Source organism: Roseivivax sediminis (assembly GCF_900112685.1).
Taxonomy (GTDB): Bacteria; Pseudomonadota; Alphaproteobacteria; order Rhodobacterales; family Rhodobacteraceae; genus Roseivivax; species Roseivivax sediminis.
This window is the reverse complement of the sequence record NZ_FOMS01000005.1, coordinates 222,867-318,859: the sequence shown is the minus strand read 5'-3', so window position 1 is coordinate 318,859 and position 95,993 is coordinate 222,867. Positions and strand designations below refer to the sequence as shown.

Below are 95,993 nucleotides of genomic sequence, written 5' to 3'. Positions count from 1 at the left end.
TGCGCTTCTCCCAACGATGGCGGCGGACGCTGTGCTCTGCACCGATGGCCACGCCACCTACGAGGCGATCGCAAAGACCACCCGCATCACGCACTTCGCGCTGAACGGCGGGAAGCGGTCTCGCCGTATGCCGAAGACCCATCACATCAACACCGTGAACGCCCTGATCAGCCGCTACCGGGACTTCATCCGCCCATTCTGCGGCCCGGCTTCGCGCAACCTCAGGGCCTATGGCCGGTGGCACGCTGCCCGTGAGAATGGCGACCGCGATTACCTTTCCATCTTCAAGGCATTCCTCGATACGCCGCGGCCTGCCAACACGCTATGCTGACATCGCCTGCCGGAGGGCCCTGTGAACCGCGACGGCATCACCCGACGCGCCGAGTGCATCCGGTAGCCAAGGCAGGTGTGATTGCCCAGGTCGGCTGGGTTTTCAGGCGTTCCCGCGCGGGCAAGGTAATCTGGCGCGCCGACCACCACCGGACGGGTCTCATGCGTGCGACGTCGGGCGATGATGTCCTAGTCCAGCCCATCGCCGAGGCGGATGCCGCCGTCGAACCGACCCGGCACCAAGTGACGTGACCCCTTGTTTCTCCTCCATGGGCTGCCGGAATCCAGACCAAAGTGAAGGGACTGGATATGAAGCGAAGCAGGTTCAGCGAAGAGCAGATCATCGATATCTTGCGAGAGAAAGATGCCGGGGCGACCGTCGCGGATCTTTGCCGCAGGCACGGGATGTCGTCGGCGACGTTTTACGCCTGGAAGGCGAAGTATGGTGGCATGGACGTGTCTGACGCGCGCCGCCTGAAGGCTCTGGAAGACGAGAACGCAAGACTGAAGTGGCTTTATGCGGATGCGATGCTCGACAATGCAAGGCTGAAGGATCAGCTGTCAAAAAAGTGGTGACGCCCGCCGCCAAGCGGAACGCGGTCGCACATCTGAGGACGAGCCTCGACGTGAGCGAACGGCGGGCGTGCGCCATGATCGCCGTGGATCGGAGCTCGATCCGCTATCGCGCCAGAAGTCCCGATGACGCGGAGCTGCGGGAGCTGGCCGATCAAAGGCGACGGTTTGGATCCCGTCCCCTGCACGTCCTTCTGCGCCAGGAAGGCCATACCGTGAACCGCAAGAAGACCCAGCGGCTCTATCGCGAGGAAGGGCTCACGGTTCGCCGCCGTGCTGCCGATCGCAACGCACCGGTTCTGCTGGTCGTCCGGGGCGATGGTGATAAGGCTCGGGCTCCGACCGGTCCGGACGCGCTTGGCGGATGGGTCGGCCGCCGATCGTCACGACCCTTTGCCTGCGTGCTGGGCGGGGGGATTGTATCATCTTGAAAGGATAGGCGAATGCGATCTCTGGTCCTGGAACGCCAACACGAATTGTCGCTGCGCGATGTCCCGCAGGTCGACCGCGAGGAAGAAACGCTCGGCCCGCGCGATGTCCGCATCAAGCTGCACACCGTGGGGATCTGCGGCTCGGATGTGCATTACTACACGCACGGGCGCATCGGGCCGTTCGTGGTGCGCGACCCGATGATCCTAGGTCACGAGGCCAGCGGCACCGTGATCGAGACGGGGGCAGAGGTTACCCGGCTTGCCGTCGGCGATCGCGTCTGCATGGAGCCGGGGATTCCCGATCCCAATTCAAGGGCCTCGCGGCTGGGTCTCTACAACGTCGATCCAGCGGTTCGGTTCTGGGCGACACCGCCGGTGCATGGCATCCTGCGCCCGACCTGCGTGCACCCCGAGGCGTTCACCTTCAAACTGCCCGACAACGTCTCCTTCGCCGAGGCGGCGATGGCGGAGCCGCTGGCGGTGGGGGTCCATGCCGCCACCAAGGCGCGGGTCAAGCCTGGGGACGTGGGCGTGGTCCTCGGCGCGGGGCCGATTGGGCTGGTCACTGCGCTGGCGGCTCTGGCGGCCGGCTGCGCGCGGCTCTACGTGACCGATCTGTCGGACACCAAGCTGGAGATCGCCGCGGGCCTAAGCCCGGCCGTCGTGCCCGTCCGGGCCGGCGGCGGGGAGCCGGCCGCCACGGTCCTGTCCGACACCGACGGCTGGGGTGCCGACGTGGTCTGGGAGGCGACCGGATCGCCCAAGGCCGCCGCAGGCGTGTTCGAGCCGCTCGCCCCGGGCGGTTGCGTCACCCTGATCGGTGGTCAGTCGGACGCGATCCCCTACGACGCGGGGGCGGCGATGGTGCGCGAGGCGCGGGTCGAGAACATCTTCCGCTATGCCCACGTCTTCCCGCGCTGCCTGGCGATGCTGGGATCGGGCACGATCGACGTGCGACCGCTGATCACCCGGACCTACGCCTTCGAGGACGGCGTTGCCGCCTTCGAGCGCGCCGCGGAGGCGCCACCCGAAGAGGTCAAGATGCAGATCGAACTGCCGCAATGAGGCAGCCCGCGCGCCGCAAGCCCGACCGCGCGATACAGCCATGGCGGGCCAGGGTTGAGTGCACTGTCAGGACAAGTCGGTGTCCGGCGGTGCCGCCATCGCACTGAAGAGGCCGGGCGGCCTGCAAGACAAGTTCCGCTGGCGGGCCACACCCCGATGCCCGCCAGCGAGGGATCCCGCGACTGCGTGCTTTGTCGCGGGACCGCCGAAGCGTGCAGGTCAGGAGTCGATCTGGTCGATCATCCTTTCCAGCCGCTCCATCGCACGCACGCCGTCCTCGATGTCCGGGACGGCGCGGGTGTCGCCGCGCAGGACGGCCGCCACGTCGGACAGGAGCGCGGCATAGCCCTTGTGATCCTCGTTCGCCGCGGCGGTGAAGTTCGGCCGCCACGAGAGCGTGTCGCAGGCCGGGTCCAGCCGCGCGCCGGGATCGTCCGCCTTGAACGGTGGATCGCGGTAAAGCGCGACGTCGATGATGTTGTCCACGTGCAGCCGGGCGTGGTCGCCCATGATGCGGATCTCCTCCATCGGCGTGCCGCGCGACTGGACGGTGCCCATGACCACGTTGCCGATCACGCCGCCCGCGGTGGTGAAGTTGACGTGCAGCAGCAGCTTGCCCGGCGCGGGGGATGCGCTGCGGACCTGCATGTCGCCGAAATCCTCGCCGGCAAACCACGGGATCAGGTCCATGTAGTGGACGCAGTGGTGTAGGTAGAAGCCGGTATAGTCGGGCTCGCCCTCGAAATAGGTGGGCGCGGTCATGTAGGCGCCGGTGATCCCCAGCACGTCGCCGAAATCTCCGTCGCGGAGCGTGTTCATGGCGATGCGGTTGCCGGTGGAATAACGCTTCATGAAGCCGACCATGACCGGCTTGCCGGCGCGGCGGGCGGCTTCTGCGACCTCGCGGGCACCTGCCGCGTCGGCGGCGGGGGGCTTTTCCATGAAGACCGGCAGTCCGGCCTCGAGCGCGGCGATGGCTGCGGCGCGGTGCAGGTCGGGGCCGACGGCCATGCCCACGGCGTCGATGCCGCCCGCCGCGATCATCTCGCGGAAATCGTCGTAAGAGGCGGTCACGCCGTATTCCTCGGCCGTGCGCGACAGCGCCGCGCCGTCGCGGTCGCACAGGGCCGCGACGCGGATGTCGTTACGCCCGAGCTGGGGCAGCAGCATCTGGCGCGCGTGCCGGCCGCAGCCGATCCATCCCATCCGGATCATTGGTCCACCTCCGCCAGTGCCAGCGCGTTGCGCACCACCCCGAGGCCCGCGCGCAGCTTGGCGCTCTCGTCCTCGTGGGGCGCGCGCCAATGCGCGATGGGCAGGGCCACGCGATCGTCGTCGCGGCGGAACGGCTCGAGCGAGATCGGCCCGGCGTAGTTCGCGTGCGCGAGTGCCCGCATGACGGCGGGCCAGTCGATATGGCCGGTGCCGGGATGGCCGCGATGGTTCTCGTTGGCCTGGAAATGCGCGATGCGCGGGCCGGCCATGCGGATCGCGTCGGGGATGGAGCGCTCCTCCATGTTCATGTGAAAGGTGTCGAGCATCAGCTTGAACGCCGGGTTGTCGACCGCATCCACGACCTCGCAGGCCTGCCGCGTGGTCGACAGGATGTCGGTCTCGAACCGGTTAAGCGCCTCGACCGCCAGGGTGATGCCCGCCGCCTCGGCGTGCGGGGCGACCGCCTGGAAGCCCTCCACCGTGCGCGCGGCCCGCGCCGCGATGTCGGCGTCGCTGCGCGGCACGGGCGGGCGCCCGGCGAACACCATGGGCTCGCCGTAGAGCGGCCCGCCGACGACGGTCGCGCCCATCTCGGCGGCGACGTCAACGGCCTGGCGCAGGTAGTCAATCCCGCCCTGCCGGGCGTCCGCGTCGTCGGAGGCGATGGAGCGCTGCGGGTTCACCCGCGCCGCGAGCACGGTGAAGATGCCCGCGTCCTCGGCCGCGTGGCGCACGTCGGCCGGGCTCAGGTCGTCATCGGGTTCGGGCACGAGCAGTTCGACGAAGTCGAAGCCCAGCTCGCGCGCCTTGCCGAAATAGGGCAGGTCGGCGCGCGTGAAGGGGCGCGCGAACTGCATGGAAATGATGCCGATCGGATTCTGCACGACAGGTCCTCTTGGTTTGGTCAGCCCTTCACCGCGCCCTGTGTCAGGCCGGAGATCAGGCGTTTCTGGACGAGAAGGAACAGCACGGTCGCGGGCAGGGCGCCGACGATGCCGCCGGCGGTCAGCAGACCCCACTGCACCTCGTATTCACCGATGAGCGTCTGCACGGCGACGGTGATCGGGCGCACCTCGCGGCCGCCCAGCGTCAGGGCGTAGAGGTACTCGTTCCACGACGTGATGAAGATGTAGATCCCGGTGGCGATGATCCCCGGCAGGCAGAGCGGCAGCACCACGCGGCGCAGCGCCTGCAGACGGGTGCAGCCGTCCGTCATCGCCGCCTCGTCGAGCGAGCGCGGGATGCCGTTGATGTAGCTGACCATCATCCAGATCGAGAATGGGATCGCGATGGTGGAGTTGGCGATGATCAACGCGATGTGGGTGTCGAGCAGCCCCAGCACCCGCATCAGCACGAAGAGCGGCAGGATCAGCAGCACCAGCGGAAACATGTTGATGAGCAGGAATTGCAGCATCAGAACCCGCTTGAACTTAAATTCAAAGCGCGAGAACGAGTAGGCCGCGGTCACGCTCAGCGACAGACCCACGATCACGGTTCCGCCCGCGACGATGAAGCTGTCGAGGAGGTTGTCGGCAAAGCCCACCGTGCGGAACAGCCGGGTGTAGTTTTCGAGCGTTGCGTTCAGCAGCGACGGCCCCTCGGTGAAGAGCGTGGATTCATCGCTGATCGAGGTCAGGAACATCCACAGGTAGGGGCCGAGCGTGAAGGCGAGGATCGCCACCATCGGCAGATCAACCGTCAGTATGCGCCGCATCGTCGAAGGTTTGTGAAGCGCCATCAGGACACCGCCTTTCCGGTCCGCCGCAGGTAGAAGACGACCACCACCATCAGGAGCATCGTGAACAGCACCGCGATGGCCGAGCCGTAGCCGAAATCGAGGTTCGTCCGCGCCTTGATGAAGGCATAGAGCGGCAGGGTGTGGGTGGCGTAGCCTGGCCCGCCGCCGGTCATCACGAAGATCACGTCGAAGCTGTTGGCGACCCAGATCAGGCGCAGCAGCACGGCGGTCATCATCACGCCGGCGATGCCCGGCAGGGTGATGTGCCAGAACTGCCGCCACGCGCTCGCGCCGTCGATGGCAGCAGCCTCGTAATAGCTTTGCGGGATCGCCTGGAGGCCGGCGAGGATCATCACCGCGAAGAACGGGAAGCCCTGCCAGGTCAGCGTCAGGATGATCGAGGCCAGCGCATAGTCGGGATCGGCCAGCCACGGGATCGACTGCTGGATCAGGCCCATGCGCAGCAGGAATTCGTTCGCGACGCCGTAATTGCTGTCGTAGATCCACACCCACATCAGCGCGATCACCACCGACGGCAGGGCCCACGGGATGATGATGAGCGCGCGCGCCAGCGGACGCCACGGGAACTGCTGATTGAGCAGGAGCGCCGTCACCAGCCCCAGCAGGAGCTGCGCGGGGATCGTCGTGCCCATCCAGATGATCGTGTTGCGCAGCGAGATCCAGAAGACCTCGTCCGAGAGAGCGGTGCGGAAATTCTCGAGCCCGACCCAGTCGAAGTCGTTGGGTCGGAAGAGCACGTAGTCGTGCAGACTCATCCAGGCGGTCTGCACCATCGGGAAGAACACGATGGCCAGCGTCACCAGCACGGCGGGCGAGAGCATCGCGTAAGGCAGAACGCGGCGGCCCAGCGTGGCGCGGCGGCTCTGGCGATCGTGTCGGGATGTATCGGTCGCGGTCGCGTCCGTCATGGCACGAAGCTTTCGGCTGTCGGAAGGGAAGGGTCGCGGTCCGGGCGCCCCGCGCGGGGCGCCCGGGAGAGACGCATCACTCGGCGAAGAGCTCGGCGATGGTCTCGTTCATCTCGGCCGCCTCGATGTCGCCGGTCAGGACGCGCTGCATCTGCGTCGGCCAGACCGTGTTGACGAAATCCGCCGTGGCGTTGCTGCTGGGCAGCATCTCGGCGAAGGGCAGGCTGTCCACGGTGGCCTGCACGAACCTCTGCGGATGCAGTGACCAGCTGTCGCTGTCGGCCTTGACCACCGGCAACTGGCCGGTCGCCTCGTTGAACGTGGCGTTGTTGCCCTCCGACGACAGGTAGCTGATCCACTTCCACGTGGCTTCCGGGTCCTCGGCATTGGCCATCACCGCGGTGCTCTCGTCGCCAAAGGCGGTCCAGCGCCCGCCGCCGCATTCGGGGACGGGCGCGGCGGCCACGTCTTCGCCAAGCGCCTCGACCATGCCGTTGGCGGAGCCGATGTGGTGGATGGTCATCGCGGTCTTGCCGGCCTTGAAGGCGCCGATGATCTCCTGGAAGCCGTCGTTCGGGGCCGAGGGCGGGAACACGCCGTCCTCCTGGAAGAGGTCGGCCACGAATTGCGTGCCTGCGACGCCGGCCTCGGAGGCCAGCCCGTCGGTCAGGCTCACGCCCTCGGCGCCCAGCGTGAAGCTGGCCCAGTGGTCGTGCCCGCCCTTGGCGCCGCGGAAGCCGAAACCGTAGGTGTCGGTCTGCCCGTCGCCGTCGGTGTCGCGGGTCAGCTCGTTCGCGACCTCGCGGAATTCCTCGCAGGTGGTCGGCACCTCGAGGCCCAGCTCCTCGAACATGGAGGGTCGGTAGTAGAGGTAGAGCACGACGTACTGCACCGGCAGGTAGTACTGCGACCCGTCAGGCCCCGCGGTCAGGGTCAGCAGGTTGTCCTGCAGCCCGTCCGCGCCGTCCCACTCGGACAGCCAGTCGTCGATCGGCTGCAGCGCGCCCATCTCCACGAGCCGCGGCTGCGCGAACATCTTGACCATCGCCGCGTCGGGGGCGTTGCCGCCGATCACCGCCGTGTAAAGCTGGTCGTAGTAGCTGTTCCACGGAATGTTCTCGGCCTCGACGGTGATGTCGGGGTTCTCTTCTTCGAACGCCGCGATGAGGTCGTTCATCGGGTTGTCGGCGTTGTCGAAGTGGTACCAGAAGCGCACCGTGCTGTCCGCCGAGGCAGCGCCGGCGATGAGCGCCAGCGCCGAGGCCAGTGCCGTAATCTTGTTCAGTTTCATGGTCTTCCTCCCTGTTGGGCCGTCCCTCCTTGGGCGGCGGTCGACGTGATGTCGCGGAACGCGGCACCGGCGCGCTCGAAGGCGCTCCGCGCCTCCGGCAGGGCGGTGCCCATCTGCATGAAGCCGTGAACGACCCCCTCGATCCGGTCGAAGCGGTCGTCCCGCCCCAGGTCGCGCAGCCGCGCGACGAGCTGCTCGGTGTCCGACAGCAGCGGGTCGAGCCCGGCGGCATTGAGATAGAGCGGTGGCAGCGCGGCGAGAGCCGCGTCAGCGGCGACCACCGGCGCGACGCACGGGTCGTCGCGCATCGGGGTGGGCGCGTACCAGTCCCAGTAGCGCATCATCTTGGCGCGGGTCAGGCCCGGCCCGTTTTCGCGCGCGCGGTAGCTCTCGGTCTCGAAGTCGGCGCCGTAGACGCCGTAGAACAACAGCAGCGTGGCTGGCGGGGCCTCGCCCATCGCAGCCAGGCGCAGGGCGGCGGCAAGCGCGAGGTTGGCGCCGGCGCTGTCGCCGGCAAGGCTCCAGCGGCGGGCCGGATCGCAGCCCCACCACGCGCGCAGGATGTCCTCGAGCCCCGCGGGGTAGGGGTGTTCCGGCGCCAGCCTGTAATCAACCGTCAGCACCGGGCAGCCGCAGGCATTGGCGAGGCGACGGGATGCGCCTTCGTGCGTGGCGACCGAACAGAATGCCCAGCCGCCGCCATGGACGTGCAGGATCGCGTCGGTGCCGGTGTCGTTTTCGGGGACGATCCAGCGACCGGGCAGACCGGCATGCATCACCGTGCGCGCCTCGCGCACCGGCGGCAGGTCCGCGTTCCAGCGCAGGTTCGTCAGATCCGCCAACGCGCGGCCGTGCTGCGACGGCAGAGTCGTGGGATCGGCGAGCCCCGCATCCTCGGCCGCGAGCTGGTCGAGCACCGCCTGCATGTTGGGCGAGGGACCGGTCATGCGTCGCCCTCCGCCGCACCGCCGGTGAGGTCGGGGCCGAAATCCACGATGGTCGCGATGTGGTGCGCCAGAAGGTCGTGCAGCCGAGCGCGGTCACGCGCCTCCAGCGCTTCGACGATCGGGCGATGCCGCTCGGCCGTCTCCTCCAGCGCGCGATTGGGCTGCGAGTTCAGGATCTTGAAGCGATGCGCGTGGATCAGGCAGCGGGTCAGGATCGGCGTGACCAGCGGCAGGTCCGCGGCTTCGAAGAGGCGGGTGTGAAAGGCCCGGTCGCGCACCGACAGGCCGTATTCGTCGCCGTCGCGCGCGGCATTGCGCATGGCATCGAGAAGCGCCCGCATGTCGGCCAAAAGGTGCGCGTCGGTCCGCTCCACGACCCGGTCGAGATGCGTGCACTCGACCTCGCGCCGCAGGGTCAGCAGGGCACGGGCATCGTCGGCCGGGCAGGGGGCGACGCGGGTGCCGCGATTGGGCTGACGCTTCACGAGGCCTTCCTCGCTCAGCTGCATCAGCGCCTCGCGCACGGTGCCCTGGCTGCAGCCGAAGCGCTGGGCGAGGTCCAGCTCGGTCAGGGTGCTGTCGGGCGCGAGGATGCCGAGGACGATCTCCTTCTGCAGCTCGACGAAGAGCGTGTGGCTGCGGCGGCTCGACTGGCGCGGCACGAGATCCGAGACCGGGTCCTGATTGAAACTCTCCACCGCCATGCCTCCGTCCGGTCCTCCCCAACCGTGCCCTTGCCGGGCTTGCGTCGTATTATCGATATTGATAACGTCTCAATTATCGATAACGCAACCCCCAATTTCCGAGGGCTGTGCGGGAGGAGGACTAGATGGCCGATATCCGTCTGAACGGACTGGTGAAGGACTACGGCGCGGTACGCGCCATCCATGGCGTCGACCTGACCATGAACGACGGCGAGTTCGTCGCCTTCGTCGGTCCGTCGGGCTGCGGCAAGTCGACGATGCTGCGCATGATCGCGGGGCTCGAGGAAATCTCGGGCGGCGAGCTGCGCATCGGCGGGCGTCTCGTGAACGACGTGGAGCCCAAGGGCCGCGACGTGGCGATGGTGTTCCAGGATTACGCGCTCTATCCGCACATGACGGTGCGCGAGAATATCGGCTTCGGCCTGAAGATGCGGGGACAGAAGGCCGCCGACATCGCGCCGCGCGTGGAGGAAGCCGCCGGCATCCTGCAGATCCGCGACTACCTCGACCGCAAGCCCGGCCAGCTTTCCGGCGGTCAGCGCCAGCGCGTCGCCATGGGCCGCGCCATCGTGCGCGAGCCGTCGGTGTTCCTGTTCGACGAGCCGCTCTCGAACCTAGACGCCAAGCTGCGGGTGGAGATGCGCACCCAGATCAAGCGCCTGCACGCCATGCTTGAGACCACGATGGTCTACGTCACCCACGACCAGACCGAGGCGATGACGCTGGCCGACCGCGTGGTCGTCCTGCGCGCGGGCCGGATCGTGCAGGAGGGCCCGCCGATGGAACTCTACGCCAAGCCCAACTGCCGCTTCGTCGGCGAATTCATCGGCTCGCCGCAGATGAACGTCTTCTCGGGCGAGGTCGATCGCTCCTCCGGTACGCCGAAGCTGCGCATGGACGAGGTCGCGCTCGACCTCGGAGAGGTGCCGGCGCGGGACGGCGCGAAGATCGATGTCGGCATTCGGCCCGAGCACCTGAACTGGGCCACGCCCGAGGCGGCCAACCTGACGCCGACCGTGGAGGTCTACGAGCCGCTCGGGTCGGACACCATGGCGATCTGCCGGCTGGGCGGGCGCGAGCTGACCGCGCGGCTGTCGCCGGACGTCGACCTGCACCGCGACCAGCGCATCGGCCTCGGCTACGACCCGGCACGCCTGCACTATTTCGACGGTGAAACCGGCGCCCGGCTCGACGCCGCCTGATCTCCGGTCCTGGGGGCCGGCACGGGGCTCGCCCCGGCCGGCCTGTCAGACAGGCGCGCCGAGAAAGACGATCGTCAGGCCGGCCCCGCAGAGCGCGATCGTGTAGACGGGGCGGCGGGTGCCGATGAGGCCCAGAGATATCAGCGTCAGGCCGGCCGCCACGCGCAATCCGGCGAAAAGCGCGGCGCCCGGCGTCTCGGACAGCGCGATCAGGGCCGGGTTGGCGATCATGCCCAGCGGGATGATATAGAGGCCGATGCCGAGGGCCATCGCGGTCAACGCCACCTTCAGCCAGCGCTCCCCGATCATGCCGGCGGCGATGAACACCGCGCCGCAGACCGGCGGGGTGATCGTCGACAAAAGCGCGAACCAGAAGACGAAGAGATGCGCCTGCAGCGGCGCGAGGCCCAGCTCGATCAGCGCAGGGCCCGCGACCGACACGCAGATCACGTAGGCCGCCGTCGTGGGCACCTCCATGCCCAGGACGAGGCAGGCCAGCGCGGTCAGCAGCAGCGACGGCCAGAGCAGCCCGCCCGATCCCGCGAGGATGAGCGACGTGATCTTTACGCCGAGGCCGGTGATCGCCAGCACCCCGATCACGATGGACGCGCAGAGGATGATCGAGGCGATCATCGACACCTGGCGGGCGGCGTTGAGCACTGCGTTCGCGGATCGCTCCGCGATCTGGCGCGGGCGGAAGGTCATCTCGGCGTTGAGAAGCAGCAGGAGCGCCGCGGCGAGGATCGCCATCGCGGCGGCGTATTCCGGCGTGAACCCAGCGCCGAACATGCCCCAGAGCAGCACCGCGAAGGGGACCGCGAAGAACATCGAGGTCACCACGACGGCCCGGGCCGACGGGCGGTCCGCCGCGTCGATGCCCCGCAGTTCGAACCGCCTGGCGTAGGCGTCGATCCCCACCCAGACCGCGACGAAGTAAAGCAGCGCGGGCAGCGCCGCCGCTGCCATCACGCCGGTGTAGGGCACGCCCGTCAGCTCCACCATGACGAAGGCGCCGGCCCCCATCAGCGGCGGCATGATCTGTCCGCCCGACGACGCCACCGCCTCGACCGCCGCGGCGAGGCGCCTCGGGTAGCCGAGCTTGGTCATGGCGGGCAGGGTGATCGCGCCGGTCGAGGCGACATTGGCCGAGGCCGAGCCCGAGATCGATCCGAAAAGCGCCGAGGACAGGACCGACACCTTGGCCGCCCCCCCGGTCAGCCGGCCCGCCGCCGCCGAAGCGAGGTTCATGAAACCCTGGCCCGCCTCGCCGGCGTTCAGCACTGCGCCGAAGATCACGAAGATCGCGACGACGTTGACCGACACGCCGGTCAACTGGCCCCAGATGCCGCCCTCGGCGATGGTCAGCGTGCCGAGGAAGCTCTCGATCGGCGTGCCGGCATGGCCGAACTCGCCCGGGATATGCTGCCCGAACAGCCCGTAGAGCAGCGCCAGCGCGGCGACGAGCGGAAGCGGCCATCCGATCGCGCGGCGGGCGGTCTCGAGCACGACGAGCAGGAGCGTGATCGCCACGCCAAGCTGGAAGTTGCTTTCGATGAAGCCGTACTGGTCGCCGAGCGCGCTGCTGTTCAGCGCCACCCAGAGCGCCGCGGCGATCCCCACCGCCGCGATCACGAGGCCGGTCAGCCACCGGGCCCGGCTGCGCGCATCGAAGACCAGCGCGAAGGGCAGGATGAACGCCATGTGGAGCGGTCGGCTCACCAGGTTCGGAACGAGGCCCGAGAAAACGAGCGCGAGATGGTAGGCCACCAGCGCCGCGGCGAGCGCGATCCAGAAGCCCGCGAGGAGCCGGTTCTCGGGGAGGTCGGTCATTCGATGATGTCGATGCTGAAGGGCAGGGGAAGGCGGCGCGGGGGTACTTCCCCGCGCCGCGGTTCATGTCACTGGCCGGAGCCGCCGGCGGTGATGCCGGCCTCGTCGTAGTAGCGTGCGGCGCCGGGATGCAGTTCGGTCGTGATGTTGGCCATGAGTTCGGGCGTCACGCCCGCCCACCACGGCGAGGTGTCCGACATCTTCGCTTTCTGCTCCCAGTAGGTCTTGGTCAGCTGGTAGGCGGTTTCGTCGTCCATCTTCGTGGTGGTGAACGCCGCCACCGGCAGCGAGGTGGTGACGATGTCCTCATCCTGGCCCGAATAGGTTCCGGCGGGGATGACGAGCCGGGTGCGGCCGGTTTCCTCGATCTGGTCCTCGCTCATCGAGATCACGTTGACCGGCGTCGATGCCGCGGCCTCCACGACGTTCGGCGCCGGGTAGGAGCCGGCGGTCACGAACCCGTCGATCTGACCGTTCTTCAGCGCCGAGACGGCGTTCGAGAGCTCCACATCCGCGATCTCGACATTCTCCGACAGCCCGAACATCTCGAGGTATTTCTCACCCTCGGTCGCGCCGAAGGAACCCTTGCCGAGCAGGATGGTCGTGCCCTCGAGGTCCGCCAGCTTCGTCGCGCCGGTCTCTTCGGACATCACGAAGTGCATCGTCAGCGACGGGATCGGGAAGAGCGCGCGGATCTCGTCAAAGGCCGGAACGCTCCTGTCCTCGAACATCGCGCGGCCCTCCTGCGCCAGCCCGACGAGGGCGGGCGGCGTGGTGAAGACGTAGTCGCCGCCGCGGGCGCGCACTTCCATCACGTTCTGGACCGAGCCCTGGCTCTCCTCGATCGTGACCGAGATATCGCCGCCGGTGCCGGCTTTCATCGCTTCGGCCAGTTCCACGCCCATCTGGTAGTACGACGAGCCCGACTTGGCGGACTTGTAAGTCACCCGCGTCTCGGCCGAGGCGGCCCCGGCCATTGTTGCGAACGCGAGCGCGGCGCCGAAGACCAAACCCAATGATTTCATGCTGTTTCCTCCCAAGTACACGCAATCCTCGCGCCGTGGAGGGCTCGTGGCCCCGGCGGCGCTCTGGTGCCTTATTGCGTTTCGTTTGCCGGATTGTCGAGCCGGTGCTGATCAGCCGGGTGTCCGGGTCGCCGCGGATCACACCCGGCTGTCTTGTCCGATCCCGATGACGGCCTCCGTGCCCCGGGCTGTCGCTCGAGCATCTTGGCTGATCCCGTTGCGGTACTTATGGTTTAGGATGGAACCCTGCCGGATCACACGCGAAACTCCATGAAGAACATCTTTCACCGAATACTCGGAACCGGCGCGCCGAAGGGCGGGTCCACGGATGGTGGAAGCCGGCCCGCCGAGGGGCATGTGTCGCGTGATATTCCAATCGTCTGGCTCCTCGGGCGGACCGGTGCGGGAAAGAGCTCTCTCATCAGGGTGCTGACGGGGCTCGACGACATCGAGCTGGGCAACGGCTACACGTCCTGCACACGGACGTCCCGGAAGTTCGACTATCCCGGCGATCAGCCGCTTGTCCGCTTTCTCGATACGCGCGGGCTCGGCGAGGCCGGGTACGATCCGTCGGAAGACCTTGCAGCCTGCGAAGGGCACAGCCACGCGATCATCGTGGTCGCGCGGCTCGACGATCCGGTGCAGGGCGAGGTCGCGGAGGCGCTTCGGGCGGTGATGCGGCGGCGCCCGAAGATGGAGGTTCTGCTGGTACATACCGGCGGCGATCTCGTGTCCGACGCCGGCGCGCTGCAAAGGGCCCGCTCCGCGACCGCGCGGCGGTTCCGTGAGGCCGCGGGCCGCGAGATCCCGGACGTCGTCATCAGCTTGCCCCGGACCGGCGCGCCGCGCGAAGACGAGATCGCGGCGCTGCAGGACGCGCTTGTCGAAACGCTCCCGAATGCCGGGCTGGCGCTGCGCGAAGAGGCGGCGACCGACGCGGAATCCCGCGCCTTTCGGGAGGTGCGCCGGACGGTTCTGTTCTATTCCGGCCTCGCCGCCGGGTCCGATGCCATCGTCCTTGTGGGCCTGTTCTCCTCGACCGGTATCCAGTTCACGATGCTCAAGAAGCTGGGCGATCACTACGGCGTGCCGGTGACCATCGCGCTGGCGCGGAATTTCGTCTCGCTGCTCGGGCTCGGCATCGGCGGGCGCTTCGCGGGCGCCGTCGCCCTTCGCCAGGGCAGCAAGTTCATCCCCGCCTACGGGCAGACGGTGGGCGCCGTCGCGGCGAGCACGTTCACCTTCGCGGCGACCTATGCGCTCGGCCGTACCGCCGCGCGCTACCTCCATACGTTGTCGGTCGGAGAGACGCCGTCCCGCGACGACATGCAGGAGACGTTCCGCGCGGCACTGAAGGGAGCGGGCCGGCATGATCGTTGACCGGCTCCGCGGCGCGCTGCTGCGATGGCGCATCGTCCTTCGCGCCGCCGCGATCGGTCTGCCCTTCCTGGCGGGCTTCCTCCTCGGTCTCGTGTGGTTGCGCGAACACGGCGCGCTCCTGCAATTCTCGATCGGCTGCGCGCTGTTCGCTCTCGCGATCTATGTCGCGCTCAACAGCCCGGCCTGGTTCGCGAAACGCGACGAAGCGCCCGATCCCGAGGACATCGAAGGGGGGCATGTCGAAGCGAACCCCGATTGGTCCGCACCCGAGCGCGCGGCCTTCGCGGCGGGCCGGGCCCTGATCGACGCGCGGCTCTCAAGCAGGCCAATGCCCGCCGAGGAGATGCAGGCGTTCGCGCTCGAGGTCATTCGGACCGTCGCGCGCGCCTCGGGCGACCGGGGCAAGGGGGAATTCGACTTCACGATCCCCGAAGCCCTGTTGCTGGTCGAGCGTGTCTCCTCGCGGCTGCGGGCCAATCTGAAATCCCACATCTCGATTTCGGACCGGATCTCTGTCGGCACCCTTCTGTGGCTCTGGCGCAATCAGGACCGTGCGCGGCGCATCTACGGTCTCGGCTACGGCGCCTACCGCGTGTTCCGCGCGACCGCCGGGCTGCCTCTCGCCATCATCCGGGAGCTCAACGACGTGGTGACGAGCGGAAATTCCGAAATGCTGACCGGCGAGCTGCACGTGATCGGCCAGCGCATCCTCTACGAGGAGATCGCGAAGGCGGCGACGGAGCTTTATTCCGGGCGCCTGCGGATGTCGGATGCGGAGCTTCTGGACAGCATCCTCGCGGATGCCAACCTCGACCGCGCGCGGCTTGCCGAACCGGACGCGCCGCTGCGCATCGCCATCGCCGGGCAGATCAGCGCGGGCAAGTCGAGCCTGGCCAATGCGCTTCTCGGACGGGAGGCGGCAGAAACCGACATGCCGCCGACCACGGACCGCGAGACCGCGCATGACGGAGAGATCCTCGGCATGCCGTGCCACGTGGTCGACCTGCCGGGCCTCGACGGCAGCACCGGGGTGAAGGAGGTGACCCTGCGCGAGGCGGAACGGTGCGACATCCTGCTGTGGGCGCTGCCCGTCAACCGACCGGGCCGCGAGGTCGACCGGGCCGCCATCGACGCGATCTTCGCGCGGTTTTCCGAAAGACCCGACCGCAGGGTTCCCCCGGTCCTCGGCGTCGCGACCTTCTGCGACAGGCTCGCCGGGCCGGACTGGCCCTATCCCGAGCACGCAATCCCCCAAGAGGTTCAGACCCGGATCGGGGAGGCTGTGCGCGCGATCGCGCAGGAGGTCGGCATCGAGGCGCCCGTTCCGGTCTCGGTCGGAGCCGACGACTGGAACGTCCCGGCGGTCCGCCAGCAGCTCGAGGCGCGGTTCTTCGAGGCGGTGAGCGTACAGCGCAACCGCGCGCGTCTGGCGCGCGGAGAAAAGTCGTTCGGGCGCGAGGCGGTCGATACCGTTCACGGCGTCACGAGAAGCCTGCGCGCCGTCGGCAAGCAAGCCGCCGCCCGCTACCGCGGCTCGACCAGGCGGTGAGTGCGCCAGGATCGGGGTTTCGTTGCGCCGTCGACGTTTCACGGCGGGATCGATGCGGCGCGGGGTGGCTATTCCTTCGGAAAGCTGGCCGACATTTGCCGGCCATGTTTTGGCGAACGAGAGGATGGCTCTGCGCTGCCGACGGGTTGAGGAACATGCATCTGCAAGTGAATCTGCCGCGACTCTCGCTTCCGCAAACGGTGCATGCAGCGTCTAATACCCTCCAAATTCATATACCTGTCAGTCAGTTATGTGGCGGAGCGACACAAAATGCGGCCCGCGGCCTTTCGTTTCCGAGCCGCTGCGGTAGGATTTGATACATATCCGCAAGGTCAAGGAGACGTCAGAATGCAGTACCGAACCCGCCTCATGGTCTGTGCCGCAGCACTCGGAGTTGCAGGCCCCCTGTCCGCGCAAGAGACCTACACAGCCGGTGTCGAAGCGTCGTTTCCGCCGTGGGCCTATGTCGAGCAAGGCGAGTACAAGGGGATCGCGATCGACGCGATGAAGGCCATCGCCGAAGACCAGGGCATCGAGGTCGAGTTCACCGATCTGCCATGGCCCTCGCTGATCCCGGCGCTGGCGCAGGGGCGGATCGACCTGCTCGTGACAGGGCTCAACGTGACCGAGGACCGGGCGGAAGCGCTCGATTTCACGATTCCCTGGTGGGAGAACGACGACGAGATCCTCGTTCCGACCGATTCCGAAATGAACCTGGTCACGGCGCTTTGTTGCGGTGCCACCGTCGGGGCGCAGAACGGCGCGACGCAGTACAACTGGCTCGAAAGCGAGCTGGTGGAGAACGGCGATGTCGGTCTCTCGATCCGCGGTTACGAAGATTACGTCGTCGCCGTGGAGGACATGGAAGCCGGTCGCCTCGACTCGGTCGTGACCTCGACGGACACGGCCGAGCAGTTCATCGCGAACGGGCGCGACATCAAGATCATCGGAACGATCCAGCGCAACCAGCCGCAGGCTCTCGCGGTGCAGAAGGGCGATCCCAACGATCTTCTCGCCAAGCTCAACGCCGGCATCGTGAACATCTACGACTCCGGCGCCTGGGAAGAGATCGTGCACGAATACAAGCCCGAGGCCTCGATCCGCGAGATCCCGACCACGATGCCCGACTATGTCGAGAGCTACCAGGACCCGATCCCCGGCTACGACGGCTGAACCGGGCCACGAACGCGGGCCGGTGGCAGCGTCGCCGGCCCCTTCATGACGGGGGCATTCCTTGATCTTCGACATCATCATCGACCACCTGCCGTATCTCTTCGGAGGCCTGTGGGTGGCGATACAACTTCTCGTCGCGCTGCTCGCGGTCGGTTTCGTGCTGGGGATCGCGCTGGCCCTGGCGGAAGTCTACGGACCAAGGCCGCTGCGCTGGTTCGGCATGGCATTCGAGCGGGTCTTCCGCGGTATCCCGGAAATCGTCCTGCTGCTGCTCTTCTTCTACGGTCTCGGGGATTTCTACCCGATCGAGCCGTTCCCGGCCGCCGTCCTCGCGCTGGGCCTGAGATCGACGGCCTACCAGTCGCAGATCTTCCGGGGTGTCATCCAGGCCGTTCCGAGGGGGCAGATGCAGGCCGCCCGCGCCATCGGCATGTCGCGCGCGCAGGCGGTGCAGAACATCGTCCTTCCGCAGGCGCTGCGGCAGGCGATCGGCCCCTGGACCAACGAGTTCTCCAGCGAGCTCAAGGCAACGTCGCTCGCCTACGTGATCGGCGTGGTCGAGCTGACCCGGCAGGGTCGCTACATCATCTCGAGCACGCAAGGAAACATCCTCGTCGTCTTCGCGGTGATCGCGCTGATGTATTTCGTCGTGAACTGGCTCGGAAACCGGGCCCTCTACGGCCTCGAACGCCGTTACGCGATACCTGGATATGGGGAGACCCGGTGATGGCAAAGCTTCTCGAAGTCGAGGACATCCGCAAGAGCTTCGGATCGACGGAGGTGCTCAAGGGCGTGTCGCTGTCGCTCGACCGCGGCGAGACGAAGGTCATCATGGGCTCGTCCGGCACCGGCAAGTCGACGCTCCTGCGCTGCGTCAATCGCCTCGATCCCGCGGATTCGGGCCATGTCCGGCTCGATGGCGAAGAGGTCACGGACGCCAACGTCAACCGGATGCGGCAGCGCATCGCCTTCGTGTTCCAGGACTTCAACCTGTTCCTGCATCTCAGTGCCCGGGACAACATCACCATCGGACTGCGCAAGCTGCGCAAGATGTCGAAGGCCGATGCCCGCCAGCGGGCGGACCGGGAACTCGACCGGGTCGGGCTGTCCGACAGGGCCGACAATTACCCTTCGCAGCTGTCCGGCGGCCAACAGCAGCGCGTTTCGATCGCGCGTGCCCTGGCGATGGATCCCGACGTCCTGCTGTTCGACGAGCCGACCTCCGCGCTCGATCCCGAGCTGACCGGGGAGGTCGTGTCGGTCATGCAGAGCCTGGCGCGCGATGGCATGACGATGCTTGTCGTCAGCCACGAGGTCGGCTTCGCGCGCCGCGCGGCCGACGCGGTGATCTTCATGGATGGCGGCCACGTGCTCGAGGAGGCGCCGCCGAAAGAGTTCTTCTCGGCCCCGAAGCATGACCGCGCCAGGCAGTTCCTGACCGCGATCGGAGAAGGGGAGGCCGCGTGACCGATTTCCTCTCCTTCGCGGTCGAATACCTGCCGGAGATCCTCGCGGCCCTGCCGGTCACGCTCGGTCTGTGGGTGCTTGCGATGATCCTCGGGTTCACGCTTGGCCTCCTGCTGGCTACCGGCCGGCTTTATGGCAACCGCGTCGTCTATGGCCTGTCGACCGCGTATGTCGAGATATTCCGCGGCACGCCGATGCTCGTGCAGATGTTCTTCATCTATCTTGGCCTGCCGGAGATCGGCATCGTCCTCGATCCGTTTCTCGCCGCGTTCGTGGCGATCGGGATGAATTCCGCCGCCTACCAGGCGGAGTATTTCCGCGGCGCCGTGCGCTCGGTGCCGCCCGGACAGATGATGGCGGCGCGCGCCATCGGCATGACACGCATGGAGGGGTTCCGCTCGATCGTCCTTCCGCAGGCCATGCGCCGGGTGATCCCGCAATGGACGAACGAGGCCATCCTCGAGCTTAAATACACCTCGATCGCCTATGCCATCGGGGTGAGCGAGATCACCGCACGGGCCGAGAAGATCGGCAACACGACCTTCCAGTTCTTCGACGTCTTTCTGCTTCTCGCGGTCATCTACGTCATTCTGACCGGAATCGTCGCACAGGTCCTGCAGATCGTGGAATCCCGGACCGCGATTCCCGGGGTGAACCGCTAGGTTCGCGGCAGCCGGCCTCGAGCGGCCGTGTCCGGCCATGCGGACGGAGGTGGACGGGGCGACGGGGTGCTCGTCACCCCGCTGCCGTGGCCCGGCAGGTATGGCGCATCGCCCGTGCCCTCCGGTGCCGGTTCCGGCCCGTGCCGGAGGCTTCGGCGTCACGCAGGGTCGTCGGGTCTGCCGCCCCGGCCCAGGTCTTCTATGATGGGGCAGTCGGGGCGGCTGTCGCCGTGGCAGGCCGCGACGAGTTCGGCGAGCGTGGCGCGCATCGACTTCAGCTGCGCGATCTTCTCGTCGATCCGGGCGAGGTGATCCTCGGCGATCCTCTTGACCACCGCGCTTTCGCGGTTCTCGTCCTCGTAGAGATCAAGCAGGGTCCGGCACTCCTCAATGGTGAACCCCAGGGTGCGCGCCCGGCCGATGAAGGCCAGCTTGTGCAGGTCGTTTTCGCGGAAAGCGCGGTAGCCGTTGGCGCTGCGCCCCGGGCGGATGAGGCCGATGTCCTCATAATAGCGGATGGTCTTGGGCGGCAGGCCTGAGCGCTCCGCGACGTCTCCGATATTCATGCGTATCTCCGTCATTCGGCCGGGGCCGGGTGGGGGGCCGGTTCCCGCGCCGTCCGCCGGGGTGTGTCGCCCTCATCCATCGCGGGGGCGATGCGGCGCAGGCGCAGCGCGTTGGTCAGCACAAAGACCGACGAGAGAGCCATCGCACCGGCCGCCAGCACCGGCGAAAGCAGCATGCCGAAGGCGGGGTAGAGCGCTCCGGCCGCCACCGGGATCAGTGCAGTGTTGTAGGCGAAGGCCCAGAACAGGTTCTCGCGGATATTGCGCATGGTTCGCCTGGAGACCTCGAACGCGTTCACCACGCCGCGCAAGTCGCCGGACATAAGCACGATGTCGGCGGCCTCGATGGCCACGTCGGTGCCGGTGCCGATGGCAATGCCCACGTCGGCATGAGCCAGCGCGGGCGCGTCGTTGATGCCGTCGCCGACGAAGGCGATGCGGCCGCTGCCCGAGCGCAGCTCCTCGAGCGCCGCGACCTTTCCGTCGGGCAGCACGCCTGCGATCACGTTGTCGATCCCGGTCTCGGAGGCGATGGCCTCGGCGGTCTCCTGTCGGTCCCCGGTGATCATCGCGATACGCAGGCCCTGAGCGTGCAGCGCCTCGATCGCGGCCCGGCTGGCGGGTTTCACCGGATCGGCCACGCCGATCACCGCTGCAAGCCTGCCGTCGACGGCGGCGTACAGCGCCGTCCGGCCGCGCCGGGCCAGTTCAGCGCCGCGCTCGGACATGGTGCCGATGTCGAGGCCCGCGCGGGTCATCATCCGCTCGGCGCCCACGAGCACCTCCGCGCCTTCGACACGCGCCGAAACGCCGTGGCCGGTCACCGTCTCGAAATCGCGCGCGGTCATGCGCGGTGCGTCTTCGGCCCGCGCGGCGCGCAGGATGGCCTCGGCGATGGGGTGCTCCGAGCGCTCCTCGACCGCCGCGACGCGTGAGAGCACGCTCTGGCGGTCGAAGCCGTCGGCCAATACGAGGTCGGTCAGTTCGGGCCGCCCCTCTGTGACCGTGCCGGTCTTGTCGAGCGCCACCACCGACACGCCGGAGAGCTCCTGCAACGCGTCGCCCTTGCGGAAAAGCACGCCCATCTCGGCCGCGCGTCCGGTGCCGACCATGATTGAGGTTGGTGTGGCGAGGCCCATGGCGCAGGGGCAGGCGATGATGAGGACCGAGACGCCCGCCACCAGCGCCAGCGTCAGCGTGGGGGAGGGGCCGAAGATCAGCCACACAAGCACGGTCAGCACCGCGACACTCATCACCGCGGGCACGAACCACAGGGTGATGCGGTCGACGAGGCCCTGGATCGGCAATTTGGCGCCCTGCGCTTCCTCGACCATGCGGATGATCTGGGCGAGTGTGGTGTCGGCACCAACCCGAGTGGCCCGGAACGTCAGGCTGCCGGCGCCGTTCACGGTGCCGCCGGTCACGCCAGCGCCCTCGGCCTTCTCGACCGGGACGGGTTCGCCGGTTATCATGCTCTCGTCGACATGGCTGCTGCCCTCCATGACCTCGCCGTCGACGGCGATGCGCTCGCCCGGGCGCACGAGCAGCACGTCGCCAGAGCGCAGATCGTCCACCGCGACTTCGACGGTCTCGCCGCCGCGCCGGACGCGCGCCGTGCGGACCTGAAGACCCATCAACTTGCGGATCGCGGCGCCAGTACGCCCCTTGGCGCGCGCTTCGAGCCAGCGGCCCAGAAGGATCAGCACGACGATCACCGCCGCCGCCTCGAAATAGACGGCACGGACGTCCTCGGGCAGAAGCGCAGGCAGGAAGGTCGCGACGACGGAGTAGAGATAGGCCGCGCCGGTGCCCACCGCGACGAGGCTGTTCATGTCGGGGGCGCCCTTGATCAGCGCGGGCAGCCCCTTGCGGTAGAACAGGCGCCCCGGCCCGGCGAGCACGAGCGTGGTCAGGACGAATTGAAGGAACCAGCTTGTCTCGCGCCCCATGGTGGCGTCGATCCAGTGATGGAAGGCGGGCACGACATGTCCTCCCATCTCCAGCAGAAAGACGGGCAGGGCGAGCGCCGCGGCGACCGCGGTGTTCCGCGCCAGCGTACCGCTCTCCTCCTCCTTGCGTGCATCGCGATCTTCCGAAGCGGCGCGCTCTGCGATCTCGGCCGGGTAGCCGGCCCCGCTCGCGGCCTTCGCCAGGGCCTCCGGCGTGACCGCGCCTTCGGCGTAGGTCACCGTGGCCGTCTCCGCTGCGAGGTTGACGTTCACGGAGATGACCCCCGGTACGGCCGCCAGCGCCCGGTCGACGCGCCCCACGCAGGAGGCGCAGGACATCTCTGCCACGTTCATCGTGACCGTGCTGGTGCGCGCCGGATAGCCCAGTGCCTCGAGCGTGCGGACGGCTTCGACCACCTGCGCGGGACCGTCAGCATCGAAGTGCGCGGTTTCGGTGGCGAGGTTGACGTTGACGTCTTCGACGCCGTCAATGGCCGCAAGGCCGCGTTCCACACGCCCGACGCAGGAGGCGCAGGACATGCCGTCGACGGCGAGTGCGATGGATCGGGAATCTGGCATGGCGCACCTCTCGGAATGAGTCCGTGATCTGCGGGGACAGGTAATGCTTCCAGTCACTGGAGGGTCAAGAGGTATTGGCGTCGTTCCGCGGCCTTGACCTTCCAGCGGGCGGAGGCCCTACATCCTGCCGGCAAGGACGAAAAAGGACCAGCGCGATGAAATTCAGCGTTCCCGACATGAGCTGCGGCCACTGCACGGCGGCGATCGAGAAGGAACTCAAGGCCAAGGCTCCGGGCGCCACCGTCAGCTGCGATCTGGGCTCCAGGATCGTGGAAGTGATGGGCGCCGAGCCGGACCAGGTGCAGGCGGCGATCCGTGACGCGGGCTACGACGCTCGGCCGGCCGCCTGAAGGTCCGCGTCCCGATCACCGGCGAGGCCTCGCGCGGCGGCGCGCATCCGGGCTGTTGCCAAATCAGGCCGCGTTCCCGGCGCTCGCGCGGCCTGCGCGACGTGTCAGAGCGTCGGGTAGAGCACGACGCGCGTATCCTCCGGTACGCGATCGTAGAGATCGAGGATCTGCGCATTCGTGAGGCGGGCGCATCCGTTCGAGACGCGCCGTCCGATCGTCGACGGATCATCGGTGCCGTGGATGCGCAGGAACGTGTCGCCGCGCCCCTCTTGAAAGAGATAGAGCGCGCGTGCGCCCAGCGGATTCCCGGGGCCGCCATCCATGCCGTCGCTGTATTGCGCGTATTGCTCGGGGTCGCGTTCGATCATGTCCTCGGTCGGAGTCCAGCTCGGCCACTTCTTCTTGGCGCCGACGTAGAACTCTCCGTCCTCGTATAGCCCGGGACGTCCGATCCCGACCGGATAGCGCCAGGCCCACCCGTCCGGCTGCGTCCAGTAGAGCGCGAAAACCCCCGGATCGACATGTATCTCGAACGGCGCCAGGCCGAAGCCGATCTCCACGAGTTGCGGTTGCATGTCGGGCGGCAGGCCGTCCGGCTGTATCTGGCTGTCGAAGTCCGGGGCCTGGTGCCCGAATGCGGGCAAGCCGATCAAGCCAGGGACCGAGCCTGCTGCCCCGAGCAGGAGTTTTCTGCGTGTCAGACGTGTCAATTCTCAAGCCTTCAAGTTGCGTCCGCACCGGCATTCGTGCGCGGGTCGTCGGTGGTAAGCGCGGCGGCGAGCGCCGTCGCGTTCGAGGGCGCCGCGCGATTTCCATGCAAGCCATACGCTTCGGCGGGACATAAGTATCCCTCCGGTCCGCGTTCGGGCCGGACGTAGACGGTCCGATTCTGCGGGATCGTGTTGGCGGCGCCGGGGTCTGGCCTCACGTCTGCCGGGCCGGGCCGGCTTTCGCAAGCGCCCGCGGCTTGCGCCTGCCTCTTGCATCGGCCGGGTTCGTCCAGACCGGGCAGCCCTGCATCCTCGGCCCGATATCCTTCGCCTCTCGGAGACGGATGGGCACTGTCCGCCACGCGGTGCCCGTCTCGCCCTGCCGGGTATGCTAGGGAAAGTAGCCCGGAGCCGCAAACCGGCGGCTCCCGGCGTCTTCAAGCCGGACCGCTACTGCGCCGGTGCTTCGACCAGAACCTTGATCTGGGACTTCTCGTTCACCAGCGTTTTGAACCCTTCGGCGACAATGTCGTGGATTGGAATTCGCTTGGTCACAAGCTTGTCGGCGGAGAAATAGCCGCGCATCATCAGCGCCATGACGGCGGGATAGACGTTGCGATAAGCGATGCTGCCCTTGATCTGGCGCTCGCGCAGCACAACGGTATTGGGGTGGAACGCCGCTTCGGATTCCCAGATCGACACCACCAGAACCTGACCCTCGTGCCGGGTCGCGTCGATCGTCTGGGGCAGGACCGACGGAACGCCGGTGACCTCGAAAGATACGTCCACTCCGCCGCCCGTCGCCGCGACGATCGCCTTGGCCGGGTCGATCTCGCCCGGGTCGATGGCGTGCGTCGCGCCAAGCTCCATTGCCTTGGCGCGGCGGGTCTCGGACGGTTCGACCACTTGGATCTCCGAGGCGCCCGCGACATGCAGCGCCTCGACAACCAGCAGTCCGATCGGCCCCGCGCCGAACACCGCCGCGCGGTCCCCGGCCTTGATCTGGCTGAGCCGCACGGCGTGCAGGGCGACCGCCGCGGGCTCCACCAGCGCGCCCTGTTCCATCGACAGACCGTCCGGCATCTTGTGTGCCATTTGCGCGGGCACGACCGAATAGGCTGCGAACCCGCCCCAGCCTCCCGACAGGCCGACGAAACCGAGGCTGTCGCAGAGGTTGTACTTACCGTCCCGGCAGGGCGCACAGTCACCGCAGGAAAATATCGGTTCTATCGCGACGCGGTCGCCGACCGAGAGACCCTCGACGCCCTCGCCCAGTTCGGTCACCTCGCCGCAGTACTCGTGCCCCATCACAATGGGCGCCGCGTCGTGGCTGAGCGGGTGCCGGTCGCCCACGGGGACGAAGATCGGCCCGGCGAGATATTCGTGAAGGTCGCTGCCGCAGATTCCGGTCCAGGCGACCTTGATCTTGACCTGTCCCGGTCCGGGCGACGGCTCTTCCACATCCTCGACGCGGATGTCCTTGGCCTTATGCCAGCGTGCTACCTTCATGGCTGCAGTTCCTTCCTTCAACAGGGTCCGGCCCCGTGCCCGAGGGAGAAGGCGGGCACGGGGGGCGCGGGCGCGGTGCCGCAGCACCGGTGGCCGCGTATCTCGAAACGGCGCTCAGCCGAGGTGATGCACGTCCTGAAGACCGTAGACCGGCGTCGGAAGCCCCTCCATCCGCGCCTTCAGTTGCAGGGCGAGGAACTGCGAATAGTGCCGTGACTGGTGCAGATTGCCGCCGTGGAACCACAGGTGCTCCTGTTGGGTGGGCTTCCACATGTTGCGCTGCTCGCCTTCCCAGGGACCGGGATCTTTGGTGGTGTCCGAACCGAGGCCCCAGACCTTGCCCACGCGGTCGGCCATCTCCTGACCCATGAGGTCGGCCACCCAGCCGTTCATGGAGTTGTAGCCGGTGGCGTAGACGATCAGGTCCGCCTCGAGTTTCTCGCCACTGTCCAGGATCACGCCGTCCTCGACCACCTCGGTCACCTGGCCCGACTTGAGCTTCACCTCGCCGTCGATGATGAGCTGACTCGCGCCGACATCGATGTAGTAGCCCGAACCGCGCCGCAGGTACTTCATGAAGAGCCCCGATCCGTCGTCGCCCCAGTCGAGCTGAAAGCCGGCCTTCTCGAGACCGTCGTAGAAGTCCTTGTCGCGCTCGCGCATCCGGTCGTAGAGCGGAATCTGGAACTCGTGCATGATCCTGTAGGGCAGGGAGGCGAAGATGAGATCCGCCTTCTCGGTGGTCATGCCCGATTGCACCGCCTCTTCGGAATAAAGCGCGCCGAGTCCGATCTCCATCAGACTGTCCGAGCGCACGATATGGGTCGAGGATCGCTGGACCATCGTGACGTCGGCGTCATGCTCCCAGAGCGCGGCGCAGATGTCGTGAGCGGAATTGTTCGAGCCGACGACCACGCACTTCTTTCCGGCATACTTGTCCGGGCCGGGATGTTCGGACGAATGGTGCTGCTCGCCCTTGAACGTGTCCATGCCGGGAAAGTCGGGCATCCGCTTCTTGCCGGACATGCCGGTCGCCATCACGACCTGTTTGGGCCTGAGGACGACCTCCTCTCCGTCGCGGTCCACGACGACTGTCCATTCCTTGACCGCCTCGTCGTATTCGGCGGATTTCGCCGTGGTGCGGGTCCAGTAGTTCAGCTCCATCACCTTGGTGTACATCTCGAGCCAGTCGCCGATCTTGTCCTTCGGCGCGAAGACGGGCCAGTTGTCGGGAAACTTGATGTACGGCAGGTGATCGTACCAGACCGGGTCATGCAGACAGAGCGACTTGTACCGCTTCCGCCAGCTGTCCCCGGGCCGATCGTTCCTTTCGACGATCAGCGAGGGCACGCCAAGCTGCCGCAGCCGCGCGCCGAGCGCGATGCCGCCTTGGCCGCCGCCGATCACGAGCACGTAAGGCTGTCTGGTGTAACCGAGCTCCTCCGCCTCGCGCGCGCGCTCTTCGGCCCAGCTCTCGCGGTTCTTGCCGGCGCCGTGCTTCGCCCCGAGGGGACGGTCGAAGCCCTTGGCTTCCTCGAAGCCCTTAAGCTCCACCATTGTTGTGAGTAGCGTCCAGATCTTCCCGTCCTTGAGGCGCATCAGGCCGTAGCCGCGCGCGAGCTCGGTCTCGAACTGGATCCACGCTGTGGTGACGCCGTCCTCCTCGGCCGGCATTTCCCCGTCAGCCAACTGCCAGTTGCGCGGCTTGGTTGTGGCGAGCTGGTGGCGAAGCATATCCTCCACCTGGTCCTTGCCCTCCACGGTCTTGAGGTTCCAGGTGAAGGTCACGAGATCGCGCCAGTAACACTCCTCCAGGAACATCTCCTTCGCCGTCGCGATGTCACCCTCCTCCAGCGCCTTGCCGAAGGCGTCCAGGACTGCCTGCGTCTGGTCGGCCACGGTTGAATCGAGCATCGGTCTCCTCCTCTTCGAAACTCCACGGGCGAAGGCTGGAGGATGACGGCGCTCGGACACTACCGGTTTTGCGGCCTGGCGACGAGGATTCCGCCACTTCGGCCGTTGCATGTTGCGGGCGCAACGGCGTGCAACGCGACCCGCGCAACGATCCGCTCAGTTCGTCGGAGCGAGGCCTGCCTTGCGCATCCGGCGCAGCACGGTCGAGCGGTTCACGCCAAGACGACGTGCCGCCCGGGCCATGTTCCAGCCACAGGCTTCGAGGAGTGCCTCGAGGTCGGTCCCGGGCGCCTCGGGGTCGCAGCGCGTCGCGCTCGGCCGCGGAAGCTCGGGCAGGTCGATCACCGCGCCCTCCGCGAGCGCCGCGGCCACGTCGAGCACATGCGCGAGTTCGCGAATGTTGCCGGGCCAGTCGCGCCCTTCGAGGTCGGCCCGGGCGGCCGCGCTCAGGCGCAGTTCCCCGCCGGAGCGGCATCTCAGCAGGCGGTCGAGAAGCCAACCGAAATCGCGCCGGTGCCGGAGCGGCGGCAGTGTCAGGCTCGCTCCGGCAAGCCGGTAGTAGAGGTCGGGCCGGAGCGCGCCGATGTCGCGCAGAGTGGCAAGATCGGTGCGGGTCGAGGCGACCGTACGCAGATCGTCGCGCTGCTCGAACAGGTCCAGAAGTGCAGCCTGTGACTGCGGGCCGAGATCCTCGACTCCGCGCAGGAACAGAGTGCCCGGCTTGGCATCCACGAGTTCGGAAAAAGCTGCCGGCTCCGCCCCGGCACATCGCGTTGTGTGAAAGGCCCGGCCCTTCGGCCCGCACATATGGATCGCGCGGGCGAGCCGCTCCTTTCCGGTTCCGGTTTCGCCCGACAGCAGGAGCGGGATGGAGGTTGGCGCGAGACGCGCGGCGTGGTCGAGCAGTTGCTGTAGCGCCGGATCGGGGCCCGCGAAGCTCGACAATCCTCCCGGCAGCGTCTGAGCGGGGCGCAGCCGGGTCTGGCGCGGCGCCTGTGGCGCGATCGCATGGCCGAACATGCCGCGGCCGTCCTTCAGGCGCAGCACGCGCTCTTCCGTCGGACGCCCGCGCATCAGGTCGGGCAGGTCGTCGACCGAGAGCTCCATGAACTCGTCGATCCGTCGCCCGAGCGGTCCGTCCGGCATGTCCTGCGCAAGGCAGTCTCTTGCACCGCGGGTCATGCCGACGATCCGACCCGATCCGTCGAGCGCGACGGCTGCGTCGGGGTCGACCTCGAGGAATTCCGGCGAGATCGAGAAACGCAGCACCCATTCGCGCCGGGTCATCGCCATCAGGTTCGCCATCTCGACCCGCCTGGCCGAGGCCGTCACGAGGTTCATGGCGAGGTTCTGGCTCGATTTCGGGCTGGGCGAGCGGAGCAGCGAGATGTCGAGCACTGCGGCGAGCTGACCGCACGTGTCGTAGATCGGCGCCGCGGTGCAGGACAGCGGCGTATGGGCCAGCCCGAAATGGTCGTCCTGATGGATGGTCACGGCCTCGCCGGTCACGATGCAGGACCCGACACCGCACGTCCCCATGAGGTCTTCGGTCCAGTCCGAGCCCAGATAGAGCCCGGCGCGGCGGAGCTCGTCCTCGAAGCGCGGATCGCCGAAGAAATCGACGCAGACACCCTTCGCGTCGGCGAGCAGCAGGACGTAGTTCTGCCCGGCGACCTGCCGAAAAAGCGCCTGAAGGCCGGAGCGGGCGGTGGCGATCAGCCGCTCGGACTGCTCGCGGTGCTGGCGCAGCTCGGCATCGGTGACGATATGCGCCGGGTCCGGGCGCGTCGGGTCCATCCCGTAGGTTTCGACGCACCGCCGCCAACTGTCCGAGACCAGCCCGTCGCGTCCGGTCTCGTATCCGCGCAGTACGCGGTCGATCTCGTTCACGTGCTCGTTGTCGTGCATGCCTTCCTCCCTCGGCCCACGTCGCGACGAGAGTAGCAGGCCCGGGGCGGACGGGCAGTTCAACTTTGGGGGCATGATGCGCAGGACGTCGGCTGCCCGAGCAGCGGCCGCGGGCCATCGCGAGGCCGTGGTAGCGCAAGGTTGGATTTCCTGAGTGTGACGGACCCTCATGAAGCTAAGATCGCCGCCTCAGCAACGCTGCGGACGCAGCGGCGCCGGAGCAGGTCGTCCGAGTATGTCGAGGAAGCGCTCGAACATCGCAGTGTCACAAGGCGTCACCGAACTCCGTGCCGGTGCGGACGCCGGCCTCCTTGCGGTCAAGACCCAAGGTCACAGACCCATATTGCGATCCCTGAAGCTGGCCCGAACGATGGACGGCATCGTGTGGTCATGGCTGACCGAGAGCCGTGTCCCTGGCGTCCGGGATGATCCGGTCCTCGGCTCCGAGCTCAAGCAGACGGTTTCGGCGCTGAGGGGCCCGTGGCCGAACAAGCGCGCCCGCATGTCCCGATCTCGAAGCGCGCGTGGTTCTCCAGCAGCAAGGCCTGCGTTTCGGGCACCATCGTATTTGTCGCCGTATTCGGGACGAAGACCGGGGCGCTCGTTTCGCTGAGGCCGCTTGCCAGTATCTTGGCGCCGGTTGGCCGGTGGGGCGAAGCGAATAGCAGCGGAACGTTATTTCGATGCGGTTCGGTTTCTCATGTCCCCGGCTGGATCGTCACAGACACGCCGATCCTGTAAGCACCGTGGCGTGGAGGTGGTTAACCTCGTCATCGAGCCCCGGGTATGGATCTCGGATCCTTGGATTTCAGTCGCTCGCTGGGGATTTTGGCTCCGGCGGTAGGGATCGAACCTACGACCAATTGATTAACAGTCAACTGCTCTACCGCTGAGCTACGCCGGAACACGGGAGCGCATATAGCAAGGGTGCCGGGCGGGGTCCAGAGGGCCGCGGCGAGAAAGTCGAAGAAAATTAGACAGCCCTCAGAGTCGTGCGAAGCGAGCAGTCGGCGTCGGGTCGCCCTCGGGCACGATCAGGTTTCTCTGTGTCAGATCAATGAGATGAGCCAGGACATTGCGCTCGGCCGCGGGGAGCAGTGCGGTCGGCGTCTCGGTATAGATCGCCGCGGCGAGCGTCTGGGGCGTGGCTGGTCCCTCGGCGAGGGCCGACAGGATCGATGCCTCCCGGGCGCGGCGGTGGGCGAGGAGCCCGGCCAGCCGCGCCGCCGGTGACGTTACCGGAGCGCCGTGGCCGGGATGGAAGGTCGACCAAGGCCGGGCCGACAGCCGTTCGAGCGAGGCCATGAAGTCGGTCAGATCGCCGTCGGGCGGCGAGACCAGGGAACTGGCCCAGCCCATCACCAGGTCGCCGGTGAAGAGCGTATCGCTCCAGGCCAGGCACAGGTGATTGCCGAAATGGCCCGGCGTGTGCAGCGCCTCGAGCCGCCAGCCGGCGCCGGCGACGACCTCTCCATCGTTGAGCGTGCGGTCGGGAACGAAGTCCGCGTCGACCCCTTCGCCGCCACCTATCTCCGCCGTCGCGGCAAGGCGTTCCATCGCCGGGCTGCGGCCGGCCCGCGCATCCCCGAAGGCCAGGACCGGTGCGCCCGTGCGGCGGGCGAGCGGGCGCGCCAGCGGCGAATGGTCGAGATGCGCGTGGGTGACGAGGATCGCCGTGATCCGCTGGCCGGGTGCCAGTGCCCCGACGATCGCCGCGAGATGCGCCTCGTGCGCGGGGCCGGGGTCGATCACCGCGATCTCGGTGTCGCCCAGCAGATACGTGTTCGTGCCGCGCTGCGTCATCGGCCCGGGATTGGGTGCCACCAGGCGGGACAGGCCGGGGGCCAGGCGCTCGGGCGTCCCGTAAGCCGCTGTGGGGTCGGTGTGGGTCATCGGAGCCTTTCCTGGGGACCACGGGGCAGTTTCCTCCCGCCGCGCTTCGGCCTATGCCTAGCGCATGACCTTCGGTTGGCTCAAACGCTATGTGCCGCGCGGGATCTATGCGCGCGCCTTCCTGATACTCGTCGCCCCCGTGGTGGTGCTGCAGCTTGTCGTGTCTGTGGTGTTCATCCAGCGCCATTTCGAAGGCGTGACGGAGCAGCTTTCGGGCCAGCTCGCGCGGCAGGTCAACGCCGCGCTGGCGACGGAGCGGAGGTGGCTGCCGGACATGCTCGACCTGTCGCAGGTGAGCGTGACCGCAGAGGAGGTGCCGGCGCGGGACCTGCGCCGCTGGTGGGATTTCTCGGGCCGCGTCGTGATCCGCGAGTTGCGCGAGACGATTCCGGGCCTGCGGCGCGTGATCCTGCCGACCGACCAGGAGGCGATCCTCTATGTGCAGCGGGGGGGCGACACCTTCAGGTTCAGCTTCGACCGCGACCGGGTGTCGGCCTCGAATCCGCACCAATTGCTGGTCAACATGGTGGTCTTCGGCGCGCTGATGACCGCGATCGCCTATCTCTACCTGCGCAACCAGCTGCGTCCGATCACCCGTCTGGCGCAAGCGGCCGAGGCGTTCGGCCGTGGGCGCAACGTGCCCTATTCGCCCTCCGGTGCAACCGAGGTGCGCTCGGCCGGCGCCGCCTTTCTGGACATGCGCAACCGGATCGAACGCCAGATCGAACAGCGCACGCTGATGCTGTCGGGGATCAGCCACGACCTGCGCACGCCGCTGACCCGGCTGAGACTCGGCCTGTCGATGCTGGACGAGGAGGATGCCGGGCCGCTCCTGCGCGACGTCGACGACATGCAGCGGCTGGTCGACGCATTCCTGGAGTTCGCGCGCGACAATGCCGCGAGCGGACAGGCTGAGCCGACCGATCCCGTGACGCTCGTGCGCGCGGTGGTCGCGGATTCGGAACGTGAGGGCCACGTGGTCACGCTCGCTTTCGTGGAAGGGGACGGGACGGTGCCGCTTCGGCCGGTGGCGATCCGCCGGGCGATGGAGAACCTCATCGGCAACGCGGTGCGCTACGGCAGCCGGGCGGAGGTGTCGGTGCGTCTGTCGGACAAGTCGTTGCGCATCCGGATCGAGGATGACGGCCCCGGCATCGCCCCGGACCGGCGCGAGGACGCGCTGCGCCCGTTCGTGCGGCTCGATCCGGCGCGCAACCAGGATCGGGGGACGGGGGTTGGCCTCGGGCTGGCGATCGCCGCCGACATCGCCCGCGCCCATGGCGGCGTGCTGCGCCTCGGCGAGAGCGAGCGTCTGGGCGGGTTGCGGGCGGATATCGTCATCGCGCGGTAGGGCCTCGCGGTTGTGCGGAAGCCCGGCGGGCGGGGGGCTTGGCGGACGGAATCGAGTATTTGAGGCCCGAAGAAGCAGGAGCATGGCGCGAGGTGGGACGGCGTCCGGCTTCCTCGGCAGCCGAGCGCCCCTTGCGGGGGCGCGATCTCCGGGGGCCGACGGTGGCGGCGCGGGCGCGCGCTCAGACCGGTGGAGCGGCGGTGTCCTTGAGGAACTGTGCGAGGGCGGTCCGGTCGATCGGTTTCAGCAACCGTGGCAGGCCGAGGGCGGCGCAATCTCGGCGCAGCGCGTCGGAACGGTCGGCGGTGATGATCGCCGTGGGCACAGCGCCCCAGCGCTCGCGGATCGCCTGGTAGAGGGCGGTGCCGGGCCGCCCGGGGCCGAGCTGTTGGTCGATAAGGGCCGCGTCCGGCACGAGGTCGAGGTCGTCCAGCAGATCCAGCGCGCCGTCGGCGTCCTCGGCCTCGATCACGCTCACGCCCCAGCCTTCGACGAGCTGGACGAGGGCGCGGCGCAGGTCCGGGTCGTTCTCCACGAGGAGCACGATGAGGCCGGCATCGGCCAGCCCCGCGGGCCGCATCGGCCGCAGGCGGGGCGCGCCCGGACGGGCGCCGTGGCCCGCCACCGGAACGCTCACCATGAAGCACGAGCCGCGCCCGAGCTCGGAGCGCAGTCCCACCGGATGGCCCAGCCGGGCGCAGGCGCGCTCCACGATCGCCAGGCCAAGGCCGAGGCCGTCGTTGCGGCTGGCGCGCGCGTCGAGGCGGCGGAACTCCTCGAAGATGGCGCTCTGGTCGGCCTCGGCGATGCCTGGGCCGGTGTCGTGCACCTCGATCCGGGCGGCGCTGCCGCGGCGGCGCACGCCGACCAGCACGCGGCCGTGTGCGGTGTAGCGCACCGCGTTGGAGATGAGGTTCTGGATCACCCGTCGCAGGTAGGTCGGATCGCTCTCCACCCACAGCCCGGAGGGCACGACGGTCAGGCCGAGGCCCTTCTCTGCCGCCAGCACCTCCATCTGGTCGCGAAGGGGGGCGAGCAGTTCCTCAAGCGCGATGGGGCGGATGTCGAAGCTGAGCCGGTCGGATTCCAGCTTGGAGATGTCGAGAAGCGCCTCGATCAGCGCCTCGGCCGAGGTCAGCGCGCTTTCCGCCTTGCCCAACGTCGCCCGGTCGGTGCGATCCGAGAGCCGGTCCGACAACGAGGAGATCAGGAGCTTCGCCGCCGACAGGGGTTGCAGCAGATCGTGCGAGGCGGCGGCGACGAACCGGTTCTTGGAGGCGTTTGCGCGTTCGGCCGCGGCCAGCGCGTCCTCGAGGTCGAGCGTGCGCTCCATCACCCGGCTCTCCAGCGCCTCGTTCATGTCCGCCAGCCGCTGGGCCGCCTCGCGTTCCTGTGTCACGTCGGTCACCGACAGCACGAAGCCGCCGTCGGGCATGCCCTGGCCGAAGACGTCGAGCACCTGGCTCGTGGCCCGCCGCACCTCGAAGCGGATCGGTCCCGTTGCGCCGCGCCGGTCGGCCCAGCCCGAGAATTCGGCGCGGCCGATGCGACCGGTAAAGGCGAAATCCGGCGGCAGCCTGTCGAGCAGCGCGTCGAAACCCGCGCCGATGCGTAGAAATCGCGCCGAGATCGCAAGGAGCGTGCCGATCCGTTCGTTCCAGCCGACCAGCCGGCCTGCGCCGTCGAAGATCGCCACCCCCTGGTTGAGGTGATCGAGCGTGGCGCGGATCATCCGCGCCTGACTGTCCTTCAGCCGCGCGCGTTCCTGCCGCTCTATCTGCACGATGTCGGTCACGTCGGTCTGCACCACCACGGTGCCGCCGTTGCCCGTGCGGTGTTCGGAGACCTGCAGCCAGCGATTGCCGGTCAGTTCGACATTGAACATCACGTGCCGGTCGCGGTGGCGCCGCAGCCGTTCCACCGCCCAGTCTTCCGGTGTCACGCCCGGCGGCAGGGCCAGCGCGCGCGCGCGACTGACCTGGCGGACATAGTCGGCAAAGGCGAGACCGGGCGCGAGATCGCGCACCGAGTCGCGGAAATCCCGGCAGAAGCGCGCATTGCACATCACCAGCCGTTCTTCGGGATCGAAGAGCGCGAAGCCCTCGTTCAGCGTGCCGATGGCATCGGCGAGGTTGCGGCGCGCCGCTTCGGCCTCGTCGGTGGCCGCAGCGAGTCGCGCGTTGGAATCGTGCAGCAGGTCCAGCGTGCGCTCGAGTTCGCGGGTGCGTTCGCGCACCCGCTGCTCCAAGAGCGCGGCGCGCTCGAACTGGGCGTAGGCGGCGCCGGATTCCGCGGTCTGGTGTTCGACCCGGCGCATCAGCGCCTCGGCGATCTTCACCAGTTTCTCGTTCTGCCGGGCGAGGTCGTCGGAGGGATCGATCAGCGTCATGGCTCAGCCCTCGGGCGCGTAGATCGCGACGCCGGTCAGCGTCTGGTTGACGTGCAGGCTGCCGAATTGCTCGCCATAGGTGGAAAAGCCGGTGACGCGGTGGCGCGCGAGGATGCGGCTGATCGCGCGGGTCTGCTGGCTCTGTCCGGCCTCGATCCGGCGCAGGATGCAGTCGCAGCCGAGGATCCGTGCCGGCGGGCCGTCGCGGCCGAGGTCTGCCAGGCTGCGCTCGAGGTGCTCCGACATGTCACCGGGATGGGCGAGGGTGAGCACCATGCCCTCGTTGATCGCCGAGAAGAACACCAGCTCTCCGGCCTCGTTGACGCGCTGGATTGCGCGGACATGGTGGGTGTCCCCCAGCCGCACCGCCACCGGGTAGGCGGCGAAGACGAAGGGGTCGAGCTGGTGGGGATCCTTGCCCAGGAGCCGGGCATATTCGCGGGCAGCGGGTTCGGCGTTGATTTCCTGCACGACGCGGCGCTCGGGATCGGCGGCGGTCACCACCATGCGCGTCTCGGTCGGGACCAGGTGGTCGAGGCTGAATACCCGCACGGGGCAGCGCGAACGCACCAGTGTGACCAGCGCGGCGTCGCGCATCACCCGGCCGTTCAGGGCAAGCAGCGTCTCGCCGAAGCGCGTGCCGTCGCCGGCCGAGCCGCCGAAGAGCGGCATCGGGCCGAGCCCGCGCGAGAGCATCGCGGTCAGGTGCTCCTCGCGCATCGACAGACCGTCGACCAGCAGGAAGGCGAACTCGGCCGCCATGCCGGCGGCGCCGGGCCGCTCCGACAGTGCGCTGCGCCGCTGGATCAGCTCGTCGGTGACCCTCTCGTCCAGCGCCGAGAGCGGCGTGACGGGGTAGGCTGTTACCGCGAACAGGCCTGCGGGAAAGCCCACCGCGACGATCTGGTCCTCTTCGTAGCCGTCCGCACCGATCTCTCCGGCCGTGGTGCTGGCGATCACCTCGGCGTCACCGAAGAGCCCGGCGCAGTCCGCCGCGAGACCGGCGAAATCGGCCGAGGGCGCGGCGAAGAGGCAGACGAGCGCGAAGGGGCCGGGTCCGAGAGCGGCGGCCACGGCCCGTGCCGGGCGCTCGGCGGTGGCCGGGACCTGGGTGACGCAGAGGACATCGGCCCCGGGCGGGGCGGCGTCAGGTGCGGGGATTGCGGCCCGCGCGGTGCCCGGCGCGGGGTGGAACGCGGGACCGCTCTGAGCTCCATCCACGATTGTGCCTGTCCTCCCCTTGGCGGGATGAAACATAGGGACGTCAATCGCCGCTTGGCAAGACCCGCGCGAAACTTGCGTTCTGGGCGATCAAAACGGCCTGCGTGCGACTCTGGACGCCGAGCTTGCGCATGATCGCGGTGACATGCGCCTTGACCGTGGTTTCCGCGATCGACAACTCGTAGGCGATCTGCTTGTTGAGTTTGCCGGAGCAGATCAGCGCGAGGATGCGCGCCTGCTGGTTGGTCAGCGAGCCGAGCCGTGCGAGCGCGTCGGACTCCCCCTCGCCGTCGCCTTCGGGGTCGATGTAGCTTTCGGGGACGAAAACCTGGCCGGCGGTGACCGCTTCCACCGCGCGGCGGAACACGCCGCGCTGGGAATGCTTGGGCACGAAGCCGTTGGCCCCGGCCTTGAGCGCCTGACATATCATCCGGTTGTCGGCCATCGAGGACGCCACGAGGATCGCCGAACGCGGCGCCGCCTTGCGCAGCCGCACCAGCCCGTCGAGCCCGTTCACGTCCGGCAGGTTGAGGTCGAGCACGATGATGTCGGCGGGTTCAGCATCGGTGAGTGTCAGCGCCTGCTCGAGCGTGCCCGCCGTCTCGATCCGTTCGAACTCGGCGATAGAGGTCAATGTCAGGCTGAGCGCGTCGCAGAACAGCGGATGGTCGTCCACCACCAGAGCGGAAGACGGCACGAACGGGGCGGGAGATGCGGCGCTGCGGGTCATGGCGGAGGTCCGGTCCGGTCGAAGGCGTTCCCGGTCAGCCTACAGGCCCGGCGCGGCCCGGTCTCCTGTCGAAAGGTCTTAGCGCGATCGAGGCGCCAACCCCTCGCGCTCTCCGGAGTGCTTGATGCCCGAAGAAGCGGCGGAGCAGGGCGCACGGTCGGCCGGGGTGGGGCGGCAGCGGATGCCGCCGCCGCGCATGGGCCGGGTGGCTCAGTGCTCCTCGGCGAGTTGCTTCTTGGCCTCGAGGAGGCATTCCGCCATCTGGGCGCGGATCTCGTCGGGGCTGGACTTGTCGCCGAGATCGCCGGCGACCTTGCGCACGACGTCCTCGTGGCCGGCCTCCTCGAAATCGGCCTTCACCACCTCGCGAGCGTAGCTGTCGGCGGCCTCGCCGGACAGGCCCAGCTTCTCTGCGGCCCAGAGGCCGAGCAGCTTGTTGCGCCGTGCCTCGGCGCGGAACTTCATCTCCTCGTCATGGGCGAACTTGGCTTCGAATGCGTTTTCGCGGTCGTCGAACGTGGTCATGATACGGTCCCGGACAGATTGGCTCTCACCCGCAGCTATGCCGCTGCGCGCCGCACTGTGCAAGCCGGCGGGCGCGCTTGCGACACTGCGGCCCATGCACTAAAGGATGCGCGGGCGGGAGGCACCTGTTGCACCCATTCAACGAAAGGGCCGTCATGGCGCGTCGCAAGAAGATCTACGAAGGCAAGGCGAAGATTCTCTACGAGGGTCCGGAGCCCGGAACGCTCGTGCAGTACTTCAAGGACGACGCGACCGCCTTCAACGCCGAGAAGAAGGACGTGGTCGACGGCAAGGGCGTGCTCAACAACCGCCTCTCCGAGTTCTTCATGACCGGGCTGAACAACGTCGGCGTGCCGACGCATTTCATCCGCCGGCTGAACATGCGCGAGCAGCTCGTGCGCTCGTGCGAGATTATCCCGCTCGAGGTCGTGGTGCGCAACGTGGCGGCGGGATCGCTGTCCAAGCGGCTCGGCATCGAGGAGGGCACGGCGCTGCCCCGGCCGATCGTGGAATACTACTACAAGGACGACAAGCTCGGCGATCCGCTTGTCACCGAGGAGCACATCGCCGCCTTCAACTGGGCCAGCCAGCAGGACATGGACGACATCCTGAGCCTGGCGCTTCGGGTGAACGACTTCATGTCGGGCGTGATGATGGCGGTCGGGATCCGGCTCGTCGACTTCAAGATCGAGGTCGGCCGGCTCTTCGAGGGCGATTTCCAGCGGTTGATCGTGGCCGACGAGATCTCTCCGGACAGCTGCCGGCTGTGGGATGTGGAGACCGGGCAGAAGCTCGACAAGGACGTGTTCCGCCGCGACTTGGGGGACCTCGCCGACGCCTATACCGAGGTCGCGCGGCGGCTCGGTGTGATGCCGAAGAATTCCCAGCCGATCACCAAGCCGACGCTCATCAATTGAAAGCGAAAGACGGACGGCAACGTCCGGTATCTGGCGACATGGACCGGGAAGCGGCAGGGGCGTTGAACGCGGCGCGGGATGGCCGGCCTGCGTGGGGGCCGGCCCCCACACCCCCGGAGTACTTGGAACGAGAAGAAGACAGGGGCAGAGGCCCGCGGAGCCGGGCGCACCGAGGAGAGAGGCGATGAAGGCACGGGTGCATGTGATGCTGAAGGACGGCGTTCTCGATCCGCAGGGCGAGGCGGTGCGCCACGCGCTGGGGGCGATGGGCTTCGACGGCGTCGAGGGCGTGCGGCAGGGCAAGGTGATCGAGCTCGAGCTCGCCGACGGCACGCCCGAGGCGCGCATCGAGGAGATGTGCCAGCGCCTTCTGGCCAACACGGTGATCGAGAGCTACCGGATCGAGACCCTGTGATGCGTGCCGCCGTCATCGTCTTTCCCGGATCGAACTGCGACCGCGATCTCGCCGTGGCGCTGAAGGCCGCCGGCATCGAGACCGAGATGGTCTGGCACAAGGACACCGCGCTGCCTTCGGGCACCGACCTCGTGGCGGTGCCGGGCGGGTTTTCCTACGGCGACTACCTGCGCTGCGGCGCGATCGCGGCGACCTCGCCGGTGATCGGCGCGGTGAAGGCCCATGCCGAGCGCGGCGGATATGTTCTCGGCATCTGCAACGGCTTCCAGATCCTGACCGAGACCGGGATGCTGCCCGGTGCGCTGCTGCGCAATGCCGGGCTGAAATATATCTGCCGTACCGTGCCCCTGCGGGTGGCCACGACGGAGAGCCTCTATACCGCGGGCTACGCGGTGGGCGACACGATCCGCGTGCCGATTGCCCATCACGACGGCAATTACATCGCCGACGAGGCCACGTTGGAGCGGTTGGCCGGCGAGGATCGCGTCGCCTTTACCTACGAGGGCAATCCCAACGGGTCGGTGCAGGACATCGCGGGGATCCTGTCGGAGAATCGCCGTGTCCTCGGAATGATGCCGCATCCCGAGCGCGCCGCCGATCCCGCCCAGGGCGGCACCGACGGTGCGGCGCTCTTTGCACATCTGGCGCGTGCATTGGATCTCGCCTGACTTGCCGCCGTTTTCCGCCGTGCCTAGGGTGGGTCCATGTCCGACGCGCCTGAGACGAGCGAGGAGACATCCGGACCCGGACCGCTGAGCTGGCGTGTCCGGACGGCGCTGCTTGTCCTCTTCGTGGCGGCGGTCGCGACGGTGTGGGTGACCAACAAGCTCTTGACCCAGCGGTTCACCGAGACCACCCGCAACCGGGCGGAGCTGCGGCTCGCACTCTATTCGGGGAACCTGCTGTCCGAGATCCGGCGCAACGCCATCGTGCCGCAGCTCCTGGCGCTCGACCAGTCGTTGATCGGGGCGCTGCAGACCGGCGAATACGTGCAAAGCTCCCAGCGGCTGATCTTCTATGCCGAACAGATCGGCGGTGCCTCGCTCATGCTGCTCGACAATGACGGGCGCACGGTTGCCGCGACCGACCGCAACCGTCTGGGTGAAGGGCACCGCCAGGCGCCCTATTTCGTCGATGCGATGCGCTCCAATGCCACGGTTTTCACCACGCGGCAGCGCGAGACCGGCGATTTCAGCTTCTTCTATTCGCGGCGGGTCGAGGCGGGGGGCACCGCGCTCGGCGTGATCCTGGTGGAGCTCGACCTGTCGAAGTTCGAACGGGCCTGGGCGGGGATCTCGGACGCGGTGCTGGTGACCAATTCCGAGGGGCAGATCATCCTCGCCACGGAGCCGCGCTGGCGCGGCCTGCAGGTGAGCGAGGCGCTGGAGCGTCAGCCGCCGGGATCGGCGATCGAGCGCGCGATCCAGGCCACCGCCGACTGGACGGCCGTCACCGCCGACGCCTACCTGCGCGGCGAAGCTGTGATGCGCATCGACGGGCGCATCCCGTTCCGCGGCTGGTCGATCAGCTCCTTCACCACCTATGCCTCGGTGCGCGAAAGAGTGAACGCGGTGCTGGCGCTGGAGATCATGGTCTTCGCGCTTCTGGCCGCGCTCGCCTTCTACGCGCTGTCGCGCAGGACGGCGCTGCGCATGGCCTTGTTCCAGCGCGAGAGCGCGGAACTGCGCCGACTCAACGCGCGGCTGCAGCGGGAGATCGCGGAGCGCGAGAGGGTGCAGGAGAACCTCGCCGTGGCCGAGCAGACGCTGGAGCAGAGCTCCAAGCTCGCCGCGCTGGGGGAGATGTCGGCGGCGGTCAGCCACGAGCTCAACCAACCGCTGGCGGCGATGAAGACGTATCTTGCGGGGGCGCGGCTCCTCTTGCGGCGCAACCGGCCCGAAGAGGCGCAGACCGCTTTCCATCGCATCGACGATCTGATCGAGCGAATGGGCGCGATCACCCGGCAGCTGAAATCCTATGCGCGAAAAGGCGCCGACGAGCTGAGCCCCGTAGACATGGGCGAGGCGCTCGCCTCGGCGCTGTCGATGATGGAGCCACAATTGAAGGTGCGGAAGGTCCGGATCAGCCGGATCACACCCGATCACCCGGTGCGCGTGATGGGCGACCGGATGCGGATCGAGCAGGTGCTGGTGAACCTTCTGCGCAACGCGCTCGACGCCACCAAGAGCGTGCGCAACCCCGAGATCGAGGTGCTTCTGGCCGAGGGCGAGACGGCGACGCTGTCGGTGCGCGACAACGGCCACGGGATCGAGGATCTCGACGCCCTGTTCGAGCCCTTCTACACCACCAAGCAGCCCGGCGACGGCACCGGACTCGGCCTTGCAATTTCGTCCGGGATCGTCGCAGACCTGGGCGGTCGCCTCACCGCGCGGAACGCGGAGGGGGGTGGCGCAGTTTTCGAGATGCAGCTGCCGATCCTGAAAGAAGAAGACAAACAAGCCGCGGAGTGATGCGCGATGGCGAAGGCCATGAAGATTGCGATCGTCGACGACGAAAAGGACATGCGCCAGTCGATCAGCCAGTGGCTGGCCCTGTCGGGATACGACACCGAGAGCTTTTCCAGCGCGGAAGAGGCGCTGACGGGCCTGTCCCCGGATTATCCCGGCATCGTCATCTCGGACATCAAGATGCCGGGTATGGACGGCATCCAGTTCCTCAAGAAGCTGATGGGCGTGGACAGCGCGCTGCCGGTGATCATGATCACCGGTCACGGCGACGTGCCGATGGCGGTGGAGGCGATGCGCATCGGCGCTTTCGATTTCCTCGAAAAGCCGTTCAACCCCGACCGGATGTCCGAACTGGCCAAGAAGGCCACCGCCGCCCGGCGCCTGACGCTCGACAATCGCCAGCTCCGCAAGGAGTTGTCGGACGGCACGCAGATCATGCAGAAGCTGATCGGCTCCTCCCCGGCGATGGAGCGGCTGCGCGAGGACATCCTCGACCTCGGCCAGGCCGACGGGCACGTTCTCATCGACGGCGAGACCGGGACCGGCAAGACGCTCGTGGCGCACGCGCTGCATGCGGTCGGCAGCCGGGCGGGCAAGAAGTTCGTGCTGCTGCCCTGCGCCGCGATGGACGAGACGACCCTGCTCAAGCGGCTCTTCGGGCCGGTGGAAGAAGGCGACCCGCAATTGCCGGCGATCGAGGAGGCACGCGGCGGCACGCTGGTGCTCGAGGATATCGAGGCGCTGTCGGACCACGCGCAGGCGCGCCTGCAATCGGTGATCAATGACCAGGGCAACCCGCCCGAGACCCGCATCGTCGCCATCTGCAACCTGCAGGACGAGGGCAAGACCTGCGAAACGGCGCTTCGGTCGGACCTGTTCTACCGGCTGGCAGCCCTGCGGATCACCGTTCCGCCGCTGCGCCAGCGCGGCGAGGATATCCTGACGCTCTTCACGCGCCTTTCGGAGCAATACGCCGACGAATACGGCTGCGAGGCGCCCGAAGTGTCCGCCCAAGAGGCGGCGCAGCTGCTGCAGGCGCCGTGGCCGGGCAACGTGCGCCAACTCATCAACCTGGCCGAGCGCGCGACGCTGCAGTCGCGGCGCGGCACGGGGACCATCGCGTCGCTCCTGATGAACGACCATGAAGAGATGAAGCCGGTGATGACCACCGAGGGCAAGCCGCTCAAGGAATACGTGGAGGCGTTCGAGCGCATGCTCATCGACAACACGATGCGGCGCCACAAGGGGTCGATTTCCGCGGTGATGGAAGAGCTGTGCCTTCCGCGCCGGACGCTCAATGAGAAGATGGCGAAGTACGGGCTGCAGCGCTCGGACTATCTCTGATCCGGCGGTGCGCGCTGCCGCGCGCGCACCATGTTTGGGGGAGGCCCCCCAAACCCCCAGGCGAGGGCGCTGCCCTCGCGCTCCCGGAGTATTTCTCGGCCCAAAGAAGCAGCAGGGGTACGGGAAGGAGGGCCGAAGGCCTCCGGTGCGGGTTACTGCATCTGGGAGTGGACCGCGTTGAGCGCTTGCTGGTCGATCTCGACGCCTGCGCGGGTCTGGATGTCGGCTGCGAGCGCCTGGAAGAGCTGGCTCGCGACGTCGCCGGCGGCCTGCTGGCGCAGACGGTCGGCGATGCGCTGCGCTTCGGCACTGTCCATGTCCGCGGGCACGATGGCGTCGAGCCGGGCGATGGCGACGCGGCCCTGGCCTGGCAGGACCGCGATATCGCCCTCGGCAAGCTCGAAGATATCGGTGACGGCGCCAGAGGGCAGGGCGTCGACCGAGGTGCTGCGCGACACCGCCTCGAGCGTCCGGGGCTCGAGGTCGGCGGCCTCGAAGCTCTGGCCGCTCCGCAGGCGGTCGGCGACGGTGTCGGCGCGGCCCGACAGCGCCTCGGTCACGCGCGCCCGGGTCCAGCCGGTGCGCACGCGGTCGCGAACCTCGTCGAACGGCCGGGGCGCCTCCGGAAGGACCTCGTCCACGCGGATGGCGAAGAGTCCGCCATCGCCGGTTTCCTCGATCTGCGGGTAGTCGCCCGGAACCATGTCGCCGGCCGCTTCGGAGAAGGCGGGATAGGCGGCAATGCCGTCGCCGTTCTGGCCGGCCCAGTCGATCTCTCCGATCTGCATGTCGGTCTCGGCCGCGAGATCCTCGAGCGTGGCGCCGCCGGCGAGGCGGTTGTCGAGATCCTCGGCCTGTCTTTCGATGACGCGCCGGGCCTCGTCGAGGACGAGGCTGTCGCGGAGCGCGGGGACAGCCTCCTCGAACGGGGTTTCCTGCGCGGCAAGCTGCGCGTTCACGCGGTAGAGGGCGGACCCGGTTGGCGCGGGGGCGGGCCCGGCGACCTCGCCGGTGCCGGCGTTGAAGACGGCATCCGCCGCGCCGCCGAGGTCGTCGCGGGTGACCACGCCGAGGTCGACATCGGCCAGTGCGAGGCCGCGGCCCTCCACCAGTCCTTCGAAGTCGATCTCGCCCGACTCGATGCGGGACGCGGCCTCGGCGGCGGCCTCCTCGGAGGAGAAGACCAGCCGTTCGACCATGCGCCGCTCGGGAAGCACAAATTCGGACGTGCGTTCCTCGTAGGCCTCGCGCAGCCGCTCTTCGGAGATCTCCACCGTTTCGGCGAGCATGTCGGGCGTGAGCCAGGCATAGGTGATGCGCTTGGTCTCGGGGCGCGTATAGCTGTCGATATTGGCCTCGTAATAGGCCTGCAGGTCCTCTTCGGTGGGTTCGGGCACGGACGATTGCAGGTCGTCCTCGTCGAGCATCGCCCAGGTGAAATCGCGCGTCTCGGCGGCGTAGGCGACGATGGTGTCGACATAGGTGTCGGGCATCCGGTTGCCGGCGGCGACGGCCGCGCGCATCAGCGAACGGGCGCTTTCGGCGCGCAGATCCGCCTCGAACTCGGATTCGCTGAGGCCGGCGTTCTGTAGCGCATAGGCGTAGGCGTCGCGGTCGAAATTGCCGTCCGGGCCCTGGAAGGCGCCGATGCGGCGCAGCTCCTGGGCGAGGATCTCGTCGCCCACCGACAGCCCGATGCGGCCGGCTTCCCAGTCGAGCGCGGCCTCGGTCACGAGCTGGCCGAGGATCTGCCGGTCGATTCCCGCGGCCTGCAAGTCGGCGACAGAGACCGGCGCGCCGCGTTGCTGCTGCATCTGCGCGACGCGGTTCTGCAGCGCGCGGGAATAGGCGTCGACCTCGATCTCCTCGTCGCCGACGGCGCCGACGCTGCGGACATTGCCCGACAGGTTGGTGGCCCCGAAGCCGATGAGGCCCAGGAACAGCAGGCCCATCAGCACCCAGATGAAGGCCTTCGAGAGGCCCTTGGCCTTCAATGCCATGCGGTATCCTTCCTGCCGGACTGCGCGTCGATCCGGGCGATCTCTATGCGGGGGCGGCGCCGCTCGCAAGGGGGCGGTCGAGCGCGGTGAGGCGGGCGAAGAGCTCTGCGATCTGGTCCGCGTCGACATTGGCGAAGGCGATGCGGATCTGGCGTGCGCCCGCCGGGTCGCCTTCGGGCATGAACATGGTGCCGGGCAGGCAGAGGATGCCGGCCTCGGCCACCAGGTCGCGGGCGAGCGCCTCGGACGGCGCGGCGAAGGGATGTTCGAGATAGGCGAAATAGGCGCCGAGCCCCATCAGCCGCCAGCCCTTCGCGGCGAGCTGCGGCATGTGCGCCTCGATCGCGGCGCGGCGGGCGAGGATCTCGTCCCGTTCCCCGGCGACCCACTGGCCGAGGTTGCGAAGCCCCCAGAGCGCGGCGATCTGCCCGAGCTGCGGGGCGCAGATGGCCACGGTGTCGAGGAATTTCTCAACCTCCGACAGGAGGGTCGGGTCCGCTATGATGGCGCCGGTGCGGTGGCCGGTGAGGCGGTAGGCCTTGGAGAAGGAATAGAGCTGGACGAGATGCGGGTCGGGGCCGCCGGCGCGCAGATCGTGCGGCGCGCCGGGGCGGCTGTCGAAGTCGCGGTAGGTCTCGTCGACAATGAGGGTCAGGTCGTGTTCCGCGGCGAGATCGCGGAAGGCTCGGAGCGTTTCGGCGGGGTATTCGACGCCGCCGGGATTGTTTGGCGTGACCAGCGCGATGGCGCGGGTCTTCGGGGTGATGAGCGCACGCGCGGCCTCGGCGTCGGGGATCAGGTCGGCGCCGGTGGCGAGCGGGATCGCGGCCACCCCCGACATGTCGAGCCACATCTTGTGGTTGAAGTACCACGGGGTCGGCAGGATGACCTCGTCGCCCTCGGTCGTGAGGGCCGCGATCACGGCGGCGAAGGCCTGGTTGCAGCCGGCGGTAATGGCGATCTCGTCCGCGCTGACCGCGCTGACCGCGCCGCCGTAATGGCGGGCCCATGTCGCGGCGAGTTCCTCGCGCAGGGCCGGCAGGCCGAGGACGGGGCCGTAGAGATGGGTGGCCGGGTCCGACAGCGCCTCGGCCATGGCGGCGCGCAGGGGTTCGGGCGGCGGGTCGACCGGCGCGGCCTGGCTGACGTTGAGGAGCGGGCGCCCGGGCGGGTGGCTCACGCCGTCGAGCCAGCGGCGGGCCTCCATCACGGGCGGGCGGAAGGTGGTGGCGGTGCGGCTGGTCATGGCGTCACGCGGGGTTGAGGGGACGGGACCGGGGCGCTGCCCCGGACCCCGGGATATTTCCGGGCAGATGAAACCGGAGAAGGCGAGAGACGAGGGTCAGTCGTCGGTGCCGTGATAGGGTTTGACGTATTGCAGGGCCATGTCCCACGGAAAGAAGATCCAGGTGTCCTGGCTGACCTCGGTGATGAAGGTGTCGACCTGCGGCTTGCCCTGCGGCTTGGCGTAGACGGTGGCGACATGGGCCTTGGGCATCTGTGCGCGCACGACTTCGAGCGTGCGGCCCGTGTCGACGAGGTCGTCGACGATCAGGATGCCGGTGCCGTCGCCCACCACGTCCATGTCCGGGGACTTGATGACCTTCGGCTCGGCCTGTGTCTGGTGGTCGTAGGATTTCACCGAGATCGTGTCGACGGTGCGGATATCGAGCTCGCGCGAGACGATCATCGCCGGCGCCATGCCGCCGCGGGTGATCGCCACCACCGCGCGCCAGCCGCCATCGTCCGGGCCGTGGCCCTGCAGGCGCCAGGCCAGCGCGCGCGCGTCGCGGTGAAGCTGGTCCCAGCTGACGTGAAAGCCTTTCTCGTGCGGCAGTCGATCCATCGCGGTCACCTGTCGATCAGAAGTTTCAGCCCGAGCGCCCCGAGCACCATGGCGGCGGCGCGGTCGAGGAGCGGTTTCAGCGCGAGATACCCGTCCCGCGCCGGCCGGGTCGAGAGAAGAAGCGCGAAGGCGCCGTAGATTGTCCATTCCACCAGGAGATGGTTCGCCACGATCACCATCTTTTCCTACGCGGCAAGGTCAGCGGGGAAGATCACCAGGAGGACCGAGGCGGCGAACAGCACCGACTTGGGATTGGCGAGGTTTACCAGGAGTCCGGTGCGGAACGGCGCGGCGGCCACACGGCCCTTTTCGGACAGGGGCGCGCGCGCGTCGCGCCACATCGCCAGGGCGAGCCAGAGAAGGTAGAGCGCGCCGGCGATCTTCAGCGTGAGGTACGCCCAGGGCACGAGCGCGAAGATCGCCTGCAGCCCCAGAAGCGCCGCCGCCGTCCACGCCGCCGCCATCGCGCCAAGCCCGAGGCCGGTGGTGATCCCCGCGCGCGGCCCCGCGACGAGCGACGTGCGCAAGGCCAGCAGCAGCGCAGGGCCGGGGCTCGCCATCGCGGCGAGGAGCGTGAGGTTGAAGGCGAGGAGGTGCGGCCAGTCCATGCCGGCCGCTCAGGCCTTCTCGATGTCGGGGGCGTCGGGGGCCTTCATGCCGACGATGTGATAGCCCGCGTCGACATGGTGAGTCTCGCCGGTCACGCCCGACCCGAGATCGGACAGCAGGTAGAGTGCCGACTTGCCCACGTCGTCGGTGGTCACGTTGCGACGCAGGGGCGAGTTCAACTCGTTCCACTTCATGATGTAGCGGAAATCGCCGATGCCGGAGGCGGCGAGCGTGCGGATCGGCCCGGCCGAGAGCGCGTTCACGCGGATGCCGTCGCGGCCCAGATCCTCGGCCATGTAGCGCACCGACGCCTCCAGCGCCGCCTTGGCGACCCCCATCACGTTGTAATGCGGCATGACGCGCTCGGCGCCGTAATAGGTCAGTGTCAGGCAGGATCCGCCTTGGTTCATCATCGCCGCCGCGCGCTGGACGACCGCGGTGAACGAGTAGACCGAGATGTCCATGGAGTTCAGGAAATTGGTCCGCGAGGTATCGACGTAGCGGCCGCGCAGCTCGGACTTGTCCGAATAGCCGATGGCATGGACGATGAAGTCGAAGCTGTCCCAATGTTTCTTGAGCTGTTCGAAGAGAGCGTCGATCGACGCCTCGTCGCCCACATCGCAGGGCAGCACGATCTCGCTGCCGAGGCTCTCGGCGAGCGGGCCGACGCGCTTCTTCAGCGCCTCGCCCTGGTAGGAGAAGGCAAGCTCCGCCCCCGCATCGGCGCAGGCACGCGCGATGCCCCACGCGATGGACTTGTCATTGGCGAGCCCCATGATCAGCCCGCGCTTGCCTGCCATCAGAGTGTTTGACATCCACGCTCTCCACCCGACATTGCCGTCTTGCCGTCCTTTAGGCGATGGGGCCGGGACCATCAAGGCCGGGCGGCCAGGGGAAGGCAGGAGGCGGAGATGACCGAACGCACTGGAATTTTCGCGGGCGACGATCCGTTCGAGATCGCCCGCGCCTGGGCGGCGGAGGCCGAAGGGACCGAGATCAACGATCCCAACGCCATCGCGCTGGCGACGGTGGACGAGACCGGTATGCCGAACGCACGCATGGTGCTGCTGAAGGAAATCGAGGCCGGCGCCTTCGTCTTCTACACCAATTACGACAGCACCAAGGGGCGCGAGATCGCCGCCGCCGGCAAGGCCGCCTTCGTGATGCACTGGAAGTCGCTGCGCCGCCAGATCCGCGTGCGCGGGCTGACCGAGGTGGAGGACGGCCCGCAAGCGGATGCGTATTATGCGACGCGCTCTCTCAAGAGCCGGCTGGGCGCCTGGGCCTCGGCCCAGTCCGAGCCGCTGGAGAGCCGCGCGGCGCTGATGGCGAAAGTCGCGACCGTCACCGCGCAGAAGGGACCGAACCCGCCGCGCCCGCCGTTCTGGGGTGGAATTCGAATCATCCCTACGGAGATCGAGTTCTGGGCGGATGGCGCCTTTCGGTTGCATGACCGTTTTTCCTGGACGCGGCGGGAACCTGCCGAAGCATGGCGTGTTCAGCGACTAAACCCCTGAGCTGTCTGTATAGTTTTATAGCCGAATTCTTATTCCAAATAATTGAGGCGCGGTCATCTTTTGAATGTGTTCATTCGGGGTGCATGCTAACATGCAAGAGTGAGTCAGTTATCGGCAGGTGACGTGTGATACGGGAAGAGCGTGTAAACGAGTTCGAACACGTGCAAGGCAAGGTGAAGTGGTTCGATCCGAGCAAGGGCTTCGGCTTTGTGATCTCCGACGACGGCGGCCCCGACATCCTCCTGCACGCCAATGTGCTGCGGAATTTCGGCCAGAGTTCCATAGCCGATGGCGCGCGCGTACAGATCGCGGTCCAGGAAACGCCGCGCGGGGCGCAGGCGGTCCAGGTCTACGAGATCGCTCCGCCGACCGAAGCCCAGACCGTTCCGCTGGCCGATTTCGAACAGATGGATCCCGAAGTGCTGCGCGACGCGCCGCTTGAACCGGCGCGAGTGAAGTGGTTCGATAAAGCCAAGGGGTTCGGCTTTGCCAACGTCTTCGGCCGGTCCGAGGACGTCTTCATCCACATCGAGGTCCTGCGCCGCTCCGGCCTGGCTGAACTGCAGCCGGGGGAGGCGCTGGCGATCCGTGCGGTGGACGGCAAGCGCGGGCGCATGGCGACCGAGGTGAGTGCATGGGAATACGCGGCATTGCAGACGCCGTAGGACCGGGGCTGGCACTGGCGATCCTGCCGGTGCTGGCCGCGGCCGAGTGCCGGGAGGATCGTGTCTCGATCCGCGGCGATTTCGGAAATGTCTCCTTCCGCGCAGAGGTGGCGGATACCAACGAGGAACGCGCGCAGGGCCTCATGCACGTGGAGGAGATGGGTCGGCTCGAGGGCATGCTTTTCGTCTACGACCGGCCGCAGAGCGTCGCGTTCTGGATGAAGAACACGCTTATTCCGCTCGACATGATCTTCGCCGATGCGCGCGGGGTGGTGCAGAAGGTGCATGACCGCGCGCAGCCGCACGACCTGACCGGCATTCCCGGCGGCGACGACATCCAGTACGTGCTCGAGGTCAATGGCGGCATGGCCGAGACGCTGGGCATCGCGCCGGGTGCCGAAATGCGACATCCGTCGATCGCCGAGGGTGCGTGGCCGTGCGAGGAAAGCGACTCCGCTGGCTGATCCGGGCTTTTCAACCCGGCCGCTCGGCGCTACACACGCGCCGTTCGGGGCGTAGCGCAGCCTGGTAGCGCGACGGTTTTGGGTACCGTAGGTCGGAGGTTCGAATCCTCTCGCCCCGACCAGTGTCGATCCGGTTCGCATCGTCGGGGCGGCGGGATCAGTCCCGGGCGTAATCCTCGTATGCGGCGTTGCCTTGAGCGATGAAGTCTTCGACCGGCGCGGTATCCAGATCGTGGTGGAAGAAAGCGGCGCAGGCGCGTGCCGTCTCGACCGGCGCGGCCGACATCTTCTCGGCCGAGACGCACATCAGCGGGATGCCGGAATCGGCCGCTTTTTTCATAAGGTTGCGTTGAATGTTAAGGTTTACGAGCATTTTGCGCTGCAGTTCCGGCAGGCTGACCCGCGGCTGCCCGGCATGCGCGATCTGGGCGCGCAGTGCGATTGCTGTGACATCCCTTGTCAGCATGATCGCGTGCGGCATGCGCAGCTTCGGCACCACTTCATTCCAGTAGCCACCGATGCTCGGCCGTTTCCAGCCCCAGGAGTCGCGCCGGTTGCGGTCTTCGAGAATCGCGTCGAAGGCCGTGGTGTCGTGCCGCTCCATCGCTTCGCTGAGCGGCAGATCCTCGAACGTGGGCGTGGATTGATCGAAATGGATTCCGCCAAAATGCAGCATTCCGGCAAGGAAAGACGTCTTCGACCTGGCCGGCCCGAGGATGAGCAGCGTGCGCTGCGGAGCGGCAACGCCCGGCGTGAAGACAAGGTTTGACATCGGCGGGCACGCTACCAACGTTCACGAACCCCGACAATATAGTCGGGCCCGGTGCCGTGCACCTGGTGTCGCAAGATGCGCGAGGTGTGGTGGTGGGGTCGGGTAGCCGTGAAACTCATCGTTTGGTTGTTCCGTGGCTGGTCGAAACTTCCGGACGGCGAGGGATGCCATGCAGAGTTCCGGGGCTGATCCCAAGGAGCACCGCTGGATGATCGAGGTGCTGACCGATCTCGAACGCTATTCGGCGAACAAGGGAATGCCGTCGATCGAGGCGGAGCTTCGCCGTGCGCGCCGCCGCGTCGCGGCCGAGCTTGGACGTCCGGCAGGCGACTGAGCGACTCGCCGTTCGGCCCGTCTCCGGCGCCGCCGTCGTCCCAAGAAAGACGCGGGAGTGTGGCGCGCGCGCAATGCCGCAACGGCAGGCAGCGGCTGACAATTCTGTGGAGAAGTTGTGCGGAAGGCGGCATTTCCACTGCGGCAGGATGAGGCGGACTTGTGGGTAACTGCTCGCGAAATGCCAGCGGTGGTGCCGGTCCATCATACCTCCACTACATTTGGTGAAAATCCCTTTGACTTACCCCCCCGAGTCGGGTCAGTTTGTGCAGGCCGACCCGAGTGCCTACAACATATGGTAGGCCGGGGGCCGGGACACACAGCGATCCTCAGCCACCGCCGAAAGGGGGCGCCGCCATGCAAGAGGGGCGGCAGGAAAGCCGTGTGCCCGGGTCTGAGGCAGGACCGACACGACACAAGATCTGGAATGGGGCACGGACAATGAAGATCGAACGACACTACACGCGGGCCGGCGAAGACGCGTATGCGGACATCGATTTCGTCACCACTGCGTCGGAGATCCGCAATCCCGACGGCACCATCGTCTTCCGCCTCGACGAGGTCGAAGTGCCCGCGTCGTGGAGCCAGGTCGCCTCTGATGTCATCGCGCAGAAGTATTTCCGCAAGGCCGGTGTGCCCACCGACCTCAAGCGCGTCGCCGAAACCGACGTCCCCGAATTCCTGTGGCGCTCCGCCCCGGCTGCCAAGGACACCGAGACGACCGGAGAGACCTCTGCCAAGCAGGTCTTCGATCGTCTCGCCGGCGCCTGGGCCTATTGGGGCTGGAAAGGCGGCTACTTCACCACCGAAGAGGACGCGCGCGCCTATTACGACGAGATGCGGCACATGCTGGCGTCGCAGACCGCCGCGCCGAACTCGCCGCAATGGTTCAACACCGGTCTGCACTGGGCCTATGGCATCGACGGGCCGGGGCAGGGTCATTACTATGTCGATTACAAGACGGGCAAACTGACCAAATCGAAGTCGGCCTACGAGCATCCGCAGCCCCATGCGTGCTTTATCCAGTCGGTCGGCGATGATCTCGTGAACGATGGCGGTATCATGGATCTGTGGGTGCGCGAGGCGCGCCTGTTCAAGTACGGATCCGGAACCGGCACGAACTTCTCCTCCCTTCGTGCCGAAGGGGAAGCCCTGTCGGGCGGGGGCCGCAGCTCGGGCCTGATGGGCTTCCTCAAGATCGGCGATCGGGCCGCGGGCGCGATCAAGTCGGGCGGTACCACGCGCCGCGCCGCGAAGATGGTGATCTGCGACGCCGATCACCCGGACATCGAGGACTTCATCAACTGGAAGGTCCGCGAGGAGCAGAAGGTTGCGTCGATCGTCGCCGGCTCCAAGATGCACGAAGAGATGCTGAACGCGCTCTTCGCCGCGATCCGCACCTGGGACGGCGCCGAGGACGACGCCCACGACCCGGCGAAGAACGACGCGCTGAAATCCGCGCTGCGGACCGCCAAGAAGGCCCACATTCCCGAGACCTACGTCAAGCGCGTGCTCGACTACGCGCGGCAGGGCTACGCCTCGATCGAGTTTCCGACCTACAACACCGACTGGGACAGCGAGGCCTATGCGTCCGTTTCGGGCCAGAACTCCAACAACTCCATCCGCGTCACCGATGCCTTCCTGAAGGCCGTGAAGGACGATGCCGACTGGGAGTTGATCCGCCGCACCGACGGCAGCGTCGCCAAGACAATCAAGGCGCGCGACCTGTGGGAGCAGGTGGGCCACGCCGCCTGGGCCTGCGCCGATCCCGGCATCCAGTTTCACGACACCGTGAACGCATGGCACACCTGCCCGGAAGACGGCGAGATCCGCGGCTCGAACCCGTGCTCGGAGTACATGTTCCTCGACGACACGGCGTGCAACCTCGCCTCGATGAACCTGCTGACCTTCTACAAGGACGGCAAGTTCGATGCGGAGGCCTATGTCCACGCCACGCGGCTCTGGACTCTGACGCTCGAGATCTCGGTCACCATGGCGCAGTTCCCGTCGAAGGAGATTGCGCAGCTGTCCTACGATTTCCGCACCCTGGGCCTCGGCTACGCCAATATCGGCGGACTGCTGATGAACATGGGGTATTCCTATGACAGCGACGAGGGCCGCGCCCTCTGCGGGGCGCTGACAGCGATCATGACCGGCGTCTCATACGCCACCTCGGCCGAGATCGCCGGAGAGCTCGGGCCGTTCGCCGGCTACGAGCGCAACCGCGAGCACATGCTGCGCGTGATCCGCAACCACCGCACCGCGGCCTATGGTGAGACCGAGGGCTACGAGAATCTCGCGGTCAGACCGGTGGCGCTCGATCAGGGCAATTGCCCCGACGCGCAGCTTGTCGACATGGCGAAGTCGGCCTGGGACGAGGCGTTGCGCCTCGGCGAGGCGCATGGCTACCGCAACGCGCAGGCGACGGTGATCGCGCCCACCGGCACGATCGGCCTGGTGATGGATTGCGACACCACCGGGATCGAGCCCGACTTCGCGCTGGTGAAGTTCAAGAAGCTGGCCGGCGGCGGTTACTTCAAGATCATCAACCAGTCGGTGCCCGCGGCGCTGGAAAAGCTCGGCTACCCGTCCAGCCAGATCGAGGAGATCGTCTCCTACGCGGTGGGCCACGGCTCCCTCGGCAACGCGCCGGGCATCAATCACACCGCGCTCATCGGTCACGGCTTCGGCCCGGCGCAGATCGAGAAGGTGGAAAACGCGCTCGCCTCGGCCTTCGACATCCGCTTCGTGTTCAACCAGTGGACGCTGGGCGAGGAGTTCTGCACGAACGTCCTCGGCATTCCCGCCGAGAAGCTGACGGATCCGGCTTTCGACCTTCTGCGCCATCTGGGCTTCACCAAGGGCGATATCGAGGCGGCAAACGATCATGTCTGCGGGACCATGACGCTGGAGGGTGCGCCGCACCTGAAGGAAGAGCACTACGCCGTCTTCGACTGCGCCAATCCCTGCGGCAAGAAGGGCAAGCGCTACCTGTCGGTGGAAAGCCACATCCACATGATGGCGGCGGCGCAGAGCTTCATCTCGGGCGCGATCTCCAAGACGATCAACATGCCCAACGACGCCACCATCGAGGATTGCCAGAAGGCCTACGAGCTTAGCTGGTCGCTCGGCACGAAGGCCAACGCGCTCTACCGCGACGGCTCCAAGCTGTCGCAGCCGCTGGCCTCGGCGCTGGTGGAGGATGACGACGAGGCCGCCGAAGTGCTGGAGACCGGCTCCAGCCACGAGAAGGCGGCGGTGCTGGCCGAGAAGATCGTCGAGAAGGTCGTGGTCAAGGAGATCGCCCGCGGCCGCGAGAAGATGCCCGAGCGTCGCAAGGGCTACACCCAGAAGGCCATCGTCGGCGGGCACAAGGTCTACCTGCGCACGGGCGAGTATTCCGACGGGAACCTCGGCGAGATCTTCATCGACATGCACAAGGAAGGTGCGGGCTTCCGGGCGATGATGAACAACTTCGCCATCGCGGTGTCGGTTGGCCTGCAATATGGCGTGCCGCTCGAGGAATTCGTCGATGCCTTCACCTTCACCAAGTTCGAACCGGCGGGCATGGTGCAGGGCAACGACAGCATCAAGAACGCGACCTCGATCCTCGATTACATCTTCCGCGAACTGGCGGTGTCCTACCTCGATCGGACGGATCTTGCGCACGTCAAGCCCGAGGGCGCGACCTTCGACGATCTCGGCCGCGGCGAGGAAGAGGGCGTCTCCAACGTCAAGGAGATCAGCGAAAGCACCGCGTCGCGGTCGCTCGAGGTGCTCAAGCAGATCAGCTCCTCGGGCTACCTGCGCAAGCGCGTGCCGCAGGAACTGGTGGTGCTGCAGGGCGGCGGTCAGGCCACCGGATTTGCCGGCCCGCAGGACCCCTCCGCCGCGTTCTCCGCGGTGGTGGGCGAGAGCGCCTCGGACGTCGCGGTCGCCACCCGCAGCGCCGCGAAGCCGGTCGATGCCCGCACCAAGGCCCGCATGCAGGGTTACGAGGGCGACCCCTGCGGCGAGTGCGGCAACTACACGCTGGTGCGCAACGGCACCTGCATGAAGTGCAATACTTGCGGCGGCACGTCCGGGTGTAGCTGATCCCGTCGGACCCGGCTGTCGCGCCTTTGGCGGGGTGGCCGGGACTGCAAGGGAATGGTGCCACGTCAAAGAGTTCGGGGCCGAAGCTGATGCGTACTGCTTGACGGGCCAAAGCATAGAACGTCAGTCGTTAGGCCGATTAGCCCATTCCGGGACATTGGGGCGCCACCTATGGCGCCCTTCTATTTGGCCGGCGCGCCGTCGGCGCCTCAGGGCACGTAGCGCGTCGGCTGCGGTTCCTGGATGGTTTCGAGATAGCGAGCGATGGCCAAGAGGTTGGCCGGGGTTTGCTGCACCATGCCGTTGCCGGTCTCGAATTCGACCGTGGGGCCTTCCGCCACTTCGGGGACGACCGGCATGCCGGGGCGCGCGTCGGTGCGGCGGGCGTAGCCGTCGACGATGGCCATGACCTCGAGCATCGGCCAGACCCCGTCCCGCCGCGCCGCGATCCGCGTGAGGTCGGCGGGGACGGCGCCGAGATCCTCGGCCGCCGGGCCGTCGCCGCGGCCCTCCGCCCCGTGACAGCTTGCGCAATGCGTGGCGAAAAGCGCGGCACCGGCGGCCGTCTCCGGCGCGGCGGGCGTCTCGGGGGCGCATGCGGCCAGGACGAGGGGAAGGGTCAGCAGTAATCGTCTCATGTCCCGGCTCCGTTGGGTCTCTTGCCTTCGGGCGCGGCGCGGCCCGCTTTCTTGCAGCCTACCGCGCGGCGCCGCCGAGGTCGACGCGCCGCGCGCCGGTTACAGCAACGCCCGCAGCCGGGCGGCGACCGTGTCGGCCCCGCCGCCGGCGTCGATCCGGCTCCAGCCGCGGCCGAGGTCGTCCGGCTCGGACTGCCGGGAGACGACGGCGGCGTCGGCGTCCGAGCTGTCGCCGTGCCGCGCATCGACGCGGCGCAGCAGTTCGGCCTCCGGGGCGCCCAGCCAGACGCCGTCGAAGCGCACGCCCTTCCGCGCGGCCAGTTCGGCCGCCGCGCGCCGCTGTGCGGGGTCGAGGAAGGTCGCGTCGAGCAGCGCGGACATGCCACTCGCCAAGGCCGCCTCGGCCCGCCCGAGCAGACGGTCGTAGAGTTGCGCACTCTTCTCTTCGGTATAGGCGCTTTCGGGCAGGGGATCGAAGGGACCGACGCCCATCATCGTCTTGCGCTCCACGTCGCTGGCCAGGTGCAGGGCGCCGACAGGGCCGAGGTCGGGCGCGATGTGGCGCGCCATCGTCGACTTGCCGCTGCCCGAGCGGCCGCCGATGGCGACGAGGCGCGCCTCGGCCGGCGCCAGCGCCGAGCGTGCCTCCTGCACGTAGCGGCGGGCCTCGCCGTCGGACCGTCCTTCGTGCGCCGAGGCACGGTCGGTCTGGATCAGCACCATCGCCCGGATCGCCGCGCGCATGGCGACGAAGAGGGGCAGGGCGCCGAGACCGTCATCCTCCGCGCCTTCCATCGCCGAGGCCCAGGCGGAGAGGGTGACGCTCGCCTCCTGCGTCAATCCGCGGTGGCGGAGGTCCATCAGCAGGAAGGCGAGATCGTAGAGCACGTCGCAGGTGCCCAGCCGTTCGTCGAATTCCAGCGCGTCGAACGGCACCGGGCGGCCGTCGATCAGAACGAGGTTGTGCAGGTGCAGATCGCCGTGGCAGCGCCGGACGTGACCGTCCGTGCTGCGCTGCGACAGTTGCTCCGCCGCGCCCGACGCCGCGTTTCGCAGAGCGCCCGTCAGTGCCTCCGACGACTCCGCGCCGAGCGCGTCCTCCATCGTCGCGAAGGCCTGCGCGAGTTCCTCCACGATTTCGTCCACGAGCGTCGCGCCGTCCTCCTGCCGGAGCGGCGCGCGCGCGTGCATCTGCGCCACCGACCGGCCCAGGTCGAAGGCGAGCCGGGTGTCGAGGGCGCCGCGCTCGGCCACGCGCGACAGTTCGTTCTCGGTGTCGAAGCGGCTCATCGAGAGCACCCATTCCACCGCCGCACCGTCGCCGCCGAGCGCCAGCCCGTCCGCGGTGTCGGTCACAGCGATCACCTCGCGGTAGATCTCCGGTGCGCCGGGGGCGTTGAGCTCCAGCTCCCGCTCCAGCATCTCGCGGCGGGTACCGAGGTCGCTGAAGTCTAGGTAGTCGTATTGCACCGCGCGCTTCATCTTCAGCGCCCGGTCGCCCGCAAGGAAGACCAGCGCAGCGTGCGTTTCCACGACGTCGACCTCTGCGCCGTCGTGCGTTGCGGGGTCCGAGAGGAATGCGACCACCTCGTCCTGCCGATCCGTCATGCCCGCCTCCTTCGTGCCGGTGCCGATCTTAACTTGGGATGTAGGTGCCGTCTTTGACCCTGGTCAATGCAACGCGCCGTGCCGGCGGTCAGACTCCGCCTCGCGCATCCCGCGCATCCGAAAGAGGAGGACGCCATGAACGACTTGACGCAAGCGCCCCTGCGAGGGGCCGTGACCCGTGCAGACAGGGGCCCGACCACTCCGCCGGATTCACTGCCCGGACTGCGCCTCGCGAAGGCATGGATGGACATCGGCGTGGAGGCGTGGAGCTTCGCGGCGCGGCGGATGAACGCCTGTGCCGACACGATGCACGCGCTGCTGCGTGCCGGAAACCCGATTGATGCGCAGGTCGTCCTGCTGCGTCACGGCCACGTCGCGGTGGAGGATTACCGCAGGGAGGCCGGCTGCATGATCCGCCGGGTCCACGACATCCCGGGGGCCGCGGTTCTGATCGATGAATGACGTCGCGGCAGCGCCCGCCGACCCTACCTCATGCGACCCAAGGAGGCATAGCATGCGCATCGCTCTCGCCCTCGCCGCGATTCTGGCCGGCCCCTCCATGGCACAGGAGGTCGGCCCCTCGCCCGCCACCGGACAAGCGGTCTATTCCGTCTTCTGCCAGAGCTGCCATGGCGCCGGAGGCACGGGTGACGGTGATTTCGCCGACCTGCTGTCGGTGCGGCCGGCGGACCTGACGCGCATCGCCGCGCGGGCCGGCGGATCCTTTCCGGAGGAGCAGGTGATGCGCCATATCGACGGACGCGACGACGTGCGCGGCCACGGCGTGATCATGCCGGTCTTCGGGCCGCTTTTCGATCTCGAGGTGGCGCTTGGCAACACCGAGACCGGCGAGGCCGTTCTGACCGAGACCTCGGTCGCCGACCTCACGGTCTGGATCGAGACCATCCAGGTGAGCGAGTGAGGCTCGAACACGGCCACGCGCCCGCGGAAGTCTCCGAACGCCTGGCAGAGGCCCGCCGGCCCGGCCACCTGGGCGATGCGGTCTACGGCGCCATCGACGGCGCGGTGACCACCTTCGCCATCGTGGCCGGCGTTCAGGGCGCCGGGCTGCCGGTGTCGGTTGTGCTGATCCTCGGGGTCGCCAATCTCCTGGCCGACGGGGTGTCCATGGCGCTCGGCAATTTCAGCGCCCGCCGCGCGGAGGCCGAGGACCTCTCGCGCCTGCGCGAGGTCGAGGCGCGGCATATCAGGCTCGCCCCCGAGGGCGAGCGCGAGGAGTTGCGCCAGATCCTCGCCGCCAAGGGGTTGCAGGGCCATGTTCTTGAGGAGGCCGTCGCTGCCATCGCGGCGCGGCGCGAGGCCTGGATCGACCTGATGCTGACCGACGAATACGGCAAGAGCCTGTCGGAGCCGCGCGCGGCCGGGGCCGCGTCGGTGACCTTCGCCGCCTTCGTCTCCGCCGGGTCGGTCCCGCTCATGCCGTTCGTGATCGGCGTCGGCGATCCCTTCTCGGCCGCGATCGTGGCGACGGGTCTGGCGTTCTTCCTGATCGGTGCGCTCAGGAGCCGCTGGTCGCTGCGGCCCTGGTGGCGCTCGGGGGCCGAGACGGCGCTGATCGGCGCCATCGCGGCGTCGGTCGCCTACGGTGTCGGCGTCGCCCTGGCCGGCTTGGGCGGCGGCTGAGCGCCGGTCATTCTGCGGCGTTTGATGGCGGTGCGGTGCTGAGCGCCCGCCACGCGTCATATTGCGACAGGAACACCTGCCCGTTCAGGTGGTCGATGAAATGCGTGGTTTTCAGCCGGTCCATCACCGGACCCTTCACCTCCGACAGGTGCAGGCCGATCCGCATGTCGCGCAGCCGCTCGTTGACCGCCTCGAGGCTCTCCAGCGCGGAAAAGTCGATCTCGTTCACCGCCGAGCACATCAGGATCACATGGCGCACCGCGCAGCCGTCCGTCACGCGGTCCTGGATCAGGTCCTCCAGGAACCGGGCGTTGACGAAATAGAGGCTCTCGTCGATGCGCAGCGACAGGATCGCCGGATCGGTCGCGACGTCGTGGCGGTCGATATTGCGGAAGTGATGGCTGCCGGGGACGAGCCCGACCTCGGCGACATGCGGTTTCGACGTCTTGATGAGATGCAGCGCGATGGACAGGATCACGCCGGAGCCGACACCGATCTCCACGCCGAGCGCGAGGGTCAGCAGGATCGTCGCGGCGACGGCCGCGAAGTCCGCGCGTGAATAATCCCAGGTGCGGCGCAGGATCGACAGATCGACGAGGCTAAGGACCGCCACGACAATGGTCGCGGCGAGCGTCGCGTTCGGCAGGTAGTAGACCAGCGGCGTCAGCGCGACGGCGGCGAAGGCCAGCCCGATCGCGGTGAAGGCGCCGGCGGCGGGCGTCTCGGCGCCCGCATCGAAGTTCACCACCGACCGGGCGAAGCCGCCGGTGACCGGGTAGCCGCCGGTGAAGGCCGCGCCGAGGTTGGCGGCGCCGAGGCCGATGAGCTCCTGGTCGGGGTCGATGCGCTGCCGTTTCTTCGCGGCGAGCGTCTGCGCCACCGAGATCGATTCGACGAAGCCGATGATCGAGATCAGTATCGCCGGGATCGCCAATTGCCGTATCAGGTCCGGCGCGAAGCCGGGCAGGGTCAGGGGCGGCAGCGCCTGCGGCACCTCGCCGACAATGTCGACGCCGCGCTCCGCGAGGCCGAAGGCCCAGACCGCCAGCGTGGTGACGACCACTGCCGCGACCGGTCCCGCCTTCGTCGCCACGTCGGCCAGCAGCGGCCCGGCCCCCATGCGGCGCAGCAGCGGCTTGAGCCCGCGGCGCACCCAGAACAGGAAGGCGGTCGCGGCGCCGCCGATGATAACAGTGATCGGGTTGATCTGTCCGATATGGGCAAGCAGGCTGCCGACCATCTCGATCAGCGTGTGGCCATGCGCCTCTACCCCGAGGATGTGTTTGAGCTGGCTCGTGGCGATCAGGATGCCCGAGGCGGTGATGAACCCGGCGATGACCGGGTGACTGAGGAAATTGGCCAGAAACCCCAGGCGGAAAACGCCGAGCAGCAGCAGGAACGCGCCCGACAGGCCCGCCAGCGTCAGCGCCGCGACCGCGTAGCCGGCGGTGCCCTGTTCGGCCACCTGTCCCACGGCCGAGGCGGTCAGCAGCGAAACCACTGCCACCGGGCCGACCGCCAGCGCCCGCGACGTGCCGAACACCGCGTAAAGCAGGATCGGTGCGATCGAGGCGTAGATCCCGGCCTCTGGAGGCAGACCGGCGAGCAGCGCATAGGCCAGCGATTGCGGAATCAGCATGATCGTGACGATCACAGCCGCGATCAGGTCGTTGCTCAGCGCGCCGCGGTCGTAGCGCCGGCCCCAGTCGAGGACCGGCAGGTAGCGGGCGGGGGAAAGGCGCATCTCGGGTCTGTCCCTCTGTCTTGCTTGGGTCGGGCCGTGGCGGGGCAGGCAGCGCGTCTACCCGTCGGCGAACTCGGGTGCTCGTCGCAGGGGGATCGCGCCGGGTCTTTCCACGGTGTCCCGCCGCGGCCTTCATAACGTGTTCCCGCGCCACTGTCCCGCCGGGCTCAGACGAAGAGGAAGTCGTCGGCGGTCAAGTCGGCGGCGTTGACGCCGGACACCCGGATGGCATGGTCTCGAACCACGATCTCCGCGCCGGACGGCCCGTCGGTGATCTCGAACGCCGCCATGTAGTCCTCCGGGCCGCTGCCTATGTCGCGCGGGCGCTGGCCCTCTTCGAGCAAGGCGCCGAGCCGGACGCGGATCAGGTCGGTGCCGTCCTCGAAGTCGCCCAGCACGTCGATCTCGCCGGCGCGGAAATCGTTGAAGACGAAAACGTCCGCTCCGCCCGACCCGTACAGCACGTCGTTGCCCGAGCCGCCGTTCAGCGTGTCGTCGCCGGCACCGCCGACAAGCTCGTCGAGGCCGCCGCCACCGGCGAGGAAGTCGTCGCCGTCGTCGCCATGCACGGTGTCGTGGCCAAGCCCGCCACCGATGGAATCGTCGCCCCCGCCGCCGAACACGCTGTCGCGCCCGTTGCCGCCGCCGAGGCTGTCTGCGCCGTCGCCGCCCGCCACGAGGTCGTCGCCGAAGCCCGCGCCGATCGTGTCGCCGCCGTCGCCGCCGTCGATCGTGTCCCGGCCGGCGCCCGCGCTCATCACGTCGTCGCCGGTCCCGCCGCGCAGGTCGTCGTCGCCGCGTCCGCCGCCCAGCGTGTCGTTGCCGGTGCCGCCGTTCAGCGTGTCGTCGCCGAAGCCGCCACCGAGGTTGTCGCGGCCCGCGCCGCCATCGACGAGGTCGTTGCCGTCCGCGCCGGCGAGGACGTCGTCGCCGGCGCCGCCGAAGAGGCTGTCGTCGCCATTCTCGCCGGTCAGAACGTCGTCGCCCGCTCCGCCCGAGATCTCGTCGTTGCCGTCCCCGGCGCGGGTCGTGTCATCGCCGCCCCCGGCCAGGATCACGTCGTCCGCCGCCGTGCCGTCGAGACGCTCGGATGCGGCTGTGCCGACCAGCGCATCGGCCGGGCCTTCCGCCACGGCGATCGCGTAGGGCGTAAAAAAGGCGGCACCGGCCCCGCCCTGTGACAGATCCGAGAACGACAGGTAATAGGTTCCGCTTTCCGGCACGGTCACCGCGCCCGTGGTGATGACACCGTCGCGCAGGAATCCGGTGCGCAGGAACTCGCCCGCCGCGGTGCGCAGGGAAAATTCCGTGAAGGTCGGTGCGCCGGAGACCGGATCGTCGTAGCTAGCCTCGGCGGTGTAGACCCGCCCCGCGTCCAGTGAAACGGCAAAGACGTCCACGTCGCCGAGATGGTCGATCTGCCCGCTCGTCGCGGGGCCGCCGACATAGGCCGGGGCGGCGCCGGCCGGCGTCTCGCCCTCGGCGTCGGGTTCGAGCGTGGCAAGCGTCAGGGCGTAGGGCGCCGGCGGCTCGTCGTCGCTCGCCAGGAGGTACGTCGATACCGCGACATAGTACGTCCCGTCCTCACGCACTGCGAACGGCGCCGAACCGAAGCCGCCGTCATCGAGCGTGTAGACCAGCTTTCCCTCCGCGTCGAAGACGGACTTCAACTCGCCGCTTCCGTTGAAGCCGGTGAGCTCGACGGAATAGCGCTGACCGGCGGTCAGCGTCGCCCGAAACCAGTCGCTGTCGACGCCCCCCGGCGCAAAGCTCGACGTGACGGGCGTGTCGGGTTCGAGCGTGGCGGTGGTGGTGATGTCTTCGGAAAGGTCGGCGTCGGTGTGGGTGTCCGACGGGTCGACGGCGAGGGGCGTCTCGTGTGCGGTCAATGTCTCGTCTCCGATCTGGTGCGTGCGCTGCGCGGATTCTGCTCAATAGCTTCGGTCATCGAAATGGCGCCGGGGCGTCGGGCGTGGGCGCGCCAGACGAGTGTGGCGGGATCGGGCGGTGGCGTCCAGAGTGCGGGCTGTCGGGCGCTCAGCGCTCCCACAGACGGCGGCAGAGCGCGTCGACGGCGGCATGCACCAGCAGCGTCAGCACCGCTAGCACGATCAGCGCGGCGAACATCAGGTCGATCTTGGCACGCCCGTTCGCCAGCAGCATCAGGTAGCCGAGCCCGCGTGACGCGCCGACCCATTCGCCGATGATCGCCCCGATGGGTGCGTAGACCGCAGCGAGCCGGAGGCCCGAGGCGAAGCCGGGCAGGGCGGCCGGCACCCGGATGCGCCAGAGGATCCGCGAAGGCGCCGCGTTCATCACCCGCGCCAGTTCCAGCCATCCCGGCGGCGTGCGCATCAGCGCGTCGAAGAACGCCGAGGTCACGGGGAAGTAGATGATCAGCAGCGCCATCGCCACCTTGGACCACAGCCCGTAGCCCAGCCACAGCGTCAGGATCGGCGCCAGCGCGAAGACCGGGACCGCCTGGCTGAACACCAGCATCGGCCGCAGGACCGAGCGGGCGAGCGGCGAGGCGGCGAGCAGGATCGCCGAGCCGAAGCCGAGCACCGCCCCGAGGCCGAGACCCAACAGCACCTCCGTCGCGGTGACGACGGCGTGTTCCGCGATCAGCGCACGGCTGGTCCAGAGCGTGCCGAAGACCAGCCCCGGTCCGGGCAGTATGAAGCGCGGCAGGCCGGTCAGCGTCACCAGCGCCTGCCAGGCCGCGAAGGCCAGAAGCGCGATCCCCGCAATGCGCAGCGCCCGGGTCATACCGCCTCCATCAAGAGGCGCATGAGCTTGCCCTGATAGGCGAGCGTGTCGCCCGCGTCGAACGGGCGGGGCGGGCGTGTGTCCGGGGGCGGCACGTCGGCGAGCCCGTCGCGGCTCATCACCAGAACGCGGGTGCCGAGCCGCGCGGCCTCGCCCGCGTCGTGGGTGACGTGCAGCACCGTGCGTCCGGCGAGAACCTCTGCCGACAGGTCCTGCATCCGTGCCCGTGCGCGGGCGTCGAGGGCCGAGAACGGCTCGTCCAGCAGCACCACCGGCCGGTCCTCCATCAGCGTGCGCGCGAGCGCCACGCGCTGCCGCTGCCCGCCCGAAAGCGCGTGCGGGCGCTTGCCGGCGTGATCGGCAAGGCCCACTCGCACCAGCACGTCGCGCGCCCTGTCGCGCTGCGGCGCCTCGCCGCGCAGCCGCGCGCCGAGCGCGACATTCTCGGTCGCATCGAGCCACGGCAGCAGCAGATCGCTCTGGGCCATCAGCGCCACCCGGCCCTGGAGCGGCGCGCCGTCCCCGGCCGCGAGGTCCCCGTCGAAGACGACCTCCTCGCCGAGCCCGGCAAGCAGGCGCAGAAGCGTCGACTTGCCCACACCTGAGGGGCCCAGAAGGCAGGTCCATTCGCCCGCCGGCGCCTCCAGCGTCAGCGGGCCGAAGATCGGCGTGCCGCCGATCGTCGCCCGCCCCGACAGGTGCAGCGCCGGCGCGTCGATCATGCGGGCAGGCCCATGCCCCAGAAATCGACCTCAAGCCGCGTCGCCATTTCGAACCGCGCGCAAAGACGCGGCCAGCGCGGGCTCTCCTGCGGGTCGGGGCCAAGGCGCCGCGCCACCGCGCCGTCGATCAGCGCGCCGACCTCGTGGCAGGTGCGCTGGTAGTCCTCGCCCGCATAGGTGGCGATCCAGTCTGCATAGGGGGTGTCCCCGGCCTCTTTCGCCAGCCGCGCGCCGATTTCGCCGTAGCCCAGCACGCAGGGCGCGAGCGCCGCAAGCAGGTCGAGGAAATCGCCCGAATGCCCGGCGTCCAGCACGTAGCGCGTATAGGCGATGTTCTGCGGTGCTTCGGTGGCGGAAAACAGCGCCGCCTCGTCGATTCCCTCGGCCGCGCAGGTCTCCACATGGAGGCGCATCTCCTCGATCAGAAGCGCGTGCACCGTGGCCGCACAGGCGCGCATCTCCTCCAGCGTCTCGGCCTTGGTCACGGCGAGCGCCCAGGCGCGCGAGAAGTGCACCAGAAAGACGTAGTCCTGCACGAGGTAGCGCAGGAACCCCGCACGCGGGAGCGTGCCATCCGCCATACCCTCCACGAAGGGATGGCGGGTGTAGTCGCCCCAGACGTCGCCGCACGCGGCGCGCCAGAGCGGGAAGGTCGCACCGTAACTCATTGCGATTGCGCCCCAAGGTCGACGGCAAGATCTGCGACGGGGCGGGTGCCCTCGATCAGCCCGGCCTCTGCGAGGAACGCCTCGAACCGCGCGTAGCGGCCTTCGTCCAGCGCCTCGGGCCGGAGCGCGAAGCGCGGGATCGTATCGGCCCAGGCCTTTTCGTTCAGTTCGTCCTGAAGCTCAGTCGAGGTGCCCGAGAACAGCTCCCAGCTCTCTTGCGGATGGTTCACGATGTACTGCGTCGCCCGTTCCGTCGCCGACAGGAAGCGGCGGATCATGCCGGTGTCCATCGTCTCGGGGTTGGCGACGTAGATCAGTTCGTCATAAGGCGGCACGCCTTCCTCTTCGGGGTAGAAACACCGGCCGGCGACGCCCTCGATCTCCATCTGGTTGAGCTCGAAATTGCGGTACGCGCCGATCACCGCGTCGACCTGGCCCGACATGATCGAGGGCGACAGCGACCAGTTCACGCTCACCATCTCCACGTCGTCGAGCGTCAGGTCCGCCTGGCCCAGCATTGTCGACAAGAGCGCGTCTTCGACCCCCGCGACGGAAAAGCCGATCTTCGCACCCGCAAGGTCCGCGATCTCGTCCACCGGGCCGTCCTCGAGCACCAGAAGGCAGTTGAGCGGCGTTGCGACCAGCGTGCCGACGCGGGTCAGCGGCATGCCCTCGGCGATCTGGAGGTGCAGTTGCGGCTGGTAGGAGACCGCCAGATCGGCGCGCCCGGCGGCGGCCATCTTGGGCGGATCGGCGGGATCGGCGGGCGGCACGATCTCCACCGACAGCCCTTCGTCGGCGAAGTAGCCCAGTTCCTCCGCGATGATGATCGGCCCGTGGTCGGGGTTCACGAACCAGTCGAGCACGATGGTCATCTCGTCCTGTGCGGCGGCCGGCGTTGCGGTCAGCAGCGCGAGCGCGGTCAATCTGGCTTTCATGCGGTCTCTCCTGTTGGGTCGCCGAGGGCGACGAGGCAAATCTCTCCGTCCCAGACGGAGGCGAGCCGTTCGGCCGCGGTCCAGGAGCGTTGTCCCGACCGGCAGCAGAGCACGGCGCGCTGGCCGGGGGCCGGAATCGGGCCGCCGGGGCCGAAGGCGGTCGCGGGCATGCGGTGCGCCTCGGGGCGTACGAGCGGGGCCTCGTCCTCGGCACGCAGGTCGACGACGAAATCGGCGGGCGCGATGGCGGCGGGGGCGAGGAAGCGTGGCCGGTGCGCGGGCTCCGGCGCGCCGTCGAAGCGGAAGCCGCCGAAGCGGAAGCCGCGCGCGTCGACGGTGACGAGCTGGCCGAGCGGCGAGGGGGAGATGCCCGCGAGCACCGCCATCGCCATCTGTGCCTGAAGCGCGCCGACGATGCCGACGACGGGGCCGAGCACGCCGTCCTCCGCGCAGGAGCCGAGCCGCTGCGGCAGATCCGGGAACACGGCCCGAAGGCTCGGGGCGCCGGCGCAGAAGCCGCCGGCATAGCCGTCGATCCCGATCACCGAGGCGCTGATCAGCGGCAGGTCCGCCGCGGCGCAGGTGTCCGAGAGGATGTAGCTCGCCGCGAAACTGTCGGCGCAGTCGAGGACAAGATCGACGCCCTCGCACAGCGCCTCGGCGCTGCCGGGATCGAGCGTGCCGACCACAGGGTCGACCTTGCATTCGGGGTTGAGCGCCGTGACCGCGTCCGCTGCGGCTTCCGCCTTGGGGCGGCCGATATCGGTCTCGCGAAACAGGGTCTGGCGGTGCAGGTTCGACGCGTCCACCACGTCGGGATCGACCAGCCGGATGTGCCCCAGCCCCGCGCCGCCGAGGTATTGCAGCACCGGCGCGGCGAGCCCTCCGGCGCCGACGACCAGCACCCGTGCCGCGCGAAGCCGGGCATGGCCGTCCGCGCCCAGCTCCGGTACGGCGATCTGGCGGACGTAGCGGGTCATCGCGTCGCCTCGATCCAGTCGCGGACGCGGCCCTCAGGCTCGTCGTTCAGCGTGATGTCCGTGACGACCGACACGATGTCGGCCCCTGCCGCGAAGGCGCCGGCCGCCCGGTCCACCCGCATGCCGCCGATGGCGACCAGCGGGATATCCCCGATCAGCCGCTTCCATTCGGTGACGCGGTCGAGGCCCTGCTCGTGCCACTTCATCTTCTTCAGGATCGTCGGGTAGACCGGTCCAAGCGCCACGTAATCGGGCGAAAGCGCCAGCGCGCGATCAAGCTCGGCATGATCGTGCGTGCTGATCCCGAGCTTGAGGCCCGCCCGCCGGATCGCGTCGATGTCGGCGGTGTCGAGATCTTCCTGCCCGAGATGCACCCAGTCGCAGCTTTCGTCGATGGCGATCTGCCAGTGATCGTTGACCACCAGCGCCGCGCCGTGGCTGCGGGCCAGCGCCTGCGCCTTCGCGATGATCGGCCGGAGATCGGCCTCGGGCCGGTCCTTCACGCGCAGCTGCACGAATTTCACGCCCAACGGCAGCGTGCGCTCCAGCCAGTGCACGCTGTCGAAGATGGGATAGAACCGGTCCAGTTTCATTCCAGGAACGCCTTTCCGATGACGGGGGTGGAGGGCGCCGCCATGTCGCGCGGCTCCATCGGGTCGGCCTCGAAGGCGAGCCGGCCGGCCTCCACCGCGCGGGCGAAGCCGTCGGCCATCGCGGCGGGATCGCCGGCCTTTGCCACGGCGGTGTTCAACAGGACGGCGTCGTAGCCCATCTCCATCGCCATCGCTGCCTGGCTGGGCAGGCCGAGGCCCGCATCGACCACCATCGGCACGTCGGGGAACTGCGCGCGCAGCGTGCGCAGACCGTAGATGTTGGTCAGCCCCAGCCCGGTGCCGATCGGCGCGCCCCAGGGCATCAGCACCTCGCAGCCCGCCCCCAGCAGCCGGTCCGCCAGCACCACGTCCTCCGTCGTGTAGGGAAAGACGTTGAAGCCCTCGTCGGTCAGGATGCGCGCGGCCTCCACCAGCCCGAACGGGTCGGGCTGGAGGGTGTCGGCATGGCCGATCACCTCCAGCTTGACCCAGGTCGTATCGAAGAGCTCTCGCGCCATCTGCGCCGTGGTCACCGCCTCGCGCACCGAATGGCAGCCGGCGGTGTTGGGCAGGACGGTGACGCCCAGCTCGCGCACGAGATCCCAGAACGCGCCGCCGGCGCGCTCGCCGCCCGCCTCGCGGCGGACGGACACGGTGGCGATCCCCGCGCCGGAGCGATGGAACGCCTCGGCCAGCACCGCCGGGGAGGGGTATTGCGCTGTTCCCAGCATCAGGCGCGACGCGATGTCGGTTCCGTAAAGCCGCATCTCAGCCCCCCTGCCGCGGCGCGACGATTTCCAGCCGGTCGCCCGGCGACAGCGCGACATCGCGGGCCATCGCGGGAACGAAGGCTTCGTTGACAGCCGTGGCGACCTTGGCGTCGCCATAGCCAAGTTCGGTGAGCGCGGCGGACAGGGTCTCCGCCGTCACCTCGGTTTCGGTGCCGTTAACCGTGATCTTCATGGGTAAACTCCGGTTTGGACCCGTCCAACGCCATCTCCGCCGCCATCCGCGCCAGCGCGGGCGCCAGAAGAAAGCCGTGGCGGAAAAGGCCGTTGACGTGGATCGTGTCGCCCCGCCGCACGAGCCGGGGCAGGTTGTCGGGAAAGGCGGGGCGGGCATCGACGCCGATCTCGATCAGCTCCGCCTCGCCGAAGGCGGGGTGCAGCGCGTAGGCGGCGGAGAGGAGTTCGAGGGCGGAGCGCACGCTGCGCCGCCGGTCGTCGCTTTCGATCTGGGTCGCGCCGAGCATGAAGCGGCCGCCGTCCCGCGGGACGATGTAGAGCGGGTAGCGCGGGTGCAGCAGGCGTACCGGACGCGACAGGCGGATCTCGTCACTGTGCAGGACGGCCATCTCGCCTTTCACGCCGCGCAGGTCCGGCAGGGCGTCGCGCGCCGCCAGACCCCGGCAATCAAAGGTGAGGCCCTCGGCCTCGCCCGTCTCTGCAACGAAGCGCACGCCATCCCGCTCCAGCCGGTCGCGTAGATGAACGAGCGCGGCGCGCGGGTCGATGTGCGCCTCTCCCGTCATGTACAGGGCGCGGTCGAAGCGGCCGGCAAGATCGGGTTCCAGGTCTGCCAGCGCCGCGCTGTCGAGCCGCGTGTGTCCCTCGGTGCGCCGGGCGAAGCGATCGATCTCCCGCCGGTCGCGGCCAAGGGCGAGGACGAGCGTGCCATCGCTTTTTACATGGACGCCCTGGGCCGCCCACCAGCCGGCAGCCTCTTGGCCAAGCCGGACGACCGGCTCTTCCGCCGTCTCGCCTTCACAGAACGGCGCTAGCATGCCCCCGGCCCACCACGAACACTGATGCCGGCCGGGCTGGTCTTCGGGATCGAAGACAGTCACCTCGCACCCCCGGGCGATAAGCTCGGTCGCCGCACAGAGCCCGGCGACCCCGGCGCCAATGACGGTCGCGTGCGTCACGTCCACGCCTCGTGGAAGTGATGGACCGGTCCATGACCGCCGCCGATTCCCAATCCGTCAGCAGCCCGGATCGCGCCGTGCAGCCAGGATTGCGCCCGCCGGACCGCTTGCTCCAGCCCGGCGCCCTTCGCAAGCTCCGCGGCGATGGCCGAGGACAGGGTGCACCCCGTGCCGTGGGTGTTGCTGGTGCCGATGCGGGGCTGATCCATCGCGGTGCATCCGCCGGCCGTGACCAGCCGGTCGGTGCAGGTCGGCCCCTCCGCGTGGCCGCCCTTCATCACAACGGCTTGCGTGCCGAGCGCCAGCAAAGCGTGGCCCTGTGCCTCGACCTCGCTCGCGTCGCGTGCGGGGGCCGTGCCGATGAGGCGCGCGGCCTCGGGCAGGTTGGGCGTCAGCACGTCGGCGCGGGGCAGAAGGCGTTCGATCAACGCGGCCTCGGCCTCCTGCGCCAGCAGCGCATCGCCCGATTTCGCCACCATGACCGGATCGAGCACGACCGGCCCGTCGTAGCCCGCCAGTGCCTCGGCCACGGCGGCCACGATCTCTGCGGAGGCGAGCATGCCGATCTTGATGGCTTGCGGGGGAATGTCGTCCAGCACGGCGGCGATCTGTGCCGACACCGTGGCCGGAGAGATGGCCTCCACGGCAAAGACGCCGCGGGTGTTCTGCGCGGTGATCGCGGTGATCGCGCTGGTGCCGAAGACGCCGAGCGCGGAGAATGTCTTCAGGTCCGCCTGGATGCCCGCGCCGCCGCCGCTGTCGGAGCCTGCGATTGTAAGTGCGCTCGCGTGTCTCATCGTCACCCCCAACCGACGGGGGAGACGGAGGACATGTCACGCCGGGATCGCAGCCGGCAGATCAAGTTCCGTTCCCTACGCCGGTATTGTCCGGATCAGGTTCGATGGGTTGGCTGTCGCCTCTCAGCCCCGAGCGGGGCACCCCAACGGATTTGAGCGCTGGATAACAGCCAAATGGTGGCACGGCAACAGTCCACGCGGCCCGGAGCGCGTCGGGATATGGCAGGGCCAGGGCGCCCCAGCGGTCGAGGGGTGGCAGCCGACGGGGCGTCTCGTGCGCCAATGGAACTGTCAGGTCTGCGCGGCCTCACCGCCCGTCAGCGCGCGGGTGGCGCGCGCGATCACCAGTTCCTCGTTGGTCGGCACGACCATGACCTGCACCGGCGCCCCGGCCGTCGAGATGACACGGGCATGGGCGCGGTTGGCGGCGTTGTCGAGGACGACGCCCATCCATTCCAGCGGCGCGCAGACCGCCTCGCGGATGGGTGCGGAGTTCTCGCCGATGCCGCCGCAGAAGACCATCGCGTCGACCCCGCCGAGCGCGGCGGCCATGGCGCCGAGCTCTCGGCGGATGCGGAAGGTGAAGTAATCGATGGCCTCGCGCGCCTCGGGCGCCGCCGAGGCTTCGAGCGTGCGCATGTCGTTGCTCAGCCCGCCCGACAGGCCCAGAAGACCCGATTGCGTATAGAGAAGATCCGAGATCGCGGCGGCGTCCATGCCTTCCTCGGTCATCAGGTACAGGACCACGCCGGGATCGAGTTGCCCGCACCTGGTGCCCATGGGCAGCCCGTCGAGCGCCGAGAACCCCATCGTGGAGGCGACGGAACGCCCGCCCCGGATGCCGCACATCGAGGCGCCGTTGCCGAGGTGGGCGATTATGACCCGACCTCTGGCCAGCGCCGGGTCGGTCCGGGCCAGCTCGCCGGTGATGTACTCGTAGCTCAGCCCGTGGAAGCCGTAGCGCCGCACGCCTCGGTCGTAAAAGCGGCGGGGCAGGGCGAAGGTGTCGTTCACGAAGGGGTGCGTGCGGTGGAAGGCGGTGTCGAAGCAGGCCACCTGTGGCGTGCCCGGAAAGGCCGCCTCTGCCGCACGGATGCCGGCGAGGTTGTGGGGCTGGTGCAGCGGCGCGAATTGCGACAGCCGGTCGAGAACGTCGAGCAGGCCCTCGGTAACCGGCACGGGCGCCTCGTGGGCGATCCCGCCATGCACGACGCGATGTCCGATCGCGGCGATGCGGTCCTCGGGTCGCGCGCGGGCCAGGGTCTCCAGCACCCGGTCGAGCGCGTCGCGATGCGTCGCAACCGGACCCGCGCCCACCGGCAGCGCCGCGCCGTCCGCATCGGTCAGGGTCAGCGTGCCGTCCGGGCCGATCCGGTCTGCGTGACCGCGGGCGAGCTGCCGCTCGCCGCACTCGGCATAAAGCGCGACCTTGAGCGAGGAGGAGCCCGCGTTCAGCGTGAGGATCGCGCCGCTCATGCCGGCGCCCCCGTGCGGGCGGCGTGGTGCAGCACCGCGACGGCGCAGGAGGCGAGCCGCGACATCGGGCTGTCGGAGCGGGAGTTGAGGATCACCGGTACGCGCGCGCCGAGCACCAGACCCGCGCCCTCGGCGTGGGAAATGAAGGCCAGCTGCTTGGCCAGCATGTTGCCGGCGTCGAGCGACGGCACCACGAGGATATTGGCCCGGCCCGCGACACCGCCCTTGAGGCCCTTGGTCGTCGCCGCGCCCGGGTCCACGGCGTTGTCCATCGCCAGAGGGCCGTCCACCTCGCCGCCAGTGATCTGGCCGCGGTCGGCCATCTTCGACAGCGCCGCCGCGTCCAGCGAGGACTGGATCGCCGGATTGACCGTCTCCACCGCCGACAGGATGCCGACGCGCGGCTCGATCCCCAGCGAGTGCGACAGGTCGATGGCGTTCTGCACGATGTCGGCCTTGGTCAAAAGGTCGGGCGTGATGTTGATCGCCGCGTCGGTCACCATGACCGGATGCGGCAGGCCCGGCACGTCCATCACGAAGACATGCGTGAAGCGGCGGCCCACCCGAAGGCCGGTCTGCTTGTCCAGCATCGGCACCAGCAGATCGTCGGTGTGCAGGTGCCCCTTCATTACCGCCGCGGCGCGGCCCTCGTGCACCAGCCGGCAGGCCATCGCCGCGGCGAGCTTGTCGCCCCCCGGCACGTCGATCAGCTCGATCCCCGAAAGGTCGGCGCCCATGCCTTCGGCGGCGGCGCGGATGCCCGGCTCCCGACCGACGAGGATCGGTTCGATCAACCCTTCCCGGGCCGCCAGCAGGGCGCCGCCGAGAGAGTTGGGATCGTCCGGCGCCACCACCGCGGTCGGCAGCGCGGGGAGGGGGCGCACACGCTCCAGAAGCGCGTCGAAGTGGCGGTGGCGCTGGACGACGAGGCCGGGGATCTCCAGGTCGCCGCCGTCGAAGGGCCGGTCAGGGGCCAGCACCTCGGCGGTGCCGGTCACGATGGGCGCGTCGTCCGAACTGCGCCGCACCCTGGTCGACAGGCGCACGGCGCCACCGGGCAGCTTCTCCTCGACCGTGACGGTGCAGATGAGCTCGTCCCCCGCATGCGCGCGGTCATGAAACTCCAGGCTTTGCGTACGGTAGAGCGTGCCGGGCCCGGGCAGCAGGTTGCCCAGAACGGCCGAGATCATCGAGGCGACGAACATGCCGGGGGCGACCTGCTCGGGCCGGCCGTCGCCGTCGGTCTCGGGCAGGTGCATCGGGTTGTAGTTCCCCGACGCCGCCGCGAAGATATAGAGATCGTCCTGCGTCACCAGTTTCTTGAGCTCGGCCGTCTCGCCGGGGCGCAGGTCGTCGTAGATCCGGTTGACCAGTTTCATGCGGTGGCATCCGTGTCGGTCGCGGAAAGGGCGTGCGGGGCGGCAGAGGCAGGCGCCGGCGTCGCCCCGAAACCGGTAAATTCCGCGATCACAGGTCTTCCGCCATCAGCCGGTCCAGCGCGGCTTCGAGGCCATGGAGATGGGGACCGAGCACGATTTCCAGCTTCTCCTGGTACGCCGCCGCCATCGGCAGCAGCTCGCCCATCAGCGCCCGCCCGCCATCGCTCAGCGACAGGCGCACCAGGCGCCGGTCGTCGGCGTTCGGAACCTTGGTGACATGGCCTGCCGCGACGAGTCGTGATGCGGCGCGGCTCGCCTTCGACTTCTCCAGATGCACGCGCGCCTCGAGATCGCGGATCGAGACCTCGCCGGCATCGGCAAGATGTACGAGGATGCGCCATTCGGCGACCGAAATGCCGAACTCGGCCTTGTAGCGCCGGGCGAGTCCCGCGCTCAGATGCGCGCCCGCCACGGTCAGCCGGTAGGGCAGGAAGCGCGCCAGGTGAAAATCGGGCAGGTCCTTGCTCACGGGGAGTGTCCCGGTCTTGTCCTCGGCCCTTGATTTCCCGAATTCGTCTCGAATGCAACGGTTTCTTGACCTCGTTGCGTATGCAACGAATACTGCCCGCACATCGAATCGTGCCGGCCTCAGCCGGGAGGGAGAGGGTCGATGACATCACAGGAGCTTCCGAACGGTATGGTGCGCGCAGCCGGAAGCGGCGGCACGACCGAGGGCTACATGCCCGGCTTCAGCAACGACTTCGAGACCGAAGCGCTGCCGGGCGCGCTGCCTCAGGGCATGAACAGCCCGCAGAAGTGTAATTACGGCCTCTACGGCGAGCAGCTGTCGGGCACCGCCTTCACCGCGCCGAGCCACCGGAACGAGCGCACGTGGTGTTATCGCATCCGCCCCTCGGTGAAGCATTCCGGGCGGTACCAGCGCATCGATCTTCCGTACTGGAAGAGCGCCCCGCATGTTCCGGAGGGTGTCACGAGCCTCGGCCAGTACCGCTGGGACCCGATCCCGCATAGCGAGGACGCGCTGACCTGGCTGACCGGCATGCGCACGATGACCACCGCGGGCGACGTGAACACGCAAGTGGGCATGGCGAGCCATGTCTATCTCGTGAACGCCTCGATGGAGGACGCCTATTTCTATTCGGCGGACAGCGAATTGCTCGTCGTGCCACAGGAGGGGCGGCTGCGCTTTTCGACCGAGCTGGGGGTGATCGACCTCGCCCCGCAGGAAATCGCGATCCTGCCGCGCGGGCTTGTCTACCGGGTCGAGGTGCTGGAGGGGCCGTGCCGGGGGTTCGTGTGCGAGAATTACGGCCAGAAGTTCGACCTGCCGGGGCGCGGGCCGATCGGGGCCAACTGCATGGCCAACCGGCGCGACTTCAAGACGCCGGTAGCGGCGTTCGAGGATCGCGACGTGGCCTCGACGCTCACCATCAAGTGGTGCGGGCAGTTCCATGAATGCGAGATCGGGCACAGCCCGCTCGACGTCGTCGCCTGGCACGGCAATTACGCCCCGGTGAAGTACGACCTGAACACCTACTGCCCGGTCGGCGCGATCCTCTTCGATCATCCCGATCCATCGATCTTCACGGTGCTGACGGCGCCCTCCGGTGTGGAGGGCACCGCGAATATCGACTTCGTGCTCTTCCGCGAGCGCTGGATGGTCGCCGAGGACACGTTCCGCCCGCCCTGGTACCACAAGAACGTCATGTCCGAACTGATGGGCAACATCTACGGCCAGTACGACGCCAAGCCGCAGGGCTTCGTTCCCGGCGGCATGTCGCTGCACAACATGATGCTGCCGCACGGGCCCGACCGCGAGGCTTTCGAGAGCGCGTCGAACGCCGAGCTGGCGCCCGCCAAGCTCGACAACACGATGTCGTTCATGTTCGAGACGCGCTTTCCGCAGCATCTGACGGAGTTCGCCGGGAGGGAGGCGCCGCTGCAGGACGATTACGTCGATTGCTGGGACGGGATCGAGAAGAAGTTCGACGGAACGCCGGGGGTGAAGTGAGGGGCCGGAATGGGGGCTCCGCCCCCGTCGCCTGCGGCGACTCCCCCGGAGTATTTCGAACGAGAAGAAGCAGGGGCGCGCGGCTGCAGGAGTGCGCATGGGCCTGATGCGAAGCTGGGTGGAGAGCGCGAATTCCACCGGGACCGACTTTCCGCTGAACAACCTGCCCTGTGGCGCCTTCGCCGTGGGGGCGGGCGCGCATTGCGGGGTGGCGATCGGGGCGATGATCCTCGATGTGACGCGGCTCGAGGCGGATGGACGGATCGAAGTGGAGCCGGGGGCCCCGGCCGTCTTCTCGGGTGGCGACTGGACCGCGTTCATGGCGCGCGGCCCCGCGGTCTGGGCGCGGCTGCGCGCGGCGCTGACCGAGATGCTGGCCGAAGGCGCGCCGGAGGCGGAGACGCTGGACGCGTACCTCGTCCCGCAGGCCGGTGTCCGCATGGTTCTGCCGTTCACCGTGGCAGAGTTCACGGATTTCTACGCCGGAAAGCACCACGCGACCAATGTCGGAACGATGTTCCGGGGGGCGGAGAACGCGCTGCCGGCGAACTGGCTGTCGATCCCGATCGGCTATAACGGGCGGGCCTCCTCGGTGATGGTGTCGGGCACCGGTGTCACGCGGCCGCACGGCCAGCTCAAGGGACCGGAGGACACGCTGCCGCGCTTCGCGCCGAGCGCGCGGTTCGACTTCGAGCTGGAGCTGGGCGCAGTGGTCGGACAGCCGTCGTGCGGAATGGTGAGCGTGGCCGAGGCGGACGAGATGATCTTCGGCTACGTCTTGCTGAACGACTGGTCGGCGCGGGATATCCAGGCTTGGGAATACCAGCCGCTCGGGCCGTTCCAGTCCAAGGCGACGGCGACCAGCATCTCGCCCTGGATCGTGCCGAAAGCCGCGCTGGAGCCGTTCCGCGTCGGGGCGCCGGAGCGCGAGCGCGCGCTGCTGCCCTATCTGCGCGAACCGGGGCCGATGCTCTACGACATCGCACTGGAGGTCGGGCTCGTGCCGGAGGGCGGCGCCGAGACGGTGATCGCGCGCACGAATTACCGCGAGATGTACTATTCCTCGGCGCAGCAGCTGGCGCATCACACGACGTCGGGCTGCCCGATGCGGGTCGGCGATCTGATGGGCTCGGGCACGATCTCGGGTTCCGAGGCGGGCGCCTTAGGCTCGCTGCTGGAGCTCTCCTGGGGCGGCCAGACGCCTCTGACGCTGGAGACCGGGGAGACCCGCAGCTTCCTTCTGGATGGCGACACGGTGATCCTGCGCGGCGCCGCGCAGGGCGACGGATACCGCGTCGGCTTCGGCGTCTGCACCGGAACGATACTGCCGGCCGGGGACCTGCCCGGCTGGGCGACAGAGTAAAGGAGAGATCGCATGGCCAAGGCATTCGCCTCTGCCGGAGACATGGAAGAGAAGACCGTCAGCTTCACGGAAGTGGGCGACGGGCTTTACGCCTTCACCGCCGAGGGCGACCCGAACACCGGCGTCATCATCGGCGACGAGAGCGTGATGATCGTCGAGGCGCAGGCCACGCCGCGCCTTGCCCGCAAGGTGATCGAGTGCGTGCGCTCGGTGACCGACAAGCCGATCAGCCATCTCGTGATGACCCATTACCACGCCGTGCGCGTGCTCGGCGCGTCGGCCTACGGCGCGCCCGAGGTCATCATGTCCGACGTGACGCGGTCCATGGTGGCCGAACGCGGGCAGGAGGACTGGGACAGCGAGTTCGAGCGCTTCCCGCGGCTTTTCCAGGGGCACGAGGAGATCCCCGGGCTGACCTGGCCGACGACCACGTTCAGCGATGGCATGTCCGTCTATCTGGGCAAGCGGCGGGTGGACATCATGCATCTCGGCCGGGCGCACACTGCCGGCGACGCGGTGATCTGGGTGCCCGACCAGGAGGTCATGTTCACCGGCGACATCGTCGAGTATCACTCGGCCTGCTATTGCGGCGACGGGCATTTCGCGGACTGGCCCGAGACGCTGGCGGCCATCGCCTCTTTCGAGCCCAAGAGCATCGCGCCGGGCCGCGGCGACGCGCTCGTCGGCGAGCAAAAGGTCGCCGAGGCCATCGCCAACACGGCCGATTTCGTCGCCAGCACGTACAAGCCTGCGGCCAAGGTCGTCGCCCGCGGCGGCACGCTCAAAGAGGCTTGGGATGCCGTGCGGGCGGAGTGCGACCCCAAGTTCAAGGATTACGCGATCTACGAGCATTGCCTGCCGTTCAACGTTGCGCGGGCCTACGACGAGGCGCAAGGCATCGACACCCCGCGCGTCTGGACCGCCGCGCGCGACAAGGAGATGTGGGCGGCGCTGCAGGGGTGAGCGCCGGGACCGCGCCAGAGGCGCGGCAAACGCTCAGGGGGAGCGTTTGCGGGGATCACGGGCGCAAAGCCCGTCATGACGAGAGGCCCGAGGGCCGGTCGCAGGCCGGCCCCGGCATTCCAAGGGAGGACAACGGGGATGCTGGACGACCGTTACGGCCTGGCGTTCAAGCTCTATCCATACGCCAAGTGCGCCGACCAGGACGCGGGCGCGCCGGTCCGGCATCCGGTCGTCGTGCTCGGCGGTGGCCCGATCGGGATCGCGACCGCGCTCGACCTCGGCCTGCAGGGCATCCCGGTCGTCGTGCTCGACGATCACGAGGGGATCGGCCAAGGCTCCCGCGCGATCTGCTTTGCCAAGCGCACGCTCGAGATCTGCGACCGCTGGGGCGCGGCGGCGCCGATGCTGGGCAAGGGCGTGGTGTGGAACCTCGGCAAGGTCTTCCACGAGGACCGCAAGGTGTTCGAATTCAACCTCCTGCCGGAGGATGGGCACAAGTTCCCGGCCTTCATCAACCTCCAGCAGCCATATTTCGAGCGTTTCCTCGTCGAGCGGGTCCGCGAGGCGCAGACGCAGGGGGCACCCATCGAGATCCGCGGCAAGAACAGGGTCGACGCGGCCGAGGTGCGAGACGACCACGTTCTGCTCGACGTGATGACGCCCGAGGGGCCGTATCGCGTCGCCGCCGACTGGTTGATCGGAGCCGATGGCGCGGGGTCTCCCTTGCGCAAGATGATGGGCCTCGATTTCGAGGGAAGGGTCTTTACCGACAATTTCCTGATCGCCGACATCCGCATGAGCGCCAATTTCCCGACCGAGCGCTGGTTCTGGTTCGAGCCGTCGTTCAAGTCCTCGGGCGCGTCCTGCCTTCTTCACAAGCAGCCGGACGGCATCTGGCGCGTCGACTTCCAGATCGGCTGGGACGTGGACCGCGCCAAGGAGCTGAAGGAAGAGAACATCCGCGCGCGGCTCGACGCGATGCTCGGTGACGGCGTGGAGTACGAGATCGTCTGGTCCTCGATCTACACGTTCCAGTGCCGGCGGATGAAGAGGTTCCGCCACGGTCGGGTCCTCTTTGCCGGTGACGCGGCGCACCAGGTGTCGCCCTTCGGGGCGCGTGGGGCCAATTCCGGCATCCAGGACGTCGACAACCTCGGCTGGAAGCTCGGCCTCGTCGTGGCGGGCAAGGCCCCCGAGAGCCTCCTCGACACCTATTGCGCGGAGCGGTGCCACGGCGCCGACGAGAACATCCTGAATTCCACGCGCTCCACCGATTTCATCACACCGAAATCGGCGATCAGCCATCTTTTCCGGAACGCGGTGCTGGACCTGGCAGAGCGGCACGCCTTCGCCCGGCCTCTGGTGAACTCGGGCCGGCTGTCGGTGCCGTGCAGCTACGACGCCGGGCCGCTCAACGGGGCAGATGCGCTCACCGGTGGCCCGGCGCGGACGCGGCCCGGTGCGCCATGTCCCGACGCGCCAGTCGCAGATGGCTATCTGCTGGAGCGGCTCGGCACCAATTTCACCCTCCTGACGATCGACGCGGACGCGCCGGAGGCGGTGGAGGACGGCGGCATCACCGCGACGCGCCTGGCGCTGTCCACCTCGGAGAGCCCCGCCGGCGCGCTCGCCGAGCGCTATCTCGGGGATGCCTCGTCGGGCGTCTACCTGATCCGACCCGACCAGCATGTCGCCGCGCGGTGGGACGTTTTCGAGGCGGACGCCGTTCGCGCGGCCCTGCACCACGCCTGCGCAAAGGAGTGACCGACATGACCCTGACGCTCGATCCCAACCTGTCCGATCCCGACGGCGTCTATTGCGATCTTCTCGCCGCCCACGAAGGGTTGAGCGAGGCGGAAAGCCACGCCTTCAACGCGCGCCTCATCCTGATCCTTGGCAATCACATCGGCGACCGGGAGGTGTTGAAACAGGCACTCGACGCCGCTGCGCGCCCTGACCGCTAGCCCAGCGGCGTCCTACTCGCCCGCGCCCTCGAAGGTCGGCGGGATATGGGCGCGCGTCAGCTCGTCCGCGAAGGTCAGCGCGAAGAGGATGCCGAGGAAGGCGACCGCCACTCCGGCGGAAATCTGGCTTACCACGTCGGCCTTCTGCACCTCCATGAAAGCCAGCGCCACGATGGTCGCGGTGAGCACGGCGACCGCCAGCGGCACGGCCACGGCCAGCCAGCCGTCCAGCATCAGGACAGACACGACCGAGCACGCCATCAGAAGCAGCATCACGAGGGCGAGCCACGCGGCCTTGCGGATCAGGGGGGCTGCGGAGTGCTCTGCCATCACATGCGCCCCACGAGATAGAGCAGCGGAAAGAGGAAGATCCACACCATGTCCACGAGGTTCCAGTAAAGCCCCACGACGTGCAGATGCGCCGTCTCGCGCCAGGCGAGGCGCTCGCCCCGGACCGCGAGGATCGTCCAGCCGATGAGGCCGAGGCCGATGGCCATGTGCACCCCGTGCAGCGCCGTCATCGCCCAGTAGAGGCTGAAGAACATCTCCGCCCCGATGGTCTCCACGGGAAATTCTGGGTGGCCGGGCACGAGGTGGTGGTGGATGTCCTCGTAATACTCGAACCCCTTCACGCCGAGAAAACCGCAGCCCAGCAGCAGCGTCGCGCTCAGACCGAGGACGACGAGGCGCCGCATCTCCGCGTGCCCCGCCCAGACGCTCAGCGCCATGGTCGCGCTCGAACACAGCAGCAGGATCGTGTTGACGACGCCGAGGGTGAGGTTGGTCTCCGCGAGCGCCTGCGCGAAGCCGTCGGGGTAGCGGTACCTGTAGACCGCGTAGCCGAGAAACAGGCCGCCGAAGAAGATCACCTCGGAGGCGAGGAAGATCCAGATCCCCGCCTGCTCGGCGCTGCGCTGCTTGGAGATATCCTCGAACGGTTCGTGCAGGGCCTCGCTCATTCGCGGAACTCCGTCTCGGACCGGGTGGGGAAGTTCAGCTCGCCCTCGCGCGCCGTCGGTTCTTCGTCGGCGGCGTGGTAGTCGTAGGGCTCGCGCGTGACGACCGGAAGGGGGCCGAAATTCTCGCGCGGGGGCGGCGAGGAGGTCTGCCATTCCAGCCCGCGCGCCTGCCAGGGATTGTCCCCCGCCCGCGGCCCGCGCAGCAGCGAGACGCTGAAATAGACGATCGGCATGAGATAGGCGACGGCAAGGATCACAGCGCCGGCCGAGCTCAGCACGTTCCACATCTCGAACTCGGGCGGATAGGAATGGTAGCGCCGCGGCATCCCCATGTAGCCGAGGATGAATTGCGGAAAGAACGTGAAGTTGAACCCGAGGAACATCAGCAGGGCCGCGAGCCGCGCCCAGAGTTCCGAATACATCCGCCCGGTGATCTTCGGCCACCAGAAGTGCAGGCCGGCGAAGAAGGCCGAGACCATGCCGCCGACCATGATGTAATGGAAATGCGCGGTGACGAAGTAGGTGTCGTGCATGTGCACGTCGATCGGGATGGAGGCCAGGAACAGCCCCGTCAGCCCGCCGAGCGTGAAGAGCCCGACGAAGCCGAGCGCGTAGAGCATCGAGGCCTCGAAGGTGATGTGCCCGCCATAGAGTGTTGCCGACCAGTTGAACACCTTGATCGCCGAGGGGATCGCGATGAGGAACGACAGCAGCGAGAAGATCAGGCTCGCATAGGCCGACTGGCCCGACACGAACATGTGGTGGCCCCAGACGAAAAACCCGAAAAGCGCGATGCCGAGGATCGCGAACACCATCGCCTCGTAGCCGAAGACCTTGCGGCGCGAGAAGCAGGTCAGCACCTCGGTCACCACGCCGAAGCCGGGCAGGATCATGATGTAGACCGCCGGGTGGCTGTAGAACCAGAAGATGTGCTGAAAGAGGATCGGATCGCCCCCCTGCGCCGGGTCGAAGAGCCCGAGCGAGAAGAGCCGCTCCATCACCACCATCAAAAGCGCGATGGCCAGTGCCGGGGTCGCGAGCACGATGACGATGGAGGTGGCGTAGAGCGACCAGACGAAGAGCGGCAGGCGCATCCACGTCAGCCCCTCGCAGCGATGGGTGTGCACCGTCACGATGAAGTTGAGGCCGGTGGCGATGGTCGAGAACCCGGCGATGAAAACGCCGAGCGCGGCGAGCGTAACGTAGGAATTGGAATAGAGCGACGAATAGGGCGTGTAGAACGTCCAGCCGGTATCGACCCCGCCGAGCAAGAGGGCGGCCAGCGCCAGCGCGCCGCCGGCGAGGTTGATGTACCAGCTCGCGAGGTTGAGCTTGGGGAACGCCATGTCGCGCGCGCCGATGGCGAGCGGGAGTAGGAAGTTGCCCAGGGTGGAGGGCACCGCCGGCACCAGGAAGAACCACACCATGATCACGCCGTGCAGCGTGAAGAGCCGGTTGTAGGTGTCCGCCGTCACGAGATCACCTTCCGGCGTCGCAAGCTCCAGCCGGATGAAGGTCGCCGCCGCGCCCCCGATCAGGAAGAAGATGATCAGCGTGCCGAGGTATAGGATGCCGATGCGCTTGTGATCGGTGGTCAGCAGCCACGACCGGATGCTGTGCCCGGCGCCGAGATAGTCGGGCTCCTGCTCGATATGGCCGTGTGCGTCGGTCGCGCTCATTGCCCCAGACCCTCCTGTCCCAGCGTGCGGATATAGGCGACGAGCGCCTCGACCTCGCCGTCCTCGAGAATGCCGGTGAAGTTCGGCATGATCGGCTCGAAGCCGGCGGCGATGTCGCGTTCGGGCAGCAGGATCGCATCGCGGATATAGGCGGTGTCGGCCGTCACGATGTCACCGTTCGCCAGCGGCCGGTCGCGGCCGAAGAGGCCCGACAGGTCCGGGGCGTGCACTTGCGATGCCTCCGCGTGACAGCCCGAGCAGCCGGCCTCGGTGAAGAGCCGCGCGCCGGTGGCCGCGAGCGTCTCGCCCTCGGCCCGCGTCTCCAGCCAGGCGGCGTAATCGGCGGGGGTCATCACCGTAACCTCGCCGGTCATCACCGCATGGTTGGTGCCGCAATACTCGGTGCAGAACAGCGGATAGGTTCCCGGCTTCGTCGCCTCGAACCAGACGGTGGAGGTCCGGCCCGGCACCACGTCCTTCTTGATCCGGAAGGCGGGCACGAAGAACGAATGGATCACGTCCTGCGAGTTGAGGAACACCGTCACCGGCCGCCCGGTCGGCACGTGCATGGCGTTGATCTCGCGCACGCCCGAGGGGTGGCGCGTCTTCCACATCCATTGTTTCGCCTCGACGTGGTATTCCATCGCGTCGGGCGGTGCCTCTACGGTGTCGAGCGTGACGGTGGAGGTGTACCAGAAGAAGAACACCGCGAAGAAGGCGGTGGCGGCGGTCCAGAAGATCTCCACCCGCCGGCTTTCGAGCACCGCCACGCTCTTGCGCGGCACGCCGGTCCTGGCGCGGAAGCGCAGCGAGAAGACGAAGATCAGCGCGCCGACCAGCAGCACGATTAAGACCGAGAAGCCGACCATCGTCCAGAACAGCTGGTCGAAGGCGACGGCCTGGGTGGAAGCTTGGTCGGGCAGGGCGGCGCGGTTCATGTCGCTCCTTTTCTGCGTTCGCGGCGCAGCGCGATGGCGATACCGCCGGCGACGAGCAGCGTGCTTGCGATGCCCCCCGCGGTCGCCGCGCGCGCGATGGACAGCGAATATTTCCCGGTGACAGGGTCGAAGCCGTAGCAGGCCAGCGCGATGCGCTCCGCGATCCCGCCGATCCGGCCCTCTCCGGCCTCGATCAGCGCGCGGCGCAGGTCCTCTGGCGCGGCGCGGAAGGCGGGCAGCACGCGGGAGACCTGGCCGTCGGCCGTCAGCACGTAGCGGGCGGAAGGATGGGCGAAACGGTCGTTCTCCGCATCAAAGCGGTAGGTGTAGCCGAGCGCCTGCGTCAGATCCGAGAGCGTCGTCTCGTCCGGGGTTCGTGTGTCGATGCTCTGGGCGGCCAGCGCGCCGGATTGCGCCTCGACGAAGCTCTGCGCCGCGCCCGGGCCGTCGCGCGGGTCGATGCCGACGACGACCAGCGCGTAGTCCGCGCCGAGCGTCAGGCCCGTGCCGGACAGCGTTTCGGCCGTCTGCGCCAGGATCGCATCGCAGAGCGCGCCGCAATCGTAATCCGCGAAGATCAGCACCGTCGGCTGGTCGGTCCCGAGCTCGACGCTTGCGCCTTCGGGCGGATCGGCGCGCACCGTGTCGAGCTCGGCCGGGGTGAGCCCCGCGCGCAGCGGCAGGGCCAGGCAGATCAGCGCGAGGGAGAGACAGACCCGGATCATTGCGCGCCTCCCTCGGCGGGCAGGGGCGCGTAGGCCTCGGCGCCGCGGGCGGCGATCGCCTCCATCGCCTCGGTGATTGGCGTGCGGCCCTCGGCGCCGCTCAGGAGCGCGCGCTGGCGGGCCAGCCATGCCTCGTGATTGGCGACCGGTTCGGTCTCCAGGCGCGGCGCACCGAGGTCGGACGGCTGCGGGAAGGAGGACGGGCGCGCGCCGCCATAGGTCAGCGTGATCACTCCGACCACGGCGCCGACGAGCACGAAACCGGCGACGATCGTGATCAGCACCCAGCGGACCGGGAAATCGGGGGTCCTGAGTTCATCCATTTCCGGCCCTCCGCTCCAGCAGCGGCCAGATCAGGCCCGCGACCGCGCCCAGCACCGCCGCGGCAGCGACGAGCGCGACGTGCATCCCGCCGCCCTCGGTCAGCCATAGCATGTGCAGGAAGACCGCCGCGGCCATGCTGCCGCCCACGGCCCGCAGGGCCCGCGCCGATCCGCGCCGGTGCGTGGCGATCAGGGTCCCGAACGGCAGCAATATTCCGAGCAGGAAGGCCGCGACGATGACGAAGGTGCCGATGCCGTCGGTACGCGCGCCGAACCATTCGGCCTTGTAAGGCAGGTTTCCCGACCAGCTGACGAGAAACTGCATCGCCGAGAGGTAGAAGGTCCCGAGGCAGGTGGCGAGCATCAGCCCGCCCCAATCCGCCACCGCCCGCGGCGTCGCGGTGTCCAGTCCCCTTATCGCGCAGACCGCCAGCGCGAGGCCGAGCTGCATCGCCGCCAGCAGCATCCCGAACGCGGTCGACAGCATGTGCGGATCGCGCGACAGGATCCAGTCGAGCCCCGCGATCCCGACGGTGATGCCGTAGCCGGTGAGCAGCAGCGCCGAGACCGGCGCGCCGGGCCGGCGCGGCGCCAGCCAGCCGATCAGCGCCCAGAGCGCGAGCATCACCGCGCCGCGCAGCCCGAACGACCACGGCACGAGGTAGATTTCGCCGCGCAGCCCCTCGCTTTCGTGCCACCACGGGTAGAGGATCGGGCCGCACAGGAACACGATCGGCCCCAGCACCGCGACGAGCGGCGTCATCCGTGACAGCGCCGGCAGCGTCGCGCCGCCCGCCAGCGGCCACACCCCGCCCGTCAGTTGCGCGATCAGTAGCCAGACACCCGCGCCGATGCAGGCCGACAGGCACGTCACCCACGCCACGAGGAAGCCCGAGGCGAGCGCCGCCGGCTCGAAGATCCCCAGGATCACCGCGAGGATCGCCGCCGGCACCGCCAGTGCGGCCATCCGCATCGGAGTGGCGCGGGGCACGCTCGGAACCTCAGCCATCGGCGCCTCCCACCGGGACGAGCGCCCGCGCGGGGTTGTCCTCGGCCACGTCCGGCTCGGCCGCCTGCAGCGCGCGGATATAGGCGGCGATGGCCCAGCGATCGGGGGCCGGCACGCGGTCGTCGTATGGAAACATCACGCCGTAACCCTCGGCGATCACGCGCACGAAATGCTCTGCCGGGGCGTCCCGCAGCCGCGCGCTGAGAAGCGAGGGTGGTTGCGGGAAGCCGCGCTCCACCACGCGGCCGTCGCCGGCGCCGGTCAGGCCGTGGCACGGGCTGCAGAAGATGTCGAACCGCTCACGGCCGCGGGCGAGCAGCGCGGCGTCCACCTCGGGCGGTGTCATCTCCGCGCCGGGCGCGGGCGCATCGCGGCGCACGACGCCCTCGGGCCAGGGGCGCGCGGCCGCGTCGTCGGCCCAGATCGCGCTCGTCTCCCACGCCTCCAGCTTGGGCTGGTCCGTCAGGGAAGAGTCCTCCTCCCGGCAGGCGGCGAGCGCGGCGAGGGCGAGAAGGGCGAGGGGCAGGCGGTTCATCCGTCCACCTCCACGATGCCCTGCAGCCCGGAGAGCTTCGACAGGCGCAGTCGGTCGGGCGCCGCTGCCTCCGGCACCGACAGGTAGAGCGTGTCGTCGGTCGCCGCCTCGGTCTCTGCCGTGGCGAAGAACGGGTGGTTGAGGCGCGGCAGCCCGCAGCGCCGGATCATCGTCACGAAGCCGGTGACGGCCGCGCCTAGGATCGCCATCTCGAACGTCGCGAACCCGAAGGCGGGCCAGGAAAACAGCGGCCGCCCGCCGATGTCGAGCGGGTAGAACCAGACCGCCGACCAGGCTTGGAACGCGAAGGTCGCGGAGGCCGCGAGCGCGCCGCCGATCAGCATTGCCCGGCGCACGCCCGGGCCATCGGGTTCCAGAGCGTTCTCGATCTCTGGCACCCGCCAAGGCGTGTGCGCATCCAGGCCGGTGACGCCCTCACCCCTGAGGCTCCGCACTGCCGCGACCATCGGCGCGACCTCGGTGAAGACGAGAAGGAGCTTGCGGCTCATGTGCGCTTCTCCTCGCCCAGGTGCTCCTTCATCTCGTGGGCGGAGATGGCGGGGATCACCCGCAGGAACAGCGTGAAGAGCAGCGTGAAGAAGCCCAGCGTGCCGAGAAACAGCGACCAGTCCCAGAAGGTCGGCCAGTAGAACGACCATTGCGAGGGCAGGAAGCCGCGCGCGGGCGGGATGACCGTGATCACCACCCGCTCGAACCACATGCCGAAATTGATACCGATGGCGATCAGGATCGTCGCCGTGAGGTTGGTGCGCATCTTCGGGATCCAGTAGAGCTGCGGGAAGATGCAATTGCCCAGCAGCATCGCCCAGTAGATCGGCCAGAAGTCGCCCCAGAGCTGGTCGGCCACCACCCGCTGTTCGGCGTGCTCGCCCGAGTACCACGCATAGAACCACTCGGTTGCGTAGCTGACGGTCATGATCAGCGACCCGGTCAGGAGGATCTTGCCCATCACGTCGAAATGCCGGTCGGTGATCATGTGCGCGGCATTGAGCGCGCGCCGGAAGATCGCCGCGAGCACGACGACGACGGCAAAGCCCGAGAACATCGCGCCGACGACGAAATAGGGCGGGTAGATCGACACGTTCCAGCCCGGCGCGATGCCCGCGGCGTAATCCATGCCCACCACCGAGTGCACGGAGACGACGAGCGGCACGCCCATCGCCGCCATCGCGCCGTAATAGCTCTGCCAGATCTTCCAGTGCCGCGCCGACCCGCGCCAGCCGAGCGCGAGGATGCCATAGGCGATCTGCGCGATCTTGCCCTTGGCGCGGTCGCGCATCGTGGCGAAATCGGGGATCGCGCCGGTGTACCAGAACATCAGCGAAAACAGGATGTAGCTGGCGATGGCGAAGAAGTCCCACACCAGCGGACTGCGCCACTGCGGCACGAGGCCGAGCGTGTTGGGATAGGGCACCAGCCAGTAGAACAGCCACGGCCGCCCGAGGTGGAAGATCGGGAAGAGGCCGGCGATGCAGGCGGCGAACAAGGTCATCGCTTCGGCGAATCGGTTGATCGAGGTGCGCCAGTGCTGCCGGGTCAGCAGCAGCATCGCGGAGATCAGCGTGCCGGCGTTGCCGATGCCGATCCACCAGACGTAGTGGACGAGCGCGAACCCCCAGACGTTCGAGGTGTTGATCCCCCAGATGCCGATGCCGCCGGTCACGAGCACGACGAGGCTGACGACCATCAGCCCGGTGAGGGCGAGCGAGACGACGAGGCAGATCCACCAGATCCGCCCGGGCCCCCGCTTCAGGATCGGGTCCGCGACATCCGCGGTGATCGCGCCGGGGCGCGCGTCGGGGATGTAGGCCTCGCTCATGCGCCCTCGTCCTCTTCGGCGCCGGGGGCGACGCGGGCCAGGTAGGTGGTGCGAGGCCGGGTGCCGAGATGTTCAAGGAGCGCGTAGTGGCGCGGATTCTCCTTGGCGCGGCTCACGGCGCTTTCGGGGTCGGTGACGTCGCCGAAGGTGATCGCCTCGGCCGGGCAGGCGGACTGGCAGGCGGTCACGACCTCACCGTCCGCGATGGGCCGGTCCTCGCGCGAGGCGGCGTGGTTCGCGGCCTCGATGCGCTGGACGCAATAGGTGCATTTCTCCATCACGCCGCGGCCGCGCACGCTGACGTCGGGGTTGCGCATCGCCTGCAGCAGGTCGGCGCCGAGATCGGCATAGGCCTGGCTGTCGGAATAGTCGAAGAAGTTGAACCGCCGCACCTGGTAGGGGCAGTTGGCCTGGCAAAAGCGTGTGCCGACGCAGCGGTTGTAGACCTGCGCGTTGAGCCCCTGTTCGTCATGGACCGAGGCGGCGACCGGGCAGGCAGGCTCGCAAGGGGCCTTTTCGCAATGCATGCAGGGCACCGGCTGGAAGCCGCGCCGATCCTCGCCCGGCAGATCGTAGGTGTCGATGCGGATCCAGTGCATGTGCCGCCCGCGCGCGACCTCTTCGGGGCCGACGACGGGCACGTTGTTTTCCGACTGGCAGGCGATCATGCAGGCGTTGCAGCCCGAGCAGACGTCGGTGTCGATCACCATGCCCCAGGACGGGCTGTCATGGTCGCGCTCGCGGTAGAAGCTGGCCGGCTGGTGGTGCTCGCTTTCGAGCCCGGCCTCTGCATCGGTGACGCTGCGCAGAAGGTCGCGGTCGTGCTGGCCGAACTCGCGCTGCGTGCGGATGAGTTCGGCGCCGCCGTCGACGCGCTCCACGTCCACGCGGGGGCCGAGCGGGGCGGTGTTCATGCCGACGCCGCTGCCGATGGCGCCGGCGGCCTTGCGCCCGTAGCCGAGAGTGGTGCCCACAGTGCCCTCGGCCTGACCCGACAGGATGACCGCAGGCAGGCGTGCGAAGGTGCCTCCGCCGCGCAGGACCACGGTGTCGCCCTCTTCGATGCCAAGTCTTTCGGCATCGACGGGCGCGAAGCTGGCGGCGTTGCCCCAGACCTGTTTCGTCAGCGGCGCGGGGCATTCCTGCAGCCAACCGTTCGGCGCGTATTCGCCGGACAGGACGGAGGTCGAGAGCTGGCGCACATGCGCGAAGGCGCCGTCGGGGGTCTCGGAGACGGCGGTATCGGCCGGCCAGTCCGGGGACACGGTGCCGACGGGAAAGCCCTCGATCACGCCGCGGCTGAGCGCCTCGTGCCAGCGTGCATCGAAATCCTCGCCCCACTCTGCGCGCCAGGTCTCCTGCACCAGCGCGCGGGGGCCGGTGCCGGTGCGCCCGCGCAGCATCTCCACCACCTCGTGGGCGGAGCGGGTCTCGTGCAAAGGCTCGATCAGCGGCTGGACGAGCGCGGCGCTTCCGTCGAGCGCGCGCAGGTCCGACCAGTCCTCGAGCGGATGGTGCAGCGGGCCGTGCAGCGCCGCCATCGCCGCCGTCTCGTCCCGGCGCTCGCCGAAATGCAGGATCTCGATGTCGCGCGCGGCTTCCTCGAAGGCTTCGCCGAGGGTGTAGGCGGGGTTGGCGCCCAGGACCACCAGTCGTTCCACCTCGCCCGAGGCGATGGCGTCGGTCAGCGCGCCGGCGTCCTCCTGCGCGAGCGAGGGCCAGCGCCAGGCGGGTGCGAGTCGCGCGAGCGGCGCGTCGAGCGTGCGGTTGATCTCGTCGATGAGCGCCTGCGTCTCGATGGGCAGGTCCGGTCCCGGCAGAACGACCGCACGGCCGGGTGCGGCAGAAAGCGCCTCGGCCGCGCGGGCCACCGGCGCAGGTACGTCGCTGCCGCCGTCCAGCGCCGCGCGCAGGGCCTCGGCGATGCCGGGCAGATCCTCCGGCCGGACCGCCATGCGGTAATCGGCCTTGGTGCCGGTGAGAGTCGGTACCGGCTCGAACGCGAAGAGGCGGGCGGCGCTGCGCCGATTGCGCCGGCTGCGCGACCAGCCGCGGGTCAGCGCCACCTGTCCGGGCCCGGGGCCGAGCGGATCGGCGCCGAGCGTGACCACCACATCGGTGCGGTCCCAATCGGGCCAGAGCTGCATCCGGTCCATCGCGCCGGGGCCGGCCTGCACCTCAAGCGCCGGCTGCGCCGGCCGCTCGGTGAACCAGCGCAGGCCCGGCACCTCGTCCAGGAGCGCGCCGATCTGGCGGGCCAGTGTCGGCGAGGCCACGGGGCCGGTCAGAAGCGCCGTGCCGGGCCCGGCCGCGGCGCGCAGCCGCTGCGCAGCCGCCGACCATGTCACCGGCGCCTGGCCCGCGATGGGGCTGGTGGAGCGCGAGGGATCGAAAAGCGCGAGCAGCTCCGCCTCCGCGAAGACGTCCGTGCCTCCGAGGCTCGCCGGGTGGTCGGGGTTGCCGTGCACCTTGGTCGGCTTGCCCTGGTGGCTCTCCACCAGCACGCCGCGGGCGGCGCCCGCCAGCGGCAGGGCGGTGGCGAAGAACGCGGCGTCGCTCGACGCGCCGCTCTCGGGCATGTCCACATAGGGCAGCATCTGTTCCTGCGGGCGGCAGCCTGTGGCAAGTGCCGCGGCGCCGGCGGCAAAGAGCTTCAGCGCCCCGCGGCGGTCGACGCCTTCGGTGCCGGTGCGAAGATCCGGGGGCGCGCTCATCGGTGGCATGTGGTGCAATCCGTCAGGTTTCCGGCCTCGATATCGTAGTCTCGCAAGAGCGCATGGATCGCCGCGGCGTCGATCTTGGCACGGCGGGTCGGCATGGGGGCGAAGATCTCCTCTGGCGGGCTGAGATTCGGGCCGGGGTCGCGGTGGCAGTCGAGGCACCAGCCCATCGTCAGCGGCGCCTCCTGGCCGATCAGCCGCATGTCGCCCACGGGGCCGTGGCACTGGGTGCAGGCGACGCCGTTGGTCACGTGGGTCGAGTGGTTGAAGTAGACGTGGTCGGGCAGGTCGTGGACGCGGTTCCAGCGCAGACGCTCGCCGGTGACCCAGCTCGTGCGGATCGGCTGGAGCATCTCTTCCTCGGACCACAGGCGGCTGTGGCAGGTCATGCAGGTCTTGGTGGGCGGCAGGCCGGCGCTCGCCTCCTCCGTCACCGACGTGTGACAGTAGCGGCAGTCGATGCCGACCTCGGAGGTGTGGTGGCGGTGGCTGAAGGCGACCGGCTGGTCGACGATGCGGTCCTCGCCGGTGACGTAGTCGGTCCAGCGGAAGAAGATCAGCGTGGCCAGGATCAGCACCGGGACGATCACGAGCGACGGGAGCGCGATGCGCGCGGCCGTGTTCGCTCCTCGCCCGAAGATCTGGCTCATGCGTGTCCCTGCTGGCTCTTATTGTGACTCCCGAGCTAACAAATCGGCGTGAAAATGGTTGCAAACGGATTGAATTTTTTCTCGCGTAGGCAGGTGGAGCGGGCGCGCTGTGGTGCGGGTTCGAAAATCGCCCGCTCGAACGACGATCCAGTGGCGAGTGGACGCCGAAGGCCGCCGCGCATCGCCGGGCCGCCCCCCGGACCGGCGATTTGGGGACGCTTGGCGCGATGCTCTGAGGTCTTGCCGAGGTGGCCGGAATAAAGCGCGCCGCTCTGAGACCCGGACCGCGGCCCTGCGCTGCGCGGCTCCCGCGTGGACACAAGCCCGTCGGGCCACCGTGCATCGCGGGACCGTGGCCCGACGCTGCGCAACTCACGCCACGAGGCGACCGGCGCGGCGTCCCTTACTTCGCGGTCAGCCGGGTCACGCCGACGGCGGCGGCCCTGGCAAGCTCGGGATCGAGCGACATCGGGATATACTCGCCCCGGCGCCAGAGCTGGCCGAGATCGTCGTAATGGCGCGACAGGAAATGCCCCGACTGTCCCGTCGAGTTGATGAAGACCGACGAATCCGGATCGGCGAAGTCGTAGACGCCGCGATAGCCGGCGCCGTGCACGTTGAGGAACGGTTCGGGATCCTGCCCGGAGGTCCGCCCGCGCTGCAACGTGTGATCGCCGCCCGAGGTCGACTGCCGGATGTTCACGAAATACCGCAGCACCGGCACATCGCCCAGAACCGGATGATCGTGCGTCGCCTGGTGCGCATTGCCCCAGCGCAGGCTTTCGAGCGCGGTACCGTAGGTCTCGTCGATCCATACCAGCGCGTCGTCGAGCGCCAGCCGCGCGATGTCGGTGCAGGTCTCGTCCCGGCTCGACCGGATCACGTTGCACCAGGCCGAGGCCCCGCTCACGTCGCGGAACACCCGTTCGATGAAGAGCGGTTGCACATGGTCGTATTCGTCCGCCAGGGGCCCGAGCTCGTCGCGGATCAGCCGGTCCTGAAGCGCGCGCAGCCAGGCGGCGTAAATCAACGGCTCGGGCATGTGCTCGTTCATCTCGCCGTTCCAGTCCGCCAGGAGGCTCAGCGCCTCGGCGCGGCGGCGCTCGGGTGTGCCTTCGGCGGCGGCCTCGCCGGTGAACCACAGGTCCGCGCCGATCAGCGGCAGGAGCGTGCGCGCCGCCGGCGACACGGTGTCGAGCTGCGCCTCGATGAAGCTGTCGCGGGTATGCACCTCGCGGCCCTGCATCATCGCGCGCCAGCGCATCACCCGCTGGCTGTCCCCCCATTCATGGCTCATGTGACGTGGGAAGGGCCGGTCGATCACCTTGTTGTTGGTGTTGCCGACAACACCACCCGCGGGCGCGACGAATTCGGGGTTCTGGTCGTAGGGCAGGCGGCCCTGCCAGCGGTTCGCCTCGACCCAGCCGGGGGATGGCAGGCGCCCCCGGCTCTGATGCCCAGGGTCGCGGCGGGGCATCGTGCCGATGGTCTTCATCGCCACGGTCTCGTCGTCGATCAGCGTGAGGTTCTGGCTCGGCGCGACATAGGCCTCCGACAACTCGATCGCGCTGCGCACGTCCTGTGCCCCCATCAGGCCGACCGCCGCGCTCATCGACGTGTCGCGCCCGGACAGCGCCGTCCAGGACAGCGACATCACGTGCCCCTGCGGCGTGATCGCGCCGAGGTCGTAGACCGATCCGGGCAGCACCGGCCCGTTGTCGGTCCAGCGCATGGTGATGGTGATCGGCTGCGCGTCCTTGATCTCGATGATCGAGCGGCGGGTGCGGAATTCCTTCCACCCGTCCGGCGTGCGGTACTGCTGCGGGTCGTCGGGGTTGAGCTCCTCCAGGTGCAGGTCCTGATCGTCGAGATAGGACGACGTGATCGCCCACCCGAGCTGCTCCGACCGGCCCACCATGATCGCCGGGATGCCGGGAATGGTGCCGCCGATGACTCCGCCCGCCGTCAGCTGCATCCGCGCGAGATACCAGATCGACGGCGCCGTGAAGCCCAGATGCGGATCGCCCGCCAGAAGCGTGCCGCCCGAGGCCGACCTCGACGGTGCGGCCGCCCAGGCGTTCGACGCGCCGGCAAGCCCGCGCTCGGGCAGGGGCGACAGGAACCCGTCCCGCTCCGGCACCGGCTCCAGCGCGGCGGTCCGCGACGCGCCCGGCGCCAGCGCGGCGTATTCCGGCAGCGCCGCCACCCCGTCGCCGGGAATGTCGGGCAGGATGTCGGCCAGCTTGTCCTCGTCCTCCAGCGCCAGCGAGGTGCGCGCGCGCAGCACCTCCTCGGAGAGGTGCCCCGAAAGCTGCAGCGCCATCACCTTGATGACGGCCAGCGAATCCGCCGGCTGCCAGGGCGGCAGGCGCGCGTCGAACAGGAAGAACTCCGGAGCCCCGCGTCCCAGCGACCGCCGGTTGATCTCGTCGATCCGCGCGTTGACACCGGCGGCGTAAGCCTCCAGCGCGTCCAGCGTCTCGGGCGTCTGATGCTCCACCGAGGCGCGCGCGAGGTTGTAGAGATCGAGCCGACGGATCAGCGTGTCGGTGTCGACGGTGCGGCTTCCGAACAGTTCCGACAGCCGCCCTTGAGCCGTGCGCCGCAAGAGCATCATCTGCCACAGCCGGTCCTGCGCGTGGGTGTAGCCCAGCCCGAAATAGGCGTCCCGGTCGGAGCGCGCGAAGATATGCGGCACGTTGGAATTGTCGCGCACGATCTCCAGGTCCGCGGTGATCCCGTCCACGCGCAGCGTCTTGGAATAATCCGGCAGCGACCGCGAGGCGAGGTAATAGACCAGACCGACGCCGATCACCGCCAGCAGGATCGCCAGCGTGGCGAGCCGCAGAAGCCAGCGGAAGACCAGCCGCATTGCCTGTATTCCCTCTCCAAGATCCGCACGTGCGGCGTCGTGCCGGACTACCGCCTCGATGCGGGCTTGCCAAGGGCGGGAGGCCTTGCGACAGACTGGCCCCGAACGGATCGCGGAAGGAGTGACGAATGGCGAAGCTGGCGTTCCTCGGGCTCGGGGTGATGGGCTATCCGATGGCGGGGCACCTGCAAAAGGCGGGCCACGACGTCACCGTCTACAACCGCACCGCCGCCAAGGCCGAGGCCTGGGCGCAGGAGCATGGCGGCGCCCGTGCCGCCACCCCGCGCGAGGCCGCCTCCGGTGCGGATTTCGTGATGGCCTGCGTCGGTAACGACGACGATCTGCGCTCGGTCTGCCTCGGCGAGGACGGCGCGCTCGCCGGCATGGCGGCGGGGGCGATCTTCGTCGATCACACGACCGTGTCGGCCCGAGTCACGCGCGAGCTTTACGATGCCTTCGCCGAGAAGGGCGCAGGCTTTGTCGACGCCCCGATCTCGGGCGGGCAGGCCGGCGCCGAGAATGGGCAGCTGTCGATCATGTGCGGCGGCGAGCAGGCGCATTACGACGCCGCCGAGCCGATCATGTCCGTCTACGCCAAGCTCTGCCGCCGCATCGGCGACAGCGGCGCCGGCCAGACCACCAAGATGTGCAACCAGATCGCCATCGCCGGCCTCGTCCAGGGCCTCTCGGAGGCGCTGCACATGGCCGAGAAATCCGGCCTCGACGGCCGCGCGGTGGTGGAGGTGATCAGCCAGGGGGCCGCGGGCTCCTGGCAGCTGCAGAACCGCTACGAGACCATGCTCGACGACCATTGGGAGCACGGCTTCGCCGTCGACTGGATGCGCAAGGACCTTAACATCTGTCTCGACGCGGCCGACGAGGTCGGCGCCTCGCTGCCGGTCACGGCACTGGTCGACCAGTTCTACAAGGACGTGCAGTCCATGGGCGGCGGCCGCTGGGATACGTCCTCGCTCTTCGCGCGGCTGCGCAAACTGGGCTGAAGACAGCGTCCCCCGCGCCTCAAGAGCGCCCGGCAGCCTCTTCGTCCGGCTGGATAAACCCCGGGGCCCGGGGCAACGCCCCGGCGCCGGTCCGGCCGGTCCGGCCGCACATTGCCCGGACACGATTTGCCATTGTCTTTTGCCGCGCGGGCGGGCTAATGTCGCGATCAGGCCGCGCCGCGCAGACCCGCTGCGCCCGGCCTTCACGAGTTTCGCTGGTGATCGGGTCGCAGACGCCGCGTGCGAAAGGGCCCCCTTGCCAGACCGATCAGGCCCTTATCCCGGGCCATGGAAACCGCCCGGACCGCGCATGACGCGGGCGGGTATCAAACGGGCGCAGGCGCCGGCTCGGACGAGCCGCGCCACGCGTCGGAGAAGAACCGCGATGACGCGCGCACCGAACACGAGGCAGACGCATGTGGGCATTGCCCCGCATCCTGCCACGGCGGCGCGCTTCGCCCTGACAAGACATAGCGACCGTGCCGTCCGCCCCCCGGGGCCGGGCGGCGCGCGCGCGTGCAAACGGACAATATGGCAAAGAAGATGCTCATCGACGCCACCCACGCGGAGGAAACCCGCGTCGTGGTGGTGGACGGCAACAAGGTCGAGGAATTCGACTTCGAATCCGAAAACAAGCGTCAGCTCGCGGGGAACATCTACCTCGCCAAGGTGACGCGGGTCGAACCGTCGCTGCAGGCGGCATTCGTCGATTACGGCGGCAACCGGCACGGTTTCCTCGCCTTCTCGGAAATCCATCCCGATTATTACCAGATCCCGGTCGCCGACCGAATCGCCCTGATGGAAGAGGAAGAGCGGCAGGCCCGCGCCGAGGACGAGGAGGAAAAGCCCAAGAAGCCGACGCGCTCGCGCCGCAGGTCGTCCTCCAAGGCCGAATCCGCGCGTACCGGCGACCAGGTCGCCTCCCGCGACGCCGAGTCGGTCCGCGGGATGGAGACGATCGATCTCGGCGACGGCGAGGAGGGCGACGGGTCCGCTGATCCCGGCGAAGGTCTGTCGCCGATGGAGACCGTGGCCGAAACGCCGGTCGAGGAGCCCGACTCCGGCGGAGATGACGCCGCGGACGCGGCGGCTCCGGCCGAGGACGCGGCGGCGCCGAAGGCGGAAGCGGCGGAAGAGGCCGACGGCGACGACGAGGCGCCCGAGGCCTACGCGGACGGCGGGGCCGAGGAACCGCCGCGCGCCCGCGCCGACGACGACAGCATCGAATCCGTCGCCGATGACGACACCGAGGAGGACATCCGCCCGCCGCGCAAGGCGCGTCCGCGGAAATACAAGATCCAGGAGGTCATCAAGGTCCGCCAGATCCTCCTGGTGCAGGTCGTCAAGGAAGAGCGCGGCAACAAGGGCGCGGCGCTGACCACGTACCTGTCGCTCGCCGGCCGCTATTGCGTGCTGATGCCCAACACCGCCCGCGGCGGAGGCATCTCCCGCAAGATTACCAACGCCGCCGACCGCTCCAAGCTGAAAGAGATCGCGCAGGCGATCGACGTGCCGAAGGGCGCGGGCCTGATCATCCGCACCGCCGGCGCCAAGCGCACCAAGACCGAGATCAAGCGCGACTACGAATACCTGCAGCGCCTGTGGGAGCAGATCCGCGAGCTGACGCTGAAATCCATCGCGCCGGCGAAGATCTACGAGGAAGGCGACCTGATAAAACGGTCGATCCGCGACCTCTACAATCGCGACATCGACGAGGTCTTCGTGGAGGGCGACCGCGGCTACCGCATCGCCAAGGACTTCATGAAGATGATCATGCCGTCCCACGCCAAGAACGTGAAGCACTACGCCGATCCGATGCCGCTCTTCGCGCGGCACCAGGTCGAATCGTATCTGTCGGGCATGTTCAATCCGACGGTGCAGCTCAAGTCCGGCGGCTACATCGTGATCGGCGTGACCGAGGCTCTGGTGGCGATCGACGTGAACTCGGGCCGCGCCACCAAGGAAGGCTCGATCGAGGAAACCGCGCTCA

At 68.4% G+C, this 95,993-nt stretch carries 87 protein-coding genes, 2 tRNA genes, 2 pseudogenes and 1 riboswitch (1 of these 92 only partly in view); of the genes and pseudogenes, 33 read left to right on the top strand and 58 right to left on the bottom strand.

The features are described 5' to 3' along the window. The 3 genes and pseudogenes from F3H57_RS22195 to F3H57_RS10350 form a co-directional block, all read left to right on the top strand. A pseudogene (locus tag F3H57_RS22195) lies at positions 1-331 on the top strand (hypothetical protein); the annotation flags it as partial. 308 nt (positions 332-639) lie between these two features. Beyond that, positions 640-1,196 (top strand): annotated as a pseudogene (locus F3H57_RS22525) (transposase); the annotation flags it as partial. 150 nt (positions 1,197-1,346) lie between these two features. Further along, positions 1,347-2,399 (top strand): NAD(P)-dependent alcohol dehydrogenase, encoded by a 1,053-nt coding sequence (locus tag F3H57_RS10350; RefSeq protein ID WP_149755822.1) that lies wholly within the window; start codon positions 1,347-1,349, stop codon positions 2,397-2,399. Between the two features lie 219 nt (positions 2,400-2,618). Here the strand turns inward: F3H57_RS10350 and F3H57_RS10345 are convergent, their stop codons facing one another. From F3H57_RS10345 to F3H57_RS10315, 7 genes are all read right to left on the bottom strand, one after another. Continuing rightward, complete coding sequence (locus tag F3H57_RS10345) at positions 2,619-3,614, bottom strand: Gfo/Idh/MocA family protein (protein ID WP_149755821.1); 996 nt, start codon at positions 3,612-3,614, stop codon at positions 2,619-2,621. Further along, positions 3,611-4,498 (bottom strand): sugar phosphate isomerase/epimerase family protein, encoded by an 888-nt coding sequence (locus F3H57_RS10340; protein ID WP_149755820.1) that lies wholly within the window; start codon positions 4,496-4,498, stop codon positions 3,611-3,613. Before F3H57_RS10340 ends, F3H57_RS10345 begins: the two co-directional genes overlap by 4 nt. A gap of 20 nt (positions 4,499-4,518) precedes the next feature. Continuing rightward, positions 4,519-5,352, bottom strand: coding sequence for a carbohydrate ABC transporter permease (locus tag F3H57_RS10335; protein ID WP_149755819.1), 834 nt, complete (start codon positions 5,350-5,352; stop codon positions 4,519-4,521). Then, positions 5,352-6,281 (bottom strand): carbohydrate ABC transporter permease, encoded by a 930-nt coding sequence (locus tag F3H57_RS10330; RefSeq protein WP_149755818.1) that lies wholly within the window; start codon positions 6,279-6,281, stop codon positions 5,352-5,354. Before F3H57_RS10330 ends, F3H57_RS10335 begins: the two co-directional genes overlap by 1 nt. Before the next feature lie 76 nt (positions 6,282-6,357). Next, positions 6,358-7,572, bottom strand: a complete 1,215-nt coding sequence (locus tag F3H57_RS10325) for an ABC transporter substrate-binding protein (protein WP_149755817.1) — start codon at positions 7,570-7,572, stop codon at positions 6,358-6,360. Then, on the bottom strand, positions 7,569-8,519 hold the full coding sequence (locus tag F3H57_RS10320; protein ID WP_149755816.1) for an alpha/beta hydrolase fold domain-containing protein: 951 nt from the start codon (positions 8,517-8,519) through the stop codon (positions 7,569-7,571). Before F3H57_RS10320 ends, F3H57_RS10325 begins: the two co-directional genes overlap by 4 nt. After that, on the bottom strand, positions 8,516-9,223 hold the full coding sequence (locus F3H57_RS10315) for a GntR family transcriptional regulator (protein WP_149755815.1): 708 nt from the start codon (positions 9,221-9,223) through the stop codon (positions 8,516-8,518). The genes F3H57_RS10320 and F3H57_RS10315 overlap by 4 nt, the downstream gene beginning before the upstream one ends. A 125-nt stretch (positions 9,224-9,348) precedes the next feature. On the opposite strand from F3H57_RS10315, the gene F3H57_RS10310 reads away from it, so the two are divergent. After that, positions 9,349-10,425, top strand: coding sequence for an ABC transporter ATP-binding protein (locus tag F3H57_RS10310; protein WP_149755814.1), 1,077 nt, complete (start codon positions 9,349-9,351; stop codon positions 10,423-10,425). 45 nt (positions 10,426-10,470) lie between these two features. On the opposite strand, the gene F3H57_RS10305 is transcribed toward F3H57_RS10310, so the two are convergent. Together F3H57_RS10305 and F3H57_RS10300 are read right to left on the bottom strand one after the other, a co-directional pair. After that, positions 10,471-12,255, bottom strand: a complete 1,785-nt coding sequence (locus F3H57_RS10305) for a TRAP transporter permease (RefSeq protein ID WP_149755813.1) — start codon at positions 12,253-12,255, stop codon at positions 10,471-10,473. A gap of 68 nt (positions 12,256-12,323) precedes the next feature. Further along, positions 12,324-13,280, bottom strand: a complete 957-nt coding sequence (locus F3H57_RS10300) for a TAXI family TRAP transporter solute-binding subunit (RefSeq protein WP_149755812.1) — start codon at positions 13,278-13,280, stop codon at positions 12,324-12,326. A 270-nt stretch (positions 13,281-13,550) separates the two neighbouring features. Here F3H57_RS10300 and F3H57_RS10295 point away from each other — a divergent pair, with 270 nt between their 5' ends. From F3H57_RS10295 to F3H57_RS10270, 6 genes are all read left to right on the top strand, one after another. Next, on the top strand, positions 13,551-14,660 hold the full coding sequence (locus F3H57_RS10295; protein WP_149755811.1) for a YcjF family protein: 1,110 nt from the start codon (positions 13,551-13,553) through the stop codon (positions 14,658-14,660). Continuing rightward, positions 14,650-16,209 (top strand): GTPase family protein, encoded by a 1,560-nt coding sequence (locus tag F3H57_RS10290; protein ID WP_149755810.1) that lies wholly within the window; start codon positions 14,650-14,652, stop codon positions 16,207-16,209. The genes F3H57_RS10295 and F3H57_RS10290 overlap by 11 nt, the downstream gene beginning before the upstream one ends. Positions 16,210-16,557: 348 nt before the next feature. Further along, positions 16,558-17,382, top strand: a complete 825-nt coding sequence (locus F3H57_RS10285; protein WP_188129653.1) for a transporter substrate-binding domain-containing protein — start codon at positions 16,558-16,560, stop codon at positions 17,380-17,382. Positions 17,383-17,443: 61 nt separating this feature from the next. After that, complete coding sequence (locus F3H57_RS10280) at positions 17,444-18,109, top strand: amino acid ABC transporter permease (RefSeq protein ID WP_149755808.1); 666 nt, start codon at positions 17,444-17,446, stop codon at positions 18,107-18,109. Then, entirely contained in the window at positions 18,109-18,849 is a 741-nt protein-coding gene (locus F3H57_RS10275; RefSeq protein WP_149755807.1) for an amino acid ABC transporter ATP-binding protein, read from the top strand. Before F3H57_RS10280 ends, F3H57_RS10275 begins: the two co-directional genes overlap by 1 nt. Beyond that, positions 18,846-19,511 carry an amino acid ABC transporter permease gene (locus F3H57_RS10270; protein ID WP_149755806.1) on the top strand — a complete coding sequence of 222 codons (666 nt, stop codon included), beginning with the start codon at positions 18,846-18,848 and terminating at the stop codon, positions 19,509-19,511. Before F3H57_RS10275 ends, F3H57_RS10270 begins: the two co-directional genes overlap by 4 nt. A 158-nt stretch (positions 19,512-19,669) precedes the next feature. Here F3H57_RS10270 and cueR read toward each other — a convergent pair whose 3' ends face one another. Both cueR and F3H57_RS10260 read right to left on the bottom strand, forming a co-directional pair. Further along, the gene (gene cueR, locus F3H57_RS10265; RefSeq protein WP_149755805.1) at positions 19,670-20,077 is read right to left on the bottom strand and encodes a Cu(I)-responsive transcriptional regulator; all 408 of its coding nucleotides are present in this window, start codon (positions 20,075-20,077) and stop codon (positions 19,670-19,672) included. A gap of 11 nt (positions 20,078-20,088) precedes the next feature. Then, positions 20,089-22,605 (bottom strand): heavy metal translocating P-type ATPase, encoded by a 2,517-nt coding sequence (locus F3H57_RS10260; protein WP_149755804.1) that lies wholly within the window; start codon positions 22,603-22,605, stop codon positions 20,089-20,091. Between the two features lie 155 nt (positions 22,606-22,760). On the opposite strand from F3H57_RS10260, the gene F3H57_RS10255 reads away from it, so the two are divergent. Then, positions 22,761-22,955, top strand: a complete 195-nt coding sequence (locus F3H57_RS10255; RefSeq protein ID WP_149755803.1) for a heavy-metal-associated domain-containing protein — start codon at positions 22,761-22,763, stop codon at positions 22,953-22,955. A gap of 104 nt (positions 22,956-23,059) precedes the next feature. On the opposite strand, the gene F3H57_RS10250 is transcribed toward F3H57_RS10255, so the two are convergent. From F3H57_RS10250 to F3H57_RS10225, 6 genes are all read right to left on the bottom strand, one after another. Beyond that, positions 23,060-23,656, bottom strand: coding sequence for a L,D-transpeptidase (locus tag F3H57_RS10250; protein WP_223163042.1), 597 nt, complete (start codon positions 23,654-23,656; stop codon positions 23,060-23,062). Positions 23,657-24,115: 459 nt separating this feature from the next. Continuing rightward, entirely contained in the window at positions 24,116-25,174 is a 1,059-nt protein-coding gene (locus F3H57_RS10245; protein WP_149755802.1) for a 2,3-butanediol dehydrogenase, read from the bottom strand. 114 nt (positions 25,175-25,288) lie between these two features. Continuing rightward, the gene (locus F3H57_RS10240; protein ID WP_149755801.1) at positions 25,289-27,088 is read right to left on the bottom strand and encodes an NAD(P)/FAD-dependent oxidoreductase; all 1,800 of its coding nucleotides are present in this window, start codon (positions 27,086-27,088) and stop codon (positions 25,289-25,291) included. A gap of 156 nt (positions 27,089-27,244) precedes the next feature. Further along, positions 27,245-28,996 (bottom strand): sigma-54-dependent Fis family transcriptional regulator, encoded by a 1,752-nt coding sequence (locus F3H57_RS10235; RefSeq protein WP_149755800.1) that lies wholly within the window; start codon positions 28,994-28,996, stop codon positions 27,245-27,247. An 829-nt stretch (positions 28,997-29,825) separates the two neighbouring features. After that, a tRNA-Asn gene (locus F3H57_RS10230) sits at positions 29,826-29,900 on the bottom strand. 80 nt (positions 29,901-29,980) lie between these two features. Next, complete coding sequence (locus F3H57_RS10225; protein ID WP_149755799.1) at positions 29,981-30,889, bottom strand: MBL fold metallo-hydrolase; 909 nt, start codon at positions 30,887-30,889, stop codon at positions 29,981-29,983. Positions 30,890-30,953: 64 nt separating this feature from the next. Between F3H57_RS10225 and F3H57_RS10220 the strand changes: the two genes are divergently transcribed. Beyond that, entirely contained in the window at positions 30,954-32,240 is a 1,287-nt protein-coding gene (locus tag F3H57_RS10220; RefSeq protein WP_149755798.1) for an ATP-binding protein, read from the top strand. A 181-nt stretch (positions 32,241-32,421) separates the two neighbouring features. On the opposite strand, the gene F3H57_RS10215 is transcribed toward F3H57_RS10220, so the two are convergent. The 4 genes from F3H57_RS10215 to F3H57_RS10200 all read right to left on the bottom strand — a co-directional run bounded on the left by F3H57_RS10215 (position 32,422) and on the right by F3H57_RS10200 (position 37,105). Further along, positions 32,422-34,629, bottom strand: a complete 2,208-nt coding sequence (locus F3H57_RS10215; RefSeq protein ID WP_149755797.1) for a hybrid sensor histidine kinase/response regulator — start codon at positions 34,627-34,629, stop codon at positions 32,422-32,424. 3 nt (positions 34,630-34,632) lie between these two features. Further along, a complete protein-coding gene (locus F3H57_RS10210) occupies positions 34,633-35,850 on the bottom strand; it encodes an FIST N-terminal domain-containing protein (RefSeq protein ID WP_223163037.1) in 1,218 nt (405 codons plus the stop codon). Positions 35,851-35,893: 43 nt separating this feature from the next. Further along, positions 35,894-36,580: a response regulator gene (locus F3H57_RS10205; protein WP_149755795.1), complete on the bottom strand. Its 687-nt coding sequence runs from the start codon at positions 36,578-36,580 to the stop codon at positions 35,894-35,896. Positions 36,581-36,790: 210 nt separating this feature from the next. Then, positions 36,791-37,105, bottom strand: a complete 315-nt coding sequence (locus F3H57_RS10200) for a DUF1476 domain-containing protein (protein WP_149755794.1) — start codon at positions 37,103-37,105, stop codon at positions 36,791-36,793. A 155-nt stretch (positions 37,106-37,260) separates the two neighbouring features. On the opposite strand from F3H57_RS10200, the gene purC reads away from it, so the two are divergent. The 5 genes from purC to F3H57_RS10175 all read left to right on the top strand — a co-directional run bounded on the left by purC (position 37,261) and on the right by F3H57_RS10175 (position 42,249). Further along, entirely contained in the window at positions 37,261-38,022 is a 762-nt protein-coding gene (gene purC, locus F3H57_RS10195) for a phosphoribosylaminoimidazolesuccinocarboxamide synthase (RefSeq protein ID WP_149755793.1), read from the top strand. Between the two features lie 184 nt (positions 38,023-38,206). Next, positions 38,207-38,437, top strand: coding sequence for a phosphoribosylformylglycinamidine synthase subunit PurS (gene purS / locus F3H57_RS10190; RefSeq protein ID WP_149755792.1), 231 nt, complete (start codon positions 38,207-38,209; stop codon positions 38,435-38,437). Continuing rightward, a complete protein-coding gene (gene purQ / locus F3H57_RS10185; RefSeq protein ID WP_149755791.1) occupies positions 38,437-39,105 on the top strand; it encodes a phosphoribosylformylglycinamidine synthase subunit PurQ in 669 nt (222 codons plus the stop codon). Before purS ends, purQ begins: the two co-directional genes overlap by 1 nt. A 36-nt stretch (positions 39,106-39,141) precedes the next feature. Further along, positions 39,142-40,908 carry a sensor histidine kinase gene (locus F3H57_RS10180; RefSeq protein WP_149755790.1) on the top strand — a complete coding sequence of 589 codons (1,767 nt, stop codon included), beginning with the start codon at positions 39,142-39,144 and terminating at the stop codon, positions 40,906-40,908. A gap of 6 nt (positions 40,909-40,914) precedes the next feature. Beyond that, positions 40,915-42,249 carry a sigma-54-dependent transcriptional regulator gene (locus F3H57_RS10175; RefSeq protein WP_149755789.1) on the top strand — a complete coding sequence of 445 codons (1,335 nt, stop codon included), beginning with the start codon at positions 40,915-40,917 and terminating at the stop codon, positions 42,247-42,249. 152 nt (positions 42,250-42,401) lie between these two features. Here F3H57_RS10175 and F3H57_RS10170 read toward each other — a convergent pair whose 3' ends face one another. The 6 genes from F3H57_RS10170 to fabI all read right to left on the bottom strand — a co-directional run bounded on the left by F3H57_RS10170 (position 42,402) and on the right by fabI (position 47,519). Then, complete coding sequence (locus tag F3H57_RS10170) at positions 42,402-44,249, bottom strand: peptidyl-prolyl cis-trans isomerase (RefSeq protein ID WP_149755788.1); 1,848 nt, start codon at positions 44,247-44,249, stop codon at positions 42,402-42,404. A gap of 43 nt (positions 44,250-44,292) precedes the next feature. Then, positions 44,293-45,495 (bottom strand): aminotransferase, encoded by a 1,203-nt coding sequence (locus tag F3H57_RS10165; protein WP_149755787.1) that lies wholly within the window; start codon positions 45,493-45,495, stop codon positions 44,293-44,295. A 96-nt stretch (positions 45,496-45,591) separates the two neighbouring features. Then, positions 45,592-46,095, bottom strand: coding sequence for a xanthine phosphoribosyltransferase (gene gpt, locus F3H57_RS10160; RefSeq protein ID WP_149755786.1), 504 nt, complete (start codon positions 46,093-46,095; stop codon positions 45,592-45,594). Positions 46,096-46,100: 5 nt separating this feature from the next. Further along, the gene (locus F3H57_RS22520; RefSeq protein ID WP_223163036.1) at positions 46,101-46,265 is read right to left on the bottom strand and encodes a hypothetical protein; all 165 of its coding nucleotides are present in this window, start codon (positions 46,263-46,265) and stop codon (positions 46,101-46,103) included. Between the two features lie 15 nt (positions 46,266-46,280). Continuing rightward, complete coding sequence (locus F3H57_RS10155; protein WP_223163035.1) at positions 46,281-46,703, bottom strand: LysE family transporter; 423 nt, start codon at positions 46,701-46,703, stop codon at positions 46,281-46,283. Positions 46,704-46,712: 9 nt separating this feature from the next. Then, positions 46,713-47,519, bottom strand: a complete 807-nt coding sequence (gene fabI / locus F3H57_RS10150) for an enoyl-ACP reductase FabI (protein ID WP_149755785.1) — start codon at positions 47,517-47,519, stop codon at positions 46,713-46,715. Positions 47,520-47,546: 27 nt separating this feature from the next. On the opposite strand from fabI, the gene pdxH reads away from it, so the two are divergent. The 4 genes from pdxH to F3H57_RS10130 all read left to right on the top strand — a co-directional run bounded on the left by pdxH (position 47,547) and on the right by F3H57_RS10130 (position 49,472). After that, positions 47,547-48,221 (top strand): pyridoxamine 5'-phosphate oxidase, encoded by a 675-nt coding sequence (gene pdxH / locus F3H57_RS10145; RefSeq protein WP_262504506.1) that lies wholly within the window; start codon positions 47,547-47,549, stop codon positions 48,219-48,221. Positions 48,222-48,382: 161 nt separating this feature from the next. Beyond that, positions 48,383-48,886, top strand: coding sequence for a cold-shock protein (locus tag F3H57_RS10140; RefSeq protein WP_223163034.1), 504 nt, complete (start codon positions 48,383-48,385; stop codon positions 48,884-48,886). Further along, entirely contained in the window at positions 48,856-49,350 is a 495-nt protein-coding gene (locus F3H57_RS10135) for a DUF192 domain-containing protein (RefSeq protein ID WP_149755783.1), read from the top strand. Before F3H57_RS10140 ends, F3H57_RS10135 begins: the two co-directional genes overlap by 31 nt. Before the next feature lie 45 nt (positions 49,351-49,395). Beyond that, positions 49,396-49,472, top strand: a tRNA-Pro gene (locus F3H57_RS10130). A gap of 35 nt (positions 49,473-49,507) precedes the next feature. Here F3H57_RS10130 and F3H57_RS10125 read toward each other — a convergent pair. After that, a complete protein-coding gene (locus F3H57_RS10125; RefSeq protein ID WP_149755782.1) occupies positions 49,508-50,122 on the bottom strand; it encodes a hypothetical protein in 615 nt (204 codons plus the stop codon). A gap of 169 nt (positions 50,123-50,291) precedes the next feature. Here F3H57_RS10125 and F3H57_RS22190 point away from each other — a divergent pair, with 169 nt between their 5' ends. Continuing rightward, positions 50,292-50,456 carry a hypothetical protein gene (locus tag F3H57_RS22190; protein WP_188129652.1) on the top strand — a complete coding sequence of 55 codons (165 nt, stop codon included), beginning with the start codon at positions 50,292-50,294 and terminating at the stop codon, positions 50,454-50,456. Between the two features lie 440 nt (positions 50,457-50,896). Then, positions 50,897-54,550, top strand: a complete 3,654-nt coding sequence (locus tag F3H57_RS10120) for a vitamin B12-dependent ribonucleotide reductase (protein WP_149755781.1) — start codon at positions 50,897-50,899, stop codon at positions 54,548-54,550. 209 nt (positions 54,551-54,759) lie between these two features. Here F3H57_RS10120 and F3H57_RS10115 read toward each other — a convergent pair whose 3' ends face one another. After that, the gene (locus F3H57_RS10115; RefSeq protein ID WP_149755780.1) at positions 54,760-55,188 is read right to left on the bottom strand and encodes a c-type cytochrome; all 429 of its coding nucleotides are present in this window, start codon (positions 55,186-55,188) and stop codon (positions 54,760-54,762) included. Between the two features lie 99 nt (positions 55,189-55,287). Next, positions 55,288-56,796, bottom strand: a complete 1,509-nt coding sequence (locus F3H57_RS10110) for a bifunctional aminoglycoside phosphotransferase/ATP-binding protein (RefSeq protein ID WP_149755779.1) — start codon at positions 56,794-56,796, stop codon at positions 55,288-55,290. 135 nt (positions 56,797-56,931) lie between these two features. Between F3H57_RS10110 and F3H57_RS10105 the strand changes: the two genes are divergently transcribed. From F3H57_RS10105 to F3H57_RS10095, 3 genes are read left to right on the top strand one after another with little or no spacing between them, the layout of a single operon-like run. After that, entirely contained in the window at positions 56,932-57,258 is a 327-nt protein-coding gene (locus F3H57_RS10105) for a hypothetical protein (RefSeq protein WP_149755778.1), read from the top strand. A gap of 52 nt (positions 57,259-57,310) precedes the next feature. Continuing rightward, positions 57,311-57,718 carry a c-type cytochrome gene (locus F3H57_RS10100; RefSeq protein ID WP_188129651.1) on the top strand — a complete coding sequence of 136 codons (408 nt, stop codon included), beginning with the start codon at positions 57,311-57,313 and terminating at the stop codon, positions 57,716-57,718. Further along, positions 57,715-58,440, top strand: a complete 726-nt coding sequence (locus tag F3H57_RS10095; RefSeq protein ID WP_149755776.1) for a VIT1/CCC1 transporter family protein — start codon at positions 57,715-57,717, stop codon at positions 58,438-58,440. Before F3H57_RS10100 ends, F3H57_RS10095 begins: the two co-directional genes overlap by 4 nt. 7 nt (positions 58,441-58,447) lie before the next feature. Here the strand turns inward: F3H57_RS10095 and F3H57_RS10090 are convergent, their stop codons facing one another. From F3H57_RS10090 to F3H57_RS10020, 15 genes are all read right to left on the bottom strand, one after another. Next, entirely contained in the window at positions 58,448-60,184 is a 1,737-nt protein-coding gene (locus F3H57_RS10090) for a SulP family inorganic anion transporter (RefSeq protein WP_149755775.1), read from the bottom strand. A 167-nt stretch (positions 60,185-60,351) separates the two neighbouring features. Continuing rightward, positions 60,352-62,073, bottom strand: a complete 1,722-nt coding sequence (locus F3H57_RS10085; RefSeq protein WP_149755774.1) for a pre-peptidase C-terminal domain-containing protein — start codon at positions 62,071-62,073, stop codon at positions 60,352-60,354. 148 nt (positions 62,074-62,221) lie between these two features. Next, positions 62,222-62,953, bottom strand: coding sequence for an ABC transporter permease (locus F3H57_RS10080; protein ID WP_149755773.1), 732 nt, complete (start codon positions 62,951-62,953; stop codon positions 62,222-62,224). Further along, positions 62,950-63,675 (bottom strand): ABC transporter ATP-binding protein, encoded by a 726-nt coding sequence (locus F3H57_RS10075; protein ID WP_149755772.1) that lies wholly within the window; start codon positions 63,673-63,675, stop codon positions 62,950-62,952. Before F3H57_RS10075 ends, F3H57_RS10080 begins: the two co-directional genes overlap by 4 nt. Next, a complete protein-coding gene (locus tag F3H57_RS10070; RefSeq protein WP_149755771.1) occupies positions 63,672-64,343 on the bottom strand; it encodes a TenA family protein in 672 nt (223 codons plus the stop codon). Before F3H57_RS10070 ends, F3H57_RS10075 begins: the two co-directional genes overlap by 4 nt. Continuing rightward, entirely contained in the window at positions 64,340-65,281 is a 942-nt protein-coding gene (locus F3H57_RS10065) for an ABC transporter substrate-binding protein (RefSeq protein ID WP_149755770.1), read from the bottom strand. The genes F3H57_RS10070 and F3H57_RS10065 overlap by 4 nt, the downstream gene beginning before the upstream one ends. Further along, complete coding sequence (locus F3H57_RS10060; protein ID WP_149755769.1) at positions 65,278-66,261, bottom strand: HesA/MoeB/ThiF family protein; 984 nt, start codon at positions 66,259-66,261, stop codon at positions 65,278-65,280. The genes F3H57_RS10065 and F3H57_RS10060 overlap by 4 nt, the downstream gene beginning before the upstream one ends. Then, positions 66,258-66,854 carry a thiamine phosphate synthase gene (locus F3H57_RS10055; RefSeq protein ID WP_149755768.1) on the bottom strand — a complete coding sequence of 199 codons (597 nt, stop codon included), beginning with the start codon at positions 66,852-66,854 and terminating at the stop codon, positions 66,258-66,260. Before F3H57_RS10055 ends, F3H57_RS10060 begins: the two co-directional genes overlap by 4 nt. After that, entirely contained in the window at positions 66,851-67,621 is a 771-nt protein-coding gene (locus F3H57_RS10050; RefSeq protein WP_149755767.1) for a thiazole synthase, read from the bottom strand. The genes F3H57_RS10055 and F3H57_RS10050 overlap by 4 nt, the downstream gene beginning before the upstream one ends. Position 67,622: 1 nt before the next feature. Beyond that, the gene (gene thiS, locus F3H57_RS10045) at positions 67,623-67,817 is read right to left on the bottom strand and encodes a sulfur carrier protein ThiS (RefSeq protein ID WP_149755766.1); all 195 of its coding nucleotides are present in this window, start codon (positions 67,815-67,817) and stop codon (positions 67,623-67,625) included. Next, complete coding sequence (locus F3H57_RS10040) at positions 67,801-68,778, bottom strand: FAD-dependent oxidoreductase (RefSeq protein WP_149755765.1); 978 nt, start codon at positions 68,776-68,778, stop codon at positions 67,801-67,803. The genes thiS and F3H57_RS10040 overlap by 17 nt, the downstream gene beginning before the upstream one ends. Next, the gene (gene thiD / locus F3H57_RS10035) at positions 68,775-69,575 is read right to left on the bottom strand and encodes a bifunctional hydroxymethylpyrimidine kinase/phosphomethylpyrimidine kinase (protein ID WP_149755764.1); all 801 of its coding nucleotides are present in this window, start codon (positions 69,573-69,575) and stop codon (positions 68,775-68,777) included. The genes F3H57_RS10040 and thiD overlap by 4 nt, the downstream gene beginning before the upstream one ends. A gap of 55 nt (positions 69,576-69,630) precedes the next feature. After that, positions 69,631-69,731, bottom strand: a riboswitch (TPP riboswitch). Between the two features lie 135 nt (positions 69,732-69,866). Then, on the bottom strand, positions 69,867-71,051 hold the full coding sequence (locus F3H57_RS10030) for an acetate/propionate family kinase (protein WP_149755763.1): 1,185 nt from the start codon (positions 71,049-71,051) through the stop codon (positions 69,867-69,869). Continuing rightward, complete coding sequence (locus tag F3H57_RS10025; RefSeq protein ID WP_149755762.1) at positions 71,048-72,430, bottom strand: bifunctional enoyl-CoA hydratase/phosphate acetyltransferase; 1,383 nt, start codon at positions 72,428-72,430, stop codon at positions 71,048-71,050. The genes F3H57_RS10030 and F3H57_RS10025 overlap by 4 nt, the downstream gene beginning before the upstream one ends. Before the next feature lie 88 nt (positions 72,431-72,518). Next, positions 72,519-72,959: a MarR family winged helix-turn-helix transcriptional regulator gene (locus F3H57_RS10020; RefSeq protein ID WP_223163033.1), complete on the bottom strand. Its 441-nt coding sequence runs from the start codon at positions 72,957-72,959 to the stop codon at positions 72,519-72,521. 141 nt (positions 72,960-73,100) lie between these two features. On the opposite strand from F3H57_RS10020, the gene hmgA reads away from it, so the two are divergent. The 5 genes from hmgA to F3H57_RS09995 all read left to right on the top strand — a co-directional run bounded on the left by hmgA (position 73,101) and on the right by F3H57_RS09995 (position 78,752). Further along, complete coding sequence (hmgA, locus tag F3H57_RS10015) at positions 73,101-74,462, top strand: homogentisate 1,2-dioxygenase (protein WP_149755761.1); 1,362 nt, start codon at positions 73,101-73,103, stop codon at positions 74,460-74,462. 97 nt (positions 74,463-74,559) lie between these two features. Beyond that, positions 74,560-75,825 carry a fumarylacetoacetase gene (gene fahA / locus F3H57_RS10010; RefSeq protein ID WP_149755760.1) on the top strand — a complete coding sequence of 422 codons (1,266 nt, stop codon included), beginning with the start codon at positions 74,560-74,562 and terminating at the stop codon, positions 75,823-75,825. Positions 75,826-75,837: 12 nt separating this feature from the next. Further along, positions 75,838-76,788, top strand: a complete 951-nt coding sequence (locus tag F3H57_RS10005) for an MBL fold metallo-hydrolase (protein WP_149755759.1) — start codon at positions 75,838-75,840, stop codon at positions 76,786-76,788. A 138-nt stretch (positions 76,789-76,926) separates the two neighbouring features. Next, entirely contained in the window at positions 76,927-78,552 is a 1,626-nt protein-coding gene (locus tag F3H57_RS10000; protein WP_149755758.1) for an FAD-dependent oxidoreductase, read from the top strand. 5 nt (positions 78,553-78,557) lie between these two features. Then, positions 78,558-78,752, top strand: a complete 195-nt coding sequence (locus F3H57_RS09995) for a DUF2783 domain-containing protein (protein ID WP_149755757.1) — start codon at positions 78,558-78,560, stop codon at positions 78,750-78,752. A gap of 12 nt (positions 78,753-78,764) precedes the next feature. Here the strand turns inward: F3H57_RS09995 and F3H57_RS09990 are convergent, their stop codons facing one another. The 13 genes from F3H57_RS09990 to F3H57_RS09930 all read right to left on the bottom strand — a co-directional run bounded on the left by F3H57_RS09990 (position 78,765) and on the right by F3H57_RS09930 (position 93,002). After that, complete coding sequence (locus F3H57_RS09990; protein ID WP_149755756.1) at positions 78,765-79,082, bottom strand: cytochrome C oxidase subunit IV family protein; 318 nt, start codon at positions 79,080-79,082, stop codon at positions 78,765-78,767. After that, positions 79,082-79,711, bottom strand: coding sequence for a cytochrome c oxidase subunit 3 (locus F3H57_RS09985; RefSeq protein WP_149755755.1), 630 nt, complete (start codon positions 79,709-79,711; stop codon positions 79,082-79,084). The genes F3H57_RS09990 and F3H57_RS09985 overlap by 1 nt, the downstream gene beginning before the upstream one ends. Beyond that, positions 79,708-81,390, bottom strand: coding sequence for a cytochrome c oxidase subunit I (gene ctaD / locus F3H57_RS09980; RefSeq protein WP_149755754.1), 1,683 nt, complete (start codon positions 81,388-81,390; stop codon positions 79,708-79,710). The genes F3H57_RS09985 and ctaD overlap by 4 nt, the downstream gene beginning before the upstream one ends. After that, positions 81,387-82,328, bottom strand: coding sequence for a cytochrome c oxidase subunit II (gene coxB, locus F3H57_RS09975; RefSeq protein ID WP_149755753.1), 942 nt, complete (start codon positions 82,326-82,328; stop codon positions 81,387-81,389). Before coxB ends, ctaD begins: the two co-directional genes overlap by 4 nt. Further along, complete coding sequence (locus F3H57_RS09970) at positions 82,325-83,053, bottom strand: thioredoxin domain-containing protein (protein ID WP_149755752.1); 729 nt, start codon at positions 83,051-83,053, stop codon at positions 82,325-82,327. The genes coxB and F3H57_RS09970 overlap by 4 nt, the downstream gene beginning before the upstream one ends. Further along, complete coding sequence (locus F3H57_RS09965; protein ID WP_149755751.1) at positions 83,050-83,376, bottom strand: hypothetical protein; 327 nt, start codon at positions 83,374-83,376, stop codon at positions 83,050-83,052. Before F3H57_RS09965 ends, F3H57_RS09970 begins: the two co-directional genes overlap by 4 nt. Further along, complete coding sequence (locus F3H57_RS22185) at positions 83,369-84,385, bottom strand: hypothetical protein (RefSeq protein ID WP_188129650.1); 1,017 nt, start codon at positions 84,383-84,385, stop codon at positions 83,369-83,371. The genes F3H57_RS09965 and F3H57_RS22185 overlap by 8 nt, the downstream gene beginning before the upstream one ends. Beyond that, positions 84,378-84,920: a c-type cytochrome gene (locus F3H57_RS09955; protein ID WP_149755750.1), complete on the bottom strand. Its 543-nt coding sequence runs from the start codon at positions 84,918-84,920 to the stop codon at positions 84,378-84,380. Before F3H57_RS09955 ends, F3H57_RS22185 begins: the two co-directional genes overlap by 8 nt. Continuing rightward, a complete protein-coding gene (locus tag F3H57_RS09950; RefSeq protein ID WP_149755749.1) occupies positions 84,917-85,429 on the bottom strand; it encodes a DUF3341 domain-containing protein in 513 nt (170 codons plus the stop codon). Before F3H57_RS09950 ends, F3H57_RS09955 begins: the two co-directional genes overlap by 4 nt. Continuing rightward, positions 85,426-86,760 carry an NrfD/PsrC family molybdoenzyme membrane anchor subunit gene (nrfD, locus tag F3H57_RS09945; protein ID WP_149755748.1) on the bottom strand — a complete coding sequence of 445 codons (1,335 nt, stop codon included), beginning with the start codon at positions 86,758-86,760 and terminating at the stop codon, positions 85,426-85,428. The genes F3H57_RS09950 and nrfD overlap by 4 nt, the downstream gene beginning before the upstream one ends. Next, positions 86,757-89,483, bottom strand: coding sequence for a 4Fe-4S dicluster domain-containing protein (locus tag F3H57_RS09940; protein ID WP_149755746.1), 2,727 nt, complete (start codon positions 89,481-89,483; stop codon positions 86,757-86,759). Before F3H57_RS09940 ends, nrfD begins: the two co-directional genes overlap by 4 nt. After that, positions 89,471-90,130: a cytochrome c3 family protein gene (locus F3H57_RS09935; RefSeq protein WP_149755745.1), complete on the bottom strand. Its 660-nt coding sequence runs from the start codon at positions 90,128-90,130 to the stop codon at positions 89,471-89,473. Before F3H57_RS09935 ends, F3H57_RS09940 begins: the two co-directional genes overlap by 13 nt. A 403-nt stretch (positions 90,131-90,533) precedes the next feature. Next, entirely contained in the window at positions 90,534-93,002 is a 2,469-nt protein-coding gene (locus F3H57_RS09930) for a penicillin acylase family protein (protein WP_149755744.1), read from the bottom strand. Between the two features lie 128 nt (positions 93,003-93,130). Between F3H57_RS09930 and F3H57_RS09925 the strand changes: the two genes are divergently transcribed. Continuing rightward, complete coding sequence (locus F3H57_RS09925) at positions 93,131-94,003, top strand: NAD(P)-dependent oxidoreductase (RefSeq protein ID WP_149755743.1); 873 nt, start codon at positions 93,131-93,133, stop codon at positions 94,001-94,003. 531 nt (positions 94,004-94,534) lie between these two features. Then, positions 94,535-95,993, top strand: partial view of an Rne/Rng family ribonuclease gene (locus tag F3H57_RS09920; RefSeq protein ID WP_149755741.1) — the 5' portion only. Its footprint extends 1,343 nt past the window's final position; only the first 1,459 of its 2,802 coding nucleotides appear in the window; the start codon lies at positions 94,535-94,537; its stop codon lies beyond the right edge, outside the window.

What these genes read in the sequence shown, in the direction of transcription:
- F3H57_RS10350 (WP_149755822.1), top strand. Translation starts at nt 1,347, where the DNA reads ATGCGATCTCTGGTCCTGGAACGCCAACACGAATTGTCGCTGCGCGAT.
- F3H57_RS10225 (WP_149755799.1), bottom strand. Translation starts at nt 30,889, where the DNA reads ATGACCCACACCGACCCCACAGCGGCTTACGGGACGCCCGAGCGCCTG.
- F3H57_RS10240 (WP_149755801.1), bottom strand. Translation starts at nt 27,088, where the DNA reads ATGCTCGATTCAACCGTGGCCGACCAGACGCAGGCAGTCCTGGACGCC.
- hmgA (WP_149755761.1), top strand. Translation starts at nt 73,101, where the DNA reads ATGACATCACAGGAGCTTCCGAACGGTATGGTGCGCGCAGCCGGAAGC.
- F3H57_RS10290 (WP_149755810.1), top strand. Translation starts at nt 14,650, where the DNA reads ATGATCGTTGACCGGCTCCGCGGCGCGCTGCTGCGATGGCGCATCGTC.
- F3H57_RS10215 (WP_149755797.1), bottom strand. Translation starts at nt 34,629, where the DNA reads ATGACGCTGATCGATCCCTCCGACGACCTCGCCCGGCAGAACGAGAAA.
- F3H57_RS09965 (WP_149755751.1), bottom strand. Translation starts at nt 83,376, where the DNA reads ATGGATGAACTCAGGACCCCCGATTTCCCGGTCCGCTGGGTGCTGATC.
- F3H57_RS10260 (WP_149755804.1), bottom strand. Translation starts at nt 22,605, where the DNA reads ATGCCAGATTCCCGATCCATCGCACTCGCCGTCGACGGCATGTCCTGC.
- F3H57_RS10050 (WP_149755767.1), bottom strand. Translation starts at nt 67,621, where the DNA reads ATGCGGCTTTACGGAACCGACATCGCGTCGCGCCTGATGCTGGGAACA.
- F3H57_RS10055 (WP_149755768.1), bottom strand. Translation starts at nt 66,854, where the DNA reads ATGAAACTGGACCGGTTCTATCCCATCTTCGACAGCGTGCACTGGCTG.
- F3H57_RS09985 (WP_149755755.1), bottom strand. Translation starts at nt 79,711, where the DNA reads ATGAGCGAGGCCCTGCACGAACCGTTCGAGGATATCTCCAAGCAGCGC.
- F3H57_RS10335 (WP_149755819.1), bottom strand. Translation starts at nt 5,352, where the DNA reads ATGGCGCTTCACAAACCTTCGACGATGCGGCGCATACTGACGGTTGAT.
- F3H57_RS10090 (WP_149755775.1), bottom strand. Translation starts at nt 60,184, where the DNA reads ATGCGCCTTTCCCCCGCCCGCTACCTGCCGGTCCTCGACTGGGGCCGG.
- F3H57_RS09995 (WP_149755757.1), top strand. Translation starts at nt 78,558, where the DNA reads ATGACCCTGACGCTCGATCCCAACCTGTCCGATCCCGACGGCGTCTAT.
- nrfD (WP_149755748.1), bottom strand. Translation starts at nt 86,760, where the DNA reads ATGAGCGAGGCCTACATCCCCGACGCGCGCCCCGGCGCGATCACCGCG.
- F3H57_RS10200 (WP_149755794.1), bottom strand. Translation starts at nt 37,105, where the DNA reads ATGACCACGTTCGACGACCGCGAAAACGCATTCGAAGCCAAGTTCGCC.
- F3H57_RS10305 (WP_149755813.1), bottom strand. Translation starts at nt 12,255, where the DNA reads ATGACCGACCTCCCCGAGAACCGGCTCCTCGCGGGCTTCTGGATCGCG.
- F3H57_RS10000 (WP_149755758.1), top strand. Translation starts at nt 76,927, where the DNA reads ATGCTGGACGACCGTTACGGCCTGGCGTTCAAGCTCTATCCATACGCC.
- F3H57_RS10065 (WP_149755770.1), bottom strand. Translation starts at nt 65,281, where the DNA reads ATGAAAGCCAGATTGACCGCGCTCGCGCTGCTGACCGCAACGCCGGCC.
- F3H57_RS09990 (WP_149755756.1), bottom strand. Translation starts at nt 79,082, where the DNA reads ATGGCAGAGCACTCCGCAGCCCCCCTGATCCGCAAGGCCGCGTGGCTC.
- F3H57_RS10030 (WP_149755763.1), bottom strand. Translation starts at nt 71,051, where the DNA reads ATGAGCGGCGCGATCCTCACGCTGAACGCGGGCTCCTCCTCGCTCAAG.
- fabI (WP_149755785.1), bottom strand. Translation starts at nt 47,519, where the DNA reads ATGTCAAACACTCTGATGGCAGGCAAGCGCGGGCTGATCATGGGGCTC.
- F3H57_RS09925 (WP_149755743.1), top strand. Translation starts at nt 93,131, where the DNA reads ATGGCGAAGCTGGCGTTCCTCGGGCTCGGGGTGATGGGCTATCCGATG.
- cueR (WP_149755805.1), bottom strand. Translation starts at nt 20,077, where the DNA reads ATGAATATCGGAGACGTCGCGGAGCGCTCAGGCCTGCCGCCCAAGACC.
- F3H57_RS10180 (WP_149755790.1), top strand. Translation starts at nt 39,142, where the DNA reads ATGTCCGACGCGCCTGAGACGAGCGAGGAGACATCCGGACCCGGACCG.
- F3H57_RS09935 (WP_149755745.1), bottom strand. Translation starts at nt 90,130, where the DNA reads ATGAGCCAGATCTTCGGGCGAGGAGCGAACACGGCCGCGCGCATCGCG.
- F3H57_RS10155 (WP_223163035.1), bottom strand. Translation starts at nt 46,703, where the DNA reads ATGGACTGGCCGCACCTCCTCGCCTTCAACCTCACGCTCCTCGCCGCG.
- F3H57_RS10165 (WP_149755787.1), bottom strand. Translation starts at nt 45,495, where the DNA reads ATGACCAGCCGCACCGCCACCACCTTCCGCCCGCCCGTGATGGAGGCC.
- F3H57_RS10120 (WP_149755781.1), top strand. Translation starts at nt 50,897, where the DNA reads ATGAAGATCGAACGACACTACACGCGGGCCGGCGAAGACGCGTATGCG.
- F3H57_RS09970 (WP_149755752.1), bottom strand. Translation starts at nt 83,053, where the DNA reads ATGATCCGGGTCTGTCTCTCCCTCGCGCTGATCTGCCTGGCCCTGCCG.
- F3H57_RS10075 (WP_149755772.1), bottom strand. Translation starts at nt 63,675, where the DNA reads ATGATCGACGCGCCGGCGCTGCACCTGTCGGGGCGGGCGACGATCGGC.
- F3H57_RS10070 (WP_149755771.1), bottom strand. Translation starts at nt 64,343, where the DNA reads ATGAGTTACGGTGCGACCTTCCCGCTCTGGCGCGCCGCGTGCGGCGAC.
- F3H57_RS10285 (WP_188129653.1), top strand. Translation starts at nt 16,558, where the DNA reads ATGCAGTACCGAACCCGCCTCATGGTCTGTGCCGCAGCACTCGGAGTT.
- F3H57_RS10315 (WP_149755815.1), bottom strand. Translation starts at nt 9,223, where the DNA reads ATGGCGGTGGAGAGTTTCAATCAGGACCCGGTCTCGGATCTCGTGCCG.
- F3H57_RS10060 (WP_149755769.1), bottom strand. Translation starts at nt 66,261, where the DNA reads ATGACCCGCTACGTCCGCCAGATCGCCGTACCGGAGCTGGGCGCGGAC.
- F3H57_RS10245 (WP_149755802.1), bottom strand. Translation starts at nt 25,174, where the DNA reads ATGAAGGTAGCACGCTGGCATAAGGCCAAGGACATCCGCGTCGAGGAT.
- F3H57_RS10235 (WP_149755800.1), bottom strand. Translation starts at nt 28,996, where the DNA reads ATGCACGACAACGAGCACGTGAACGAGATCGACCGCGTACTGCGCGGA.
- F3H57_RS10345 (WP_149755821.1), bottom strand. Translation starts at nt 3,614, where the DNA reads ATGATCCGGATGGGATGGATCGGCTGCGGCCGGCACGCGCGCCAGATG.
- F3H57_RS10005 (WP_149755759.1), top strand. Translation starts at nt 75,838, where the DNA reads ATGGCCAAGGCATTCGCCTCTGCCGGAGACATGGAAGAGAAGACCGTC.
- coxB (WP_149755753.1), bottom strand. Translation starts at nt 82,328, where the DNA reads ATGAACCGCGCCGCCCTGCCCGACCAAGCTTCCACCCAGGCCGTCGCC.
- F3H57_RS10110 (WP_149755779.1), bottom strand. Translation starts at nt 56,796, where the DNA reads ATGACGGATCGGCAGGACGAGGTGGTCGCATTCCTCTCGGACCCCGCA.
- F3H57_RS09930 (WP_149755744.1), bottom strand. Translation starts at nt 93,002, where the DNA reads ATGCGGCTGGTCTTCCGCTGGCTTCTGCGGCTCGCCACGCTGGCGATC.
- F3H57_RS10115 (WP_149755780.1), bottom strand. Translation starts at nt 55,188, where the DNA reads ATGAGACGATTACTGCTGACCCTTCCCCTCGTCCTGGCCGCATGCGCC.
- F3H57_RS10125 (WP_149755782.1), bottom strand. Translation starts at nt 50,122, where the DNA reads ATGTCAAACCTTGTCTTCACGCCGGGCGTTGCCGCTCCGCAGCGCACG.
- F3H57_RS10325 (WP_149755817.1), bottom strand. Translation starts at nt 7,572, where the DNA reads ATGAAACTGAACAAGATTACGGCACTGGCCTCGGCGCTGGCGCTCATC.
- F3H57_RS09940 (WP_149755746.1), bottom strand. Translation starts at nt 89,483, where the DNA reads ATGCCACCGATGAGCGCGCCCCCGGATCTTCGCACCGGCACCGAAGGC.
- gpt (WP_149755786.1), bottom strand. Translation starts at nt 46,095, where the DNA reads ATGGATCGACTGCCGCACGAGAAAGGCTTTCACGTCAGCTGGGACCAG.
- F3H57_RS09950 (WP_149755749.1), bottom strand. Translation starts at nt 85,429, where the DNA reads ATGAGCCGCAAGCTCCTTCTCGTCTTCACCGAGGTCGCGCCGATGGTC.
- F3H57_RS10080 (WP_149755773.1), bottom strand. Translation starts at nt 62,953, where the DNA reads ATGACCCGGGCGCTGCGCATTGCGGGGATCGCGCTTCTGGCCTTCGCG.
- purQ (WP_149755791.1), top strand. Translation starts at nt 38,437, where the DNA reads ATGCGTGCCGCCGTCATCGTCTTTCCCGGATCGAACTGCGACCGCGAT.
- purS (WP_149755792.1), top strand. Translation starts at nt 38,207, where the DNA reads ATGAAGGCACGGGTGCATGTGATGCTGAAGGACGGCGTTCTCGATCCG.
- F3H57_RS10330 (WP_149755818.1), bottom strand. Translation starts at nt 6,281, where the DNA reads ATGACGGACGCGACCGCGACCGATACATCCCGACACGATCGCCAGAGC.
- fahA (WP_149755760.1), top strand. Translation starts at nt 74,560, where the DNA reads ATGGGCCTGATGCGAAGCTGGGTGGAGAGCGCGAATTCCACCGGGACC.
- F3H57_RS10105 (WP_149755778.1), top strand. Translation starts at nt 56,932, where the DNA reads ATGAACGACTTGACGCAAGCGCCCCTGCGAGGGGCCGTGACCCGTGCA.
- purC (WP_149755793.1), top strand. Translation starts at nt 37,261, where the DNA reads ATGGCGCGTCGCAAGAAGATCTACGAAGGCAAGGCGAAGATTCTCTAC.
- F3H57_RS10220 (WP_149755798.1), top strand. Translation starts at nt 30,954, where the DNA reads ATGACCTTCGGTTGGCTCAAACGCTATGTGCCGCGCGGGATCTATGCG.
- F3H57_RS10295 (WP_149755811.1), top strand. Translation starts at nt 13,551, where the DNA reads ATGAAGAACATCTTTCACCGAATACTCGGAACCGGCGCGCCGAAGGGC.
- thiS (WP_149755766.1), bottom strand. Translation starts at nt 67,817, where the DNA reads ATGAAGATCACGGTTAACGGCACCGAAACCGAGGTGACGGCGGAGACC.
- F3H57_RS10320 (WP_149755816.1), bottom strand. Translation starts at nt 8,519, where the DNA reads ATGACCGGTCCCTCGCCCAACATGCAGGCGGTGCTCGACCAGCTCGCG.
- F3H57_RS10275 (WP_149755807.1), top strand. Translation starts at nt 18,109, where the DNA reads ATGGCAAAGCTTCTCGAAGTCGAGGACATCCGCAAGAGCTTCGGATCG.
- F3H57_RS22185 (WP_188129650.1), bottom strand. Translation starts at nt 84,385, where the DNA reads ATGGCTGAGGTTCCGAGCGTGCCCCGCGCCACTCCGATGCGGATGGCC.
- F3H57_RS10100 (WP_188129651.1), top strand. Translation starts at nt 57,311, where the DNA reads ATGCGCATCGCTCTCGCCCTCGCCGCGATTCTGGCCGGCCCCTCCATG.
- F3H57_RS09955 (WP_149755750.1), bottom strand. Translation starts at nt 84,920, where the DNA reads ATGAACCGCCTGCCCCTCGCCCTTCTCGCCCTCGCCGCGCTCGCCGCC.
- F3H57_RS10135 (WP_149755783.1), top strand. Translation starts at nt 48,856, where the DNA reads ATGGGAATACGCGGCATTGCAGACGCCGTAGGACCGGGGCTGGCACTG.
- F3H57_RS10300 (WP_149755812.1), bottom strand. Translation starts at nt 13,280, where the DNA reads ATGAAATCATTGGGTTTGGTCTTCGGCGCCGCGCTCGCGTTCGCAACA.
- F3H57_RS22190 (WP_188129652.1), top strand. Translation starts at nt 50,292, where the DNA reads ATGCAGAGTTCCGGGGCTGATCCCAAGGAGCACCGCTGGATGATCGAG.
- ctaD (WP_149755754.1), bottom strand. Translation starts at nt 81,390, where the DNA reads ATGAGCGCGACCGACGCACACGGCCATATCGAGCAGGAGCCCGACTAT.
- F3H57_RS10025 (WP_149755762.1), bottom strand. Translation starts at nt 72,430, where the DNA reads ATGAAACTGGTCAACCGGATCTACGACGACCTGCGCCCCGGCGAGACG.
- thiD (WP_149755764.1), bottom strand. Translation starts at nt 69,575, where the DNA reads ATGAGACACGCGAGCGCACTTACAATCGCAGGCTCCGACAGCGGCGGC.
- F3H57_RS10175 (WP_149755789.1), top strand. Translation starts at nt 40,915, where the DNA reads ATGGCGAAGGCCATGAAGATTGCGATCGTCGACGACGAAAAGGACATG.
- F3H57_RS10310 (WP_149755814.1), top strand. Translation starts at nt 9,349, where the DNA reads ATGGCCGATATCCGTCTGAACGGACTGGTGAAGGACTACGGCGCGGTA.
- F3H57_RS10255 (WP_149755803.1), top strand. Translation starts at nt 22,761, where the DNA reads ATGAAATTCAGCGTTCCCGACATGAGCTGCGGCCACTGCACGGCGGCG.
- F3H57_RS10170 (WP_149755788.1), bottom strand. Translation starts at nt 44,249, where the DNA reads ATGGCATTGAAGGCCAAGGGCCTCTCGAAGGCCTTCATCTGGGTGCTG.
- F3H57_RS10205 (WP_149755795.1), bottom strand. Translation starts at nt 36,580, where the DNA reads ATGACCCGCAGCGCCGCATCTCCCGCCCCGTTCGTGCCGTCTTCCGCT.